Origin of the sequence: Aestuariivirga litoralis (assembly GCF_015714715.1) — a bacterium.
Taxonomy (GTDB): domain Bacteria; phylum Pseudomonadota; class Alphaproteobacteria; order Rhizobiales; family Aestuariivirgaceae; genus Aestuariivirga; species Aestuariivirga litoralis_A.
This window is the reverse complement of record NZ_WAHS01000001.1, coordinates 224,436-334,877: the sequence shown is the minus strand read 5'-3', so window position 1 is coordinate 334,877 and position 110,442 is coordinate 224,436. Positions and strand designations below refer to the sequence as shown.

The window sequence follows — 110,442 nt, the reverse complement described above, 5'->3', positions numbered from 1 at the left end:
CACAAAGGAAAATGAGCTTGTGGCCATCGCCAACGACCGGCTCTTCCGCATGGGATCTGAACGGGTCGAATGCGTCAACTCGGTTTCCGGCCGACGCGGACGGCCCCACTCACACACCTTTTCAGACCGCATGATCCAGCCTGGCGATATGATTTTCCTCGACATCATGCACAGCTACAACGGCTATCGCACCTGCTACTACCGCACCTTCATCTGCGGCCAACCTAACAACAATCAGATCGATGCCTATGAAACCGCCTCCAAGTGGCTGGCTGCATCCATGGACATGGTAAAGCCCGGTGTGACGCCCGATGAGGTCGCTTCGGTTTGGCCAGATGCGCATGAATTCGGCTACAAGGACGAGGACGAAGCCTTCCTTTTGCAATATGGCCATGGCGTGGGCATGTCGCTGTGGGAGCGGCCGATATTCTCCAAGCGCTTCAAGGGCCAGACCCGCCCTCTCAAAGAGGGCATGGTGTTCGCGCTGGAAACCTGGAAAGGGTCCAACGACGGCACTGGTGCGGCACGCATCGAAGAAGAAGTGGTGGTCACCAAGACCGGCTGCGAGATCATCACAAACTATCCCTCCGACCACCTAATTTCCTGCGGCTTGCCCGGCTGCGAGGTGGTGGGCTAGTTGTCGATGGCATCAAAGCCCAACCACCGGAGCCGCATCCCCGTGACGCTAGTCACGGGCTTTTTGGGCAGCGGTAAGACCACGCTCATTAATGCCGGCCTGAAATCACCGGACTTGGCGCGCACTGTAGTGGTGGTCAATGAGTTTGGCGAAGTAGGCCTTGATCATCAGCTCTACACCAGTAGCAACGACGCTGTCGTCGTCCTTGAGAATGGCTGCCTATGCTGCACCGTGCGTAGCGATCTGATCAGCACTATGAACAGCCTTTACCATGACCGGGCCAGAGGCGACCTACCAAGCTTTGATAATGTGGTGATCGAAACCACCGGCTTGGCAGAACCGGGACCCATCCTTCAGGCCTTCCTGTCGGAACCAACGCTCGATGGTCTGTATCGCGTGGCCAGGGTGCTCACTGTGGTGGATGCAGTGAATTGGCCCACCACCGCAGGTCGCCACACCGAGGCTCTGCGCCAAGTGGCGCTGGCGGATGACCTGCTGATCTCCAAGCTCGATTTGGCGGCGGAAGGCACGCTTGTGCAGTTGACCAAAGAGTTGCAGGCCATAAACCCGGCCGCTGCCATCGCGCCAGCGGACTTTCGGACCGCGTCTGTTGCTCCGCTCCTGATGAACCCAGGTTTTGACGCTGCAGATCCCATGGCTGACCCTTCTTCATGGCTGTCACTCGCCAACTATGAGGCCTATGAAGAAAGACCAGATTTGAGCGAAGGTCTCCAGGACCAGAACCTGTCTCATGACCTGACAGCCAAGGGTATCGAGAGTTTCGTGCTACAGCGTGCCAAACCCCTCTCACGTGACGAGCTTCAGTTCCTGCTGGATGGCATCTCGCAAAATCTCGGTCCCAGTCTGCTGCGGGTGAAGGGCCTCATTAATATAAGGGAAGAACCGGGCCGTCCCGCCATCATCCAAGGCGTGCAGCATCTCTTACACAACGTCACCTGGCTGGAGAAGTGGCCAAGTGCGGATGAGCGAACTCGAGTCGTCTTCATCACCCAAGGCGTTGCTCGAAGCGAATTGAAGGAGATTATCGAACTTCTCGACCGTATGAGTGCGCGCACGTTCTTGGCACGCGAAAAGGCCGCGACCTCACAAGCCGTTGCGGAGACGACCGCATCATGAAGATCGCCTGGATCGGCGCCGGCAAAATGGGCCTCCCCGTATGCAAGCGCCTAAAGGCTTCAAGCCACGACGTGCGAATCCTAGCACGGCGACCGGCACAGGCGGAGATGCTTCAGGCTCTGGGTTTTGCCACCGAAAGCACTGTGCCAGCAGCGATCCTCGGTGCTGACATAGTCTTCTCATGTGTTTCCGATGACAAGGCCTTGGCCGATGTGGTTCTGAACAACAGTATCATTGCGCCAACCTTCATCGACATGAGCACGGTCTCACCGGAGGTGTCGGCAAAAGTCGCCAATCATCTGGGCGACACTACGGATTATCTGCGTGCCCCGGTCTCAGGATCAACGGCACTCGCCGAAAGCGGAATGCTTACAGCCCTCGTCTCCGGGCCAAAGTTGGCCTTCGACAAGACGGCCGATATCTTCGCAGCCTTCACCAAGAAAGCTTTCCATGTCGGTGAAGCTGAGGAGGCACGCTACCTGAAGCTGGCGATCAATAGTATGGTCTGTGCCACCTCAGCGCTGCTTGCTGAGGCCTTGGCCTTTGGCGCAAAGGGAGGTCTCAGCCATGCGACGATGATGGAAGTCATAAATCAGAGTGTCGTCGCATCGCCATTGATTGGTTACAAGACAGACATGATAGTAAGCGGCGACTACAAGCCCGCCGCCACGCTCAACACGCTGATGAAGGACCTCAATCTCTTCCTCTCAGCGGGCGCAAATCAGAACATGGCCCTTCCGGTCAACACCCAGATCATGCAAGCCTATCGCACCGCGTCGGAGCGAGGCTTAGGTGAGGAGGATTTTTTCGTGCTCATCCAGCAGGCGGCATCATGACCCATTCAAGAGTTGCCATTGTCGGAGCGGGCTTCATCGGCCGCGCTTGGAGTATTTCATTCGCGCGCGCCGGATCCCAGGTCGCCATCTGGGACCAAGCCGATGGTGAAGCTGAGAAGGCCATCACCTATATCGCCTCAACACTGGATGATCTTGCTGCCAACGATTTGCTGAACGGCCAGACCCCCGCGCAAATCCTGAATCGCCTAACCGCTCAGCCAAAACTTGAAGACACAATCGGCGGCGCGCTACATATTCAAGAAAACACGCCGGAAGTGCTTGAGACCAAAATCAAGGTCTTTGCCGAGCTGGACGCCCTCGCAGCATCCAATGCCGTCATCGCGAGCTCAACCTCGGCCCTGCTACCGTCATCCTTTACCAAGGGCCTCAGGGGTCGTGGCCGTTGTCTCGTGGTCCATCCAATTAATCCACCCTATCTCATTCCAGCCGCCGAAGTCGTGCCCGCACCGTGGACCACCGAGGAAACCCTGTCCCGCACACGTGATTTTCTCATTTCCGCCGGTCACGCACCGCTGATGATGAAAACAGAGGTGGACGGCTTCATCATGAACCGCCTGCAGGGCGCGCTGCTGGAAGAGGCCTTCCGGCTCGTCGCCGATGGCTATGCCAGTGCCGAAGATATCGACATCGGACTCCGCGACGGCCTCGCCTTGCGCTGGTCCTTCATGGGGCCGTTCGAGACTATCGATCTCAATGCTCCCCGCGGCGTTCGCGACTATGCGGCTCGCTATCAAGGCCTTTATGCAAACATCTTTCCTCAGATGCAGCGCCGTGTCGACTGGACGGGACCTGTTATGGATCAGATCGAGGCGCAACGCCGCGTGCGGCTTCCAGAAGCTGAATTACAGCAGCGCCAGCTATGGCGTGACCGACGCCTCATGGCGCTGGTAGCTCACAAGCGCCACGCAGCACAAGCCATCGGAGATTAGAAATGACCGACAGTCCTCGCATCGCTTTTCTCGGCACTGGAGCGCAAGGCGCATCAACTGCAGCGGAATTCGTAGCAGCAGGCCTCGATGTAACTTTCATTGACCAGTGGCCAGACCATGTGGAAGCCATTCGCAAGAACGGCATTACCGTAAACTTGCCCACGCGCAGCTTCAACATCGCCGTGCCCGCGCTGCATCTCTGCCAGATCGCAGAGGTGAAACAGCCCTTCGATGTAGTCTTCATGGTTGTTAAGGCCTATGACACACGCTGGGCTGCTGAGATGATCAAGCCAGTGCTCGCCAAAGATGGTCTCGTCGTCGGTCTCCAGAACGGCATGACGCATGAAGACATCGGCGCGATCGTTGGTCGAGAGCGGACGATCGGCGCCGTCATAGAAGTAGCCTCCAACATGTGGGTGCCGGGCGTGGTGAACCGACAGAACGACAAGGATGAGTCATGGTTCGCTCTTGGCGCGCTTGATCCAGAGACACAGCCCCGCGTCGAGGCTGTTGCAAACTTGTTGCGCACCGCCGGTCGCGTCGAGGTCATGGCGGATATCCGTTCGGCCAAATGGATGAAGCTGGTGGTCAATGCAGCAGAACTCATCCCCTCCTCCATCGTTGACCTGCCGCTCAACGACGCCGCGCGCTATCCGGGAATGCTCGAGGTGATGCGGCTCGCTGGCTACGAAGCAATGCATGCCGCACTGGCAGATGGCGCCGAGATCATCCCGATCATCGGGCTGCCACCCATCACCACCAATCACCCCGAACGCTATGTCGACCAGATATTCGACGAAGTGCTGAAGACCTTTTCACGCCCCGATACGCTGGTCACCTCCCTCCAGGACTGGCGCAAAGGCCGACGCGCCGAAGTTCAAGAGGTCAACGGTTGGGTCGTAGACAGGCTGCGCGCCCACGGCCGGTCAGCTCCGATGAACGAATTGGTGGTAAAGATGGGCTTCGAAATCGAGAATGGAGAGCGTCGGCCGGATGTGGCGAATGCCACAGAGCTTATCGAATTGTATAGAAAGCTTACCCACTGAAGCGGCATCCTGGGGCACTTTGACATTTGGGGAATTGGCAAGTATCCGCCCAACCCTTGCGCGAGAAACTCTTCGTGATCGGCCCAACCAATTAAGAAAATCGCGTATCCGCAACTCAGGTAATGTGTTTAATACTGATCATTCCAAGCTGCGTGGCATACGAAATACTGCTACGATTTCACAACGAAATGGCGTTGCTAATTCCAGTCAAGTCATTGAAATATATGATTAGATTGAGATAAGCTGCAAATCCTAGTCTCCCAGCCAATCCTACAACCAGTCCGGAATCCGCTCTGGCCACTTGCCCGTTTCGGCAGCATCCACGCAATCGCCAAGGCTGCCCAACCGCACACCAACACCCGAGAGGCCCGGGCCGTAATGGATGTATTTTCCGGAGTTAGTGCCGATGGCGCGGCATTCTTCTGGGATGATCGGCTTTTCGATCATGCACCAGCAAATGTCGTTCAAGATCGTCACGCCGAATGCTTCAAGCTGCGCCAACACACCGGTGGGGCTAATTTTTTGGTGAACGTCGCGACCGCAGGTGACGATCATCTTCACCCGGTGATGTTTGCGTTTTCCAGCGCAAAGCGCGGAGAGGCTCTCAAACTCCGTCACTGAAAAATGAGGATTGCCCAATGCGATGAGATCGATGTGAGAGCCATCAGTCGCGTTCAACTCTTGCCAGCTTGCGCGCAATTGGGCCTTTGAAACAGTGTGTCGGGGCAGCGCCATGCTCGCTTCAGTTGAACCCAGCACAGGCGTGTGACCGGCAACATGAAACATTGGCGCGGCAGACGTGGTGCCGAAGGCTGCGGAAAACGCCTTGAGATCATCCGCGCTGATCGCGACATGCTCCAGTCCGGTGACCAGCGGAATCTGCGGGCCGCACATCTTTCCGATATGATAGCCCAGCAGTGGAAAGAATGAATCGTCGATGTGGCTCACTGCCTCAACAGCGATTTCCAACTGCGGTAACCTCCCCTCTTCCAGATGCGTTCCAGCCAGCGGCGCGCGACCTGTGATGGCGATGCAGATATCGAGATAGTCCGGATATTTCAGCGTGCGCGCGCCCAGCACGCTGTTGGCATAAATGACGGCGTTGGATTCACCCCACGCCACTTGAGCACCCAACCCAGGCTTGCTGTCGAGCAGATACGGTGCGCAAGTGTAAGTGGGCCTAGCACCCATGGCGATATAGGCATCTGCAAGGCGTTCTGACGCCGCGCCGAAATCATGCGGGACACCCAGTGCACGCCACATCTGGCGATCCACCGAAATTGCATTGAGCGTGGTCGGCACGCTGACTTTCGCACCCAGTTTCACAAGATGTTCGGCAAAGGCGAGGCCCGCATCACCAGTATAAATGCACCCATCGATATGAACCTGTTCAATGTCAATCAGCTTTTCTGCACCATAAACTTCCGACATGGTCACGATGACTTCCATAGCGAGTTTTCCAGCCGCGCTGCCCGCGCCGCCGAGCATGTGCTTGTCATTGTCGCTCAGCGCAAGTGGCATATCGACCGGAACCATTGCCTCCTGCGCCAGCACCGCTGTTCCTCGCGCAACCCATCCATTTTCAACTTGCGCCGACTCCCAATTGCGCAAAGCTTGAAAATCATCCGGCGCAAGGCGCACTATCGGAATGCTCTTGCCGAAGAATTTGGCGGCAATCACCACGCCAAGGGTGATGATCTCTTCCTTCTCGCAGATGATAACGGCAGTGGGACCCGTACCACTCGACAAAAGCTGCAGCATCACGGCGCTTCCCGTGCAAGAGCCACGTCCCGAAGGCAGTACCAGTACTTTTCCGGAAAGGCATTGCCCGCAGAGTGAGTGATGCCGGTCGATGATGACGCCCGTAGCGGGATCAATTCCACCCCAGAATGACAAGGGTTCATCAGAAAAGAGCACAGGGCCCCTGCCTGTCCCTGCGACCAAAGTCTTCGCTTCCAAAATCATCCCTGAGGCGTAGCAAGGGCTTTGATGGCGGGCAAGCACCCTAGCCCACGAGTGGCTCCAGCGCCTCAAGATGATCAGCCTCAGCCGCAGGCTTGTCCCAGCGGATGCGGCTGATGCGCGGGAAGCGCAAGGCGAAGCCGGATTTGTGGCGCTTCGAACGCTGCACAGCATCAAAGGCCACTTCGAACACCAGTTCCCGTTTCACTTCGCGCACCGGTCCGAATGAGTTGGTGGTGTGATGGCGCACCCATTTGTCGAGCTGCTTCAACTCTTCATCGCTGAAACCGAAATAGGCCTTGCCGATGGGGAGCAGTTGATCATCCTTCCAAAGTCCGAATGTGTAATCGGAATAATAAGACGAGCGCTTTCCGCTGCCGCGCTGCGCATACATCAGCACGGCGTCTACCAGTTTGGGATCATGCTTCCATTTATACCAAGGCCCAGTGGGGCGACCAGCAACGTAGACGCTGTCACGCCGTTTCAGCATCAGCCCTTCGATATTGCGTTCCCCCGCCGCCAGCTTGCGGTGCATGGCAAGTGAATCGAAATCTACAAAACTCACCAGCGGTGACAATTCCATATCCACCGGGCGATGCTTTTCCAGTTCGGCAGACAGCACGCGCCGTCGTTCCTCATAGGAGAGACCGCGCAGATCTTCGCTGCCCAATTTCAGAATGTCATAGGCAACTATGGCGGTTGGATAGTCTTCTATCATCTTCTTCGACGGGTTCTTGCGATTGAGGCGCTGCTGCAACGCGTTGAAACTGCCGATACCTTCAGCAGTTTTCACAATCAACTCACCATCAAGCACCGCCTCGAAATTCATCCGCGCCAGAACTTCGGGAAAGACATGCCCGATATCATCGCCTGTACGGGTGAACAGGCTTTTGCCCAGCGCGCTCGAAACCAGTTGCACGCGGATGCCGTCATATTTCCACTCGGCGGCGTAGTCGGCTGGCGTGATGCGCGGATAATCTTTCTCCTCCAGCGCGTGAGCCAACATCACTGGCGTGAAAATCAACCGCTGGTGAACCGCGGGCGCTTCGGCCTTGCCCTCCAGCCAGGCGAACAAGGATGTGTAGGGCGGCTCCATCCCATGCCAGAGCGTTTCAATTTCCTCGACCGGCTTGTCGCCGAATTTCGCGAGCACCTGCTTGATGAAGCGTGCCGACACACCGATGCGCAATGTGCCGGTGCCAATTTTCAGAAAGGCCCAGCGCTCGGACGAATTCATCTGGTCCAACATCTCGGCGATATAGGCAGGCAGATCAGCTTTGGATTTGGTCAGCAGCGTTTCAACAATTTCGTGAAGGGCTGGCAGCTCGCGCGTAGAGCCCGATTGACTGGGCCAGAGATGTGCCACCGTCTCCGAAAGTTCCCCCACATAATCTTGCGACAGCGCAAGAAGGGTCGGATCAACCCGCGATGAGATCAGCCCCAACACGATACCGCGTTTAAAATTCGGGATATCCAGCGTGCCGGCAATAATAGCCAAGGCATAGCCCCGGTCCGGATCCGCTGTGCTGGCGAAGTATTCGCAGAGCAGCTTTTCCTTGCCCAGATTGCCGTGCTCATAATAGAGCCGCTCAAGTAATGCGGAGAATGTCTTCACTCGGAATCATCCTCTTCGTAACCCAGAAGATGCAGCGCCTGCGCCTTGAAGCCATTCTTCGTTGCCTCATAGACCAGCGCATCTTCGCGGCCATGGGTGATCCACACTTCGGGCGCGCCCACATCCTGCAAGGTTTGGTTCAACTCATTCCAATCGGCGTGATCAGAGATGATCAGCGGCAGTTCCACCCCTGCCTGCTTGGCGCGGGCGCGAATGCGCATCCAACCGGAGGCGGCGATATGAACCGGGTCGGGCAGCTTGCGGGACCAGCGGTCATCCAGCGCCGAGGGTGGGCAAAGCACAACCTTGCCGCCGAGGCTTTTGGCATTGGCATCGGTAACTTGCTCCAGCGATCCCAATGGCACACCCAGTGACGCATAGAGCTGGCAAAGCCGGACCATGGCGCCGTGCAGGTAAATGGTTTCGTGATACCCTGCGGTGCGCAGCTCCATGATCACCCGCTGGCATTTGCCCAGCGAATACGCACCCACCAGATGGCAGCGTTCCGGAAAAACCCGCAACGACTGCAGCAGTTTTGCAATTTCTCCAGCGATGGGCGGATGCGTGAACACTGGCAAGGCGAAAGTGGCCTCGGTCACAAACACATCGCAATCCACTGGCGTGAATGGCAAGCAGGTAGGATCGGGCGAACGCTTGTAGTCGCCCGCAAACACAATGCGTGAGCCTCCATATTCCAGCAGCGCCTGCGCACTTCCCAGTATATGCCCCGCCGGATGCAGGCTGAGCTTCACTGGCCCCACATCCATCTGCTCAACGTAATTGAGTGGCTGTTGCAATTCGCGCGCATGGTCCTCGCCATAGCGTGCACGCATGATGGCCAGCGTTTCCGGGGTAGCGATCACCGTGCCGTGCCCGGCGCGGGCATGGTCGGCATGCCCATGGGTGATCACCGCGCGCTCCACCGGTTGCGCCGGGTCGATGTAGAAATCACCGGGGTGGCAATAAACCCCTTGCGGGCGGATTTCGATCCACTCACGCGGATGCATGCAATCTTGTCCTCATCAGATTGCATACGTCCGAGAGCAGGATTTGTTGCATGTTCAAAAACCTGGGGGCCGTAACTCGTCTGATTTCAGCAATTCTTCCACCGCAGCGGAAATCTGCAGCACCTTGTGATCTTCGAACATCCGCCCAACAATCTGCAGCCCCACCGGGAGGCCATTGGCCGCAATGCCGCAAGGCACTGAAGCGGCGGGCTGTTGCGTCAGGTTGAAGGGATAGGTGAATGGCGTCCAGTTCACCCACTTGCCTTCATTCATGGTGTCACCCGGCTGCATTTGCCCAGCGGCAAAGGCCGTGATCGGCAAAGTTGGCGTGAGCAGCGCATCGTAATCCTGCATGAATTGCCGCATCTGGCTGCCCAAGGCGCCGCGCAGGCGCGTGGCCTCAATCACTTCGTCCACACTGATCTTCTTGGCTTGCTCGAAAACCTCGCGAAGCGCAGGTTCCAGCAAATCGAGATTTGCCGGCGAAAGCTTTTCGAAGGCTCCGCGCACCCCCATCCACCACGTGGTACGGAAAATGGCGGCAGGGTCTTTGAAACCGGGATCAATCTCCACAATTTTGGCACCCGCCGATTTCAGCGCCTTGACGGCCTTTTCGACCAGCCGCGCCACTTCTGGCTCCACTTTTACATCAAAGCCCATATCGCGCGAATAGGCGAAGACCATGCCCTTCACGCCGCGCTTCAGGCCCTTGGCGTAATCCACGGGTTCATAGGGCAAGCTGTGCCAGTCCCGTACGTCAGGCTTGCTGAGCACGTTGAGAAGCAGCGCTGAATCCTTCACCCGCCGCGTCATCGGGCCGATATGGGCGACCGTGCCAAAGGGTGAAAGCGGCCAGGCGGGCACCCGGCCAAAGGATGGCTTGAGGCCATAAACCCCAGCAAACCCCGCTGGGATGCGGATAGAACCGCCACCGTCCGTTCCGAGGGCCAGCGGCGCATAACCCGCCGCCAAGGCAGCAGACGAGCCCCCCGACGATCCACCCGGCGTCTTCTGCAAGTTCCAAGGATTGCGCGTGATGCCTGTCAGCGGCGAATCCGTAACGCCCTTCCAGCCGAATTCCGGCGTGGTCGTCATTCCAACAAAAACTGCGCCTGCCTCACGCAGCCGCGCAACTGCGGGCGCATCATCCAGCCAGTCCTGATTCCGGGATATCGTCTTGGATCCGCGCAGCGTGGGCCAGCCTTTGACCAGCATAATATCCTTGATCAAAACCGGTACGCCATCCAGCGCCGAAAGCGGCTTTCCCTTTTTCCAGCGTTGCGCACTGGCCTTCGCCATGGCCAAAGTTATTTTTTCATCGACCAGGCTCATCGCATTGAGCTTGCCGTCGTGCTTGGCCACCTGATTAAGGCAGGCGTTTGCGGCCTCTATTGGTGAGACACGCAATTTCATGAAAAGATTTGATAATTTTGTGGCGGAAAGCCAATTCAAGTCATCAGACATTCACAACATCATCCCCGTTCTGCCCAAATTAAAGAAAACCTTAACCACAATCGAGGGCCATCTTAGCACCATCGAACAAGATAAACGGCAGATGAACGATGTCTTCAGCAACAGTTATTAATGGAACCTTTACACCCCTCTTACGTTCAACACGGGAGAGGTCAAAGATGATCCGCTACACATTGTTTCTCGCCATCGTCGCCGGCACTGCAGCCACTGCGATTGCAAACGTTAACCCGGCCAAGCCGGTTGATGTTCAGGCTTCAGGCTCCAGCCTGGTTTACAAAACCAGCCTCAGCCAGGTTGCAATGGCTGACAGCGACTACCATGTAGTTCTTGAAAAGTGCGCAGTGGAGGATTGCTCCGACACCCCGCAATAAACCAGTTTCCGGTTTCCCCAAACCGGATCGACCAGCGCACCCCCAAGGCACGCCCCTGCCTCCCCGCGCTGGACTTGGAACCGGTGGTTACGGATTGAGCGCGAAAACGCCTTTCCCCAACCCCTCAGACGATCGCCTTATTCGTAACCCCGGTTCCACCTTTTATTCTCCCGCCCCCGGTCCCCTGCAAGGCTCCCAAGGCGAAAAAGAAGACCCCCCGGATATCCCTCCCGGGGGTTCTTTTTTGTCCATACGGCAACACTGCAAATTCCATGATTCGCTCACAATCCGGCCCATCTGCGGGCCCGTTTTTGTGTGAGCTTGCACCCGTTCTGAAGCGCATTTGCGTTTTGATTTCAGACGGCTCCCAAAACCGCCTCCAACCTAAACCGAATATGAACGCGCCGTTCAGTGCCGGTTCCAGGGCCGCCTGCCAAAGTCATCTCAAGTTCAACGATGAAGCTTGAGGAGGACAATATGAAGACCACCATTCTGACACTCGTACTTTCATTGGCCTTCCTGTCTGCTGGTGCATTCGCCGGCAACAGCCTGCCCAAGCCGCATCATTACGATGCTGGCTCCAGCATCGCCTACAAGACGCAAGGTTAAATCCTTCGCCTCCAAATTCGCGTTGCTGTCCAGCTTGCGAATGCAGGGATGCGGCCCGGCCAGATCACGCCCCCTCACTGGCCGGGTTGCGTCCCTGCTCTTTGCGTGTTTAGCTTGTACCCACAGTTCCGGAAAACAGGAACAGCGACAGAGGGGATCAGCAACACATGAAAACAGCAATTTCGGTTTTGACCATTGCGGGCGCACTGCTTTTTACCGGCCAGGCTTTCGCCGATCCGATTGAAGGCTTGTGGAAGCGCCCAAACGGCATCCTGGTCAAATTTTCGGCCTGCGGCGGCGGCTTCTGCGCCACGGCAGCTTCGGGCCCCAATGCAGGCGGCTCGGCTGGCAAATTGAAGGCAACGGGCAGCGGCAAATATTCGGGCTCGCTGACTGATCTGGAAAACAAGAAGACCTATTCTGGTTCAGGCTCGATCAGCGGCAACACGCTTCGGGTCTCCGGCTGTGTGCTGGGCTTTATCTGCAAGTCAGAAAACTGGTCCCGCCAGTAATTTCAGCAGTAATCCCCAGCTGATTACTGCAGCGCAAACAGGTCTTGGAATCTCCGGTCGCACTGTGTAGGAAACCCCAAATCAGGGTTTCCCGCACATGCCGAAAAGAACCGACCTCAAGTCCATCCTCATCATCGGGGCTGGGCCGATCATTATCGGCCAGGCCTGCGAGTTCGATTATTCCGGAACCCAGGCCTGCAAGGCACTGAAGGCCGAAGGCTACCGTGTCATCCTGGTCAATTCCAATCCGGCCACCATCATGACCGACCCGGATCTGGCTGATGCCACTTACATTGAGCCGATCACCCCGGAAGTCGTCGCCAAGATCATCGAAAAGGAACGCCCCGACGCGATTCTCCCCACCATGGGCGGGCAGACGGCACTGAATACCGCACTCTCGCTCAACAAGATGGGCGTGCTCGACAAATTCAATGTTGAGCTGATCGGCGCCAAGGCCGAAGCCATCGACAAGGCCGAGGACCGTGAGCTGTTCCGCGAGGCTATGAAGAAGATCGGCCTCGAAACGCCAAAGTCACGCCTGGCCAATGCCTCCACTGCCAAAGACGCCGACAAGGAAGCCTATGCCATCCAGCTGGAAGCAGCCCCCGACAAGACAATGTTCGAGCGTAAATGGGCTGAGGGCGAGGCTGACCGTCAGAAGAATTACCGCAACCGCGCCATGGCGGAAGCTTATGAGGCCATGCTGGATATCGGCCTGCCCTGCATCATCCGCCCGTCCTTCACTTTGGGCGGCACCGGAGGCGGCATCGCCTATACCCGCGAAGACTTCTTCGACATCATCGAAAAGGGCCTAGATGCCTCGCCCACCGCCGAAGTGCTGATCGAAGAGTCAGTGTTGGGCTGGAAGGAATATGAGATGGAAGTGGTCCGCGACACGGCGGACAATTGCATTATCATCTGCTCCATCGAAAACATCGACCCGATGGGCGTGCATACCGGTGACTCGATCACTGTGGCGCCTGCCCTCACCCTCACCGACAAAGAATACCAGATCATGCGCAACGCCTCGATTGCGGTGCTGCGTGAGATCGGCATCGAGACGGGCGGCTCCAATGTGCAGTTCGGGGTGAACCCGGCGGATGGCCGCCTGGTGGTCATCGAAATGAATCCACGCGTGTCGCGCTCGTCAGCGTTGGCCTCCAAAGCCACCGGCTTCCCGATTGCCAAGATCGCCGCCAAGCTGGCGGTGGGTTACACGCTGGACGAATTGGCCAATGATATTACCGGCGGCGCAACACCCGCCAGCTTCGAACCGACGATTGACTATGTCGTCACCAAGATCCCGCGCTTCGCCTTCGAAAAATTCCCCGGCTCCGAACCGCTGCTCACCACCGCGATGAAGTCGGTGGGCGAAGTCATGGCCATTGGCCGCAACTTCCAGGAAAGCGTGCAGAAGGCGCTGCGTGGTCTGGAAACCGGCCTCTCCGGTTTCGATGAAGTCGAGATCGCCGGCATGGGCGAAGATGATGACCGCAACGCCATACGTGCGGCACTTGCGCGCCCGACACCGGACCGCCTCCTGAAGATCGCGCAAGCTTTGCGCCATGGCACGAGCGTCGAGGAAATCTTCTCGGCCTGCAAGTATGAGCCCTGGTTTATTCGACAGATACAGGAAATCGTGGAGACCGAAAAACGAATCCAGACCAGTGGCTTGCCCAGTGATGCCCAGAACCTGCGTCAACTGAAAGGCATGGGCTTTTCAGACACGCGGCTGGCCAAGCTTGCGCGCACCACGGAGGCCCGCGTGGCCAAGCACCGCGCGAAGCTGAACGTGCATCCCGTCTTCAAGCGCATTGATACGTGTGCCGCCGAATTCGCCTCGCCCACCGCCTATATGTATTCGACCTATGAAACAGGCCTTGCCGGCAATGACGGCAACGAGGCCCTGCCTTCAGACCGCCAGAAGGTCATCATCCTCGGCGGCGGCCCGAACCGCATCGGCCAGGGCATCGAGTTTGACTATTGCTGCTGCCACGCCTGCTTTGCATTGGTGGAAGCCGGCTATGAATCGATTATGGTCAATTGCAATCCCGAAACAGTGTCCACTGACTATGACACGTCTGACCGGCTCTATTTCGAACCGCTGACCGCCGAAGACGTGCTCGAAATCATCCGCGTTGAACAATCCAAGGGCACGCTGAAAGGCGTGATCGTGCAGTTCGGTGGCCAGACGCCGCTGAAACTCGCCGCAGCACTGGAAGCCGCTGGCGTTCCTATCCTCGGCACCACTCCGGATGCGATCGATTTGGCTGAAGACCGCGAGCGTTTCTCCAAGCTGGTGAAGAAACTCAAGCTCAAGCAGCCTGAAAATGGCATGGCCTATTCCGGCTCTGAGGCCAAGAAGATCGCCAAGCGCATTGGCTATCCCGTCGTCATCCGCCCGTCCTATGTGCTGGGCGGCCGCGCCATGGAAATCGTCAAGGACGAGCTGCAGCTGCAGCGTTACATCAAGGAAGCCGTGGTCGTCTCCGGTGACTCGCCGGTGCTGATCGACAGCTATCTGTCCAACGCCATCGAAGTCGATGTCGATGCGATCTGCGATGGCAAGGACGTGTTCATCGCCGGGGTGATGGAGCACATTGAAGAGGCAGGCATCCATTCCGGTGACTCTGCCTGCTCGCTGCCGCCCTATTCGCTCAAGGCACCGATGATCGCCGAGCTTGAAGCGCAGGCCAAGAAGCTCGCCCTCGCCCTCAATGTGGTCGGCTTGATGAATGTGCAATTCGCCATCAAGGATGGCCAGGTTTACATCCTCGAAGTGAACCCGCGCGCCTCGCGCACCGTGCCCTTCGTGGCCAAAGTGATCGGCTTGCCGGTGGCGAAAATCGCCGCGCGCGTGATGGCCGGCGAGAAACTGGAAAGCTTCAAGCTGAAACCGAAGAAGATCTCGCATATCGCTGTTAAGGAAGCCGTTTTTCCCTTCAACCGTTTCCCCGGTGTGGATGCGTTGCTGGGGCCAGAAATGCGCTCCACCGGCGAAGTGATGGGCCTCGATTCCAGCTACGACATGGCCTTCGCCAAAGCGCAGCTCGGTGCGGGCATGCGCATTCCGCTGTCCGGCACGGTGTTCGTTTCCGTTAAGGAAGGCGACCGCCCCAAAGTGCTCACCGCCATCAAGACTCTTTCCGAACTTGGTTTCGCGATCAAAGCCACGGGCGGCAACCATGCCTATCTTGAAAGCAAGGGCGTGCCCGCCACCAAGGTGAACAAGGTTCTCGAAGGCCGCCCGCATATTGTGGACGCCATCAAGAACGGCGACATTCAATTGGTGCTCAACACCACCGAGACGCGCTCGTCGGAATCGGATTCAAAATCCATCCGCCAGACTGCGGTGATGCAGAAGGTGCCTTACTACACCACACTGCCCGGCATCCTCTCCGCCGCCAAAGCCATCGCGGCCCGCAAGGCCAACGCGATTGAGGTGAAGTCACTGCAAGATTACTTCAAGTAGAGCTGGCTTCCCCTCCACTTGCAAAATTGGCCAATTTGGTCCACATTAGGTGACGCCCGGCTGGCAACTATCCCCAAGCCGGGCTGATTTTTCTTTTGCAGTGCAGTGGCTTGGGACCTTTACGGGTCTCTGGCGCAGCATTGCGTCCTAGAAGGTATAACAACGATGGTAGACAAGGTTCCGATGACCGCTGAAGGCTACACCACCATGCAGGAGGAAGTTCGCATCCTCAAGCAGGAGGAACGCCCGCGCATCATTCATGCAATTGAAGAAGCGCGCGCCCATGGCGACCTGTCGGAAAATGCCGAATACCATGCCGCCAAGGAAGCCCAAGGCTGGAACGAGACCCGCATTTCCGAAATGGAAGACAAGCTGTCGCGCGCCGAAGTGATTGACCCCAGCACCTTGTCCGGCTCGACCGTGAAATTCGGCGCCAGGCTGGTTTTGATCGATGAAGATACCGATGCTGAAGTGAAGTACCAGATCGTTGGCGACTTTGAGGCCGACGTGAAGAAGGGACGCATCTCGATCTCGTCCCCCATTGCTCGCGCCCTGATCGGCAAGAAACAGGGCGACAGCGTGGAAGTAAACACGCCCGGTGGCGGCAAGTCTTATGAAATCAAGAAGGTTGCATGGTCGTAATTTGCCAATTCGTCTGTCGAACGATTTAGTATCATCACAATTGGGGAACACTGCCATGACCAGCCTTCGCCTTTCACTCGCCGCGCTGCTTTTCGTGGGCGCACTGATGCCATCGCAATTTGCCTTTGCGGATGCTTCGAAATGGGGCGCCATCGCCATTGATACCAAGAAGGCCGAAAAAGAGCCCTATTACGGCATCGGCGGCGATGACACGGAAGCGGCGGCTTCTGATACAGCCGTGGCCCAGTGCAAGGAAGCCGGCGGCGAAGAATGCAAAACCATCGTGACCTATGAGCAGTGCGGGGCGCTCGCGGTTGATGGCAAGGGCAATGCCGGCTGGGGCAAAGCGCCGACCAAGAAGGACGCCGAGTCTGGCGCCCTCAATGCCTGCAAAGAAGGCGATTGCACCATCGCCGTCTCTGACTGCACCAGCGACGAATAACTAAGTCAGCTTCGACAAAAATCCTGCGAACCGCATCAAACCTTCCGGCCATGGACCATGGCCGGATGCAGCATTGATATGGCCCTGCTCGCCTGCTTCCACCAATTGTGATCCCCATGCGGCGGATAAATCCGCTGACTGTTCCATCGTGGAAAATGGATCATTGCTGCTGGCGATCAGCAGCGAGGGAAACGGTAGCGGATCACGCGGCACGTGTTTGAACTTGGGGTCGATACCCGCAAGCCCGGCAATCGCCTCTTCGCTCGGCGGCGCTACGAGATAACCGCCCTTCAGGCGATCAACCAATCCCTGCTCCCGCATTTTCGGCATGGCATGTGCAATCAGAATGCACCCGGCCGAATGCGCCACGAAAACCACCGGCTTGGTCGCTGCAGCAACCGCAGCCACCAGTGTATCCACCGCCACATCGAGCGAGCCGTAAAGCCAATCTTCCTGCTCCACCATGCGCGCGGACGGAAGCTTCTTCACGATGCGGCTCTGCCAATGATCGGGGCCAGAACCTTCGTAACCGGCGATGATGAGAATATCAGTTTCAGACGATTTCATGCGCGGTCCTTCAAATGTTTGATGCCCCACAGGATGAGGCCCGCAAGCAAGCCCCAAAACGCAGCTCCTACGCCGAACAATGTGAAGCCCGATGCCGTGACCAGGAACGTCACCACCGCCGCCTCGATATCGCGCGGCTGCTGCACCATCGCAGTGAGGCCGGCCATCAGCGGGCTGAGCAAAGCAAGGCCCGCAATCGCAATCACCAGATCATGCGGCATGGCGCCGAGAACGCTTACACACGTTCCCGCGGCGAGGCCCAGCGCGCCATAAATGATGAGATAGGGAAAACACACTTTCCAGCGCTGCGCCGGATCGGGATGCGCATCAGGCCCGGTGGCAAGCGACGCGGTGATCGCCGCCATGTTGATCTGCGGCCCGCCCATCGGCGAAGCGATCACCGAAGTGAGCCCGCAGCCGATCAGGCATGAGGCCACTGGCGGCGGATATCCACTGGCGCGCAGCACCGCAAAGCCCGGAAGATTCTGCGAGGCCATGGTGACAAGATAGAGCGGGAAGCCAATGCTCACCATCGCCGCCCAGGAAAATTGCGGCATGTCGAATGTGAGGCGCGAGAGCGCCACATGCTGGTTGTTCAGCTGCATGGCGCCCGAAGCAACCGCCAGCACAAGGCCCAACACGACAACGACAGGCACGGCATAGAGCGGCTTCCAGAAGCGCATGGCGAAATAGCAGACGATCAATGGCACGACGAGTGCGGGCGTGCCCACCGCAGCCGCCGGCACTTTCAATACATAAGACACCAGCACACCGGCCAGCATGGCAGATGCCAACGCTGCAGGAATTTGCTCGATGGCGCGCGCCAGCGGCTTCACCAATCCGGTGACCACCGTCAACACACCGGCCATCGCAAATGCGCCCAGCGCTGCGGCATAAGGCGTGCCATGTGCGCCGGTGGCCAATAGCGCTGCACCCGGCGTGGACCAGGCGATGATGATCGGGATGCGGTGTTTGAGGCCCAGGATCAGCGACAGGATGCCCATCGCAAAACACAGCATCGCCGCCCATGAAATCTTCTGCGCGTCAGTGGCCCCCACCGCATCGGCGGCCTGCATGACAACGAGGATGGTGGAGGCAAAGCCCACCACCACGGCGGTCAGCGCCGCAGCCGAGAGCGACAGCCAGTGGCTGTCATCACGCATCACAGAGTCACTCATACCAGCGGAACCTCCGGCTCGTCTTTCGCCACGCGCACGATGTGCGATGTCTTCACGCTCTCCACATTGGGCGCCTTGGCCAGCGCATCGAGGATGAAGCTGTTGATCGATTGCAGGTCTCGCCCTGCGCATTTCAAAATGTAATCGGCACTGCCCGACACGGCGTAGCATTCGCGCACGATGGGCCAGGCCTTGGCGCGCTTTTCGAATTCGCGCATCTCATGCTCGGCCTGGCTCTTGAGGCCGACAAGCGCGATCACCTGCGCGCCATAGCCCAGCTTGGCGGAGGCGAGCCTGGCTCGGTAGCCGCTGATATAGCCGCCCTCCTCCAGCGCCTGCACGCGCCTCAGAGTTGGCGGCGGCGACAGGCCCACGCGGCCTGCAAGGTCGACATTGGAAATGCGGCCCTCGCGCTGCAGCTCTTTCAGGATTTTCCAGTCAATGGTGTCGGGCTTGCCGTGGCGGTCCATGGCCCGGAGGCTTACGCAATTTTATTTCGCGGGGGAAGATTTAAATGTGGTGCCAGTTTTCCACACCATGCCTTTTAGCCGTCACCCCCGCGAAGGCGGGGGCCCAGCTTCTTCGGCTGATTCAGGACTAGCGAATTTAAGCTAGGTTCCCGCCTTCGCGGGAATGACGAAAGAAAGGGAAATGAAGACACAGCTCCACCCTAGTTCGCCCCACATCACGCGGAGCGGAAAAGCGGCAGCACCACCTCACCTCAAGACGGCACCGCCAAAAAGAAAAAGGAGGGGAATGCCCCTTCCAGGCTTGGGCCCGAAGCAGAATTCTGAGGAAAGACGAAGGGCCAAAGCCCGGTGCGGAACGCAGCGATTTTAAATCCGGCAGCAATATTGGTTAGCCATTGAAGGCGCGTGGGTCTTAGTGCCCGCGGTCTACTGACGGAGCTCCCGGAAGAACCCGGCGCGTGAAACCGGAATTCCTGCAGGCGCTGCAGACGAACCCGGCATTGATGAGACGCTGTCGACAATGTCCCCTCCTGTGTTTGGGTTACGTCCATGGGCGGAGACATAGGAAATGTTTCATTCCTTGTCAAGGAATATTTTCTTCTTTTGCAAGCAACGGTCACTGACGCTGAAAAGCTGATTCAATATAAAGTTGTGAATAACCATTTGCTCTTGCGGATTTTGGTGATGAGCTATGGCTATTTAGTGCAATGCCAAATGACGAGATTCAAAGACGCGCGGAATTGGTTTTCTCAAACGTTGTTGAATGGGTGAAGTTCGCCGAGTTGAAGAATGGCGCGCTAGTTACTCTGAACGCTGCGTTCATCATTGGAACTCACCAGATCGCGGATTGGCAAAAGCCCAGTTCCAATCTTTTGATAATTTGGCTTTGGTTTTCTACCGCATGTTTCCTCTTAAGCATAATTGTTGGGCTTGGCTCGTTCGCATCTAAAACCAAAATCGACCAGTTTGATTTCATGAATGGACCAAGCTCTGCGAGTGTGAACCCCCTCTTCTTTGGTCACATAAGAAATCTATCGGTCGACGACTATTTGGCCAAATTGGCCCCCAATAAAAATTTCAACAAACGCGATGAGTGGGTAAAAAATATCGCCAGTCAAACAATCATCAATTCAAAAATAGCCCAGCGAAAATTTTCGCTTTTCAATTTGGCGCTGGCCTTCTTCGTGCTGGGAGTTTCGTCACCAGTAGGCGCAGTTCTTTTTTATTGGAAATATTTCGATGAAAAGTTTTAAAGAGTTTCTGATGGAAGCAGCCGGCCTTCGAGAGGCCCAGTTGCCAGATCCACTCCAAGAAATAATTGACGACGAGAGCAAGATCGTAAAATTGGCGGTCGGCATTACAGACCGCAACAAAATCCCTTCCACTGATCAAATCCCAATCGTTAATCCGAGTGCGTGGCTCAAAATTCCCGATGTGAATGCGTGTTACGTTGATATGGTTGGATCAACAAAGTTGAGCGCATCAGCTCACCCAAATTCTACCGCCAAGCTGTATAGATACTTCACTAATACAGCGGTCAGAATTTTTCACGAATTTGATGCCCCTTACATCGACATAAAAGGCGATGGTGTATTCGCGCTTTTTGATTCTGATCGGCCACACACTGCATTGGCAGCAATGGTCACCATAAAATCATTTGTAAAAAAATATTTCACACCAAAGGCCAAGGAACTCACCGGAATAGAAATCGGAGGGCACTTTGGAATTGACCAAAAGACGGTATTGGTCCGGAAACTAGGACTCAAGTTTCATGGAGATCGTACCGACCGTCAAAATGAGGTGTGGGCTGGAAAACCCATCAATATGGCTGCCAAATTAGCTAGCCGGACGAATGGAGATGTTTTGCTTGTTTCAAATCGCTTCCACGCGAAGCTGAAAGCCGACAAAGCACTTGTTTCTTGTGGCTGCGGAAGTGCAAACGGAAAGCCAGGCGTTCTTTGGACCGAGGTCGATTTGTCAAAAGATGAACTTTTCGATTTTGATCTTGGACACTCTCTTGGCAGCGTTTGGTGCGAGAAGCACGGATGGGAATACTGCAGAGAATTATCTAAATTTGACGAAACAAACTAGAAGCTACCTCCAGCCAATCATAATCTCTGCTGTGCGAGGAGCTTTACCGACTCCCCCACCCGCGCCGCTTGCCCCCATCTCTTGCCTGCCCCGTCCACCACATTCCACAGCACTGTGTCCCTGATCTCGAACCTCCGGCCCGTGGCGCTCACGCGGATGCCGCTGTAGTCGGCGATCCAGCCGTTCGCGAGGGCGGCGGCCATCAGGCGGTTGCGGTCATCCTGGATGGCGCTGGCGGGTTCGGCACTCATGCGCGAGGGCAGCTGGGTGAAGGCCGCCCAGTCCATCTCCCACAGCGCCTGTGCGGCGCGGTTGGCGTAGCAGAAGATGGGATCGGGTTCGGTGCCATGCGCCACGAGGGCGAAGGGCGCGGTGTAGAGCGCCTCCGCCGGGGCGGCGTGGTCGCGACTCAGGAGGGGCGGCTCCGCTGGCTGCGCGGCGCGTTGAAGCGGGGCCCCGGCCTTCGCCGGGGTGACGGACATTTGGAGGGTGAGCAAATCCCGCCCGGTCCAATGCGTGAAGCTTTCGGCCAGAAGGCGGGCAAAGGCTTGTGACTCCGGGGTTAAATGCGGCTGCATGAGCCTCTTTTACCGCACGCCTCCGGCAAATCCACCTCACTTGAATTCGCTGCTTTTTCACCCCAAATCGTTCACTTCGCCTGTCGAAAAGCCGCCCTCCCCCTTGAACCAAATGGAATCTGAGCTATGTTAATTTCTCATAGCTCTCTTCCCTGTTTTGAGGTCTGTCATGTCTTCCACCCGGCATTCGCGCGTCATCGTTTTGGGCTCCGGCCCCGCCGGTTACACGGCCGCCATTTACGCCGCGCGCGCCATGGTGAAGCCGCTGGTGATCGCCGGCACGCAACCGGGCGGCCAGCTCACCATCACCACCGACGTGGAAAACTATCCCGGCTTCGCCAAGGGCATCCAGGGCCCGCAGCTGATGGACGACATGCGCGCCCAGGCCGAACATATGGGCGCTGAAGTGATCAATGACACGATCACCTCCGTCACACTGAAATCCAAGCCCATCAAGCTCGTCGGCGATAGCGGCGTCACTTACACCTGCGACGCGCTGATCATCGCCACCGGCGCGCAAGCCAAATGGCTGGGCCTGCCATCCGAACAGCATTTCCAGGGCTTCGGCGTTTCGGCCTGCGCCACCTGCGATGGCTTCTTCTACCGCGGCAAGAAAGTGCTGGTCGTCGGCGGCGGCAACACCGCTGTCGAAGAAGCGATCTTCCTCACCAACTTTGCCTCGGAAGTGACGGTGATTCACCGCCGCAATGAATTCAAGGCGGAAAAAGTGATGCAGAACCGCCTGTTCGCGCACCCGAAGATCAAGGTGATCTGGGATACCGAACTGGCTGACGTTGTGGGCGAGCATTCGCCCAAGAGCGTGCACACCGCCAAGCTGCGCAATGTGAAAACCGGCGCGGAAACGCTACTTCCCGTCGATGGCATATTCGTTGCCATCGGCCACAAGCCCTCCACCGAATTGTTTGAAGGCCAATTGCCCTTCAAGAATGGCGGCTATCTCGTCACCGAAGGCGGCTGGACCACGCAGACAGCAATCCCCGGCGTGTTCGCGGCCGGTGACGTGACCGACGATGTGTACCGCCAGGCGGTGACCGCGGCGGGCATGGGCTGCATGGCCGCCCTCGAAGCGGAGAAATATCTCCACGCGCAAGACTCAATAAAGCAGGCGGCGGAGTAAACTTTATGGATTGGGACAAACTGCGTATTTTCCATGCCGTCGCCGAGGCTGGAAGCTTCACCCATGCGGGCCATGAATTGTTGTTGTCGCAATCCGCCGTCAGCCGGCAGATTTCAGCGCTGGAAGACGATCTCAACGTGCCCCTCTTCCACCGCCATGCGCGCGGACTGATCCTGACCGAGCAAGGCGAAGTGCTGTACCGCACCGCGCATGACGTGTTCACCAAACTGGCCGCCGCCAAGACGCGGCTGATGGATTCGAAAGAGAAACCGTCCGGCGATCTGAAGATCACCACGACGGTGGGCCTCGGTTCCGTGTGGCTCACGCCGCGCATCAAGGAGTTCATGGAGCTCTATCCCGACATCAATGTGGCTCTGGTGCTGGAAGACCGCGAGCTTGATCTTTCGATGCGCGAAGCCGATGTGGCCATTAGGTTGCGCCGGCCCAGCCAGCCGGATTTGATTCAGCGCAAACTGTTCACCGTGCATCACCACATCTATGGCTCGCCCGAATATGTGAAGAAGCACGGCATTCCGAAATCGATCGAGGATCTCGACAAGCACCGGGTTCTGATTTTCGGAGAGACCGAAGGCTATCTCACCGACTTGAACTGGCTGGCCACCGTTGGCCGCGCGCCGGATAATCTGCGCAAGCCCGCTTTGCGTGTGAACAATGCCTATGGATTGCGCCGTGCAGTGCAAGCCGGTGCCGGCATCGCCATTCTCGCCGATTACATCGTGGCGCAGGATTCAAACCTGGTGCAGATCGACCTGCCGCTGGAAGCCCCGCAATTCGATACTTACTTCGTTTATCCCGAAGAGTTGAAAGACACCAAGCGCGTCACCGCCTTCCGCGATTTCATCGTGAACAAGGCGAAGGAGTGGAGCTTCTAGAGCGTTTTGGCGTTTCGCTGAAACGTCAAAATCGCGCGTCAGCCCGGGAAGTTCTGCACGCCGAGTTCGTACACGCCGCTATCTGATAGTATGGCCAGGCAGGTGGCGCTTTCCAGGCCCTGAATGAAGCAGAACAGCGGCGCCTTGCCGTCTTGTGCATCCTTGAACATGCCGTCAGCCAGATCCGATGAGGGCGTGAACGGAAATTCGCCAGTCACCACCAGTTGATCGGCGGTCTTCATGAAGCCCTCGCCCGAAATCCATGCGCTCAACTTGGGCATCATGGCCTTGCTTCCCGAAATGTGCGCGTCCGAGAAATTCATCAGCTGTACGGCGGGGTAATTATGGGTCCACACAACATAGTCGTCGTCCGCCCGCACGGTGAGAGAGAGAACAGCGTTCTTGCAGTCTGGCCCCGAAGCGGATGCTTCGATGGTGTAATGGGCCCAGTTGCGCGATGCACTTGCCATGCAGGCGGCATCAGCAGCTGTTGCGGCGAACATCATCATCACGAAAGCCAGAAACAGTTTCATAATCGCCGCCTTAGCCCGGAAACCGCTGGATGCCGAGTTCCACCACACTGCCATCCTTGTCGATGGCGAGGCAATTGCCGCTTTCCATGCCTTGCACATAGCACAGCAGAGGCGCCTTGGCCTTGCGCAACGCAGTGAAGGTGGCCTTGTCCACCTCAGCCGATGGGTCGAAGGGGAATTCCCCGTCCAGCACCAGCTTGTCGGCCGTCTGCATGAAACCAGACCCGCTGATCCAGTCCTTCACCGTCTTGGTCATTGACTTGCCGTCGCTCGCCGGGTTCTGTGAAAAATTCATCAGCTGCACGGTGATAAAGCTGCGCGTCCACAGCGGATCACCTGATGATTGCCGCAGAGTGAGTGTCACCACTGCCTTGGCGCAATCCGGCCCTGCGGCCACCGCCTCAACCGTGAGCCCGTTCCACACGCGCGAGGCTGAGGCCGTGCAGGCCGCATTCGCCGCGGTGGCAGACATCATCATCACCAGAAAAGCCAGAGAAACGAATTTCATGTGCGGCACCTCAATGCCGCAACATCGCCTTCGGCCCTGCGCGCTGTCAACCCTGCGCAGCCAGGAATGCATCCAGCTGCGCGAAGGTTTCGGGCATGCCGCCTTCCATGCCTTCGAAGCTCTCGTCGCGCGCTTCCTTCGACGGGTAAAGCTCGTGCATCACCAGCAAGGTCTGGTCGCCCTTGTCCTCAAAAGTGACCGTGGTGACGGAGCCCTGCTCAGTCTCCTCATTGGTCCAAACGAGACGCTTGGGCGGCGTCACTTCGAGATATTTGCCGAAGAATGTCATCAGGGGCTTGCCGTCCTTGACGAAGCCCAGGCTGTATGTGCCACCCACGCGCGCATCCATCTCGATGGTGCCGATTTCGAAGCCGCAGGATTTCGGCACCCACCATTGCTTGAACAATTCAGGCTTGGTCCATGCCTCGAAGACCAGCCGCGCCGGGCCGTTGAACATCCGGGTGATGACCAACTCGCAATCTGATTTGCGTTCCGCCTTGGTGCGGTTGTCACTTGCTGTGCCCATGGTCTTTCTCCTTCTGTTTCAAGTCTTCGATTACCGAGTCCAGCGCATCGAAGCGCGCCGCCCAGAGCTGGCGGTATCTCTCGATCCAGGCCACTTCCTGGTCCAGCCGGCGCTGGCCGAGGCGGCATTGGCGCACCCGCCCGATCTTTTCAGTGGTCACCAGCCCAGCTTGCTCCAACACGCCGACATGCTTTTTCATGCCGGTCAAAGTCATGTGGAATTTCGCGGCCAGATCCGTGATCGATTGGTCCGAACGGCCAAGCTGTTCCAGCACCCCGCGCCGTGTGGCGTCGGACAGCGCTGCAAACGAAGCATCAAAGCGGGTTTGTAAATACTGAACCATATGGTTCAGTGTCTAGCACGAGAATTCTGGGCGCGCAAGCGCGTCTCCGAGACAGTCTTCAGTGCGGTATTAGTTCAACGGAACGTTCACCCGGGCCTGGGCGGCGATGGCGGAATAGCCCGTGCTGCCGATGCCATCATAGGAACCAGTGGCGGAGATGGCCACGCCCTGCTCCGTGCGGAAGGTAAGACCCGCCTTCACACGACCACGCAGACCCGTGGGCCCGGTGGCGGTGTCAGACAACGCACCAAGCCCGTCCACATTGGTGGAGGCGAAGTTCCAGATCAGTTCCGGGGTGAGTGAAGGCTCGACCCAGAGGCCACCGTCCGTCGCAAAGCCATAAGTCAGTGCGGGCGAGAACTTGAGCTGCCCCAGTTCCGTCTTCACGCCCGGAATGGTGACACCAAACGTATCCTTGTAGGCATCGGTATAATCCTGGAAGTAGGTGAAGCTGAGGCCCGGTGCCAGCACCAGATGCTCCGACAGGTTCCAGCGGCCATCGAGCTCGGATGAGGCCAGCCAGCGTGTCGAGGTAAAGTCACCCGAGCCGGAGAGGCTGTTGCCGGAGCGCCCCCAGGCGGCACGCGACTGCCAGAACAATTGGTCGCTCAAGCGTACCGTGGCATAGGGTCCCGCCATCCAGCCTGTGCCACTCATATGGGTACTCGAGGTCTGGTTCATCGTGTCAACTTGCGTGAACACGCCGATCAGCAGGTTGGGGTTCACCACATAGTCGCTGCCCACCGAGAACAGGCCAAACTGGCCGGAGCGTTCGCCGTCATAGCCGGCATAGGTGCCTTCCATCCACACATCGAGCGGTGAAGAGTAACCGGCGCGCGAACTACCGATGCCCAGCGCAGCATCCTGCTTCTGCTGCCACTTCGCCAGCTGCGACAACGATGTATGGAACGAGGCGGAAAGACCGTCATGGGCATTCACCGAAGCGTCGAAGGCGCCGGTATAGTTGAAGCGGTCCATGCTGCCACTCTCACCGGCATTCTGCATGGCATTGTAAAGCATCGCCTGCAGGCCCCAGAGATCAGCCATGCCGTTCGCGCCCTGAGAAGCCAAGGCGGCTGAGGGCGCAACGATCATTCCGCTTCCGCCTGCCATGGGCTTGCCGCCAAAGCCGAAGCCCCCTGCAGGCAGGTCCGACCTGCCGTCATCCGCAAAGTTGCCCGAGGACCCGCCGCCTTGCCCCTGGGCATCGTTCAGCCGGTCAATGTTGCGGCTCATGTCAAACAAGTTCGACACGATCTGGTTGCTCCGGTCCGAGATGAAACCGCCGATCGCCTGCGTGGCGGGGCCGACGGAATCCTGCACAGTGATGGTCACCTGTTGCTGGCTCGAAGCATGCCTTGCATCGCCGCCAAAGGTCACAGTGATTGTCTGAGTCCCCACACTCGTGAATGTGTGGGTGCATGTTGTCACACCTGCCGTGAATGTGCTGGTGGGACAAAGCGGACCCACCACAGTGGGATCGGAAAACGCGGCAGGCCCGGTCACATCTGGGGGAGTAATCGTCGCTGTGAAGGTGACGGGCTGGCCCAATTGCGGAGTCGCAGAGGAAGCGCCGAGCACCAGAACCGTAGCTTCCTTACTCACGGCGAAAGTCTGCTGCATCTGGGCTGCCGCCGCATAGTTATCATCGCCCAACTGATCCGCATTGATCTTGCACGTGCCTTCGGCAGCGAATGTCACAGTACTGCCCACAAGAGTACACGACCCGGCGCTGGAAGCATCGATAGCAAAGGTCACCGCATTGCCTGACGCGCCTCCGCTGGCCGAAATTCCATAAGTACGCCCGATGAGAGCCGGGTTAGGCGGAGTCGAGGTGAAGCTGATGGTTTGTGTTGCTTGGTTGATCGCAAAACTCTTCGACACGGGACCAGCGGCGGAATAACTGGCGCTACCTGCCTGTGAAGCCGTGATCGAACATTGCCCAGCTTTGACAATTGTCACCGTCGCTGAGCCGCCAGAATCGGTTGTGCAGACGGCGGGTGTAGTCGACGCGAAAGTGACCGGATTGCCGGAAGCGCCGCCCATGGCCACCATGTTGACTGTCCCGCTAGGCGCATAAGTCACATCGGCTGGCTGGGTGAACGTGATGCTCTGCGCCACGCTGTCGACGGCCAGCGTCAGCGTGCCGCTCTCCTGGGTGAATGGCCCGGTGCCAGTCGAGGAATCGGTGACGGACACCTTGAAGTTAAAGTTGCCTGCGGCCTGAGGCGTACCCGTCAGCGTGCAATCGTTGGTAATGAGTGAAACGCCCGCAGGCAGTGCGCCCGATGAAATGGCGCAGCTGTAACTGGCCTTGCCGCCTGTCGTCTGGATTGACACGCCTGAAAGCGGCTGCAGGGCCGTTCCGCTGCCACCATTAAGAGAAATATTGAGCGTGGGATTGCCGACAACGAGGCTAAAAGTTTCCGTGCTCGAATCGCCTCCCGCATTATGGGCACGAACCTGAAATGAATCTCCGCCACGATAGCCAACTGGCGCTGTGTAGAAGGCGACACCGTCTGTTGTGATACTAACACTCCCGCCTGCTGAGGTGCTGCCTGACGTGGCCGTGCCCGACGAACCCAAATAATAGTTGGACACAGCAGTTGATTCGTTTCGCAACATGAGAAAGGCAGCAAAAAGCTGAGTGGAGGATGCCGAGCCTGCATTGTAGGGCAGCGGCGGCGAACTCCTGAAATACGATTGCAGCGTGGGCGGATTTGGAATTGCTTCCAGCACAGTGAAAGTCTGAGTTACATTTGGCGCTGGATTGGTTGAGCCGTCTCCGGCCTGTGACGCAGTAATCGAGCATGTGCCAGTCGCAACAAGCGTGACGTTGCTGCCATTCACGGTGCAGATGCCAGTTGAATTGCTTTGATAGGAGACGGTCAGGCCAGAACTGGCCGTAGCTGAAAGCGTTGCGTCGCCCGTGCCCATTCTCTTGTTGGCGGGCTGTGGGAATGAGATGGATTGGAAATTCTTGGCCGCGCTGCCGCAGTAAATCTCAGGCGCACCTTGACTGTAATCACCAGCGATTTGTCCCTGGAAACCATGTATCCCGTCATCCGGCACGTCGACAGCAAATGTGTAGGGAAAGGAAATTCCTCCTACCCAGCCAATAATGCCGCCGACAATAAATGCCGAAGGACTGTTGACAATTCTAATTTGGTCACCCGTAACAAAGCCATTGGCCCAAAATACGTGGTGGCCTGCATTATTGGCATTGTAAAGTTCGATGGGAATAGGCCCCATGTTCAAAGCATCGCAACCCGGTGAAGCCGATGCCCGGCTTGGCAGCGCCGCCAGACAACAAAGTGAAATCAATACGAACGCAAACCAAGACCTAAACAGCCCGTATGCCGCCAAAACGCCTCTGCCCAACTCCATCAGACCCCTGCCGATAATTTTTTCCCACTTGTGCCATTGATACGTTTCCCACTCAACCGGTTTGACAATTCCAAAGTCAAATAATGAGATAAAACTAAAACACTAATTGAATTGAGCCCAAACAACATCTACGAATTGTAGAACTGATCCGGCTTCAATGCCGCAGCATCGGCACCAGAGACACCAGCAGCAACAGCGCAAGCGAAATATTGATTGGCCGGAACCAGCGCGGATCGGTGAGCAACGCTTTCAGCCCTGCCCCGAAGCCGGCCCAGGTTGATGCACTCGTAATGCCGGTAAACACAAACGTGCCCACCACTGTGGCCAACCCGATCCAATAGAATCCAGGAATGGTGTAAGTCGTCAGCGCGGTGATCGCCATGATCCAGGCTTTGGGGTTCACCCACTGGAAGGCCATCGCCTGCAGGAAGCTCAGCGGCTTTGCCTGCTCACCGCCCTGTTCGCCCTTGGGCTTGTCGGTGGCAATCTTCCAGCACAGCCAGAGCATGTAGACAGCACCCGCATATTTCAGCACCGTGAGCAGCACCGGCCAAAGTTCAAATATCTTCCCAAGGCCAAGACCGATGCACAGCGCCTGGAACGGAAAGCCGAGAGCCACGCCGAAGACAACCGGCAGCGTCGCACGAAAACCGTGTGCGATGCCACTCGCCATCAGGATGGTGTTATTCGGCCCCGGCGTGAACGCCATGATCGCGGCGAACACGAAGAGACCGACATAGAGATCGTAGGTCACGAGGCCTTAGCCGCGGCCCATGAAATCAAGCTTGCCCAGCGCAAAGCCATTGCTGCGCAGGATGTTGTAAGCGGTGGTGGCGTGGAAATAGAATTGCGGAACAGCCACCGCGTTGAAATAGGTGACCGGATCGAAATCGGTATCCTTGCCGCTCAACTTGATCGTTACTGTGCGGGCGGGATCGAAATCTTCCTTCTTCAATGTCTTCAGGAAATCGATCGTCTTGCCAATGCGGGCCTGCAGATCTTCAAAGGTCTTTTCCTCATCCTTCATCGAAGGATTGGTGGTGCCGGAAAGCCGCGCACCCGCACCCTTGCCGAAATCCGAAGCAAGCTGAACCTGGCTGATGAGGCGCAGCATGTCGGGCGCGAGGCGCAGGTTAAGGATGACATCCTTGTCCCACTTGCGTTCATCGGCCTGGGCTTCGGCCTTCTTCAAAACCTTGGACAGCGACTCGAGGCCGCGAATGAGGAACGGTACGGATTGATCGTAAAGTGCAGTCATGTTTCTCTCCCTGTGATTTTTATTTCAGTGATGCGCAGAAGCGCTGGATGCGCTGGCAGGCGTCTTCCAGCGTGGGCGTTGCGGTGGCATAAGAGATGCGGAAATAAGGTGACGTACCGAAGGCGGCGCCATGCACGGCAGCAACACCTTCAGCGGCCAGCAATTCCGATACGAACTCTTCGTCATTGCTGATCACTTTGCCCGAAGGGGCAGTCTTGCCGATGGTGGCCGCGATCGACGGGTACACATAGAAGGCCCCTTCTGGCGTGGCGCATTTGATGCCCTTGGCCTGGTTGAGCATCGAGACGACGAGGTCACGGCGTTCCTTGAACACCTTGTTGTTGGCCGGGATGAAATCCTGCGGGCCGTTCAGCGCTTCCACCGCTGCCCATTGCGCAATGGATGACGGGTTGGAGGTGGATTGCGATTGCAACTTGCCCATCGCCTTGATCAGTACTTCCGGGCCCGCGGCATACCCAATGCGCCAGCCGGTCATGCAATAGGCCTTGGACACGCCATTCATGGTGAGCGTGCGGTCATAAAGCTTGGGCTCCACCTGGGCGGGGGTGACGAATTTGAAGTCGTCATAAGTCAGGTGCTCATACATGTCGTCAGTGAGGACATAGACATGCGGGTGCTTGAGCAGGACGTCGGTGATCGCCTTCATCTCGGAACGGCTGTAGGCCGCACCCGTGGGGTTTGACGGCGAGTTGAGGATCAGCCACTTGGTCTTCGGTGTAATCGCCTTCTCCAGCGCATCAGCCTGCAGCTTGAAACCCTTGGCCGGATCGCCCTGCACAATGACCGGCGTGCCGCCTGCCAGCATGACGATATCAGGATAGCTGACCCAGTAGGGGGCCGGCACAATCACTTCATCTCCCGGATTCACAGTGGCCAGCAAAGCGTTGAAAAGGACTTGCTTTCCACCAGTCCCGACAGAGACTTGGCTGAGCTTGTAGTCCAGGCCGTTCTCGCGCTTGAACTTGTCCACGATGGCTTGCTTGAGCTGCGGAATGCCGTCCACCGCAGTGTAGCGTGTTTTCCCGTCATTGATCGCCTTGATCGCCGCGTCCTTCACATTGCGCGGCGTTTCGAAGTCAGGCTCACCAGCTGCAAGGCCGATTACGTTTTTGCCTTCGGCCTGCATGGTCAGGGCCTTGGTGGAAATGGCAATCGTCGCGGACGGCTGAATGCGGTTCAGTGAATCTGAAATGAAACCCATGATCTTTCCTCTTTTGCGGGGTCTGTAAGCCTTGCGCAAAAAAGTCGCAAGCCTCATTGCGGCATGGGAATTCGCGTTTGAAACATGGCATGCTGGAACGATGGGTAAAGGGCCGAATGTATCGATTGTAGGGGCGGGAATAGCGGGTCTGGCGGCGGCCATTGGCCTCGCCCGGGCGGGTAAATCCGTTATCCTCTACGAGCGTGCCGCAAAATTCGAGGAAATCGGCGCTGGTCTGCAGCTCGGCCCCAATGCCGTGCGCGCCCTGCAGGCCCTCGGTGCCTGGGACACGGTGGAACCTATCACTTACGCACCACCGGCGATTCGCATCCTCAATGGAAAATCCGGCCGGCTGCTGAAAGAGGTGGAACTGGGCGCCGCCTTCGAGCGCCGCTTTGGCCAACCTTACCGCGTTGCGCATCGTGCCGATCTTCACAACGCGCTGGTCACAGTGGCGCGCGGAATGGGCGGTATTGAAATCCGCCTCGGTGCAGAAATTGATGCAACTGCCCTGCAGGGCCAAGTGATTGCCGCCGATGGCGTGCGCTCACTCACGCGCGCCAAGCTGTTCCCCGGCAGTGAAGCGCAGCCTGTGCCTGACCTAATTTTCCGCGCGCTTGTGCCGATGCCGAAATCTGGCGCAGGTTTGGATTGCGTCAATCTCTGGCTCTATCCCGGCGGCCATGTCGTGCACTACCCGGTGGGCCAAGAGAAAAAGCTCAATCTCGTTTCTGTGACCCAAGGCCAACGCCCAGAACAACATTTCGCTTCGGTCAGCAGTGAATTACAAAATCGCTTGGCGCTAGCCGCGCCATGGCGCGAGTGGCCGGGCGCTTATGTGCCGCCTCTGCCTTCATGGCAGAAGGACAACATCACACTGATCGGCGATGCCGCCCATGGCACCCTGCCCTTCCTGGCACAAGGTGCGGCCATGGCGCTGGAAGATGCGGCTGCACTGGTCAGCGTGCAGGACTGGGCCGCGCGGCGTACACGCTGCCTGCGCTTGCACCGTGAAACACTGAAGGCCGGGCAGATTTATCATCTCTCCGGCCCTGCAGCATTCATCCGCGATCAGGTGATCCGCAGAACCAGTGCCAGCAGCTTTCTCAAGCGGCTGGATTGGATTTATTAGCGCTTACCGTTGCCATTGCCACGGCCGCGCGATGCTGGGGGAGTGTTGTCATCGTTGGGATTGTTCGTGTCAATTATCGCAATATAGCACTTTTTCTTGATCACTACTGCAGCGCGGGTCGCAAACTGTTGCTTGCCACCGCCAATGCAGCCAGCTGCAGCTTGGCAGCTGTTCTGGCCGCCCATCCAGATTGGCAAGCCGTTGTTTTTGACCCAGGCGTTGCAGCAGGAAACAGTCTTGGCCTTGGAGCCCGAATAACAGGCATCCGAGAGCGACTTCGCCTGCGCCGGAGCGGCGAAGGTGAATGCCAGGGCGATTGAGACGGGAGCGAGAGCAGAGATGAGAGCGATCTTGGTATTCATGGTAACCTCCATTTGTTAAGCGATCCAGATTGGATCCATGGGGTTGGAATACGTCAGGTGCCATGATCCTGCCCTGAATGCTGCGTTCACTCAGAATTCATGTGACAGGGCAGGAATAAACCTTACAACACTCCGTATCCCATTCATATGGAGGATCACCAACATGTCTATGCGCTTTTCTGCAATGCTCGCTTTTTCCCTCATGGCAACCCCGGTCTTGGCCGCCGGAGGCGGCGGCAGCACCGGTACCGATACAACGCCTCCCCCGCCCAAAGTATCACCGATGAAATGCAAACCCGGCCAGGTGGCCAAGGTGGTCATGAAGATGGGCAAGAAGAAAACCATCTGTGTCAAAGTCATGGGCAGCAACCTGGATGACCGCGATCTCTACCATCAGGGCTGGGTGCTGGCCAAAGCCGGCGAGTATGACTGGGCCATTGAGGTTCTCTCTTCCATCAAGAACCAGAACAATGCCGATGTGCTGACCATGCTTGGTTATTCCAACCGCAAGGCCGGCCGTTTCGAAGTGGGCTTTGCCTATTACGACCAGGCTCTGGCGCTGGATCCCAAATTTATCCGTGCGCGGGAATATCTTGGCGAAGGCCTGGTGGCCCAAGGCAAGATTGACCTCGCCAAAGTGCAGTTGGATGAAATTCGCAAAATCTCCGGCACCGGTTCTGAGGAATACAAAGACCTCGCAAAGGCCATCGATACCGGGATCTAACCTTTCTTCGGGGTGAGCCAGGACACATCCTGGCGCCCCAGCCCTGCAACACCGAGACGTATGGCAAGTGCGGGCAGCAACGCGCGCAGCTCATCCTCAAGCACGAAAGGTGGATTGAGGATGAGAAGCCCTGAGCCCGAAAGCCCGCTGGCCTCGTGGGTGTTTTTCACCCGCAATTCGGCTTTCAGGATATTGCCAATCCCGGTGGCATGAATGCCATCGAGAAGTCGGTCCACGAAGGCTTCTGTCGTCACCGGATACCAGATGATGAAAATACCGCCCGCAAAGCGCCGCTGGCCCTGCGCCAGCATCTGGACGACCTTTTCCGCCTCATCCCTTTCCTCGTAAGGCGGATCAATCAGAACCAGCCCTCGCTTCTCGCGCAATGGCAACTGAGACTTCACCGCCTGCAGAGCATCAAGCGTGGTGACTTCAAGCCGGCGGTCGCTGCGGTAGTTCTCTTCCAAAGTAGCAGCGTCGGAGGGATGAAGTTCATTGGCAATCAGCCTGTCTCCGCCGCGCATGCCCTGAAGGATCAGCTCCGGCGAACCGGGGTAATAGCGCAGCGCGCCTGAAGGGTTCATCGCCGCCACCGCCTTGCGGTAAGCGGCCAGCATCGCCTCTACCGCCGGATCGAAAGGCTCGGCCATCAGTCCGATGCCGGTTTGCCATTCACCGGTCTTTCCCGCCTCCACGCTTTGCAAGTCATAGGCGCCGATCCCGGCATGTGCATCAAGGGCCGCGAAGGGCTTGTCCTTCAAAGCAAGATATTCGACCACCCGGGCCAGCACCGCATGTTTCAGCACATCGGCATGGTTCCCCGCGTGAAAGGCGTGGCGGTAATTCATCAGAGCGCTTAACCGCAAGCCCAAGGCCCGGTCAATGGCACAGCCGGTTAACCAAACGGCAACCACTTGTGTTCATGTTAGGGCCATGCGTGTGACCGTGACTATTGCTGCGTTTTTGACCCTGATGACAAATCTGGCATCGGCGGAAAAAGCTGGCCCGGTCTTCGGCAGCACGGCTGCCGGCACTTTCCAGTTGGCAGATCAGACGGCCATTGCGGGTCAAAACTCCACAACGGTCGAAGCTATGGCCGGCTGTACAGCTCCTGATTGCGTCCAGGGGGTGCGAACTGCTAACTTGCCCCTCAGAAGCAAGAAACCATAATCTTGCCTGTATTCGGGCTCATGTGCCGGATGTTTTCGGGGAACGTTTCGAGATGATGCATTTGACCAAATACGTTGGACTGGTTGTGGCGGCAGGTATTCTGAGCGGCTGCGCCAGCATGAACGTATTCAAGGATTCGAGCAGCGACACGACCGCTGCCCCTAATCTCGCTCCCGTAAATCCGCCCATGCAGAATGCAGGCGGGCTGACTTCAGGCCAGATCAAATCCCTCCTCTCCGGCAAGAGCTGGCGCTGGAAAGGCCCGAAAAATTCGGGCGTAACGCTCTATGCTTCCGACGGCACCTCGCTCGTCGAAGTGACCGGCAAGGGCACCACCCAAGGCCGTTGGGAAGCCAAGGATGGCCAGCTGTGCGAGAGCTTCTCGCCTGCACCCTTCCTGCCGCAAGGCGTTCCGATGACCTGCCAGCCGATTACTGGGTCGGGCGGCGCCTATCTCGTCGGCCAGGCCAACTTTACGCTCGCCTCATAAGGAAGTTTGCGGCGGACACAGTCCTGCCACGACTTAATCATTCATCCGCCGGAACTTGCCGTCATCTTCGTCATTAAGAAGACAGGTCTTGTGGCCTTCTGATGTGAAGGCCAAAGAGCCGGAGGGCATAAAGATGATTTCCCGCAGAACATTTTTCGCAATTGGCGCTGGCGTTGCATTGATGCCTTCGGCTGCCATGGCCGCACACCCGCTTTATGGCGGCGTTGACTTCACCCGCGATCCCAATCTGATACCGCCGCCGGAATCTGACACAGATTTTCCGATCTCGTCCTATGAGAGCAACCTCGCGCCGCAATTCCGCGCCCAGCAGGTGACGATTGGTGTCAGCAACCCGGCCGGTGCCATCGTGATCGATCCTGATAATCACTTCCTGTACTTCATGCTGGGAGGCGACCAAGCCATCCGTTACGGCGTGGGCGTGGGCCGCGAAGGCTTCGCCTGGTCTGGCGATGCGCTGATCGGCATGAAACGCCGCTGGCCGCGCTGGCTGCCGCCGGAAAGCATGGTGGAGCGTGACGCCAACGCCCGCAAATGGGCCAATGGCATGCCCGGTGGTCCAACCAACCCCTTGGGCGCGCGCGCCCTTTACCTCTTCGCCAACGGCCAGGACACGCTGTACCGCATCCACGGGACCAACGAGCCCTCTTCCATTGGCAAGTCCATGTCATCCGGCTGTATCCGCATGCTGAATGAGAACGTGGCTGACCTGTTTGACCGCGTTCCCGTGGGCTCTCATGTCAGGGTGCTGCCTTCACAGCAGAGTGCCGCCGGAAACTAACAATTGTTCATTCTCCGCGCCCTTGCCTTCAACCCTCGGCCTATGGCAAACGCCGGGGCATGAACGCCACGACGCTGACCAAAGCGGCCCTGAATCATGCCCTGTGCCTGTGGCTGTTGGCAGGCCTTGCCGCCTGCTCGAGCAGCCCGCAGGGCGTGCGCATCGTCAATGGTGGCACGTCCGCCATCCCGTCCAAAGTGGCAACACCCATCCACGACCTCACGCCCGATCAAATTGCGCCCGCCGTGGTGGGCAAGACCTTCCAATATACGAGGAAGGGTGCATCGGGCTTCGTGATCTATAACGCGGATGGCAGCCTCACCATCACCGACGACCAGAAGGGCCAGACCACCGGCCGCTGGATGGCGAGCGGCGGCCAATATTGCGAGAGCTTCGGTGCGTCAGCCCCGATGGAATGCGGCGTGTTCAAGGACACAGGCGATGCTTTCTTCGCCGCCAATACCCGCCTCGTCGAAATGAAAATCTGAAAACAAAAAAGCCGGCGGAACATGCCCACCGGCTTTCTGCATTCAATTGCGAATGCTTAAGCGTTCGGAACCTTGCCATGCGGCGTGAGGTGATCAACCACCTGCGGCAGAACCTGCGAGAGCTGCCCCACGATCTGGTCCGGCGACAGGCCCGTTGAAGCGGCGATCTTGCTCACCAGATCAGGGCCGAGAACATTCGAAAGCTGGTCACCAGTAATCGGCAGGTTGCTGCCCGTGCCCACCCAGGAACCAGCCACATCGCCGGCACCCTTGTCCTTCATGTGATTGAGCAAACCGCCGAGGGCACCGGCGATACCACCGGGAACGGCAACGCTCGATGCAGCAGAGCCGAGGGCGCTGCCGAGGCCGCCCGGCAATGCGTCAGCTACGCTGCCACCGCCGCTCATGTTCTTCACGAAGTCCGAGATCTTGTCGCGGTTCTGATAGCCAGCGACAGCGACCAAGCCCAGGAGCGCTGCGAGGGAAGGCATATTGTTGTTGGCCATGGTGAATATCCTTTCATGTTGGCGGATGCTATTATGGGAACGCTTGTGACGATTTCAAGATGAGGTCAACGCAATTCAACAGCTTTGCAGCCGGGTGGATTACTGTTAAGAATGCGGCACTAATCAACAACACCATTCCAGGGGGTTTCCATGGGTATCATCACCACCATCATTTTCGGTCTTGTCGTCGGCGTGATCGCCAAGTTCCTCATGCCCGGCAAGAATGAGCCACAGGGCTTCATTCTCACCGCCATTCTCGGCATCGTCGGCTCGTTCGCCGCCAGCTATATCGGCCAGGCCATCGGCTGGTATCAGGAAGGCCAGCCCGCCGGCTGGATCGCGTCAATCCTCGGCGCCATCATCCTGCTGGTGATCTACGGCATGGTTTTCAAACCGCGCGCCTGATCAATCTACGGACTTAAAGGAAAGCCCCGGATGATCCGGGGCTTTTTTATTTCTCTAAGAGATACGGATTGGTCTGCCGTTCGCGGCCAATATCACTCGGGTTGCCGTGGCCGGGCAGGAATTGCACATCATCGCCGAGCGGCAGGATCTTCGTCTTGATTGCGTTGATCAGGGTTTCATGACTGCCACCCGGTAAATCGGTGCGACCAACAGAACCTTCGAATAACACATCACCCATCAGCGCGAATTTGTTTTCAGCATTGAACAGCACTACTGAACCGGGCGAATGCCCCGGCGCATGAAGCACACTGAATGACAACCCGCCAACTTTTACAACATCGCCCTCGTTCAACCATTGATCCGGCGTGACCGATTTTGCATCCGCCATGCCGAACTGCGCCGCGCGATTTGGAATATTGTCGAGCACCGGCTTGTCGGCTTCATGCGGGCCGATCACTGGCACTTTCAATTTGGCGGCCAGATCGGCAGCACCGCCGGCATGATCAATATGACCATGGGTCAGCAAAATCTTTTCAATCTTGGCACCCGACTGCTTGATCGCATCTTCGATCCTGTCAAGATCACCCCCCGGATCAACCACAGCGCCCTGCTTGGTCTCATCATCAAAGACGATGGACGCATTCTGCTGAAAAGGGGTGACGGGAACAATCAGGATTTGGAGCTTGGCCATGCCTCTAAATAGGTGGTGCCAAGCGCAGCGTCAAACCCGCCCTTCCCTCATTTGTGCAAGTCAGCTATCGAAATCCAATGGATAATCTGATCACCATCCGCGATGTGCTGCGCTATGCCGTCACCCGTTTCAACAAGGCGGGCCTGGCCCATGGCCATGGCGCAACCAATGCGCTGGACGAAGCAGCATTCCTCATTCTGGAATCTCTGAAACTGCCCGTGGATGACATCAACCCGTGGCTTGAAGCACACCTGACCAAGGCAGAGTTGCAGGAGCTTCTGGCGCTGATCGAAACCCGCATCACCACGAGGAAGCCCGCTGCCTATCTGGTCAAGCGCACTTACATGCAGGGCATTCCCTTCTATGTCGACGAGCGCGTGATCATCCCCCGTTCCTATATCGGCGAGATGATGGCCAAGGGCCTGCTCACCGATCTGGAAGTGGATTTCCATGCGGCAGAAAGCGTGCTTGATCTGTGCACGGGTTCAGGCTGCCTCGCCATTCTGGCAGCGGCACAATTTCCCAATGCGGAAATCCATGCGGCTGATCTGTCCAAGGATGCGCTTGCCGTCGCCGCCATCAATGTGAAGGAGCATGATCTGGAAGATCGGATCACCCTGCATCAGGGCGATCTGTTCAAGGCGCTCGGCAAGACGAAATTTGATTTCATCATTTCCAATCCGCCCTATGTGGCGAAGGCCGAGGTGGATGCCTTTCCGCCGGAATATGCAGCCGAACCGCAGATGGCGCATCTGGGCGGCGAGGATGGTTTTGATCTCGTGCGCCGGATCATCCTCGAAGCACCGCGCCATTTGAACGCGGGCGGCGGCTTGCTGTGCGAAGTGGGCACCGGCGGCGAAATTCTGGAAGCGGATTTTCCTGATCTCAATTTCTTCTGGCTGGATTCAGAAGAGTCAGAAGGCGAAGTGTTCTTCCTGCGCTTCTAGGCGAGACCTGAAAGCTTCTTGAAGTTCTCCCACACGATGCGGGTGTTCTTCGCCATCTCCGGCATCAGCGGGAAGCATTCTTCCTTCAGCCGCGTGTAAGCCCCTGCCCCATTTTGACGCTCAAGTGCGGCCACATAATTCGGCAATGAAGACCAGCCAGCCACCGTCTGCGGTGAGAATTCACAATGGAACTGCGTGGACAGTGCATGATTGTCGATACCCAGCGATTGCACGGCACATAGCGGCGATGAGGCCAGCACCGTGCCAGACTGCGGCACGCGCTTCACTTCGGCATGGTGCCATTCCATCACGGTTTGCGTTTTTGAAATTCCGGCAAATTGTGGCGCGTCATTCAGCTCCACTTGGAATATGCCGACCTCACCCTTCTCCGCCATACCCACTTCGCCACCGAGTGCCGTGGCCAACAGCTGATGGCCGAGGCAGACACCGAAATACGGTTTCGCCCTGTCCCACACCCACTCGCGGATGGCGGCTTTTTCCATCGCCAGATAGGGGAATTTGTCTTCCTGCCAGGTGTCTTGTTCACCGCCCAGAACGAACATCAAATCGTACGGATCAAGTGAAGGCACTTCCTCGCCAGCAAACACCCGCACGAAATCCGGCACGATGCCATCCTCGGCGAACCAGTCGGTAAACCTTCCGGGATGGTCATGGTCCATATGCTGGATGACAAGTGCGCGCTTCATTCAAGCCTGCAATAATTGAAGTGATTGTGCCTGCAACCCCCGGCCACGCGGGTCTTTTTCGGTGGCGAAGGAAAGCTTCATGCCTTCATTGAGATGCGGCAGGCCCGCGCGCTGCACGGTTGAGACATGCACGAACACGTCCTTGCCGCCCAGCGCTGGCGAAATGAAGCCAAAGCCCTTCTCCTTGTTGAAGAACTTGACCACCCCTTCCACGCGCTCCGGCCTTGCCTTTTCCATCCAGCCATCTAGCTTGTTTCAAAGCGTCAAATCAACCGGGCCTAACATGCTGAAACACCTCGCCGCCGCATTCCTGCTTTGCAGTTTTGGATCAGCCTCCGCCGGCGTGACCCAGAAAACCACCTACAATTACTTCGCCATCAGCGGCTCCAATGCCGCTTCGATCTACCGGTCGATCACCAGCAACAGCGAGCTGAAAGGCTCGCACCGCACACTGGCCACCACCAATGTGATCATGGAGCCAAAGGCGCTGCTCGACAAGCGGAAGGGCTGCAAAGTCGCCTCGGTCGGAATTGCGATGACTTTCGAGGTGCACCTTCCACGCCTCAGCAATGAAGCGGCTCTGCCCGCCCCTTTACGCCGCGACTGGCGCGCCTTTGTCCAGCATCTGAAAACCCATGAAGAACATCACCGCACCATCTGGATGGGATGTGCCGCAAAATTCAATAGCTCAGTGCAAAATCTGGTGGGTGGCGGCTGCGGCGGGCTGGATGACAAGATGAATGGCCGCTGGAGTGACGTGGAACGCCGCTGCGCCCCGCTCAACCAGAGTTTCGATGCGCGGGAGCAGAACAGCATGCGCTACCTGCCCTTTATCCGCCGGGCGATGGGCGGCCGCTAGTCCGGAACAGCGCCCACAGACCAAGCGCCAGCAGCACAAACACCACGGCGAAAGTCACGAAGCTGGGCCAGTGGGTGAACACATCGGCCAGATGCGGCATGATGAAAGCCCCGGTGCTGAACGGCTCGGCGCTGAACTCACATAATTGCCAGGACGCCCCGCGCGCAAACATTTCGCCGTCCATTTGGGTGATCAGCACCGTGGCAGAATCTGCCGCACTTGCCATGCCGGTCATGTGCTGCAGCAGCGCCTTTGTCGCCGCCAGATACGCATGGGCGCATTCATTGAACGGGCTTGCCTCGTCCGTCAGGCTGCCCGGCACTGCGCCCCACAAGCAATAGGTGGCCTGGATGTTCCCGTAATTCATCAACCGGCGGAACGTCTCGTCAGTTGCACTTTGCTGGTTCGCCAGATCGAGAATGGCAGCGCGGTAATTGACGACAACAGCCATTTGGCCGTGGGTGAGCGCTGGTATGGAAATGCCCGGCGGCAATGGGCCACTACGCTTGCCATGTGCGTCGGCGTTGGAAATGAAAAAGGCCGCAGCGATAAAAGCTGCGGCCAAAAGCTTGTTCATCAGAAATCAGGCCTTGGCCGTGCGGCCTTGAACCTTGGCCTGTGGCTTTGAACCGGCAAGTTCGCCTTCCACCAGCCAGCCAAATCCAAGCCCGATCACCGTCCAGATCACCAGCTGAATGCCGATAGACGCCACGCGGAACTGCCACATGACAACAGCCGAGAAGTTCTCCGGCACTTCATTGACGGCGGGCAGCAGGTAACCAACCACGCTCAGCAGCACCACGAAGACCAGGCCGCCGATAATCGATGCGTTCCAGCTGCCGCGCGTGGCGATCAGCCGGCGCGCCACATTGACCGCGATAATCATCGCTGCAACAGAAGCCACGATCATCACCATGAAAAGCTCAGTCCGCACGGCAATGGTTTCACCGCTGCTGGTGGCCGGCGGGCTGGCTGGATATTTGACGAAGGGCGCGGCAATCACTGCAATGAAACCCAGCACCGCCAAGACGGCGGAAGTGGCACGCGGGCTCAGTGCGCCGATGCGGCCATAGACATAGGCAAAGACCAGCGAAAAAATGCCGCCCAGTGCTGCGCCGTAAACCAGCACACCAGTGGCCAGGCCAATGGTGGATTGAACAGCGCGGCTGACCAGTTCAGGCTCAGCCGCTTCACCGGCGGCTTGTGACGCGGCCTCTTCAAAGGCGATGGCCTTGTCGACCATCGGCTCACCAAATATATGCGCAAAAATGAATGCGAGAATTCCCGCAGCAATGCCCACGAGCATGCCGCGCAACAGCAATTTCCCAACCATGATGATGATCTCTTCTGCTTAGTGGCAGGGGAAGCCGAGAAGGTGGCGGCCGTCATGCACGAATTCGTGCACATACATGCCGTTGAAGATCGCCATGGCGCCTTCCTCGGTGCCGACGAAATACAGTCCCAGCAAGCAGATCAGCCCGGCGAAAATCGCCCAGGGAAGGATGTCCTTCACCGGAATGGGGCGAAGGCCTTCAACGATGGAAATATTAGACATGGAATTCTCCTGGGATTCAGCGTCCCGTTAAATTGATCGTCGCATCAAAGGCGGTCTGACTTCCAGTGCCCTTCGAGCATCCTGGTTTTACAGTGGCGCGACCGTGCGGATTTTTCCGGCTTCGCCCTTCATGCAATTGCCATCGTAGGCGCTCCTGCCCTGTCAATCAAGCAGGACCTGCGGTAGAGATTCTCGATGTTGAGATTAACGCTGGTGTGCAGCGGCATCACCGAGGGCATGAAACGCGGGATATTTCCCGCGCCTGACGATTCCGTGCTGGAGCCCCATTCCATTGCTTTGGCAGACGCGCTGCGGACCAGCATGAAACGAGGTGCCAAGGGCCTGCGCGGCACCGATCCCCGCGCCCGGATTACCGCGGAATTGCTCGGCGTTTCGGTGAAAAGCCATGCCGCCCTGGATGACCGCGATTTTGGCGCCTGGGCAGGCCTGGGACTGGCCGATATCGAAAAAACCAGGCCGGCCGCATTGGCAGCCTGGATCACCAGTACCGACTTTGCCCCCAAGGATGGAGAATCACTCCAGACCGTCGCGAACCGCAGCAGCCAGTTCCTGAGTGAAATGGAAAAACGCACCGGCCACGTCATCGCGATCACCCATGCAACGGTGATCCGCTGCGCCGTGCTGCATGTGCTGAACGCGCCCCTCAGCAGCTTCTGGCAGATCGACTGCCCGCCTCTCTCGGTCACCGATCTGCGCCAGGATGGCAGGCGCTGGGCTTTGCGCGCCCATGCGGTGGACAAACTGGCCTAGGCCTTAAGGACCCTTCCCGCCACTGCATCCAGCTTGGCCAGCAAGGCCGGATCGCGCTTGTCGGGTGCGGTCATGATGGCAAAATCCAGAGCGGTGTCGGCCACGCAAGGGGGATGCATTTTCGGAAACGCGCTCGCCAGCTCCAACACGAAGGCCTTTGCCGTTTCGACATTGCCCTTCATCACCTTGATCACTTGCGCCACATCCACGGCCTCGTGATGCGGGTGCCAGCTGTCAAAATCAGTGACCATCGAAACATTGCAGTAGGAGATCTCGGCCTCGCGGGCGAGCTTCACTTCCGGCATCGCCGTCATGCCGATCAGATGTGCACCCCAGGAACGGTGCAGTTCTGACTCGGCCTTTGATGAGAATTGCGGGCCTTCCATTACCACCAGCGTGCCGCCGTTGCGATGTGGAATGCTCAACTTCGTCAGTGCAGTTGACGCCAGTTCGCGCAACACCGCCGAGGCTGGTTCGCCAAACGGCACATGGGCCACGCATCCAGTGCCGAAGAAGCTGTTCTCGCGCATATAGGTCTTGTCGATATATTGATCAGTGAGCACGAAATGCCCCGGCGGCAAATCCTCGCGCAACGAGCCAACCGCAGACAGCGAAAACAGATCCGTCACACCGCAACGCTTCATCACATCGATATTGGCGCGGTAATTGATGCTGGACGGTGAGAACACATGCCCGCGCCCGTGCCTTGGCAGGAACACCACTGGCAAACCGGCAATCTCACCCTCACGCACCTCGTCCGATGCCTCGCCCCAGGGCGAGCTCACCCGCCGCCAGCGCGCCTTTTCAATCGGGATGTCATAAACCCCAGAGCCACCGATGATGCCGAGAACAGTTTGGGTCATGCGGCTATCAAGCCGCAACACCCTCCTCCACGTCAAGCTTTCCAGCGAAAACATATTGGTCGCGGCCGCGGTCCTTGGCCTCATAAAGCGCTTCGTCGGCGGCACGCAGCAGGCGAACCACCGGCGTTGCCGCATTTGCTTCCACAATGCCGAAACTCAACGTCGGCTTCAGGTGATGGCCCTCGGCTTCGAAACCTTCGACATGTAGCCGGCTCATCAGCACCGCGAGCAAAAGCCGCAACTGTGCTTGCGGCATGCGCGGCAGGCGAACGGCAAATTCTTCGCCTCCCAGACGCCCGGCATAGCCATATTGCCCAAAAACCTGCAGCATCATCGACGAAAGATACTTGAGCGCAATGTCGCCCACGCCGTGCCCATAGGTGTCATTGATGGATTTGAAACGGTCGGCATCCGCCAGCACCAGGAAGCCACCATCGGCGCGGTCTTTCTCGGCCATATCCAGAAAATGCGCGCGGGCAAAATGCCCAGTCATCGCGTCATATTTTATCATTTCATCGACGCGGTGCACCGTGTCCTGCAGCGTTTTGATGATGGCGAGCGAGAAAAGCGATGTGGGGGCCGCGATCAGCAATGGAACAAAACCGGCAATCTGGACTGTAGGCCATATCTGGTTGGCGGGCAGATCGCCCCACACCACGATTACAAACCCAAGCGATGCCAGAACGGCAAGTGTGGTGATCGAAGCGCAATAGGCAAAAACCTGGCTCCAGCTGGAAATGCGAAAAGGCATGATCGCAGCTTGGCATTCAACCTCCGAAAACTCGGCAAAGAAATCAGTTCAAATTTTAACGAAAAAGCCCGGCACGAGGCCGGGCTTTTGAAAGGGTTTGGACGTGCAGTTTAGTGCACAGCCTTCCAGATCTTGCGCTTCACCGCGTAGAGCAACCCAGCCAGGATCACCAGATAGATCAGCACTTCAAAGCCGGTCTGCTTGCGCTCTTCCATCTTGGGCTCAGCCGTCCATGCGAGGAAGGCCGAGACGTCACGGGCCATGTCATCCACCTTGTTCGGCGCGCCGTCATCGAAAGTCACCTGACCATCAGTCAGGGGCGGCGGCATGGAAATCCATACGCCATTTTCGAAATAGGGGTTGTAGTGCTTGCCCTCGACCTTGGCCACATCAGCCGGCGGTTCTTCATAACCGGTAATGAGCGAATAGACATATTGCGGGCCGCCAATACCATTGAGCAGCTGGTTGAACGTGCCGTGCCAGCCTTCGCGCGCCTTGGTGATCAGCGAGAGATCAGGCGGCAAAGCGCCACCATTGGCAGACTTGGCCGCGTCGTCATTCGGGAATGGCGATGGGAAATAATCCGAAGGCAAGGCAGGACGATCAATCTCTTCGCCATTGCCATTGTGGTCTTTCACATTGAAGGTCGCAGCCAGCGCCTTCACTTGTTCTTCCGTAAAGCCCGGGCCGCCATTGTCAGCCAGGTTGCGGAACGCCACCAGCTTCATCGAATGGCAGGAAGAGCAGACTTCCTTGTAAACCTTGTAGCCGCGCTGCAGCTCGGCCTTGTCGAATTTGCCGAACGGGCCTTCGAAAGAATAAGTGATCGGCTTGGCCGTCTTTTCAGCTTCCGCAAAGGCAGAAGCGGAGAACCCGGTGAGGGCAGCTGCGGCGATCAGGATTGAGGCGATTTTTTTCATCTGTCTTCTCCTGATCACTTCGCCGCACCATGCGCCAGCACATCTTCACTGATGGAATTGGGCAGCGGCTTGGGCGTTTCCAGCAGGCCCATCAAGGGCAGCAGGATGATGAAGTGGGCAAAATAGTAGATCGTAAGGATCTGGCCCCAGATCACATAGGAGCCTTCCGGCGGCTTGGAACCGATGAAGCCCAAAGCGACACAGACGGCTGCGAACACCCAGAATTCCAGCTTGAAGATCGGGCGGTATTTGCCCGAACGCACGCGGCTCGTATCAAGCCACGGCAGGAACAGCAGGATCAGGATCGACGAGAACATTGCGATCACGCCGAACAGCTTGTCCGGGATCGAACGCAGGATCGCGTAGAACGGCAGGTAATACCATTCCGGCTTGATATGTGCAGGCGTCGACAGCGGGTTGGCATGGGCGTAGTTGACCGGGTCGCCGAGATAGTTCGGCAGGTAGAACACGAACAGCGCGTAAACCGCCAGGAAGCAGACAATCGCGAAGCCATCCTTCAGCGTATAATAAGGATGGAACGGAACCGTGTCCTGCGGGCCCTTCACCGAAATGCCGGTCGGGTTGTTGTTGCCGGGCACGTGAAGAGCCCAGATATGCAGCGCCACCACGCCAGCCAGCACGAAGGGCAGCAGGTAATGCAGCGAGAAGAAGCGGTTCAGCGTGGGATTATCAACGGAGTAGCCGCCCCACAGCCAGGTGGTGACCGAGTCACCCACGAATGGAATGGCCGAGAACAGATTGGTGATCACCTTGGCGCCCCAGAAGCTCATTTGTCCCCAGGGAAGAACGTAACCCATGAAAGCAGTGGCCATCATGATCAGATAGATGATGACGCCGATCATCCACAGCACTTCCCGCGGTGCCTTGTAGGAGCCGTAATACATGCCGCGGAACATGTGGATGTAAACCGCGATGAAGAAGAACGATGCGCCGTTGAAATGCATGTAACGCAGCATCCAGCCATAGTTCACGTCGCGCATGATGTGCTCGACGGAATCGAAGGCCATGTCCACATGCGGCGTGTAATGCATCACCAGCACGATGCCGGTGACGATCTGCACCACCAGCATGACGGCGAGGATGCCGCCGAAGGTCCACCAGTAATTCAGGTTCTTCGGCGTGGGGAAATCCATCAAGTGGTCTTTGGCGAAGGCCACGATGGGAAGACGGTCATGCAGCCACTTTTCAATGGCGCTGTTTGGTTGGTACTTTGAAGGTCCGCTCATGCTCGTCTTTCCGCGAATTAGCCGATTTGGATCTTGGTGTCGGAGAGGTATTTATAGGGTGGCACAGCCAGGTTCTCAGGGGCCGGGCCTTTGCGGATGCGGCCCGCCGTATCATATTGCGAACCATGGCATGGGCAGAACCAGCCGCCGGTTTTTTCCGAGCCTTCGACCACTGCGAATTCGCGCAAGGGATTGGCACCGTCCGGCACGCAACCCAGATGGGTGCACACACCCATCATGATCAAAAACTGTTCCTTGCCGCCCACCACGCGGTTTTCATCGGTGGCTTCGCTGCCATCTTTGGCGTTGGCATTGCGCGACACGGGGTCTTTCAGGTCGGCCATGGCAACGCCCTTGGCCAGATCAATTTCCGGCTTGGTGCGGTGGCGGATCAGGACGGGGTTGCCGCGCCATTTGATCGTCACGGCCTGGCCTTCAGCGATGGGAGCCAGATCAACTTGCGTGGTGGCCAGGGCCAGCACGGCCTGGTCAGGGTTCATCTGGTGCACGAAGGGCCAAGCGGTGAGCACAGCGCCCACACCGGCCGCAGCACCAGTGGCAATCATCAGGAAGTCGCGCCGGTTGACATCATCATGTACCGTATCAGCCACAGGTCTCACCCTCTCATAGAAACGATGGGCCACGAAGAGACCCAAGTTGGCCCGGTTTTGGCATTGTGGCCAAAAGAAGTCTAGCAAACTGGATGTCGCAGGGACGGGCACCTTTGCCGCAACGGAAAATCGCTCTAAAACCCTGTAAATGAGCCTCGAAATCGCCCTCTACCAGCCTGACATCGCGCCCAATGCCGCAACCATCGGCAGGATGTGCGCCTGCTTTGGCCTGCGCCTGACCATTATCGAGCCTGCAGGCTTCGCCTTCACTGATTCTGGATTCAGGCGCGCCGGCATGGATTACCTTGAAAAACTGGATCTGGCCCGCGCCGCCTCCTGGGCCGCATTCCGCGCAGACAACGCTGGCCGCAGGATCGTGCTGCTCTCCACCAAGGCCAGCGTGCCTCACGTGGATTTCGCCTTCCAGCCGGATGATATTCTGCTGCTCGGCCGAGAATCCGCCGGTGTGCCGGATGACGTACATGAGGCCGCCGATGCCCGCATCCGCATCCCGATGGCGCCGGGCCTGCGCTCGCTGAATGTGGCCATGGCCGCCAGCATGGTGACCGGCGAGGCCTTGCGGCAGTTGCGCCAGTTTCCAACCGGCTGACCTTCCGCTAGCTTGACCACATGAAATCTGATCTCGAAAATCTCAAGGCCGTTTCGCGCGCGTGGTTCGAAAGCTTGCGTGACGAACTGATCAAGGCGCTGGAAAAACTCGAAGGCGAATTCTCCGAATCCCATTTCGTGAAAAGCCCATGGACGCGCGCTGAAAATGGCGGCGGCGGCACCATGGCCCTGCTCCATGGTGAGCTGTTCGAAAAGGCGGGCGTGCACTGCTCCACCGTGCATGGCGAGTTCTCACCGGAATTTGCCGCGCAGATGCCGGGTGCCAAGGATGATCCACGCTTCTGGGCGTCGGGCATTTCGCTCATCATCCATCCAAAAAATCCGCATGTGCCGGCGGTGCATATGAATACCCGCCTCGTCGTCACCACCCGCCACTGGTTCGGCGGTGGGGCTGATTTGACGCCGATGCTGAACCGCAGGCGCTCACAAACCGATCCCGATGCCATGGCCTTTCACGCCGCGATGAAAAACGCCTGCGAGGATCATCTGGTGGCCGACTATCCGCGCTATAAAAAATGGTGCGATGATTATTTCTATTTGCCCCACCGCCATGAGCCGCGCGGCATTGGTGGCATCTTCTTCGACAACCTGCATTCCGGCGATGATGCGTCTGATCTGGATTTCGTCAAGGATGTGGGCAGCAGCTTCCTCAACATCTATCCGCAGATCGTGGCAAACAACATGAAGAAGCACTGGACCGAGGAAGACCGCGAGGAGCAACTGGTGCGCCGTGGCCGTTACGTCGAGTTCAATCTGCTCTATGATCGCGGCACGATTTTCGGCCTGAAGACCGGCGGCAATGTGGACAGCATTCTCTCGTCCATGCCGCCCGAAGTGAAATGGCCTTAGGAGAATAACATGGACCTGCGCAACGGCTTCGACATCAAGCGCTATATCCGCACCATTCCGGATTATCCCAAGCCCGGCATCCTGTTCCGCGACATCACCACGCTGCTGGCCAATATGCATGCCTACCGCGCGGCGGTGGATGAATTGGCCTGGCCCTTCCTGCATGGCGATTTTGAATATGTGGCCGGCATCGAAGCGCGCGGCTTCATCTTGGGCGGTGCCGTCGCGCATGCGCTGGGCCGCGGCTTCGTGCCAATCCGTAAAAAGGGCAAGCTCCCGGCCCGCACCATCGGCCAGGATTACGCGCTGGAATATGGCGTGGATACCATCGAAATCCACGCCGACGCGATCAAGGAAGGCGACCGCATCCTGCTGATCGACGACCTCATCGCCACCGGCGGCACGGCCGGTGCTGCGATTGACCTCATCCGCAAATCAGGCGGCGAAGTGCTGGCCGCAGCGTTTGTGATTGATCTGCCTGACCTCGGCGGCGCCGAGAAACTGCGCGCCAAGGGCGTGAAGGTTCATACGCTGGTGGGGTTTGAGGGGCACTGATCCTGAACCGCACCAGCCTTGGCATTGTCAGTGCAATTGTTTCGGCATCCTTCTATGGCTTCGTCCCAATCTGCGTGCGCACCGCCTACAATAGCGGCATCCCGGCGATTGAAAGCACCCTGACGCGCACAGTTTTCGTTGCCACCGCTTTCGCATTGATCGCACTGCTCTTGGGCGAAAAATTGTCCATCCCAAAAACCGCGTGGCCCGTCTTTCTGGGCCAGTGCGTGGGCACGCTGCTGGTTTCCATCGCCTATCTGGCCTCGGTCCAATTCATTCCGGTCGGGCTGGCCGTGATTATCTTTTACCTTTCGCCGGTGCTCATCATGCTGATCGCGCCGTTGGTGGAAAAGCGTGCGCCCGGCCTCCTCCGCATTCTGATTGCTGTACTGGCCTTTATCGGTTTGGCCATCGCGGTCGGACCCAGCTTTGACCGGCTGGATATGCGCGGCATCACGCTCGCCTTCGCAGCGGCTTTTGGCTACGCCCTGCAGTTTTTCACTGGCCGCGCCTTGTCGCATCATATGCCGCCCAGCGCCTCTGGCAGCCTGGTGCATGCGGCCATACTGCCGCCCATCCTGGTGATCGCGCTTTACTTAAGCTCTGGCAGCCTGCAGTTTTTGCACGGCGGCAGCGCCATGGCCCCAGGCTGGCTGGCGCTGGCGGCCTTGGCTTGCGTCTATCTCGTCGCCTATCTGGTGCAAATGCTATCGCTGCGTTTCGCGCCCGCGTCCACCGTCGCTCCATTTTTCAATGTTGAGCCCGTGGTCACCACAATCGTTGCCGCACTGCTGCTCGGCGAACGGATGGAGGTGAACCAATATCTCGGCGGCACAATCGTCCTCGCCGCGTTGCTGGCGTCAACGCTCATCGGCAGAGCAGCGAAAACAGCAGGCGCTGGGTCTTAGGTATTAAACCTGAAATGCATCACGTCGCCGTCGGCGACCACGTAGTCCTTGCCTTCCAGCCTGAACTTGCCGGCGACCTTGGCACCCGCTTCGCCCTTGCCTGAAACGTAGTCATCATAGGCAATGGTTTCCGAGCGGATGAAGCCCTTTTCGAAATCGGTATGGATCACGCCTGCTGCACCCGGTGCCTTGGTGCCCTTGGTGATGGTCCAGGCGCGGGCTTCTTTCGGGCCCACGGTGAAATAGGTGTTGAGGCCGAGCAGCGCATAGCCGGCGCGGATCACGCGGTTCAGGCCAGGTTCTGAAAGGCCCACGGCTTCCAGATAATCCTTCTGGTCGCCAATCGGCAGAATGGCGATCTCACTTTCGATCTTGGCAGAGACGACAACCGCCACATTGCCTTCTGTCTTGGCGAAGGCGATCACCTTGTCGGAGAAGGCGTTGCCCTTATCGGCCGCACCCTCTTCCACATTGCACACATAAAGTACGGGCTTCGATGACAGCAGGCCGAGGCCCTGGAACGTCTTCTCTTCATCAGGCGTGCGCTCAGTCAGGCGCGCGGGCTTGCCTTCGCGAAGCAACAGCAACGGGCGCAGCATGAGCTCCGCAAGCTCCTTCGATTCCTTGTCGCCCTGCTTGCCCTTCTTCTCCATAGCGGGGTAACGCTTTTCGAGGCTGTCGAGATCGGCCAGCATCAGCTCGGTCTCGATGGTTTCGATATCGGCCAGCGGATCGATCTTGCCGGAGACATGCGTGATGTCGCCATCTTCAAAGCAGCGCACCACGTGAGCGATGGCATCGGTCTCGCGGATATTGGCAAGGAACTGGTTGCCCAGGCCTTCGCCCTTCGAGGCCCCCTTCACCAGGCCGGCAATATCCACAAAGGTCAACCGCGTGGGGATGATCTGAGCCGAGTTTGCAATCGCAGCCAGCGTGTCCAGCCGCGCATCCGGCACCGCCACATCGCCCACATTGGGCTCAATCGTGCAGAACGGATAATTCGCCGCCTGCGCGGCAGAAGTCTGCGTCAGCGCATTGAACAAGGTGGACTTGCCCACATTCGGAAGGCCCACAATGCCGCATTTGAAACCCATAAGTCATCTCCAGAAATTCTTGCGCTGCATATAGGGCGCAAGACCCGGCCTGTCTATCGGTGCGCCGGAAACATCATGAAGCTGCAAGCCGCCCGATAAAAGCGGGTTTGTAACCTGTTCCTTCACAACACTAAACCTGCAATAACAGATCAAGAAACGCATTTTCTGGGGTTTTGAGTGGGGCAAACGGAAATCAGCAAATACCGTCCTGAGATTGATGGGCTGAGGGCGCTTGCGGTTTCTGCCGTCATCCTGTTCCATGCTGGTCTTGCTCCCCTCAAAGGCGGCTTCATCGGCGTCGATGTATTCTTCGTGATCAGCGGATTTCTCATCACCTCGATCATCGTCAAAGACCTGGAGGCCGGCACTTTCAGTTTTGCAAAATTCTACGAGCGCCGGGCCCGGCGCATCCTGCCAGCCCTCCTCCTTGTTGTAGCGCTAACTTCGGCCTTTGCATGGGCCTGGATGTTTCCTCTCAACCTGAAGAGTTTTGGGGCAAGTGTTGTTGCTGCCGCCACCTTTTCCTCCAACTTTCTGTTTTACAGCGAGAGCGGTTATTTCGACGGAGCATCAAATCTCAAGCCGCTGCTTCACACCTGGAGCTTGGCCATTGAAGAGCAATATTACATATTCTTTCCGCTACTCATGGTTCTGCTCTGGCGTGTGGCAAGGCAACATATACTGTCAGTGCTTATTGTTGCTGCATTGGCGAGCTTGGCGCTCAGTCAATACTATGCCTATCAGAACCCTAGCCTCGATTTTTATGGTCCCCATACCAGGGCCTGGGAATTGCTGGCTGGCGCAATATGTTCGCAACTTCAATTCCGCCCGGATTTGCTTGTCGGCAATATGCTGTCCGCTGTGGGATTGTTGGTCACCGTTACTTCGTTTTTCTACTTTGACAACGCAACACCCTTTCCGTCTCTCTGGGCCTTGATCCCTGTTGTGGGCACTGGTCTTGTGTTGCTCGTTGGTCGCGAAGGCACCTACGCCCAGCGCTTCCTCGCCTTCAGGCCCTTGGTGTTTGTAGGCCTGATCAGCTACAGCCTCTATCTCTGGCACCAACCTGTCTTTGCATTGGTCAGATTCCGCACCATCCTGGCACCTGAGCAGAATTTCTTTTACGGCTTGATCGCGCTGATCTTCGCTCTAGCTGTGATTAGTTGGTACATAGTCGAGCGTCCTTTTCGACAGAAGCGCATTGCGACAATTCCCGTTGTTGCGAGCCTAACGGCTGGCTCGGTTGCACTTATTGTTTTTGGTGGTGCGTGTTTGCTGATGGAAGGCTTTCCCACTCGTATTCCCCCCGACGTCGATGCCATCGCAAGTGCGGCACAATCCAGAAAGTCATTTGGTCCCTATTGCTTCAACGGTCCTGATCACGTCGACGCCGCCATGATGAAGGACTGTCGTCTGGGGGTTGCTGGAGGCAACGTGGATTTTCTCTTGCTGGGTGACAGTTTTGGTGCCGTTCTGACCAACGGTGTCAGCATGGCAGCAGAAAGGCGAGGGAAAAGCGGTCTGTTTTTGGGCAGACATTCCTGCAACCCGATACCTGGCGCGGCTGAATATATGGGCGGCACAGACGAAGCGTGTTTGAGATTTCAGCATGCACTGCTGGGCATTGTTGACACATTGAAACCAAAATCAGTTATCTTGCATGCGTTCTGGCATGGCCCCTCCAACCCGAACTTGGCCAGGACTTACGTGGCCGATTATGAGCCATTGGTGCTTGATATGGCCAAACAAATGCACCAGCGCGGTATAAAACTTTACATTGTCTGCTGTGTGCTTGGCTCCTACCCTAAGGTCAGGGTCCCCGAGACTTACGCCAAAATGCGCTATTTTGGATCTTATGCCGAACTCAGGCCCAAAGTCGCACAGTTGGAATGGCGGGATCGCGAGAATATTGCCATCTTTGATGCCGTCGCCAAGGCGGAGCCTTTGCATCTGGTGAAACTCACCGACGCATTGTGCGGGCCAAAAATCTGCGATCTGTTGCATGACGGCAATCCCATGATGTCGGATGATCTCCATCTCAGCAGTTTTGCATCCGAGAGCTTGACCGATTTTCTGGCCGCCAGGATGTTCAGCGACCAACCGCAGTGATCTTCTGCTCTACTCAACCCTCACGCCGTTCGGCCTTGGCGGGTTGACGATCATCGCCACCTTGCTCTGGAATTTTTCATCCAGGCCCTCGGCCAGCATGGCGGCTTCATCGGCTACAGTGTCGAGTACCTTGACCAGCCAGTCCTTGTCGTCCTTGGCAAAATTGCCCAGCACATGCGGCTGCACGAAGCGCTTGTCGCCGGGATGACCGATGCCGAGGCGCACCCGCTTGAAGTCCGGCGTGATGTGATTGCTGATTGAGCGGATGCCATTATGGCCTGCTGCTCCGCCGCCCAGGCGCACCCGCACCTTGCCGGGCTCCAGATCAAGCTCATCGTAAAAAACATAGATGTTGGTCAGCGGAATATCGTGGAAACGTTGCGCCTCGCCCACGCTGCGGCCGCTTTCATTCATGAAAGTCTGCGGCTTCAGCAGCAGCACTTTCTCACCGGCCAGCGTGCCGTCGGAAAGCTCGCCTTTGAACTTCTTGCGCCACGGCGAAAAATGATGGCGGCTGTGTATGACATCCGCCGCCATGAACCCGATATTGTGCCGGTTCGAAGCATATTGCGCCCCGGGATTGCCAAGGCCAACGAACAGAAACATCTTCTATCCTGTGTGGGTTGGTTCAGCGGTGGCTATAGGCGATGGCGGTGACCCGTGCAAGGATAGGGGCCAAAGCTCAATGATCCGTCCACCGGATGAACCGCAGGGATCGGATCAAGCCTTCGCGCACTTCGTAGATGGCCATGATGTGAAGATTTCCGGAGGGAAGCCCGCTGACCGTTTCCTTGTCGATCGCATAGTCAGCGCCGTCCATGTGCTGGTGAACCACGCAATGAAGTTTTGGATTGTCGGCAAAGCGCGCCGTGTAAACCTTCCTGATTTCATCAAGCCCATTGCAGATCGTCTGCCCGGTAATCAGGTCTGAAATAACAGCGTCCCCGGCAAACAGGGCACAATAGCCCTCAATGTCATGCGCGTTATAAACCTCAAGCTGCCGGTTGATCACGTCGCGTGGACTGGGATGATGTTGCATCGGATTCTGCTCCACTCGCTTCTATTCCGCGGGCACTGCCACGGCCTGCCGGCGCGCCGCAACCCCCGTCAGCGCCAAAGCCAGCAGCGCCAGGATGAGTTGCCCCACAGCCAGCGGAATGACGGTGTCGTTGAATTGCTGGCCGATATAGGTTCCGATTGCCGCACCCAACACCATTTGCAGGAAGCCCTGGGCGGAAGCGGCCGTGCCGGCGACCTCACCCAAAGGCTCAAGCGCCAGCGAGCCGAAATTCGGCATGACCATGCTGAAGGTAAAGAATTGGATGGCCGTGGCCGCAAGGAACAGCCACACCGAAAGCATATTCAGGTAGCTGAGCAGCAACAGCACCGGTGAGATGGCGCAGAACGCCAGCAATGCCAGAAACGCGATGCGGCGCATGCCATATTTGTTCACCAGCTGCGAATTGGCAAAACCACCCAAGGCGGCAGCCACACCAGCAGCGCCGAAGAAGGCCGGGAACCAGGGGCCAACCTGATAGATGCCGACATAAATCTGCTGCGCCGAAGTGAGAAAGCCCATCAGCGCGCCGAACAACAGCGCCGTCGCCATGATATGGCGCAGCGACACGAAGTTCGAAAAGACGATGCCAAATCCTTCGATCATCGGGCGCAAGCCGAAAGGCCGCTTGTTCTCCGGCTTCAGCGTTTCCGGCAACCGGAAAAAGACCCAGATGGAGACCAACGCACCCAAGGCAGCCATGAACAGGAACAGGCCGCGCCAATCCAGCGTCAGCAGCAGGAACTGCCCGACAATGGGTGCGAAGATGGGTGACAGCATCATCACCATGAAGGCCAGCGACATGGTCTTGGCCATCTCATCGCCGACGAAAAGATCACGGATCAGGGCCATGGCAATCACCGCCGAGGCAGCAGCACCCGCCCCCTGCACGCAACGCAGCAGAACCAGACTATTGAAATCCGTGACCACATAGGCGCTCAACGCGGCGAGGCAGTAAATCACCAGGCCCACCAGCAAGGGCTTGCGCCGCCCATAGCGGTCCGACAGCGGCCCGAACACGATCTGCAAAATGCCAAAGCCCAGCATGTAGGCTGGAATCACCAGCTGCCTGCGGTTGGGATCAGCCTCGCCCAGCCCGGCACCAATCTGCTGCAGGCCGGGCAACATCACATCAATGGCAAAAGCATTAATGGCAATCATGGCGGCGACCAGCGTGATGAATTCAAAGCGGCCCAAACGTCCGACGACTTTTGCAACTGTCATGATTTCTCTGTCTCAGATGGCCTGAACCCGCTTCGTATAGCGAAGCTTACGTCCCAGACCTGTCAACATGGTGTCGGCTTTTATCAATTCAAATAAAAACGGCGGGCATCGCTGCCCGCCGTTCAACTTGAATGGCGAAGAGCTTACTTCTTCTTCGGTGCAGCGGCGGCGGCGGGTGCAGCACCCTTGGCAGCAGGAGCAGCCTTGCCACCAGCGGCGGGAGCAGCAGCTGCATCCGGAGCCTTCTGGTTGGAAGCCGGAACGTCGGCAGCAGCCGGAGCATCAGCCACGACTTCTTCTTCCTTGGCCTGCGCAGTGATGGCGCACAGCGTCACGTCTTCACGCGAAGCTGAGGTCACGCGGTCCGGCAACTTGATCTGCGACAAGTGGACTGACTGGTTGATCTGCATGCCGGTGAGATCGACAATGATCTCGTCCGGGATGAAGTCGGCCGGGCAGTACAGCGAAACGGTGTGCGACACGACGTTGAGCACAGCGCCCGACTTGAGGGCGGGCGAGGCTTCCTGGTTCTTGAAGTGAACCTGGATGTCAACGGCGATGCGGGCATCCTTGCCGAGGCGCAGGAAATCCACATGGGTGATGCGGTCCTTGACCGGGTCAAACTGCACGTCGCGCGGAATGGCGCGGACTGTGTTGCCATCAACCTCGAGATCGACCAAAGTCGAGAGGAAGCGGCCCGTTTGCACATGCGGCTCAACCGCATTGTAGGTCAGGGAAATGATCTGGGGCTCTTGCTTGTCGCCGTAAACCACGCCGGGAACAAGTCCCGTGCGACGTACGGCTCTGGCGGCCCCCTTGCCGGCCTTGCCGCGAGCGGCAGCCTTGATATTGATAATCTTAGACATTTTATTCTCCAATGGATAAAACCCGGCCTCCCTCCAGGGGTGGACGACGCCAGGCAGCGCGCCTCATAGGAGAATTGGCCCCAAAACGCAAGATCGGCTATCTCGAACGCGGGGGCACGGCTGGGATCTGACTTTAGTATGAAAACCTTTGGCGGCACATGGCATTCTACGCCGCAATCCATTGTCCCGTGCCGCTCGATTGATGATGTTGCTGCGGCCATGCTGATAGCACGCAAAAAGCGTCTGAAAGTGCGCCCGCATGGAACGGGTTATTCATGGACGCCCTATCTGCTGACCAAAGGCATCTCGCTTGATATGTCAGCCATGGACCACATCATCGCCATTGATCCGGTGGCGCGCAGCGTGCGGGTGGAAGCGGGTGTGCGGCTACGCCACCTGAACCACCAGCTTGAACAGCAGGGACTTGCCCTGCCCTCGCTGCCCTTCCTGATCGACCAGACAATTGGCGGTGCAATCGCCACCGGCACGCACGGCACCAGCCGCAAGGGCGGTACATTGTCCGACAGCGTGCGCGCCATGACACTGGTGCGGGCGGATGGAAAAATCATTCGCATCGATGCTTCGTCGCCGCCGGATCAATTGGCAGCCGCGCGCGTTAGTCTGGGCATGCTGGGCGTGATCACTGAAGTGGAGCTGGGCCTCGTTGCCAACCCTCGCATTCATGCGATGGAACGCGAAATGCCAATGGCGGATTTTCTTCGCCGCCACGAGGCCCTGCTGGCCCACGCGAATCAAGGCTGGGCGCATTGGCACTTGGGCAGCGGAATGGTGAAAGTGCTGACGCTCGAAGAAGCGAAAGGCGGGCATCCCTATCTGACCGGCGGCAAACCCGCCTGGATCAATCCACCACCGCCTTCCCTCCTGGAACGCCTGCGCGGCGCGTTCCAGCGCAAAGCCCCGCTGCCGGAATCCAAACCTTATGCGCCGGACCAAAATATTACGGCCATGGAATACAGCCTGCCCCTCAGCCAGATGGCGGAGGCCATCGAGGAGCTGCAAACATCTGACTTCGCGTCCGATTGGCCGGACAAAGTGCTGGAGCTGAAATTCCTCGGTGCCAGCCCGCATTCATTTCTGGGCCTCAATGCCGACGGTCCCGTCGTGTGCTTCAGCCTTTATTGGCCAATGCGTCCTGAGGATGACAAGCTTGCACCCCTGGTGAAATTAGAAACCGTAATGCGCAGCCTCTTCGCCAAGCCGCATTGGGGCAAATACCACCAGATACCGAACAAAGCCTATCTCAAACGCGCTTTCAAACACTGGGACAGGTTTGAAAAACAGCGCGCTGCTTTTGATCCAGACGGAATGCTGCATGCCTTCGGCTGATCTTTCGCGGCATGATGTGGCCATTGTCGGCGCTGGTTTCTTCGGTGCCACGATGGCAGAACGCATCGCGGCAGCAGGCTTCACCTGCTTGGTTATCGACAGGCGCTCGCATATCGGCGGCAACGCCTATAGCGAGGCTGACAAGGCCACTGGAATCGAAGTTCACAAATACGGCCCGCATCTGTTTCACACCTCGAATGAAACCGTGTGGACCTATCTACAGAAATTCACCCGTTTCACCAATTACCAGCATCGCGGCTTTGCCACCCACAAGGGCGAAATCTTTCCCCTGCCCTTCAACCTGGCGACCATGTGCCAGTTTTTCCGCAAAGCCCTTTCCCCTGATGAAGCGCGCCAGCTGATCATTTCACAGGCCGAGCAAGGGCTGACTGGAGAGCCGGCCAACCTTGAGGAGAAAGCCATCTCGCTCATCGGCCGCCCGCTTTATGAGGCCTTCGTGCGCGGCTACACCCAGAAGCAATGGCAGACCGATCCGAAACTGCTGCCCGCCAGCGTCATCACCCGTTTGCCAGTGCGCTATCATTTCGATGGACGCTATTTCAACGACACTTTCGAAGGCTTGCCGCTGGATGGTTACACTGCGATCTTCGAGCGCATGCTGGCGCATGAAAATATCAAGGTGCAACTGAACTGTGATTTCGATGCGATCAAACCGCAATTGAAACCCGATCAATTGATTGTCTATACCGGCCCCATCGACCGCTTCTACGGCAACCGCTTCGGCGCACTGGGCTGGCGCACCATTGATCTCGAATATGAGCATCCGGCCACAGGCGATTTCCAGGGCACGTCGGTAATGAATTATTCCGACATTGATGTGCCTTACACGCGCATCGTGGAATTCCGGCATCTCCATCCGGAACGCAATTATCCAGCCGACAGAACCATCATCGCAAAAGAATATTCGCGCTTCGCAAAGGCTGCGGATGAGCCCTACTACCCAATCAACGCGCCTGAGGATAAGTCAAAATATCTGAAATACCGCGCCTTGGCGGAGGCCGAACCGCACACGCATTTCGGCGGCCGCCTCGGTACCTACCGCTATCTCGACATGCACCAGGCGATTGCTGCCGCGTTGAAGGATTCAGAATCCATCATCGCGCGGTTGAAGGCTGCAAAGTGAGCGCCCCAGCGCGGCGCAATCTTGTCGTCGTGCGGGCGGGCGAAAGCAGCCTGCACCGCGCTTGGCTCAAAGGGGCTGAGACCCGCAATTGGGATCTGGTGGTGTCCTGGTATGCCAGCAGTTCTTACAAGCGAACCGCGGACGAACGCCTCCACCGCGTGCAGGGCGGCAAGTTGGACGGATTGTACAAGACCTTCGCAGCCCTGCCAGATCTGTTGCGCAACTATGATTTTATCTGGTTGCCCGACGATGATATTGACACCAATACGCCAGCCATCAACCGGCTATTTGAAACCATGCGTACACACAACTTGAGCATCGGCCAGCCCGCTTTGTCATGGAACTCTTATTTTTCCCATATCATCACCCTGCGCTCGCCGCTGGCGAAGCTGCGCTTCACCAATTTCGTCGAGGTCATGGCACCCTGTTTTGCGGTGGATGCACTCCGCCAAACCCTGCCTGATTTCAGGGAGTCGATGAGCGGCTGGGGCGTTGACCGCGTGTGGTTCACCATGCTCGGAAGCAGACGCAATTCCATGGCCGTGATCGATCAAGTCAGCGTTTTCCATACCAGGCCGGTGGGTAATGTGCTGGCCAGCAAAGTTCTCAGCTCGGGCAAAACCCCGCGCGGCGAACAAGCGGACGTCATGGCCCGTCATGGGCTCCAAGAGAAACCAACTCATCTCTGCTTCGGTTACATCGACCTGCGCGGTAAGCAGAAAAACGGCAACCTGTTTCGCCGGCTAAGATTGGCGCTGGCTCAGTACGGGATGCTGGCAGAAACGCCAATAAAGCAGCGGGCCCGCGATCAGCTCTGGCAACAGCTTTGGGGTTTCCGGTGAACCTGCTTACGCCAAATGTTGCACCGAGCGCCGGGGCTGACTAGATGAGCCATGCCCAATCCTTACGCCATCGTGGTCTGTTGTACGCAAAACTGGCTGCCGCTGGCGGCTTGCACGTTGCTTTCCTGCTTCCAGCAAGGAGCCGACGCGCAGTCTGATCTCTTTGTCGTCACGATAAATGCCGACGCAGAAGACAAAGCCAAGATCACTGCCTTCCTCGCCCAGCATGGCGCAAATGTTCATGTCATTGATGCTGTTTTTCCAGACTTGCTCCAAAGCCTGGTGAGCGCCAATTCCTGGGGTGTGGGGGCCATGGCGCGCATGGCTCTCACCTCATTCCTACCCCCGCATTATCGGCGCGTGCTCTATCTCGACAGTGACATCCTTGCCCTGACGAGCATCACTCCGTTGCTGGAGGCCAAGCTCAACGGCAAAATGCTCGGCGCCGTCGAGGACTACCACTCAATGCCTTGGTCACTGCAGCACTGGCACGATCACCCGCGCAAAATCGGCCTGCCACGCGGCGCACGTTATTTCAACAGCGGCATGATGCTGTTTGATTGGCAGCAATTGCTGAAGAATGATTTGCTGCAGCAAAGTACGGCGCTGTGGTACGCCAAGTTGCAAGCCGGAATTCACTTTTCGTATCCTGACCAGGATGCGCTCAATCTTGGTTTTCAGGGAAACTGGCAACCGCTGCCGGTGGCGATGAACGCTGCATCGGTGATGGTGGACTATTTCCCGGAGAAGCCGATCCTGCGGCATTTCTCCGCCCATTACAGGCCCTGGGCCCATTGGTGGATGCCGGGAGCCGCGCGTCACAAACAGCTCTACCGCGCGCTGCTCAAAGATAGCCCTTGGCCTGAATTCGAGATCAAGGATTTCACCACTTTGGATGTGAAGGAAATTGCGGGCGTTTTACTTCGCAAATTGGATGTGATGACCCGCGCGCGCTATCGCCTTCACGTAAAATCCGGCCTGCAACCCTAATAACCATTTTCGTTCACCATGGATTGCTAAAGTTAGGTATTTCAACTTAAAGTACATTCCAATCACATTTTTTGACCCGTAAAACCGTATCAAGTTTTGCTCGTCAAAGGTTATGCGTGCTCAGAATCATTTCGTCAGCACACCAACACGATGCTTCCTTGCTGGATGCGCGCAGCCATGCGCCCATGGGAAAACTGCCAAAATTTTCCGCTGTGATTACCTGCCACAACTATGAATCCTTCATTGCTCAGGCGATCGACAGCGTAGCCGGACAGACCTACAAGAATTTCGAATGCGTGATCGTTGATGATTGCTCCACCGACAATTCGGCTGCGGTAATCGAGCGCAAGCTGAAGCAGCTCAAGGACCCGCGCTTCACTCTAATCAAACTCCCGCACAATGCCGGACAGACCATGGCCTCCTGGCAAGGCCTGCAGCACGCCACCGGAACCTTTCTGGCTTTCCTTGATGCCGATGACTGGTGGATGCCGGAATTCATGGCCCAGCATGTGGCCGCCCATCTCAACACCCATGTCAACGTTGGTCTCACCTGCAGCGATACAAAGCTGGTCAATGGCGCCAATGAGATTCTGGCGGAAACCTGGAACAGCTTTGCGCGTTCACGCGGCATGAAGCGCGATGCGCTGGTGGAAAATGGCGCCAGCCTGCCACCCGCCATGCGCGCGAATGAAGCAGCACCCGATCTGACTTTCCATGAGCAAGGTTACCCCGCCCGGTGGGAATTCGCTCCCTGCTCTTCTCTCGTCTATCGCCGTGACCTGTTGAGCATGATCTTTCCGCGCCAAAACGCAGCGGGCATGATGAGTATTGACGCCGTGCTTGCCATTCTGGCGTCCTCGCTTACGGGATGGATTGCGATTTCCACGCCACTTTCGGCCTACCGCATGCATGGCGACAACCTGTTCTCGCGCAACCTGTTCGGCGGTGGCCGCCAGTGGATTTCAGGACCCTGGAGCCAGGCCGACAAGAAGCGCGTTTCGCGCAATATCGTGGACGCCCTCAGCGAGAACTTTGACCGCCTCTCGCCTGTTTATGGCAAAGGCCACCTGGCCAAGGTTCTCCTCAAAGTGGGCAATCATTCCAGGTTCCTTAGCCTGAAAGCCATTCTGAAACTGGCCCTGAAAACGGCCTGAACGCACCGTGAGCGCGCCGGATTTTGATCCGTCGTCAAATCCGCAATCGTGCATAATAATGATACGTCCGATTTACCATTATCGTGAAGCCGCTCTATGCACTCGACTCGAATAAGCAAAGCAGGCGCGCCGAGGTGGAGCGGCGGTTGGGCTGCGCTCAATCCAGGCTTTCAGGAACATTGGCAGCCTCTCCCTCCAGGGGTGGACGCCCAGCAAGCGGCGCATGAGAGAAATCCATCCGAAACGCAAGATTGTCTCCGTAATGGGGATCTTGCCCCAGGCAACATTTAGATCAAAGCCTTAGTGATCAGATTGCAAAGCCCCGAACTTTTTGGCAATTGATCGGGATGTCCGAAGAACTGCAATGGGCCGTAATCACCCCGAGCTACAGCCTAGACGCCAGACGGTGCAAACTACTTTGCCGGAGTATGGACGCCTTTTTGTCTGGGCCTTGGCACCACTACATCATTGTCGATCCAGTCGACATGCCGCTGTTCAGGCATCTCTCCAGCGAAAAGCGTACAATTATCGACAAGCGGGAAATCCTCCCGAAGAGTACAGTATTCGTTGGCAAAGTCCCATTCATGCGTTTAGGCCGCGTGTGGTGGTCCTGGCGCCATGGGCCGATATTCGGCTGGCAGATGCAACAGCTGGTAAAACCTCGATGGCCTCGATAGTGCCGCAGCCCGCCATGGTATTTTATGACTCCGATACCTTCTTCGTGAAGCCCTTCGATGTTAGAGAATTGTGTCGCCGCAATAGAGTGCGATTTGGCTGGCAAGACTTAACCGACACTTCAGACGGTCAGATTTCCGGCGAAGGCACGATGGTAGACGACAGCATAAGGAAGCTCATTTCATCGAGCACCGAGTTGTTGGGGCTGTCGCCAGATCAAGTCAAAAAACGCTCACTTCAAGACCCGATGATGGCTTGGCATCGTGACACTGCAGTAGCAATGCAGGAATAGCCGACCAAACTTCATGGCAAACCGTGGCAGGAAGCCATCGGCTCCAAGCTCATGTTTTCCGAATACAACCTCTATGATCTATTTGTCTTGTACATCCAAAAGACCAATCCGAATTTATATGAGGATTTTACGATCTACTGCAAAACGCTTTGGTCCAAGGAAAAAGCGAAAACGCAGAACATTGGTGCATTCGTGAATTCGCTGGCACCACAACAATCCCTGGTTTGCATTCAATCATTGATCGGGATTGAAATGGAAACCTTGGAAGCCGAATTCGAGACTGCAAGTCGCAGGCGAGAAAATATGAACTAAGGACCTCAACGTCCCAACATACGGTAGATGATATTGGGCCTCACGGTCGGCGCATCTTCGCCTTTCGGCAAGACTTCCAAAGCGTGCCGGATTTTGATCGTCGTCAAATCCGCAATCGTGCATAATAATGATATGTCTGATTTTACCATTATCGTTCCGGTGTTCGGCGAAACACGCGCCCTGCAATTTTCGGCATTCTACTTCGGTCAATTGGGTGTGAAGCCGTTTTATGTACTCGACTCCAAGAAGCAAGGCAGGCGCGCCGAGGTGGAGCGGCTGCTGGGGTGCGAAGTGGCGATCTACGAAAATCCCGGAAACTATATTGAAGCAAATTTCGAACGCCTGACAGACCTTTCCCCCACCGACTGGATCTTGCGCGTGGATTGCGATGAGGTGCCCAATCTCGCAATGCTGCAACACTGTGCGAAATTCGTGAGCCATCCCAGCAGCAATATCTGCGGCTTTGACCGCGATGACCTGGTCTGGCGGGAAGATCATTTCGAGCGCATCAAACAACCATTCTGGTTCATTGACACTCAGTTCCGCCTGTTCAATCGCAAGCAAGTGAAATTTGTGAAGCGGATTCATACGCCGGGTTTCCATGTTTCCAAATGGAAATTTCCGCTGGTGCCGGCCTGGCATGGGCCACTAAATGCACGGCTCTATCATTTGCAACGCCCGTTCATCTCGCAGGCGGACAAGCTGGAAAAGATGCAACGTTACGATCAAGCCGGCCAAGATCCCAAATTTCATGCCGCCATGATGAAGAAGGATGACGAGATGCGCTGGACCCGTTTTGCCGACGCGGCCTTCACCTCGCTTTTTGCAAGCTGGAGCAAGGCCAACCCGGTCACCTGAATGAGTGCGCCCGCTCTTGCGAAAACTGCCACCGGGCGCGCGGCCTCGCATAGGTGATCAGCGCGTCAATCTGATTCTTCACTTGAGGGTCAGCCGCTATATTCCGGTAACGGGTTTCCCAGCCTGCATGAAGCGGTAAAGCTGGGAACCGTCAACATAGATCACTGCGCCAGATACCAATCGACTGTTTTGGCCAGGCCGTCTTCAAAGCTGGCCGATGGTTGCCAGCCCAGCTCATCCTTGATGCGTGAAAAATCGATAGCGTAGCGCCGGTCATGGCCCAAACGGTCGGTCACATAGGTGATCAACGCATGATGGCTTTCACCATTGGCACGTGGGCGCTTGGCGTCCAAGAGGCTGCAGATGGTTTTCACCACGTCTATGTTGGCGCGCTCGGCCTCTCCGCCCACATTGTAGCTGCGGCCATTCTCGCCCTTGAGAAACACCACGGCCAAAGCCTGTGCATGATCGCCCACATAAAGCCAATCACGCACGTTCTTGCCATCACCGTAAACCGGCAGCGGCTTTTCAGCGAGCGCCGTCAGGATCATCAGCGGAATGAGTTTCTCCGGAAACTGCCGCGGGCCATAATTGTTGCTGCAATTGGAAACGACCACCGGCAGGCCGAATGTATGATGCCAAGCCCGCACAAGCAGGTCCGAAGAGGCTTTGCTGGCGGAGTAAGGCGACGACGGCTTGTAAGGCGTGTCTTCGCTGAATTTGCTATCGTCGAAAGGCAGATCGCCAAACACTTCATCGGTGGAAACATGATGGAAGCGAAAACCCGCCTTCTTCTCAGGCGCCAGCGCAACGTAATGCGCCCGCGCCGCTTCCAGCAGATGATAGGTGCCGACGATATTGGTATTGATGAAGGCGAACGGCCCGTCGATGGAACGGTCCACATGGCTTTCGGCCGCAAGATGGATGATGCCGTCCACCTGCTCCGCCGCCATCAAGGCAACGAGGGCCGGCATGTCTGCAATGTCGAGCTGGTGGAACGCATAAAGCTTGTGACCTTCCAGCTCGGCCAGGTTCTCGCGCCGCGCCGCATAGGTCAGCTTGTCAACATTGATCACCCTGTGCCCAAGGTCTTTCACCAGATGAAGACAAAGTGCCGAGCCGATAAAGCCTGCCCCGCCTGTGACCAGAATGCGTTTCACCATGCCTCCTTCAATTCGTCTTGCAATGCTTCGAGCTTCGGGGCGGCCGCATCCTTCGCCGACAGAACCGGGCTGACGCCTTCGGGCAGCGGCCAAGCAATGCCCAAGCTGGCGTCGGCCCAAGACAGGCTGCGATCATGCGCGCCGGAATAATAATGCGACACCTTGTAGGCCACCAGCACATCAGGCTCCAGCGTAAGGAAGCCATGCGCAAAACCTCGCGGCACATAAAGCTGGTTGAACTTTTCAGCGGAAAGCTCAACCCCGACCCATTGGCCGAAGGTTTTCGACGCGCGGCGCAGATCCACCGCCACATCAAAAATACGGCCCTTCAGCACGCGCACGATCTTGGCTTGCGCAAAGGGCGGCAACTGAAAATGCAGGCCGCGCAAGGTGAACGCGGGCGCTGAAAAGGATTGGTTGTCCTGCACCCATTCCGTCTCGGCAACGCCGGCGGCATTCGCCTTGGCCAGATTGAAGGTCTCGGTAAAATAGCCACGCGCATCACCGTGGCGCACCGGCGTGAGCTCCAGCGGCCCTGCTATATTAAACGCCCTGGCGTCCATGCCGGGTCTCTGCTGCGCGTTTCATGATGTAGGTGGCATATTCATTGCTGCCCATCGCCTTGGCCTGGGCTTCTGCCTGGTCCGGCGTGATCAGGCCGCGGCCCAACGCAATTTCTTCGAGGCAGGCAATCTTGATGCCCTGGCGCAATTCGATGGTGCGCACGAACGATGACGCTTCATGCAAACTGTCAAACGTGCCGGTATCCAGCCAGGCAAAACCACGCCCCAGCTTTTCAACATTAAGCTTGCCTGCTTCCAGATAGATGCGGTTGAGATCGGTGATCTCAAGCTCGCCCCGCGCCGACGGCTTGATCGCCTTGGCATGCTGGCACACGCGCTTGTCGTAGATATAAAACCCTGTGACGGCCCAGTTGGACTTGGGCTGGGCCGGCTTTTCCTCAATGGTCTGCGCCTTACCGGTAGCATCAAAGCTCACCACGCCATAGCGCTCGGGATCAGATACGCCATAGGCAAAAATCGTGGCCTCGCCATGGGCTTCGGCCTTGGCGAAGGCACGCATGCACATGTCGGCCAAGCCCTCGCCGTAGAAAATATTGTCGCCCAGGATCAGTGCCGCCGAACTGTCGCCAACGAATTCCTCACCGATGATGAAGGCTTCGGCCAACCCATTGGGCTTGGCCTGCGGCGCATATTGCAGGTTGATCCCAAAGGCGCTGCCATCGCCCAGCAGCTTGCGGAAAATTTCAATTTCTTCCGGCCGCGTGATGATCAGGATGTCCTTGATCCCCGCCTGCAGAAAAACGCTCAACGGGTAATAGATCATCGGCTTGTCATAGACAGGCAAAAGCTGTTTGGAGATCGGCAGGGTCGCAGGCCGCAGCCTGGTCCCCGAGCCTCCCGCAAGAACGATACCTTTCATCACATCCCCAATCTGACCCGAAGCTTCAGCCGAATCTCTAGGCTTTGAGCCGGGCGGTCAACCGGCCCGCCTTATCGCCGCTGGCCCTGATTTCGTCAAACAGGTCTTTGCGCCCGGCCACGAAGCGCCGCAGCTGACCGGCACTGCTACCAATCACGAATTCGTGGGCAAAATCCGTGGCCTGGATCATCGCCAACAGCTCCTGTCGCTGGCCACCCAGAACATAGACCGTCAACACACCAGCACCCTTGGCCTGCCGGGCAATCTCCTCGCGCGTAAGTGTGGCACGATCAGTCACCAGCAAGCGCCTGGGCTGCTTTTGCCGCCGCCGCGCAAGTGCGTCACTCACATTAAGCGCCGGCGTTCCATAGCCGTCTTGCTCCAGCGTTTTGCCCCAGCGTTCCAGGAACACATGCCGGTTGCGCTTGATCAGGTCCCGCGCGCCGCGCGAGGGCCGGCTGCCGAATTCAAAATGCTCGATCAGCAGGCCGGGATAATAGATGCAATTGAGGCCCTCGCGATGCAGCCGCATGCAGAAATCGGTTTCCTCATAATAAGCCGGTGCATAAACCTCATCGAAGCCGCCCAGCTTCTCGAAAACCTTCTTCTCGAAAATGATGAACACGCCAGAGCAATAATCCACATCGCGGGTGAACAGCGCGCGCAAATCATCAATTGGCCGGTGCCGCAGATAGCCGTTGGACGTGCCGTCACTGAACACGGCGCAGCCCGCTTCCTGCAGGCCCCCATTGGCCAGCGCCACGCGCACACCCATCAGCCCGCAATTCTCTTCCGCCTCGAACCGGTCCAGCGCGGCGCACAGCTGGCCTTCGATTATTCGCGCATCATTGTTCATCAGCACTATGTGCCGACCGGACGCCTGGCCAATGGCCGCATTCACATTGCGCAGGAAGCCCTGGTTCGTGGCACCGCGCCCGACCTTGATATTGCTGAAGCGGCTGAGCAGCTGTTGCGTTTCATCGGTGCTGCAATCATCCTGCACCAAGACTTCCAGCCAGGGACCTGCTTGCGGCAAGATCGAAAGCAGGCAGGCTAGCGTGTGATAGGCGTGGTTATAAACCGGAATGACCAGCGTGGCGCGCGGCCGCACCGGCTTTGGAAATACGATGCGCTCATCGCTGGCCAGAAACTGCTTCAGCAAAGCCTTGCGCTTTTCCATCAAGCCTTGCTTTGCCGGGCCAAACGCACCCCAAGCATTGAGCAGATAGAATAACCATGACTTGATCATTTAGACGCTAGCCTTCGCCAGTTCGCGCACCAAACGGTCAACGCCCTGTTCCCAGTCCGGCAGCCGCAATCCGAAAGCGCGCTGAAATTTGGCGTTCGAAAGGCGCGAATTTTGCGGACGCACAGCCGCCGTAGCAAATTGCTTCGCCGGCACAGGCTCCACCTTGGGCAAACGCGGAATGAGGCCCTGTTGATGTGAAGCCGAAAGCAGATGCATGGCGTAGCGATGCCAGCTTGTGAAACCTGATGCAACCAGATGATAGGTGCCCGCCACTTCCGATACGCGCCGCAGCCGAAGCGCCGCATGCACTGTGGCATCAGCGACCAGCTCGGCAGATGTGGGCGCACCGAACTGGTCATCCACCACCTGCAGCAGATCTTTCTCGCGTGCCAGCCGCAGCATGGTCTTGGGAAAATTCTTGCCATGTGGTGCATAGACCCATGACGTGCGCAGGATCAGGTGCTGCGGATTTTCCGAGCGCACTTCGTCCTCGCCGGCCAGCTTGCTCGCACCATAGTGATTGAGAGGCTTTGCCACATCGTCTTCGCCGCGGGGCGCATCGCCACTGCCATCAAAAACATAATCGGTCGAATAGTGGATGAAAGGCGCACCCGCCTTTTTGGCGGCGCGCGCCAAAACGCCCGGCGCTTGCGCGTTGATGATGTTGGCCAGCTCGCGCTCAGTCTCGGCCTTGTCCACTGCCGTATGGGCCGCAGCATTGATCACCAGGTCCGGCTTGGCGCCGGAAACCAGGTTTTCGAGAAACGCAAAGTCGCTGAGGTCAGCGCGTGCCAGACCATCAAATCCTGGCGCAATCACTTCAGCCACCGGCGCAAGGGCGCGTTGCAGCTCAAAGCCCACCTGCCCCGAACCGCCCAACAGCAAAACCTTCACACTGGCACCTGCACGTTCAAAATTGCCCCCTGCAAGGCCTCGTGTTATGACAAAGCCTTGCCAAGCGCAAAATGAATTGCATCTTTTTCGAGGGGAGAAAATGCTCACGCGGTTTTTTCAACTGTTTGATGATCCCCTGGTTTATGTGATCAAATCCGGTTGGAGCATGGAAGCGGGTTTTGGCCTCTGCCGTGCCCGGGCTAAGGGCAAGCCATTTCATGTTCTTATTCCGCCAGCATGGGATGTGGCTCAAGTCGCTGATGAATTGCAGCACTTCGTCTTGGCAGCTGCTGGGCCTTGCCCGGAAGCCACATTCCATTTTCTATGCCCTGGCGAAGCTGATGTTGCACTGTTGAAAGCGCGTGGCCTCAATGCATTTTGTGCACATCAGAATGCCTTTCTTGACGAGACCATTTTCAAGCCTGATCCTGCTGCGAAAAAACAATTCCGCGCAGTACACAATGCCGCCCTTACAAAGTGGAAACGACACGAACTCGCCTGGGGCGTGAAGAACATTGCGGTCATCACCTTTCTTCATGAGAAGAAAGATAATTTTGAACCCTTCTCAGGATACAAGTCGCTGGCATGGAGCAACGCCACGCCCGATGGAAAGCTGACTGTTGTGCCGCCACGCGAAGTGGCACGCATCAACAATGCCTCGGGCGCGGGCATCAGCCTGTCCCGCACTGAAGGTTGCTGTTACGCCAATGGCGAATATCAATTCTGTGGCCTGCCCGTCGTCAGCACAAAATCCACCGGTGGTCGCAGCGATTTCTACGACTCGGCCACCACCAAGATTGTTTGGGACCATACCTTCTTCGTGGAAAGGGCAGTGCGGCATTGGGAAAGGCACCCACCTGATCCGACCGCCATTCACGGGCGCACCATTGAAAAGGCTATCCGCCACCGGGTGCGGGTGCTGGACTGGTTGAAGGAAATCTCGGGTATAAATGTCCATGCACAAGCCAATGCCAATGCCTGGCATCCACGGTTCCACAGCAGGTTCCGCATGAATACGAAAGTGGACCCTGCAGAATTGCCCCCGCCAGTGCTGAACCCCTACCGCTTCGTGTTTATGGAAGCCTAGTTCTTCAGGCGGTAGCCCGTGTGGAAAATCCACCACACACAGCTCAGGCAGATCAGCATGAAAACCACCGTCATGGAAAGCGCAATGCCAAGGCTCACATCCGACACTTCATAGAAGGACCAGCGGAAACCGCTGATCAGATAGACCACCGGATTGAAATAGCTCACTGCCTGCCAAAAATCCGGCAGCACCTTGATCGAATAGAAACTGCCTCCCAAGAATGTCAGCGGTGTCACCACCAGCAGCGGGATGATCTGCAGTTTTTCAAATCCATCCGCCCACAGGCCGATGATGAAGCCGAACAGCGAGAAGGTCACCGCCGTCAGCACCAGGAACAGCAGCATCCAGAACGGATGCGCAATCGTCACCGGCACAAACAAATAGCTGGTGGCCAGAATCACCAGACCAATCAGCATGCTCTTGGCGGCGGCAGCGCCCACAAAGCCCAGCACCATTTCAAACGCCGAAACAGGTGCTGACAGATATTCATAAATCGTGCCGGAAAAGCGCGGGAAATAAATGCCGAACGAGCCGTTGGAAATGCTCTGCCCCAGCAGCGCCAGCATGATCATGCCGGGAACGATGAAGGCACCATAAGCCACGCCCTCGATCTGCGAAATCCGCCCGCCGATTGCCGCACCAAACACCACGAAATACAACGTGGTGGAAATCACCGGCGAGATCAGGCTCTGGAACAGCGTCCGGAAAAACCGGTGCATCTCATAATAGAAAATGGCTTGCACACCGCGCAGATTCATTGCTTCACCAACCCCAGGAAAATTTCTTCAAGCGAACTTTGCTGTGTGGACAAATCCGTATAGCCGATCTTGGCCGTAGCCAATGCCGCCAGCAGCTTGGCCACATCGGGCCGCTCATGCTTTGAATCGTAAAGATAAGTCAGGCTCTTGCCGTTCGAAGCCAGGTTGAAGCCCAGATCAGCCACCTTCTTGGGCAACTTGGCCAGCGGCTTTTCCAGCATCACATTGAGATGCTTCTGCCCCATCTTTTCCATGAGGGCAGATTTGCGCTCCACCAGGATCAGCTCACCCTTGCTGATCACGCCCACGCGGTCAGCCATTTCCTCGGCTTCTTCGATATAATGCGTGGTGAGGATGATGGTGGTGCCATTCTCGCGCAGCTCACGCACCACGTTCCACATGTCCTTGCGCAACTCCACGTCCACACCGGCGGTGGGTTCATCGAGGAACAGAACCTGCGGCTCATGCGCCAGCGCCTTTGCGATCAGCACGCGCCGCTTCATGCCGCCTGACAGCGTCATGATCTTTTCGTCTTTCTTGTCCCACAGCGAAAGCTGCTTCAGGATTTTTTCCAGCAGCGCGTCATTGCGCGGCTTTCCGAACAGGCGGCGCGAAAAGGCAATCGTGTCCCACACCTTGTCGAAGATCGGCAGCGACAGTTCCTGCGGCACCAGCCCGATCATCGCGCGCGCCGCGCGGTAATCGCTCACATTGTCATGCCCGCCCACCAGCACCTGGCCAGAGGATTTGGTGACAATGCCGCAAATGATCGAGATCAGCGTGGTTTTGCCCGCGCCGTTGGGGCCTAGCAGAGCAAAAATCTCGCCCTTGGGAATCTCAAGGTCGATATTCTTCAGCGCCGAAAAGCCGGTTTTATAGGTCTTGGACAGACCCGAAATACTCAAAATGGAAGGCATGGGCGCTCATATAGGCCTGCCACATTCCCGCCACAAGGCCAGCCGGAAACTTATTCAAACAGGCTGGACACGCTCTCTTCGCGGTTGGTTCGGCCGATGGCTTCGCCGATCAGCGAGGCGATGGAAATCACCCGGATGTTCTTGGCCACGCGCACAGCCTCAGTGGGCTGGATCGAGTCGGTGATCACCAGATTCTTCAGTTTCGAGCCAGTGATGCGCGCCACAGCACCGCCCGACAGAACGCCGTGCGTGATATAAGCCGTCACGTCCTTGGCGCCCTTGGCCACCAGTGCATCGGCGGCGTTCACCAGCGTGCCGCCTGAATCCACAATGTCGTCGATCAGGATGCAGGACTTGCCGTTCACATCACCGATGATGTTCATCACTTCGCTTTCGCCGGCGCGCTCGCGGCGCTTGTCCACGATGGCCAGCGGGCAATCCAGCCGCTTGGCCAGCGCACGCGCACGCACCACGCCGCCCACGTCAGGCGAAACCACGGCGGTGTTGGCCAGGTTGTTGTGCTGCTTGATGTCACGCGCGAAGACCGGACCTGAGAAAAGGTTGTCGGTCGGGATGTCAAAGAAGCCCTGGATTTGACCAGCATGGAGATCAAGCGTCAGCACCCGGTCCACGCCCGCATGGGTAATGAGATTGGCGACCAGCTTGGCTGAAATCGGCGTGCGGCCTGAAGCGCGCCGGTCCTGCCGCGCATAACCGAAATAGGGCAGCACGGCGGTGATGCGCTTGGCCGAGGAACGGCGCAGCGCATCAATGATGATCAGCAGTTCCATCAGATGGTCATTGGCCGGAAAGCTGGTGGACTGGATCACGAACATGTCGTGGCCGCGCACATTTTCCTGGATCTCGACGAACACTTCCATGTCGTTGAAGCGCTTCACCACGGCTTTCACCGGTGGGATGCTCAGGTAAGCGCCAATCGCTTCCGCCAGCGGCCGGTTGGAATTGCCGGAAACAATCTTCATCATCGCAGCGCTGGTCCTGAAGCCTTGAGGGTTGGGCTTCTATAACGCGCCGATGACAAAAAACCAGATTCTTTTTGCAGCGCAATCCAGTTATCAAGAACAAGTTTAACGATATTGCGCGATCAGCTTGAAAATCCCATCAGATGCAGCTTGCGCGGCGAAATCAGCTGTTTGGCCCCACGCTCCGTCCAGGGAATGCGCCGGAACATCATTGTTCTGCGACACCACGCCCAAATCCTTGCCCTTGGGCGACGCAATTGCCCAAGTAATATGCACAGCCTGGCTGGGCCCATTTGCCGCATCCAGCGCCACCTTGCCCCGGATGATCAGCGCATCAGGCCGCGGCTTGTCGACCACCGGCCAGCCCGCATCGCGCAACACTTTGCGCATGGCCAGCGTGAGGTCCTTGGAGCCCTGCGCTGAGCCGCCCGTTACGGCAACCACCGCCACGGCGTTAATCGCCGTGCCGGGCTTGGCATCTGGCTTAGCCGTCGGCTTGGCATCGGGTGCAGGTGCCGCAGGCTTGGTATCAAGCGGCAGTGCTTCTGGCTTGGCTTGTGCCATGTCGGCAGTGGAAAGCGGTGGCGGCGCATCGGTGGAAGGCTGCGGCACGCCATCCAGCGTTTCGTAGTCGATGTCCTTTTCGGCCCCAGGCCCCGCCCGCACCATGGTCTGCCATGGCGGCGTGACCAATGAGTCAGAGGTCACCTGCTGCGGCGCGGGTTTCTCCAGCAGTGAAGAGCCATCCGTACAGGCCGCAAGCAGCAGGGCGGCAATGACAAGAAGGGCTTTCAATCGGCCCTCAGCGCGATACCTGAAATCAACCGCCCAAAATCTTTTTCCTGCCGGTGTGTGGCCCGCCGGAAGGAATAAAACCGCGCTTCATCGGCATAGGTGCAGAGCCCCAGATTGACGGCTTGCGCAAGCCCCATGCGCTTCATTTCATCGGTCAAAAACTGAGGCAGATCAAACATATGATGCCGCTCCTTCACGGAGGGGATGAAGTAAGCTTTGTGCCCCTGATCGACCTTCAGAAAGGCATCCGGAAATTCCGGCCCAACTTCATAAGACTTTTGCGAAATCGTCGGCCCCAACACAGCCACGATGCGGGAGCGTTCAGCCCCCAGCTTTTCCATCTCTTCAACGGTGGTACGGTAAACCCCGGTCAGCGCACCCTTCCAGCCGGCATGGCACGCGCCGATCACGCCGGCTTCGGCATCGGCAAAAAGCACCGGCCCGCAATCAGCGGTGAGGATGCCCAGCGCCACGCCGGGCGTGTTGGACACGAGCCCGTCCACCTTGGGCCGTTCGGCGAGTGGGCCAGTAACAACGGCAACGTCGATACCATGCACCTGATAGCCGGAGACCAGATGATCGGTTTCAACGCCCAGTTTGCAAGCCACTTTGGCGCGATTTTTGCGCACCGCGTCGAGATCATCACCACTGCCCAGCCCGGCATTCAGCGACGCATAGAGCCCCTGCGAATGGCCACCCTCACGGGTGAAGAAGCCATGCGCGATGCCCGGCAATTCAAGTTCGCGTGCTGAAATCATGTGCCCTCAAACGGATAGACCGGCTGGCGCTGTGCCTGCGCCACGGCAATCACTTTAAATAACTGTCCCATCTCTTTGTCATCAACAAGGCGACGCGCACCCGCAGTGAAATCGGTCTGCGCCTTGCCTTCCAGCTTGGTGGCCAAGGCAGTGAGGCGCTGCTCCAGCCCCATTGCTTTCAGAAAAGCGCCTTGCGTCATCGGCGGCAAAGCCGCCGCACCACCCTGCGTGAAACCGTAATCCAGCGCATCAAAATCCACATGCGCGGTCAGATCGCTCTCACCCGGAAATTCCAGAATGCCGCAAGGTTTGTGGTTCTTCAGCGCTTGCACCGTGTCGCCCACGCCCGTTTTCAGATGGCCGTAATCAATGACCAACCCTGCCCCGCCCAGTGCCTGAATGCGCGCACCCAGCTCCATCGCAATGGCGTGCGACACAGGCGAAATTTCCTGCACGCCATCAGATTCAAAATTGAAACGCGGTGCCGGCACATCGACCAGCGTCAGCAATCCGTCCTGCAATCCCACGCAGCGCTCAAAGAAGGCGTTGCCTCGCTTCACGATCTGCCGCACGGGCAACGCATCGAAAAACTCATTGGCCACAAAGATCATCGGTTCCTGAGGCAGGCTTTCGATGGAGTCATGCCAGGTAACTGTCTCGCCCAGCTTCTCCTGCTGCAGCTTGCGCAACACCGGGCTCGTTTCCACCATGTGCACGCGTGCGGCCGCTTGAAACTCCGCCATGCGCGACGTGGTGCGCAGAACGTCCTGCATCAGCGTGCCCCGTCCCGGCCCCAATTCCACCAGCAAAAACGGATCAGGCGAACCAATCGCCTCCCACGCCGCCACGCACCAGATGCCGATCATTTCGCCGAAAATCTGGCTGATCTCTGGCGCGGTGGTGAAATCACCCAGCGCACCGAACGGATCGCGGTTCATATAATAACCCAGCTTCGGATGGCCGAGGCACAAAGCCATATAGCGGTCCATCGGCAGCGGGCCTTCGGTCTCGATGATGCTTTTGATCAGCTCTTTCATGTCAGCCTCGACCGCAGCAGAAGCCACACGCCCACCGCCACCAGCGGCAGCGAATAGATCATGCCCTGCGTGATGAAGCCGAAATAATAGCCGATGAACGGATCCGGCACGCGGAAGAATTCAATGATGATGCGCGACAGCCCATAGGTCAGCGCAAAAATTCCAGACGCCCGGCCCGGATGCGCCAGCGCCTGAAACCGGTGCGTGGCAATCCGCACCAGCACGAAAAGCAGAACGCCCTCGAGCAAAAATTCATAGAGCTGGCTGGGGTGGCGGGCCTCCGTCTGGCCGGGGAAAATCATCGCCCAGGGCAGATCACTTTCTCGGCCAAAAAGCTCGCCATTCACGAAGTTCGCCAACCGCCCCAAACCCAGCCCAACGGGTGTGGCAGCGGCACCTAGATCCAGCATTTTGTCCAGCGTTTCACCCACCCGGCGGCCATAGAAATAACAGGCCACGACCACGCCCAGGAAGCCGCCATGGAATGACATACCACCATCCCAAACATGAAATATTTCAAGTGGATGCTGTAGGTATTTGAGAGGTTGGTAGAGCAGCACATAGCCCAATCTGCCACCTGCGACGACACCCAGAAACATCCACACGAACATGTCATCAACTTGCTTCGGCGACATCGTCGGCGCGCGGTCGCCCCACAGAGAAGGCGTGACCAGAAGCCGCTTGATGTACCACACCGCAAACAGCAGCCCGCCCACATAGGCCAGCCCGTACCAGCGGATGACCAACGGTCCCCACTCGATCAGGTTCGGCGACATATGCGGCAAGGTGATAACCGAGAACATGGCCGTTCCATGCCAATTAAGCTCATGGCACGCAAGCACTTGAAAGCCGCATCAACTGCGCATAGCTATGCGCCAACAGGAGTTTGCCATGCCAGCCACCAATTCGCGTTTTTTTGACGAGCTCGCCAAGCTGATGAGCAATGCCGCCGGCGCCGCCCAGGGCGTGCGCAAGGAAATCGACACACTGGTGCAAACCCAGGTCGAACGTGTGCTGAACAATCTCAATGTCGTAAAGCGCGAAGAATTCGATGTTGCGAAAGACATGATCGAGAAAGCGCGCCTTGAAAACATGCGGCTCGAATCACGCATCAGCCAGCTCGAGAAAAAGCTCGAAGGCAAATAAGCCACAAACACATCCCTAAATTCTCATGTGGAGGAATCAGTGCGTGCATTGATGCCTTCCTGTGGCTCCGCCACATTCGCGAGCACAGCACAGACGATTCGTGTTTGGAGAACAGATGCCTGCATCACAACACTTGGAACGCCACAGCACCAACCCGCTTGACCGGGTGGAGCAATTAGCTGAGGCCCGCAGCTGGCGCATGGACCGCACCAATGACCATGAAGTGGTGATGCTGGTGGGCGGCAGTTGGTCTGATCTCAACATCTCTCTCACTTGGCGCGATGATATGGAGAGCCTGCACTTCGCCTGCACGCTGGATCTCAAAGTACCCGCCGCCCGCCGCCTGGAAGTGACGCGGCTTCTAAACCTCATCAACGCGCAATTGCTGCATGGCCATTTTGATCTGTGGGAAGATGGCTCGATCCTGTATCGCGATGCCCTGCTTCTGGCCGGCGGTGCCGAAGTCAACGAAGCCCAATGCGAGACATTGATCCGCGCTGGCGTTGACGCCACACATAGCTATTATCCCGCCGTGAACTTTGTCATCTGGGCAGGGCAGCCCGCCGAAAAGGCGCTGCAAAACGCCCTGCTCGAAACCATGGGGGAAGCATGAGCCTCAAACTGAATGGCACGCTGGTATTGCTCGGTTGCGGCAAGATGGGTGGCGCCATGCTGGAAGGCTGGCTGAAGGGCGGCGCTGATCCGGCCCATATCGTGGCGCTTGATCCGAGGCCAGCCCCCGAAGTGGTGGAGTGGCTCGCCAAGCAAAAAGTGCGCCTCAATCCGCCGATCGCCGACATCAAGGATGCGCAGGTTCTCGTCATTGCGGTGAAGCCGCAGATGATGAGCGAGGCCTTGCCGCCGCTTGCCCCTCTGGCAAAATCCAAACCGCTGGTGCTTTCAGTCGCAGCGGGCAAAACCATCGCCACTTTTGAAGCTGCCTTCGGCGCTGATGCCAGCGTCATCCGCACCATTCCGAACACGCCCGCCGCCATCGGCCGCGGCATCACCGCCATGGTCGGCAACGCGCATGTTTCGCCTGCCCAAATGCAATTGGCTGAAGCCCTGCTCTCTTCCACCGGCGAAGTGGTGAAGGTGGACAATGAAGAGGCGATTGATTTCGTCACCGCCGTCTCTGGCTCCGGCCCGGCTTATGTATTTCTGCTGGCAGAAGTTCTGGCCTCGGCTGGAGAGAAGCTCGGCCTCTCAAAGGAACTCTCCACCCAACTCGCACGCGCCACGGTTTCTGGCGCTGGTGAATTGATGCGCCAGTCGGGCACCGACGCAGCCGTGCTGCGCCAGAACGTGACCTCGCCGAACGGCACCACCTATGCCGCCCTGCAGGTTCTTATGGCTGATGATAGTGGCATGAAGCCGCTGATGGAAAAGGCCGTGGCCGCCGCTGCCGCCCGCTCCAAGGAACTCGCCAAGTGAGTGAGCCCATCAGCTTTGCTGATTTCGAAAAGGTCGATATCCGCATCGGCACAATTGTGGGCGTCGAGCCCTTTCCGGAGGCCCGCAAACCAGCCTTCAAATTGAAGATCGATTTCGGCGATACCTTGGGTGTGAAGAAATCCTCCGCCCAGATCACCAAACATTATACGCCCGAAACCCTGATGGGCCGGCAAGTGGCCGCGGTGGTCAACTTCCCCCCGCGACAGATCGGGCCCTTCATGTCCGAAGTCTTGACCCTCGGCTTCCCCGATGACGGCGGCGGCGTGGTGCTGATCGGGCCGTCGCTTGCAGTCCCCAATGGCGGGAAACTTTTCTAAAGGCCCAGCTTTTGTCATAAAGCAGTGAGAGGGAGCCATTCATCATGGAACCGATCAACTCACTTGCCGAACTTGAAGCGCTGTACCAGCCGCTGCCCACCCTCGCCTCGACCGCGAAGGAAGCAAGCTTTGTCACGCCGCATTATCGCAAGCTGATCGAGGCTTCACCCTTTGTTGCCATCGCCACCGCAGGTCTTGGCGGGCTGGATTGCAGCCCGCGCGGTGATGCGGGCGCCGTTGTGCGGGTGATCGACGAACATACATTGGCCCTGCCTGACCGGCGCGGCAACAACCGCATCGACTCGCTGCGCAACATCCTGATCGATCCGCGCGTGGCGCTGCTGTTCCTCCTGCCCGGCAGCGGCACCACCTTCCGCGTCAACGGTACGGCGATGCTTACGGCTGATACGGATCTCTGCGCCTCCTTCGAAATGGAAGGCAAACGCCCGCGCACCGTGATGGTGATCAAGGTTGAGGCCTGTTACTTCCAATGCGCCCGCGCCGTGATCCGCGCTGGCCTTTGGGATGAGATGAAGCATATCCCCAAGGATGCACTGCCGACCGCCGGTGAGATCCTCGACGAGTTGACCCAGCACGGCATCGACGCCAAAGCCTATGACGATGAATGGCCGGGACGCGCCGCCAAGACGATGTGGTAGCCTAGAACGGCACCCGGATCGTGACGCGCAGCCCACCAATCGGGCTGTCGCCCAGCGCAATGTCGCCGCCATGGGCCTGCGCAATATCAAGCGCGATGGCAAGGCCGAGGCCTGAGCCGGAATGATCGAGATTGCGCGCTTCATCCAAACGCGTGAACGGCTTGAACGCCTCCTCGCGCAGATGCGGCGGGATGCCAGGCCCGTCATCATCGACATAAAGCCAGAGCCTGTCATCAAACGCTTCGCCTGAAATCTGCACATGCTTGGCAAAGCGCTGCGCATTGGAGGTCACATTGCCTAGCAACCGGCGGAAGGCATTGGGCTTCACCATGATCATCAGATCAGGCAGCGTTTTCACTTCCACAACAGCACCACCACGCGCGATGGCCGCCACCACGCTTTGCACCAGTTCAGGCACCCGGAAGGAAGCCGCCTGCTCGCCGCCATCACCGCGCACAAAGGCCATGTAGTCTTCCAGCATATGCTGCATTTCATTCACGTCTTCATGCAAAGCCACGGTTTTCGGGCCCTTGCCGAACACCGCGAGCTGCAGTTTAAACCGCGTGAGGATGGTGCGCAGATCGTGGCTGACACCGGCGAGCAGAGTCGTGCGCTGCTCCACATGCCGTGCAATGCGGCGCTGCATGTCGAGGAAGGCTTCACCCGCCAGCCGCACTTCCGAAGCGCCTTCCGGTTTAAAACTTGCCGTATCACGCCCCTTGCCGAAAGCTTGTGCCGCCGCCGTCAAATCCAGGATCGGCTTGATCTGGTTGCGCATGAACACCACGGCAATCGCCATAAAAACAAGCGTGGAAAGCGCCATAAACAACAGCAGCAGAGGCGTACCCACCGCCTGAGCGCGGTTTTCGTCAACGCTGATCACAAAGGTCATATCGGGTGCGACCTGCACATGGACAGCCACACGGCCAGACGAGTCACGCGCATCCACCACGAAGGGCTTGTCGAGGTCTTCGGCCAGAAAGGCATTGATCTTGCGGTCGATGACGGCCAGCACCGGCTCCGGCTTTGCCGTGGGCAGCGTGGTTCCCGGCTCTGCCTTGAACTGCATGTTCAAGGACTGTTCCGCATAGTCCTTCACCCGTGCGATGGCGGCGGGGCTCTTGTCGGAATCCTCGTAGAGCTTCACGATCAAGGCCGTTTCGTAAGCGAGCGTGCGCGACAGCACATTGGCCACATTGTCGAGATAGCGCGACACCAACACCACCGCGAACAGGATATTGAGCAGCACCACCGGCGTGATCATGATGGTCAGCGCGCGCCGGTAAAGATCACGGGGCGCATAGGCCTCAAGCAGCGCGTTCAGCCGGTCGTAAAGGCTGGTTCCCTCAGCCATCAGCGCCCCGTGACCAAGGCATAGCCGCGCCCACGAATGGTTTGCAGAAACCGAGGGGCGGAAGGCTCATCTTCGATTTTCTGCCGCAGCCGGTTGATCTGCACATCGACTTTGCGGGTGGCCTCAGCGCTCTGCCCGCCGGCCAGCGTATCACGCGAAACAGCTTCGCCATTGGCTTCGATCAGCAGGCGCAGAATGTCACGCTCGCCCGAAGTGAGCTTGATGATCTCGTTCTGCTTTTTAAGCTCGCCCATCTGCCGGTTGAAAACATAATCCCCGAAGGCCGCCTCGGCGGCTTCACTGGCACCACGTTTGGCCCGGCGCAAAAGCTTCTGCAGGCGCAGCAGCAGTTCCTCCGGCTCGAAAGGCTTGGCCAGATAATCATCGCTGCCGGTTGAAAGCCCCGCAATGCGATCCTGTGCGCCGGAGAGCGCTGACAACATCAGCACCGGGATTTCACCCTTGTCCTCGCGCAGGCGCTTCAGGAAAGAGAGACCCGTCTCGCCGGGCATCATCACATCCAGGATCAGTGCGTCGAAATCCAGGCCCTGCATCATGGTGCGCGCCGCAGAGGCCGAAGCCGCCGTGGTGACGCGGTAGCCCTCGCCCACCAGAAAGTCCTTCAGCAGCGCACGGAGGCGCGCATCGTCATCCACCACCATGACATGCGGCAGATCAACCATCAGCTTTGGGCCCAGACACGGTCTTTTGCGCCATGTCCTGGTTTTCCGGATTGATCAGATGCACCAGCATGGCGCGGAACTGTTCAGGCGGCAGGCCGGTCTCTGCGCAGGCGCGTTCAAACCGTTCCACTTGCGGCGCCATCAATTCCTTGCGCAGCCCTTCGCCCGAGGGCGTGAGGAACAACAAACGCTGACGGCGGTCTTCAGCGCCTTCCTTCTGGAACACATACCCCTTGTCGATCAGCTCTTTCAGAACCCGCGCCAGGCTCTGCTTGGTGATCTGCAGAATGTCGAGCAGCCCCGCCACGGTAAGGCCCGGATTGCGGCCGACGAAATGGATGACCCGGTGATGGGCGCGGCCAAAGCCCAGCCCTTCCAGATGATGATCCGGATCAGCCACAAAATCGCGGTAGGCAAAGAACAGCAATTCCACCAGGGAAACGGCATTGCTCCTATGCGTTACATTTATGTCAGCCATATTGACATATATTCCAGTCGTGTTAGCGTCGACTCTTCTCTATCTGATTTCGTTACAAAGCAAAAACACTCCGGAGGAATACCATGTCGATCATCCCATTTGACCAGCGCGAAGGCTCTCTCTGGTTCAATGGCGAGATTGTGCCGTGGAAGGATGCCAAGGTCCATGTGCTGACTCATGGCCTGCATTACGGCTCCTCCGTTTTTGAAGGCGAACGCGCCTACAAGGGCAAGATCTTCAAGTCCAAGGAACATACCGAGCGTTTCCGCAAGTCGGCCAATATCCTCGATTTCGACCTGCCCTTCACCGATGCCGAAATCATCGCGGCCAAGGATGCCGTGGTGAAGGCCAATGGCGGCGGCGACCAATATGTGCGCCCGGTTGCCTTCCGCGGTTCGGAAATGATGGCCGTCTCGGCCCAGCACAACAAGATCCATGTGGCCATCGCCACCTGGGATTGGCCTTCCATGTTCGATCCCGAAACCAAGATGAAGGGCATCCGCCTCGACATCGCTGATTATCGCAGGCCCGATCCGGCGTGTGCTCCGGTTCATGCCAAGGCCGCCGGCCTCTACATGATCTGCACCATCTCCAAGCACAAGGCCGAGAAGAAGGGCTATGCCGATGCCATGATGCTGGACTGGCAGGGCCGCGTAGCCGAATGCACCGGCGCCAACATCTTCTTCACCAAGGATGGCGAGCTGCATACCCCGATTGCCGATTGCTTCCTCAACGGCATCACAAGACAAACGGTAATCGAAGTGGCTAAGGGCCAGGGCATGACAGTGAATGAGCGCCGCATCATGCCGGAAGAACTTGCGAGCTTTAACGAGTGCTTCATCGTGGGCTCGGCTGCCGAAGTAACGCCGGTGTCAGAAGTCGGCCCGTACAAGTTCACGCCCGGCAATATGAGCCGCACGCTGATGGATACCTATTCCAACTACGCGCGGGCTTGATTCATGCTTCGCCCTTCCTCCTCTGGGGGAAGGTGCCCGAAGGGCGGATGAGGGTCTTTCAGCCCTTCCGCTCGTAGATCACGGCAGACTTGTCCTCATACATCTTCTGCCATTCCGGCATTAAAGCCAGATTGGCATTGCGCGGGTCAGACGGCGGGAAAATCGTCCAGCCAATCGAAGTGTCGCTGAGGATTTCCGCAAGTGCAGCCCCACCCGTGCTGTCGCCGCTGTCCAAATACTGCTTCATGAAATCGCCGAGGAACAATTGCTCGGCCCTGCCATCCACATAGGTCCTGATGCCAGACAGGATCAGCGGCCCGCCCAGATTGTAGTCATTGAACACATTCTTCTGCAAAGCCGTATCAGCGGCGCGGTGCTTTTCGACAAAGGCGAGAGCGCCGGTGATTGCCGTCTTGTCCGGTGGCACCACACGATCCTTCATCAACAGATAGCCGCAGCCCGCAACGAACAGCACACTGGCAATTCCAGCAATCGCACTCGCCTTGCCACCCACAAAACTTTCCAGCCCATCGCGCGGGCGCTTGAGCCAGTTGGTAAGCGACACAACGGGGACTGCCTCGGCAATCTCCGGCAGCAGCACCACCGGCACGCTGAGGAAGAACACATAGATGAAGCGCACGTGCGACAGCACCATGTGAAAAGCCATCAGCGTGAACAGGATCTGGCCGATGGTGAATTTCGCCCGCGCCTTGAGCAGCAGGAAAAAGGCCAGCATGAAGCCCAGTTCCATCACCGAATTTTCCGGCGCGGTGAAAGGCGCCCATTCCGAAATGCGGCTCATCACATCCAGCCCGCCAGCCAGCGCCAGCGCAATCACATAGGGCTGGATAAAGTATGGATTGATCAGCGTGACCAGCACGCTCAAGACCAAATATGCGAGCCACTTAATGATGGTGCGGCGATCAGAAAACCGCGCGCGCTCGATGTAATCAATGAAGGCACACCCTGCGATCACAAAGGCAATGGAGAAGCTGCCATGCAGGTTGGTCCACAGCACCGTGAGCAGCAGGGTCCAGAACGGCGGCGCGCGGCGCAAGCGGGCAGCATCAAACAGCAGGATCGCCAGGCCAGTGGCAACCGGGAAAGTGAGAATATGCGGCCTGGCCACCATCACCCCCTGCACCACAAACACGCTGAGGATCACCAACGCTGCGGCATAGACCGGCTGAATGTCACGCGTGGCGCGCGCGTAAATCAGCCACGCGGTGAAGCTGACGGCGGCGGCGGAGAGGATCAGTGGACCCGCCCAACCCGCGGCTGCATAGACAAAGGCGAAAATCACCTGAGACAGCCATTCCTTGGCAATCCAGGGCTTTCCGTCATGCGTGTAGGAGAATGTATCGACCTGCGGTACATGGCCGGTCTCAATCATCACTTGCCCGCTGCGGATATGCCACCAGAGGTCAGGCTCGCGCAGCAGCCAGGCGACATGCGAGCTGACATAGGCAAACACCGCCAGAGCCAACACGGCGCCCAGCGCCATCACGAACCCCCGGCCCTGCCCGGTTGCAAAAGTCATCTGGTACGCCTGCGAAGAATCATAGCTGGCATGTTTATCACGCGAAGGCCTTGGCAAGAATGCCGCCAGCAACTAGCCTCAGGCGAAAAGAGGGAAATCATGACCAGCCTTGACACCAAACTTGCCCGCATCCGCTCCGGCAAATACAAACCCACCGACTTCATCATCGCCGATGCCAAGGATGGCGATATGGGTTTTGGCCGCGCCGCACCCGGCCCGCACCGCGAGCATGACCGCCTAAAAACCAAGGCTGAATATTTGGCCGCGATGACCGAGATGACCAAATCCGGCCTTGTCGATATCATGCTGGTCTCGGCCTCAGTGGCCGAGCGCCTGCAGAAGGAAAAGGCTTTCCTCAAGACCAAAGTGACCCCTGCCATCCGCCTGAATGACACGACCGATATCTGGTCGCACCGTGGCGGCTCCTACAAGGAAACCCCGTCGCAGCCGTTCCGCTCGGCGCGTTTGAAAGAGGCTCGCAAGTTCGCTGATCTTGGCCTTTATTCAGTGACTTACAGCAACAACGTCAACCACGATGTGAGGACGCAGCTGGCCTATGCGGAGTTTCGCGAGGAAGCCAAGGCCGTGAAAATGCGGCACTTCCTCGAAGTGTTCAATCCGGCATTTGACATTGGTCTGCGCGGTGCTGATCTTGGCACCTTCATCAATGATTGCATCGTGCGCACCCTGGCCGGCGTGACCTCCTCGGAATATCCCACCTTCCTCAAGATGCAATATAACGGCGCCAAGGCGATGGAAGAATTGGCCAGCTATGACCCCGGCCATCTGATCGTCGGCATTCTGGGCGGCGCACGCGGCACCACGCGCGATACGTTTGAGCTGGCCTCGCAATCGGAAAAGCATGGCGGCCGTGTCGCCCTGTTCGGCCGCAAGATCAACTTCGCCGAAAGCCCGGTGAAGTTGGTCGAACTGATGCGCGCTGTGGTGGAAAATGACCTGACCACGGCTGAAGCCGTGAAGGCCTATCACGACCACCTCTCCAAGAATCGCCTGACGCCGGACAGGCCTTTGGCCGCCGATATCGAGATCACCGATCCGGTCTTGAAGGTCTGATCCATGCAGCGCAGCGGTATTCTCTGCGGTGGCGCGTGGTGCGGAGACCGCAACGTCACCGTTGATCATTGGCCGTCGCAGGAAACTGTGGCGACTATTCTTGGCAGTTCCGATTTTGGCGGCTGCCCCGGTCATAACATGTCCACCGCATTGAAGCGGCTGGGAGCACCTTTCCAGGTTGAGGCTCAGGGCTTGGTAGGCAATGACGAGTTCGGCCATTTGCTCTGGCGCATCTGCGACGAGTTGGGCATTGCACGGGAAGCTTTGGAGATGCGGGACGGCATCGCAACCTCGGTAACTTACGCGATGACTGACCAGCGCACCGGCAAACGCACCCACTTTCATGAACCGGGCGCCTTCAAAGTGCAAAGCCCGGATGATTTTGACTTCACCAAGACCACCTGCCGCATTGCGCATCTGGGCCTCCCCGGTCTGCAGCCCGTTCTTGACGGGCCGTGGAAAGGCGACGCATCCGGCTGGGTGACAGTGCTGAAAAAAGCGAAGGCCGCGGGCCTCAAGACCAATATGGAACTGGTCAGCGTGGAGCGTAAAAAAGTCCACGCCGTGGCCACATCCTTCCTGCCCTTCCTCGATACGATCATCATCAATGACGAAGAGGCGGGTGCCATTGCGCAAATGGATACTGTGGCAGATGGAGTGACGAACATCGAAGGCTGCCGCGCCGCCGCACAAAAGATCATGGCGGCGTTCACCAATCTTGAGATGCTGGTCATCCATTTTCCAATGGGCGGGATTGTGCTGATGCGCAATGGCGACACGGCGGAACATGCTTCCGTCAAGGTGCCGCAGGATCAGATATTGGGCAGCAATGGCGCGGGCGATTGCTTTGCTGCAGGCATGCTGTTTGGCCATCACGAGAATTGGCCGATCCAGCAAAGCCTGAAACTGGCCCATGCTTCGGCGGCCATGTCCCTGCGCTCACCCAACACCACAGCTTCCGTCGTACCGTGGAAAGAATGCCTGACGCAGGCCGACAGCTGGGGCTGGCGCGGTTAGTCTAAGGCGTTTCTGCTCCGGATTTTGAGGCGAGCGTCTCGATCAGCCGCGTCACCGCACGCGGCGGCACTTCGCGCATCTCGCCAGACTCAAGATCGCCCAGATCGAACGGGCCGTATTTTGTGCGGATCAGCCGGTTCACCACGCCTCCAAAATGCTGGACCAGCCGGCGGATTTCGCGGTTCTTGCCCTCGGTCAGGACCACGCGGTACCAGCTGTTGGATCGCCCGCCCTTGTCTTCCTCTTCCTCGAACTGCGCGCCACGATAGCGAAGGCCATCGATTGTCACGCCGCGCGCCAGTTCGGCCAATTGCCTTGCATCAAACCGCCCACGAATACGCACCCGGTAGTGACGCTCCAGCGCATTGGCCGGCGACATCATGGCCTGCGCCAAGCCGCCATCATCAGACAACACCAGCAGGCCTTCGGAATTCACATCGAGACGGCCGACTGTCATCAACCGTGGCAGGCCCGGTTTCTGGAATGCGGGCAAATCAAACACCATGGCGCGCCCCTTGTGGTCGCGCGTGGTGACCAGAACATCCAGCGGCTTGTTCAGCAGGAAGACGCGCGGCAAATCACGCTTGGCCGGCGAAATGGCTGCACCGTCGAAAGTGACTTGGTCGCCCTCTTCCACGGGCGTGGTCGCCACAGCTAGCGCGCCATTCACCTTAATGCGGCCCTGCTCCACCAGCCTTTCAGCCTCGCGCCGCGACCCTACACCGGCCTGCTGGAGAAAAACGTTGAGCCGCATCAGCCGCCTGTCACGGGCGGGAAGAACGCCACTTCATGCGCGCCCGCAAGCGAGGCATCAAGTGCGACATGTTTCTGGTTGATCGCCACTTTCAAGCGGCGTTGATCAGCAAACGCCTCGGCGATCCGCTCATCGCGGGCTTTAAGGAAATCAATCAGCTGCGGCACATGCGTCACATCGCCTGGCAGTTCAAGCTGGTCCTCGCCGCGCCCGATCAATTGCCGGAAGCGGGCGAAATAGAGAATCTTCATTCCCCATCCACCACATGGCGCAAGCCGGCGCGGAAATAATCGTAGCCCGTATAGAGCGTCAGCGCCGCGGCAATCCACAGCATCACAATACCGGCTTTGGTGAAGCCCGGGATCAGCACATCGCCCGCCGGACCCGCAATCAGCATGCCAATCGCAATGAGCTGCACTGTGGTTTTCCACTTGGCAATCTTTGTGACGGGAACTGATACCCGCAGCTCGCCCAAAAATTCGCGCAGGCCCGATACCAGAACCTCGCGCGCCGTGATGATGAAGGCCGCCCACAAATGCCCGCCGGAAAGAACCCCATCCGCCGCCAGCACGATCAGCACCACTGACACCAACACCTTGTCGGCAATCGGGTCCAGCATGCGGCCCAAAGCCGATTGCTGCTGCCAGATGCGCGCCAGATAACCGTCAAAAAAATCAGTAATGGCCGCAATGATGTAAACGACCAGCGCCACCCAGCGTGCCGCCTCGCCGCCATACATCAGCAGACCCGCGATGATCGGCACGGCCAGGATGCGCGCATAGGTCAGCATATTCGGCAGATACCAAACTTTTCCGCCCTTGGTGTTTTGCCTAATCACTTGCTCAGCCATTTATTAGTTTCCTGGGTGAAAATGATCGAAAATGGCTTGCGCCAAAGTCTCGCTCACACCTTCCACCGCCGCCAAATCTGACACATTGGCCCGTGCCACAGCTTTGGCCGAACCGAAGCTCATGAGCAAGGCTTTCTTGCGCGTGGGACCTATGCCCTGAATCTCATCCAGAGGGTTAATGCCAATGGCCCGCGAACGCCTTGCCCGGTGCGACCCGATGACGAAACGATGCGCCTCGTCACGCAGCCGCTGGATATAATAAAGCACCGGATCGCGTCCCTCGAGCATGAAGGAGCCGCGGCCTTCCATATAGAAATGCTCACGCCCCGCATCCCTGTCCGGCCCCTTGGCCACGCCAGCCACCGGCAATGTGTGCAGCCCCAAATCCTGCAGCACGGCCTTCACCGCCGAGAGCTGCCCCTGCCCGCCATCGATCAGCAACAGATCGGGCCAGTGGCTCGAATCTTCATCTTCCTGCTCATCACCATGTTCCTTCAACAGCCGCGTAAACCGCCGTGTCAGCATTTCGCGCATCATGCCGAAATCGTCACCTTTCACGGATTCTGCATCCATGTTGAACTTGCGGTATTGCGCCTTGATGAAGCCCTCCGGCCCCGCCACGATCATCGCACCCACGGCATGGGCACCCTGGATATGGCTGTTATCATAAACCTCGATGCGGCGCGGCGTTGCGGGCAGGTCAAAGACCTTGGCCACCCCTTCCAGCAGTTTGCCTTGCGTTGACGTCTCCGCCATGCGCCGGCCATTGGCCTCACGCGCATTAATCACCGCATAATCAATCAGCGCCTTTTTCTCGCCCCGCTGTGGCACAAGGATTTCAACTTTGTATCCGGCATGCTGGGTGAACGCCTCCTCGACAAGGGCCTGCTCCTCCACCGGATGAGACAGCAGGATCTGCTCTGGCAGCGGCTTGTCATCGTAAAACTGCGTAAGGAAACTGGACATGACTTCCATCTCCTCCACCGACTTGTCGGCCTTCGGAAAGTAAGCGCGCGTGCCCCAGTTCTGCCCGGCGCGAATGAAGAACACCTGGATGCAATATTGCCCGCCCTCATGCGCAAGCCCGAACACATCCGCCTCATCAATGCCCTGCGGGTTGATGCCTTGCGTTTGGGTGACGAAGCTCAGCGCGTGAATGCGGTCGCGCAGCCGCGCGGCATCCTCGAATTCCATCGCTTCCGCCGCCGCTTCCATCTCGCGGCCCAGCTGCGCCTTCACTTCCGTGCTCTTACCCGTGAGAAAGCCCTCGGCCTCTTTCACCAGCTCATCATAGGCCGGCTTCTGGATGTAGCCCACGCAAGGTGCCGAGCAGCGCTTGATTTGGTAAAGAAGGCAAGGCCGCGTGCGATTGGCATAAACACTGTCATTGCAACTGCGCAGCAGAAACGCCTTCTGCATCGTGTTGATCGCATTGTTCACAGCACCCGCCGAAGCAAATGGGCCGTAATAACTGCCCTTGCGGTTGCGTGCGCCACGATGCTTGGCCAGCTGGGCAATCTCATGATCCTTGGCGATCAGGATATAGGGAAAGCTTTTGTCGTCGCGCAGGATGACGTTGAATTTCGGCTTCAGCTTCTTGATCAGATTTGCTTCAAGCAGCAGCGCTTCCGCCTCAGAAGCTGTGACCACGAATTCCATGTTCCGCGTTAGCGAAATCATCAGCCCGATGCGATTGTTATGGCCAATGCCGCGCGCATAATTTGAAACGCGAGCCTTCAGGTTACGCGCCTTGCCCACATAGATCGCATCGCCCTTGTCATCGAACATGCGGTAAACCCCGGGCTTCGTGGGAAGCCGGGTGACAAAATCACGAATGAGATCGGCCCCAATGAGGGGCGGTGAATCGGACATGGCGGGCATTCTAGCCTATGTGGTGGCGGCTGGTGACAGCTGCAATATGACGCTGGATTATCTCTGAATCCGCTCGATCTCTACCCCGACGCTTCTGGCATTCGGGATGATGTCTGGCTTTTCGACCCTGACCCGCACGGAGAGCACACGCCTGTCGGTGAGGCAGGCTTCGGCGACCTTTTCGGCCATCGTCTCAACCAGGTTGATATGCCCCCTGGCCACGATGGCTTCGACCTTCTTGGCCACGATTTCATAAGACACAACATGGCTGATGTCGTCCGGCAGCGGGCCCGGCTGTTCCTGCACAGAGAGGTCGATATTGACGATGATGCGCTGCGGCTTCTGTTTTTCGATGTCATAGATGCCGATCAGGGCATCAAGCGTGAGATCTTTCACAAACACATGGCGGATGCCCTGGGACTCTCTCATTCACTCACCTCAACCACATCACGCGTTTGCCAGACCAGATGCTGGCCGCCATCGAGAGCAATCATCTGCCCGGTCAGCGCCGGTTGCGACAATATGAATTTCGCCGCCTCCGATATTTCCTTGGGCGACGTGCCGCGCCCCAGAAGCGTCAGGCTTTCCTGCTTGGCAAATTCAGCCTGATCCATGCGCGCGGAAGGCAATGCCGGACCGGGGCCGATGGCATTGACGCGAATGCGCGGTGCCAACGCCTGAGCCAGCGTTTGGGTCGCGGTCCACAAGCCCGCCTTCGAAAGTGTGTAAGAGAAAAACCGCGGATTGAGCTTCCACACCCGCTGGTCGGTGATGTTGATAATATTGCCCTTCATGTCGGCCGGCAATTGGCGCGCAAATTCCTGCGCCAGCATGACGGGCGCACGCAGGTTGATATCCATGTGGCGTTGCCAGCTGGTCGTCGAGATCTTGCCGACCTCGTCACCCTCAAAAATCGAAGCGCTGTTGATCAGCCCTTCCAGCGGCCCGAGTTCAGCTGTCGCAGCATTGATCAAACGTTCCGCAATATCTTCATCGGCCAGATCACCCTTCACCAAGGCCACCCTGCGGCCCATCGCCTTGATCAGCCCGGCCACCTCCGACGCGTCTGATTTCGACGTGCCGTAGTGAACCGCAATGTCGTGGCCTGCTTCGGCCAAATCCAAGGCCAATTGCCGCCCGATGCGTTTTCCCGCACCGGTGATGAGAATGCCGCTCATTCTTCAACGTCTTTCGGCGGCAACAGAATAACGTAGTGTTTCTTCACCTTACGCACCGTTTCCCAGGTTCCCTTGAAACCTGCCGGAATGATGAAGGCGTCACCCTTGCCCAGTGTCCAGCTCTTGCCGTCTTCGCGCGTGAGGATCGCTTCGCCTTGGATGAAATGGCAGAATTCCCATTCGGTGTAATCGACATTCACAATGCCCTTGGCGCTTTCCCAGATGCCGCAATAGAGCCTGTCATCCTCGCCGGTGAAATGGTTCCAAGTCTGGGTCACGGCATTGCCGCTCACCAGTTTCTCAGGCGTAGGCTTGGCAACCTCTACCTTGGGCGCACCTTCGCCACTGGTTTTCATGATGATCAGATCAACACTCATACTTTTTGGCTTTCCACAAAATTCAACAATTCATCGCGCGTGGCCTTGAAGTCGCTGGCGACCCAATGCGCTTCGGCCTGTTTTAGCACTTGCCCCAGATCAGGCCCCGGCCCAAAGCCCTTGGCCAGCAGGTCCTTGCCTGAAATGGGCAGGCTTGGCACGGGCCAATCGTCGGGCAACTTCAACAATTTGCTCCAGGCTTTGTCGGCCTTGCCAGCACGGCCCTTGGCCCAGGACAATTGCACCGCATCCCGCCAAGCCTGCACGCCCATCTCATAAAGCTTGGCACGCGCCTCTTTCGCCGTGAAATCGGATTTGAGTTCAGGCGAAGCCATCAGGCCTTCAATGCGCTGCGCTTCATCATTCGAGAGTCGCAATTTCTCTTTCAGCGTTGAAGGTGCCGATGCGATGGCGAACAGCCGCAACACCGGATCAGGGCTTAAGCGCTTTATCACACGCCATTGATCAGTATACGGAACAATATGCTTGAGGATGCCGGCCTTGGCCATGATCTCCAGCGCTTCCGCCGCGCGCGGCGCAGCCAGCAGCTTGAATAATTCCTGCCTGATGCGTTCAGCCGAAAGCCCATCCAGCCCCGCCTTGTGCTTCTTGCAGGCGGCCAAACCGGCGCGGTCAGGCGCGCCTTTTGCGTAGGCGGCAAAGAAGCGGAAGAAGCGCAGGATGCGCAAATAATCCTCGGTGATCCGCTGCGTGGCCTCACCCACGAACCTCACGCGGCGCTTCAGGATATCAGTATAACCATCAGTAAAATCATAGATTTTACCCTTGCGATCCAGATACAGCGCATTGATGGTGAAGTCACGGCGGCTGGCATCTTCGGCAAAGTTGTTGGTGAAAGCCACATGCGCATGGCGGCCATCCGTCTCCACATCGCGGCGCAAAGTCGTCACCTCGAACGTCGCCCCACGCGCCACCACAGTGACCGTGCCGTGATCAATCCCAGTCGGATGCACACCAAAGCCTGCACCCTTGGCCATCTGTGTTACGTCCTGCGGTACAAACGTAGTGGCAAGGTCAACATCGGCAATCGGCATTCCCAGCAGCGCGTTGCGCACGGCACCGCCGGCGATTCTCGTTTCACCACCACGGTTGAGAATGGCCAGCAGCGATTGCAGCCTTGGCTCATTCAGCCATTTGGCTTTGGAAAGATCAGGCAGCTTGCGGGTAGAGCTGGTCATGCAGGTTTCTTATCATGCCCGCAGTCGCCCCCCAAATGAAGCGCTGATGAAACTGATACACATAATAATGGCGCTTCAGGCCCTTCCATTCGCGGCCATCACGTTTGCAATTGGCCGGGTCCATCAGGAATGACAACGGCACTTCAAATGCCTCGTCCACCTCATCCTGCTGCAAGCTGAGCGTGAAGCCGGGCTGCACCAGCGCCACAACCGGCGTCACAACATAATTCGTCACCGTGAGATACGGCGGCAGAAAGCCCAGCACCGCGCTGAAATCCGGTTCAAGCCCAATCTCTTCCTGCGCCTCACGCAGTGCGGCCTGCACCGCTGTTTCGCCCGCATCCACGCGCCCGCCTGGAAAGGCGATCTGGCCTGGATGCTTGGCTAATCCGCTGTGCCGTTGGGTGAGCAATACTGTAGGTTCATCGCGCGTGACGACGGCCACCAGCACAGCGGCGGGCGTGGGTTCCACACCTTCGGGGATCATTGGCAGGGAGGCATTGAGATCATCATCGCTGCTTTTCCAACCCTGCGGTGCTTGCGCCAGCAAATGCGTCTTGGCGCGGGCGAGAAAATCCTCAAAACTGAACATCAGCGATTTTCTTCATCGGAAAAAACTGCCCGGAAGACCAGACGCCGAACCATTCATCCTCTTCTGCACCCAGCGCCACCAGATCATAAAACAGCGCCCGCGAGACCAAGGCTTCGAGATTACGCCGGACCATAACGTAAGGTTTCAAGCCACCCGTTTGTGCTTCATCGGCAAAGCGCAAGGGATGCTCCGCTGAAACGGCCACCTCTTCTTCCACCTGCGTCTCGAGGAGAATGATCTGCTCACGCCCCTCGCCCGTAACCCTCATGCGCACCGCCGTAAACGGCGCGTCATCGACCACGATTCCGCATTTCTCGACGGGGGTGACAAGATAATATTTCCCGTCATCATCCAGCCGCAATATCGAAGAAAAAAGCTTCACCAATGGCAATCTGCCAATCGGAGAATTCATGTAATGCCACAGCCCATCGGCCCCGATCCGCATCGGAATATCGCCACAAAAAGGCGGGTTCCAGAGATGCACTGGCGGCGGCCCCTTGGCCTTGGCCAGCTCGTTCAGACCCTTGATCGGTTCACTCGCGGAAGACATGTGAATTCTCTATAACTAATTTCTGAGTCGGAAACTAAGGCAAACGCACGGAAAATTTGATGGCAAAAACCAAAGCAGGCGACCTCGATTTAGCATCCGACAAGCTGACGGCAGCAAAAAAGGCGCTTGGCGCCATTGTTTTCGGCCAGGACAGTGTGATCGAGGAGGCGCTGATCGCCATACTGGCGGGTGGGCACGGCTTGATCGTCGGCGCACCCGGCCTCGCCAAAACCAAACTGGCCGCCGCGCTCGGCACCGTGCTGGGCCTTTCCGAAAAACGCATCCAGTTCACCCCTGATCTGATGCCCGCTGATATTATCGGTTCCGAAATCCTCGACCAGGACGACAAGGGCAAGCGTGCCTTCCGCTTTGTGCCCGGCCCGGTTTTCTCGCAACTGGTGATGGCGGATGAAATCAACCGCGCCTCGCCCCGCACGCAGTCGGCCTTGCTGCAGGCCATGCAGGAACATGCTGTCACCGTGGCGGGCGTGCGCCATGTTCTGCCTGAACCGTTCCATGTTCTGGCCACCCAGAACCCGATTGAGCAGGAAGGCACTTATCCGCTGCCGGAAGCCCAGCTTGACCGTTTCCTGCTGCAGATCGACATTAGTTATCCATTGCTGGAAGCCGAACGCCAGATGCTGTTCGCCACCACCGGCAATGCCGAGAACGTGGCGCAGCAGGTGATGACCTCCGATGAACTGGCCGCCATCCAACGCCTGGTCCGCGATGTCCCGGTAGGTGAGCAGGTCACAGCAGCCATCCTCAATGTGGTGCGCGCCGCGCGCCCGGGTGTTGGCTCTGCCGCTTTCATCAATGAAGCCGTGGCCTGGGGGCCCTCGCCCCGCGCCGCCCAGAGCCTGATGCTCTGTGCCAAGGCGCGTGCGCTTCTGCAGGGTCGCCTGTCACCTTCGGTGGAAGATGTGCTGGCTCTGGCACAACCCGTACTGAAGCACCGCATGGCGCTGAACTTTGCAGCGCGTGCCGATGGCGTCACACTCCCGAGCGTCATTTCCAAGCTGGCCCAAAGCCTGACGTGAGTGCAGACAAACAACAGATCGAACTGAAGGCCCGCCGTCTCGGCAATGCATTGCCGCCGCTGGTGGTCGAGGCTGAGCGCATCGCCGCCAACGTGATGATGGGCAATCACGGCCTGCGCCGCGCCGGCCCCGGCGAAACCTTCTGGGCCTTTCGCCCCTATAGTGCCGGAGACAGCGCCCAGCGCATCGACTGGCGGCAAAGTGCCAAGAGCCAGGACACTCTGATCCGCGAGCGCGAATGGGAGGTGGCCAACACGCTGTGGCTCTGGGTGAACCGCGGCCCGAGGATGAATTTCAAATCGCATCTGGCGCGCGACACCAAGGCCCATCAGGCCAAGTTGCTGGGCCTGGCGATGGCCGTGCTGGCTTTGCGTGCGCATGAGCGGGTGGGCCTGCTGGGTTCGCCCGAACGCGCCTCCAGCGGCCGCCACATGCTGGAGAAACTTGCCTCTGGTCTGGAGCGTGCAAATGAAGATGCACTGCCTTTGCCGGGCACTTTGCAGCGTGCGTCCACAGCACTTCTCATTTCCGATTTCCTCGATGAGCCGGACGCCATCGCCAAATCATTGAGCCAGATCGCTGCCACCGGCACGCGCGGATTGTTGGTGCAAGTCACCGATCCTGCCGAGGAGACATTACCCTGGGAAGGCCGCGCCGATTTCATCGGGCTGGATGCGCCACTGCGCTACAAGGCCAACAAGGTGCAATCGCTGCGCGAAGATTATGCCAAAGCATTTCTGGATCAACGCAACGCGGTGAAGGCTGCCGCCACGCGGCTCGGCTTCTCCTTCCTACTCCACCGGACGGATCAACCCTTGGCGCAAACCGTGCTCGCCCTCTATCAGCGCCTAGGCCCGTCATGAGCGGGTTTTTCCAGACGCTGTTGTTTGAACAACCGCTTGCCCTTTGGGCACTTCTTGCGCTGCCGGCGATCTGGTGGCTGCTGCGCACCATTCCGCCGCGCCCGAAGCAACTCGCTTTTCCGCCTTTGCGCATTCTGCTCGGGTTGCGCGAAAAAGAGCAAACGTCTGACACCATGCCCTGGTGGCTGCTTCTGCTGCGCCTGCTGATCGCGGCGCTGATCATCCTCGCGATAGCACATCCGTTTACAAGGAAGAGCCACGTCCTCTCCTCCGGCACCGGTCCCTTGGCGCTGGTGATCGATGATAGCTGGGCCGCCGCCAAGGACTGGCCGCAGCGCCAGGACGCGGCGCTGAGCATTCTAGGAGAAGCGCCCTCACGCGTAATCTACCTGATCGGCAGCAGCAATCCGGAAGCGCCGACCGGCATCAATGCGGATGATGCAGCCAAACGGATAAGAGCCTGGATGCCCAAAGCGCTGAATGGCGATAGGCCAAAGGCGCTCGATCTGTTCAAGGGCCTGAACCCGGCTCCCTCTGAAATTGTCTGGCTCACCGACGGACTAGATGAAGGCAGTGCCTCGGCATTTTCCGCTGGATTGAACGCGATTGCCACGACGCAAACTGTGAAGCTGCCACTCAGCCCGCCGCCTTTGGCATTGGGTCAGCCGAAGGCGGCGCGCGGTGAAATCCAGATTGATGTGCTGCGCGGCGACGGTGCGGAAAACACCGCGACCGTGCAAGCTCTTTCCGGTGATGGCCGCGTGCTGGCGGAAGACAAGCTGACCTTTGATCGGGCCCTACAGAAGCAGGCCCATATCGTGCTGCCGGTGGAGCTGCGCAACGCTGTGCAAAGCCTCGTCATCAAGGATCAATACCACGCCGGTGCGCATGCGCTGCTCGATGACAGCTGGCGCCGCAAGACGGTGGCCATCATGTCCGGTGCCTCCACCGATGGCGACCAGCCCTTGCTCTCCTCCAGCCACTATCTGGAAACAGCCCTTGCTGCGACGGCGGAATTGCAGCCTTTGCAAACCAGCGCCGATCTGACGGCGGCGCTGGATCAAGGCCTCTCCATGCTCATACTCGATGACATCGGCGCTTTGCCGCAGGCCGATCATGATGCAGTAGCTGCCTGGCTCGACAAGGGCGGACTTCTGGTGCGCTTCGCTGGCCCCAGGCTCGCCGCCAATGCCGATGATCTTCTGCCGGTGAAGCTGCGCGAGGGTGACCGCAATCTGGGTTCGTCCCTCTCCTGGGAAACGCCGCAAACCATCAAGCCCTTTGCCGAGATCAGCCCGCTGGCTGGCATCGAGGTGGATGACAAGGCCACCATTTCGCGCCAGCTGCTGGCGGAGCCTGATGTGGATTTGACCGCCAAGACCTGGGCCAGCCTGGCCGATGGCACACCGCTGATCACTTCCGCCAAACGCGGCCAAGGCCGCATCGTGCTGTTTCATGTGACCGCCAATGCCGATTGGTCCAACCTGCCACTCTCCGGCAGCTTCGAGAAAATCATGCAGCGCCTGGGCGAATTGGCGCCTGCCGCTGGCGATCCGAAATCTGGTTCCGCAGGCGCAGGCACAACCGAGGGCGATTTCGCGCCGCATCTGCTGCTCACCGGCACAGGCGATTTGGCCAGCCCCACCGCCGATGTGAAAAGCATCGCGCAGAAAGATATCGGGGCCGCAGTGGCCTCATCCCAAACACCAGCAGGTCTCTATGCCCGTGCCCTGCAAACCCGCGCCGTGAACTTGAAGATTGCTCCAAACGATGTAGCTCCGATGCCCGCCACGCTGGATGTGAAGGTTTTGCAAACCGGCGACATCACCAGCTATGCCACCTTGATCTGGGCCGCTGCCGCCCTGCTCTATCTGCTGGATGGTTTGGCAGCACTTTTCCTCGGCGGGCATCTGGCGCGCAAATCAGCGATGTTGCTGCTGCCCTTGGCGCTCCTCTTCCTGCCAACTTCACCCGACACGGCACGCGCTGCAGGCGACGAAGTGGCGATGCAGGCCGCTGCCCTGCAAACCCGGCTGGCCTATGTGAAAACCGGCGAGGCCGATGTCGATCAGGAATCCGATGCCGGGCTGAAGGGCCTCACTGCTGTAGTCAACCTGCGCACTTCTGCCGTGCTTGCCGATCCTGTCTCTGTTGATATCGAAACGGATGAGTTGGTCTTCTATCCCCTGCTCTATTGGCCGGTGAGTGCCGCTGCTTCGCCCCCCAGCGCCAAGGCGCTTGAGCGCATTGCTGCCTACATGAAAAACGGCGGCACGATTTTCTTTGACCTGCGCGAACCCACATCGGATTTCTCCAATGGTGGCGCATCGGAAGCTTTGCGCAAAATCCTGGCGGGCATAGATGTGCCGCCGCTGCAGCCGGTGCCGGAAGGCCACGCGCTGACCAAGAGCTTCTACCTGCTGAAGGAATTCCCCGGCCGCTATGAAGGTGGCAATCTGTGGGTGGAAACCCAGGATGACCCGACAACATCGGGCTTTGACAATGTCTCCGGCCTGCTCATCGGCTCCAATGATTATGCTGCCGCCTGGGCCACGGATGAAAACGGCGAGCCGCACTACGCCATGATCCCCGATGCGCCGCGCCAGCAGGAATTCGCGCTGCGCGTGGGCGTCAACGTGGTCATGTACGTGCTGACCGGCAATTATAAAACCGACCAGGTGCATGTGCCTGCCATCCTCGAAAGGCTGGGCCGGCAATGAATGTGAATTTCCTGCCGCTGCTCGCCTGGCCCTGGATCGCTGTTTTTGCAGCGGCGGCTTTGGCGCTGGTGGGCTTCGGATTCTTCGTGCGCGCACGCGGCATGCTGCTGCGCGCGGCCAGTGGTGTCTTGCTGGTTCTGGCGCTGCTCAATCCGGTCATCCATCTCGATGAACGCGAGCCGGTGAAGGACATTGCCCTGCTCGTCGTCGATCATTCCGACAGCCAGAAACTCGGCACACGCCTCGCCGAAACCGACAATGCCGTCGAGGCACTAAAGAAACGCATCGAGGAAATCGGCAACACCGAATTGCGCATTGCCACCGTCACCTCAGGCACCGCACAGGGCGGCGGCACGCGGGGCTTCGCGGCGCTGAACCGCGCTCTAGGCGATGTTCCACAGAGCCGTTTTGCCGGCGCGATCTTCCTCACCGATGGCGAAATCCATGACGTGCCGGAAGGCAAAGCGCTGGCACAATTGCCCAGCCCTATCCATGGCCTGATCAGCGGCGCCAAGACCGAGAGCGACCGCAAGCTGGTAATCGACCACGCGCCGGAATTCACGCTGGTCGGCCAATCCGCCAAGATTTCCTTCCATGTCGAAGACCAGGGCGGCACTGGTGCGGGCGTTCCCATTACCCTCACACAGAGCGGTGTCGAACCCAAGAAACTCATCGTCAGCCCCAGCGCTGCGGCCGAAGTGGATGTCGATATCAGCCACGCCGGCAAGAATTTCATCTCGCTCTCCGCCGAGCTGCGGCCCGGAGAAATTTCCTCCGCCAACAATACTGATCTCACCACCATCAACGGCATCCGCGACCGCTTACGTGTGCTGCTCGTGTCCGGCCAGCCCAATCCCGGCGAACGCACGTGGCGCAACTTGTTGAAGGCCGATTCTGCTGTTGATCTTGTTCACTTCACCATTCTGCGCCCGCCCGAAAAGCAGGATGGCACGCCAGTGAGCGAGCTTTCGCTGATCCCCTTCCCGACCAAGGAATTGTTCATCGATAAACTCGACAAGTTCGATCTGGTGATTTTCGACCGTTATCAGCGTGAAGTGATCCTGCCAGATGACTACATCGCCAACATTGCCGACTATGTGAAAAAGGGTGGCGCCTTGCTGGTGGCCTCCGGTCCTGATTTTGCCGAGCCGGATGGCTTGGCCTCAACACCGCTGGGCGATGTGCTGGCGGCGCAGCCTGTCGGTAGCGTGACGGAAGTACCCTTCAAGCCGCTGCTCACCGAATTGGGCGAACGCCATCCCGTAACTCAAACGTTGAAGGGTGCCAGCCGCACCGATCCCAAATGGGGCAAGTGGTTCCGCATCATTGATGCCACCCCGGCCACCGATGACGGCAGCACGCAAGCCTTGATGCAGGGCCCGGACAACAAGCCGCTGCTGGTGCTACGCCATGTCGAGGAAGGCCGCGTGGCACAAATTCTGTCGGATCAGGGTTGGCTCTGGGCGCGCGGCTATGATGGCGGTGGGCCGGAGGCTGAAATGCTCAAGCGCATCGCCCATTGGCTGATGAAGGAACCGGAGCTGGAAGAGGAGCGCCTGGCCGCGCACGCGCAAGACAATGACATCATCATTGACCGCTATGGCCTGGGCGATGACTACAAAAAGGTCGAGGCCAACTCACCGTCCGCCAAGATTCATGATGTGCCATTGATCAAAGTTGGCCCCGGCCATTTCCAGGGCCGCTTCACGCCGGATGAGCCCGGCCTCTATCTGCTGCGCGATGGCAAGCTGGAAGCGGTGGCCGGTGCAGGCAATGGCGATGCCAAGGAACAGTCTGACCTGCTGGCCACCACCAAGAAGCTGGAACCTGTCGCTGCGGCAACCGGCGGCGGCGTGTCGTGGCTGGCCGATGGCCTGCCAAGGCTTTCCAAGCAGTCCCCCGGATCAAGCTATGCAGGTGCAGGCTGGATGAACCTCAAAGCCAATGGCCTCACCCGCACCATCGCGGTGCGTGAATGGGCCCTGTCGACCAGCCTCTTCAGCCTGGCGATCATGCTGCTAGCCGCTAGCCTTATGTGGTGGCGCGAGGGGCGTTGATTTCGTTCCATCGCCAGGGTGGCAGCATCATGCCACTGGCCTTGGCCAGCGCACCATCCGCCAGTTCCATGAACATCAGCCGCTTCGGGTCCAGTGGGCCCGGCAATGTGATTTGGCCCTCTGGCACCTGCCGGAAATCAAACCGCGCGTAATAGGGCGGATCGCCGACCAGCAGCACCAGCTCATGCCCCTTGGGCCTGGCGCGTGCCAATCCTTCGGTGATCAGTGCCCGGCCAATGCCCATATTCTGCCGTTCCGGATGCACCGCCAAGGGCCCCAGCAGCAGCGCGGGTGTCATTTCCGCCCCGATGGCTACCGGCCAGAAACTGATGGCGCCCATCAGACCCAATTGCCGGTCACGCATCACCAACGACAGGCCGGGCACCGGTGTGTTGCCCAAGCGCAATTGATAGGAAGTCTTGGCAATGCGGTTCAGGCCAAAGGCCAGGTCCAGCAAATGCTCAATGGCGGGAGCGTCTTGTTCAGTCTGGTCAACAGGAGATTGGGTGAATGTCATCGGGGCCAACTTGTCATGCGTTGCAAATGCCCCAGAGATGCCGGGGCGCTCAGGCGGTGAGCAAGATTCGTCGCGAGAGGATGGCTGACAGTTTCAACATCCCGCGCCCGATACAGATGCGCGGGCGCGCCGTCAAGGTGCCCAATGATCCGAGATCGCCGCCCCACCTAACACTTCCGCAATGCGCGCGCGTGATCCAGCCTTGGTGTCGGGCGGCAGGTTCTCCACGGCGAAGAACTTCACCTCGCGGATTTCCATGTTGGGCCTGAAATCTCCCTGCGCGAATTTCCGCAAGATGAAACATCCGACATGATCGCCGGGAAACAGCCGGTCATTGGAGAAGAAGCCGTGGAACAGCAATTCCTCCAGAGGTTGAATCGCAGCCTCTTCGTGCAATTCGCGAATGGCGGCTTGCCGTAACGTTTCGCCCGGATCAACGCCGCCGCCTGGCAAGGTCCAGCCATCGGTATAACCCGGTTTCACCAGCAACACGCGGCCCTGCGCATCAATCACCACAACCCGCGCGCCCAGCGTTTTGCCGCGCGTCAGGCGGCAATAAAGTTGAAACAGCCGGTTGGGAAACATCAAGATTACAAGCTTTCCAGTTACGCGCCGCAGGCCTTGCCAAGGCCACAGCCATGCTTCATTTAGAGTGGGCAAATCGCGCAGTCAAAGAAGTGGAAACCGTGGCACAGATTACAGTGCGTCCCGTTCAGGGCAATAAGGACAAGGTTACCTTCCTGAAGGTGCCCTTCGCGCTTTATGCTGGTGACAAGAACTGGGTGGCGCCGCTGTTCTTTGAGCGCATGGAACATTTGAGCGAAAAGAAGAACCCCTATTTCCAGCACGCCAAGGCGCAGCTTTTCATCGCTGAAAAAGACGGCAAGCAAGTGGGCCGCATCTCCGCCCAGATCGATGACCTGCATCTGGCGCGCTACAATGATGCATCGGGCCAGTTTGGCTTTCTGGAATCGGTTGACGATCCGGAGGTTTTTGCAGCGCTGTTCAAGGCGGCGGAAGGCTGGCTCCGCGAACGCGGCATGAAAACAGTGCGCGGTCCCTTCTCCTTTTCCATCAATGATGAATCCGGCCTGCTGATTGACGGCTTTGACACCATCCCCAATCTGATGATGGGTCATGGCACGCCTTATTATGGCAGTCGTGTGGAGGCGCTGGGTTACAAGAAGGTGAAGGACCTCTACGCCTATGAGTTCGACAACCGCCAGGGCCTGAGCCCCCCACTGCGCAAGATGGTAAAGCGCATGATGGCTTCGGGCGGCATCACCGTGCGGCCGCTGAACAAGAAGAAAATGGATGAAGACATTTCCACCATGATGTCGATCTTCAACGACGCCTGGACCGACAATTGGAATTTCGTGCCCTTCACCGCAGCTGAAGTGAAGGCGATGGGCAACAATTTCAAAATGCTGCTCGACGAAAAAGCCGTGAACTTCGCCTATGTGAAGGGTGAGCCTGCCGCCTTCTGCGTAGCGGCACCCAATATCAATGAATGGTTCCAGGGCCTGAATGGCCGCCTGCTGCCCTTCGGCTGGGCCACGCTGGCCTACCATCTGCTACGCGGCCGCTCCAAATCAGTGCGCGTGCCTTTGATGGGCGTGCTGAAGAAGTATCAGGATGGCCCGGTGGGCGCAGGCCTCGCACTGGCAGTCATCCAGGCGTCATCTGATCATGTGATCAGCCGCGGCGTGACGCATGGCGAATTCTCCTGGATTCTCGAAGACAATGCGCGCGTGCGCCACATCCTCGAAAGCATGGGCAGCCGAATCTACAAGACTTACCGCGTCTATGAAAAGCGCCTGTGAACTGGCGCTGTGAATTTCACGCTCGCTCATTTTTCTGATCTTCATATGGGGCCGCTGCCACGGGGTGCAGCCCTCCATGCCTTTCGCCCCAAACGGGTGATTGGTGCCGTGTCATGGCATTTCCGCCGCAAATATCTGCACCTCAATGAGGTGGCGGATGCCCTGATGCAGTCGGTTCAAGCGGCAAAGCCCGATCATGTAGCCTTCACCGGCGATGCGGTGAACATTGCCAGTCCACTGGAATTTCCACCGCTGCGGGCCTGGATGGACAGGTTGGGCCCACCCGATTGGCTGTCCTTCGTGCCCGGCAATCATGATCTCTATGCCAAAGTGGCTTATGACAAGAGTCTCAAGCTGTTCGAGCCTTTCATGGCCGGAGACATGCGCGTTCCCGAAGCCTTCCCCTATGTGCGCCTGCGCCGCAACGTGGCTTTGATCGGGTTGAACTCGGCTTTGCCTCGCCCCTTCCAGAGTGCCGAAGGGCGGTTGGGTGAAAAGCAGCGCAGCTCGTTGCGCCAGCTTCTCATTGATTTGAAGGCCAAGGGCTTCTGCCGCGTGGTGATGATCCACCATCCGCCAGGCCCTGGCCTTGCCACCAAGTTGCGCGCCTTGCAGGATGCGGCGGAACTCAAAACCATCCTGTGCGAACAGGAAGTGGAACTGGTGATCCACGGCCACAACCATCGCCGCGAGCTGCATTGGCTGGAGGAAGCAGGCATCCGGGTGCCCGCCATTGGTGTGCCCTCCGGCAGCATGGCGCTTCACGCGCATCAGCCCGCCGAATGGAACCTCTATGAAATTGCGCGCCAATCGGGCAAATGGATGACCCGAGTGACGATCAACCAATGGAAGGGAAAGGACGAGGGCTTCGTGGCCCAGCCGGCCTTCAACCTGGAAAACTGATAATGTCCATCCTTGCCCGCATGCTCACCCGCATGATCCTGATCCGCTTTGCGGTGATCCTGCTGGGTCTATCCTTCTTCGTGCTGACGCTTGAGGTTGTGGGCTTCCTCACCGACGTGCTGCGCATTGCCAACAATCCCTTTGTGGCGGTTGGCACCTATGTGCTCACCCGCACGCCCGGCATTCTGGCGCTGTTCCTGCCGACCAGCCTGCTGCTAGCGCTGCTCCTGTCGATGACCGAATTGTCCTACCGCAATGAGCTCACAGCGATCTGGGCCACCGGCATTTCACCCTCGCGCCTCATCATCAAGTTGCTACCCATGGCGATCCTGGTCGGGGTTGCGCATTTTCTGCTGATGGACCAAGCCGTGCCCGCCGCAGCCCCGTCGCTGCGCAGCTGGGGCATTGCTGACTATGCCACCCGCAAGCTGAGCACTAATCCGAATGACCCTGTATGGATCCGCTCCGACAATGACATCATGCGTGCTGACCGCATGTCTGCTGACAACAAGACGCTGTATAACGTCACCATCTTCAAGCGCGCACCACAGGGCCAGCTGACCTCGGAAATCTTCGCTGACACGGCCACCCAGAAAGACAGCCATTGGCTGCTCAACAATGTCACCAGCTATGATGCCGATGGCAAGAAGCCTACCCGCGTTGCCCAGGCCACTTATGAGGGCTCGCTGCGACTGGCCGACAACAAGCGCGTCGGCTCGCCCGAGGAAATGACTTTCTCGGAAATCCGCGACTTCGCCGCCAATGATGGGTACGGCGTGCGCGCCAAGCATGTCTATCAAACCTGGGAACAGAAGCGCCTCACCCCGGTGATCATCTCCATCGTCATGGTGATCCTCTGTGTGCCGCTCGGCACAGCGTTCCGTCGCGGTGGTGGGCTTGGCAAGATTTTCGTGGCCGGCGTGGCGCTGGGCTTTGCCTATTTCGTCTCTGACGGCCTGGCCATGACGTTGGGTGAAACCGGCGCGGTGGCCCCCTGGATTGCCGCATGGGGGCCGCTGCTGGTGATGGCGGCGATTGCCTTCGCCATGCTGGCGCGCACCGATCACGTATGACCAGACGCGCGGGCGTTCTGATCAATCCGTTTTCCGGCCGCAACAACGGCAAGGGAGAAGCGCTCTATCAAGTACTGAAAGACCAGCCCGGACTGTCACTGCACCGGTTCGCCGACTTCGCCGAACTCGAACCCGCCATTGACCAATGCGCCAAAGACGGCGTGACCGATCTCTTCATTTCGTCGGGCGATGGCACCATTCAAGCTATCCTCACCCATGTGGCCGGCAAGGCCAATTTCAAAACCCTGCCCCAGATCGGTCTGCTGCCGCACGGCACCACCAATCTGACGGCAGGTGATATTGGCCTCCATATCGGCAGCATTGCCGCGCAAGCGCGCTTTATCAAAACCCTGCCCGATTGCAAGGTCGCCACGCGGCATACGATCCATGTGCTCAATCCAGTCGGAGCACCGCCGCGCCTTGGCTTCACGCTGGGTGCCGGTGCCGCCGCCCGCGCTACCCGCAGCGCGCAGGTCGATTACAATGACAAGGGCGTGAAAGGCAGCATGGCCAGCTTCGCCACGATTGCCGTGGGCCTCGCCAAAGCCGCCTTCTCCAAACCGAAACCGGGTGATCTCACGCGCCTCGACCGCGCCAGTCCGATGACTGTGACTTGCGATGGCAAGATTACGGCGCAAGGCAACCAGTTGATGTTCGTCGCCACCACGCTGAACCACCTTTTCTTCCGCACACAGCCCTTCTGGGGCGCGCGCAACGGCGCATTGCGCACGCTCACTGTGGCCTATCCGCCGCCGAATATTCTGCGCTGGGCCCTGCCGCTGATGTATGGCCGCATCGGCAAGAATATCCCGCCGGGTTGCGTGAGCTTTACGAGCGATGCCTTCGAGATCAGCTGCCCCGAACCTTATGTGATGGACGGCGAGTTTTTCGACGGCCCGGCACAAGGCGCACTGCGCGTGCAGGCCGGGCCGGAATTCAAATTTATTCTTGGTGCGGCTTAGTTCGCAAACGCCTGCTTGAACACGCTGATAATGTCGTCAATCTCCTGCGTGGTATGCGCGGCAGAAACCGAGCAGCGCAACAGGCACAGACGGTTTGGCGTGCCAGGAGGAACAGCCATGTTGACGTAAACACCGCCCTGGAACAGCGCGTTCCACTTGGCAATCGTAGTCAACTCGTCCGGCATCTTCACGGCAACAACCGGGCTCACCACATCGCAGCCCATCTCGAAGCCCAGGCCTTTGAGGCCGTTATAGAGGCGCTCGGAATTGGCCCAGATCTTGGCGCGGCGTTCCGGTTCAGCCTTCAATACTTTCAGGGCTTCAATCGATGTTGCAATCGAAGCCGGAGAGGCAGAGGCCGTGAACATGTAGGGCCGCATCGCATAGCGCAGCGTTTCAAACAGCGGATGGTTCGAAGCTCCGAATCCGCCAATGGCGCCGACGCTCTTCGAGAACGTGCCGATCACGAAATCCACATGCTCAGAGAGACCCGCTTCATCACCAAGCCCGCGGCCATTGGGACCAAGCACGCCGAAAGAATGCGCATCATCCACGCAGAGCTGGAAATCATGTTTCTTTTTCAGGGCCACGAAATCAGCCAACGGGGCGCGGTCACCCAGCATCGAATAGATGCCTTCGAGAACCACAAGGCGGCCACCGCCATCATTCTCAGCGCGCGCCAAGCGCTTGTCGAGGTCGGCCGCGTCATTGTGGCGGAAGCGCACAAGCTTGGCGCCGGAAAGCGTGCAGCCATCATAGATCGAGGAATGCGAATCCGCGTCCAGATAGATCGTGTCCTTGGGGCCGGCGAGGCCAGACAGCATGCCGAGATTGGCCTGATAGCCGGTAGTGAAAATGATGCAGTGTTCCAGGCCCAGGAAATCGGCTAGCGCTGCCTCCAGCTCCTTGTGGAGCGCGAAGCTGCCATTGGCGATGCGCGAACCGGTGGTGCCGGTGCCAAATTCCTCGAGAGCCTTCTGCCCGGCGGCAATGCAGCGCGGATCAAAGGTCACGCCCATATAATTGTTGGTGCCGGCCAGGATGATCTCACGGCCATCCACCACGGCGCGTGTCGGCGACAGCATCTTGTCATTGGTGACGCCAAGGCCATTGATGCCCATATCCGTCATGCGCTGGAAACGCTCCATCACGCCGCGGTGCTTGTCGAGAAGATCAACCATCGATCACGCCTTGTTCAAACGGGTTTGCACATAGGCGGCGAGTTCGCCCACGGTGCGTATGCTGGCCACCGCATTCATCGGAATTTCGACATCGAAATGATCTTCGACTTCCATGATGAAGTCTAGAACGCCCACGCTGTCGATGTTAAGCTCAGCCGGAATATCGGTGGCTTCGCTCAGCGGGATATTTTCGGAATTGAAGGGCTTGAGGAGATCCACAAGCACGGGAACAATGTCAGTAATCTCAGTCATGCGGCGCTTCTAGCCTTATTGTTTTTCTGCGGCAACCAGCCTTCGGCCCGGTACCAATCCAAAGTTTGCGCCATGCCATCGGTAAGGCGTGTGGGCTTGGACAGCGGCCAGATGTTGGAACGCGCCACCCAATCATCGTGATAGATTTCACGGATCTTCTGGCGGTTCATCGTGCTGGTCTTGCCAGAAAAACGTGCAGCAGTTTCTGCCAGCCCCGCCGCCATATGCACCACGCCATGCGGCAGATGCACCAGCCGCGAAGGCCTGCCCGTCAAAGCACGATTGGCATCCGCCAGTTGTTGCCAGTCATAGCCCTGAGCCTGGTCATCAAGCTCATAAAGGCCGTGCGCTTTGCTTTCGACCGCATCACATATGATGCGTGCAAAGTCGGTGACATAGAGCAATGAAAAGCGCGAACCCTTCTTGCCCGGCATGAATGCCACAGGCGATTGCAGCAACTTGAACAGCGGCAAAGTAGCCTTGTCACCGGGACCATAGATTGCTGGAGGACGCAAAATCAAAACGCTGCACTCTTTCGAATCCAGCGGCAGCAGAAACTGCTCCGCCGCATTCTTGCTGGCGCCATAAGCCGAAAGCTGCGGTTCGCGCGCCGCCAATGACGACACATAGACAAACCGCGTCACCCCAGCCTTGCGCGCGGCATCATAAAGCCGCTGCGTACCGGCCAGATTGACATCGAAAAATCCCTGCCGGCTCGGTGCGTGGGTGGCACCGCCCACATGCAGCACTACATCAGCGCCGGCAACCAGCCTAGCCAGCACATCATCGCGAGAAAAATCGCCAGCAATTACCTTGGAACATTTTCCAGCAAGCGCTTCGGGACGGCGCGCCAAAGCGGTCACATCATAACCGGCGGCTAGAAGCTGCGGCAGGATGAAAGCTCCGGAGAACCCGGTGCCACCCGTCAGGGCAACACGCAAGGGCTTCGGCTTCTCAGGCGATGTGCGGGGCAACGATGGTGATCTCACCAGCCAGATATTTGGCCCGTGCGCCGGCGCGGGACAATTTGCCCGACGAGGTGAAAGGCAGGCTGCGCGGGGCCACAAGCTCGATCTTGCAATCAACGCCCGAGCCCTGATGCACCAACTTGGCTACTTCATGGCGCAGCTTTTCCTGCTCGGCCGTATCGCTGTTGCGGCATTCGACCAGTACGACAACTTCATCGTCGCCGTCATCGCCTTCAACCGCGAAGGCGGCCACGTCACCGGAATTCAATTCGGCATAACGCTCGGCAGCCCACTCAATGTCCTGCGGCCAGATATTGCGGCCATTGTGCAGGATCAAATCCTTGGCGCGGCCGGTGATGACGATTTCGCCATCGATGAGATAGCCCATGTCACCGGTGTTCAGGAAACCCTGATCATCGATCACTTCGGCAGTGGCTTCAACATTGTGGAAATAGCCGCTCATCAGGCTGGGCCCCTTGACGAAGATGCGGCCCACCAGGCGCTCAGCGAGAACCTGGCCTGCAGCATCACGCACTTCCATCTGGTGGCCGGGGAGAATACGCCCGCAAGCCACATAGCCACGCGTATCAGCAGCACCCTGCTCCGCCGGAACAGCGCGGCTTTCGTGGCGCAGGATATTCTTGTCGATATAGTCTACGCGGATGGCGCGCCCTGTAGGCGGGAAAGAAAGAGCCAATGTGGATTCCGCCATGCCATAGCTGGGCAGGAAAACATTGCCGTTGAATTTCGCAGGTTCAAGCGCACGCGCAAATTCTGCCAGCACATCGGCGCGCACCATGTCGCCACCAATGCCGGCAGCACGCCAGGCCGAAAGGTCAAGCTTCGAGACTTCCGAACCGATGCGCTTGGCAGCAAGGTCGTAACCAAAAGTGGGCGCAAACGAGATCGTCGAACGGTTTTCCGACATCAACTTCAGCCACAGGCTGGGACGGCGCGCAAAGGCCGTGGTGGCCAGATAGTCAATGCTGCATTGTGACAGCATCGGACCAAGGCAGAAGCCCACCAGTCCCATGTCGTGATAAAGCGGAAGCCAGGAAAAGCCACGATCAGTAGGCTTGGTCTTCAGGCCGAAAACCACCATGCCGCGGGCATTGGTGGTGATCGCACGCTGCGAAATCAGAACACCCTTGGGGGCCGATGTCGAACCCGATGAATATTGGATATAGGCCACGTCTTCAGCGCCGAAGCCCTGAAGCTTGGACATGGCTTCTGGCTGGGCTGCGATGTCTTCGTGGGTAAACACCTGAGTCACGCCAGCCATGGCAGCAGCGGCACGCAGGCTCTCAACCTGATCGCTCGGCGCCACGACGGCATGGGCATCAGCAGCCTTGAGCATGCCGGCAATGCGCTGTTCATAGGCTTCGCGGCCACCGATATACATACTGTAGGGCACTGGGCACGGCACAAGACCGGCGTATTGGCAGGCGAAGAAAGTGATGATGAATTCCGGGCCGGTTTCCGCCACGATGGCCACGCGCTCGAGGCGCTTCAGGCCGGTGGACAAAAGCTTGCGCGCCACAACCAGGGCACGGCGGCGCAGATCGGCATAGGGCATCACATGCTCAAGCGCGCCGCGGCCACTGTAGAAATTCATGCCGGTCACACCTTGGGCGGCGTAATCGAGACCTGCGGCCAAGGTGGAAAAATCGGCCTGGCACTGCGGAAGGTTCTGGTTCACGGTCGGCGTTTTGATCAAAACCGGAACTGCCGCTTTTTCATTAACCGCAAGGGTTACGTTCACGTTGATGCCTTCCCACAAGTGATGCCTCAGGAACAGGCTTACCAACCGGTTATACAAGCCCGGAAATCACTTGGTGTTTCATTTTGTAACGCGGATAAGATACTGAAATATAAGACGATATTTCTCCACTGGCTCAGAATTTCAGCCAGCCCTGGATCAGTGCCACAGCGGTGAGTCCCAGAACCCCGAACAGGAGCCCGGTGGCCCAGACATAGAGCAGCTCGCCAAAGCTATAGCGGCGCTGCACGGTTTGGCCGACAAAACCCGTGTTGACCGTGCGGCGTTCGCGCTCCACCAGGCGGTGTGCCATGTAGCGGATGATGAAACGCTGCATTTCTGCTGCATCACTGGTTTCGAACAAAATGCCTTCGGCGCTCTCGCGCGATTGCACCAGCCGGTAGGTCTTGGGATCGGGCTCCATCTCCACCCAGGAGATCAGATCAATCCACAATTTGGGCTTTTCGCCTTCCACCACATTGAGATCAAACAGCGTCTTGGCAGCATCGTGTCCGGCCAGTTCCGGCAAGACGGCATCGCGCAGTGCGCCGAGACGCAGAATCCGCGCGTCGCGGGCATTCAGAATGGCATCAAGCTGCACAGCCTCGGCGAGGCGCGCATCCTTAAGGGCCTTGGTTAAAGTATCGGGCTCGGTCATCAAACGCGCTTTCATCACAAACTGTATCAAATTAAGGCAGACCGGGTGTGGGACCGGCATTTTCAACAGGAACACAGCAGGCCCCGTGCCAGTCAAGTTAACTGCACAGCTTTCCCTGCTCTGCCGCGACTGCTATGAAGGCCACGAGGGGCTTTCTGTTGAAGAGGCCGAAGATGAAATATCATTTGCTTGCCGCGTTCGCCGTGCTTTGCGTAGCCACACCG

Annotated in this window: 124 protein-coding genes (2 of these 124 running past the window's edge); 55 read left to right on the top strand and 69 right to left on the bottom strand. The window is 58.0% G+C overall.

The genetic code is table 11. The features are described from left to right. The 5 genes in view from F8B91_RS01765 to F8B91_RS01745 are tightly spaced (at most 6 nt apart) and all read left to right on the top strand, a layout consistent with a single transcriptional unit that may run on beyond the window. Positions 1–637, top strand: partial view of a M24 family metallopeptidase gene (locus F8B91_RS01765; RefSeq protein WP_196502004.1) — the 3' portion only. The gene continues 620 nt to the left of window position 1, outside the view; the window shows 637 of its 1,257 coding nt (coding positions 621–1,257); the start codon falls outside the window, past its left edge; the stop codon is at positions 635–637. A 6-nt stretch (positions 638–643) separates the two neighbouring features. Then, positions 644–1,774 carry a CobW family GTP-binding protein gene (locus F8B91_RS01760; RefSeq protein ID WP_196502003.1) on the top strand — a complete coding sequence of 377 codons (1,131 nt, stop codon included), beginning with the start codon at positions 644–646 and terminating at the stop codon, positions 1,772–1,774. Continuing rightward, positions 1,771–2,610 carry an NAD(P)-dependent oxidoreductase gene (locus F8B91_RS01755; RefSeq protein ID WP_196502002.1) on the top strand — a complete coding sequence of 280 codons (840 nt, stop codon included), beginning with the start codon at positions 1,771–1,773 and terminating at the stop codon, positions 2,608–2,610. The genes F8B91_RS01760 and F8B91_RS01755 overlap by 4 nt, the downstream gene beginning before the upstream one ends. Then, positions 2,607–3,560: a 3-hydroxyacyl-CoA dehydrogenase gene (locus F8B91_RS01750; RefSeq protein ID WP_196502001.1), complete on the top strand. Its 954-nt coding sequence runs from the start codon at positions 2,607–2,609 to the stop codon at positions 3,558–3,560. Before F8B91_RS01755 ends, F8B91_RS01750 begins: the two co-directional genes overlap by 4 nt. Before the next feature lie 2 nt (positions 3,561–3,562). Continuing rightward, positions 3,563–4,606 carry a ketopantoate reductase family protein gene (locus F8B91_RS01745; RefSeq protein WP_196502000.1) on the top strand — a complete coding sequence of 348 codons (1,044 nt, stop codon included), beginning with the start codon at positions 3,563–3,565 and terminating at the stop codon, positions 4,604–4,606. Between the two features lie 270 nt (positions 4,607–4,876). On the opposite strand, the gene F8B91_RS01740 is transcribed toward F8B91_RS01745, so the two are convergent. From F8B91_RS01740 to F8B91_RS01725, 4 genes are all read right to left on the bottom strand, one after another. Then, positions 4,877–6,523 (bottom strand): cis-3-hydroxy-L-proline dehydratase, encoded by a 1,647-nt coding sequence (locus F8B91_RS01740; RefSeq protein WP_348641712.1) that lies wholly within the window; start codon positions 6,521–6,523, stop codon positions 4,877–4,879. An 88-nt stretch (positions 6,524–6,611) separates the two neighbouring features. Next, complete coding sequence (locus F8B91_RS01735; RefSeq protein ID WP_196501998.1) at positions 6,612–8,183, bottom strand: cisplatin damage response ATP-dependent DNA ligase; 1,572 nt, start codon at positions 8,181–8,183, stop codon at positions 6,612–6,614. Continuing rightward, positions 8,180–9,190 carry a ligase-associated DNA damage response exonuclease gene (locus tag F8B91_RS01730; protein ID WP_196501997.1) on the bottom strand — a complete coding sequence of 337 codons (1,011 nt, stop codon included), beginning with the start codon at positions 9,188–9,190 and terminating at the stop codon, positions 8,180–8,182. The genes F8B91_RS01735 and F8B91_RS01730 overlap by 4 nt, the downstream gene beginning before the upstream one ends. A 54-nt stretch (positions 9,191–9,244) precedes the next feature. Continuing rightward, the gene (locus F8B91_RS01725; protein WP_196501996.1) at positions 9,245–10,654 is read right to left on the bottom strand and encodes an amidase; all 1,410 of its coding nucleotides are present in this window, start codon (positions 10,652–10,654) and stop codon (positions 9,245–9,247) included. 167 nt (positions 10,655–10,821) lie between these two features. Here F8B91_RS01725 and F8B91_RS01720 point away from each other — a divergent pair, with 167 nt between their 5' ends. The 6 genes from F8B91_RS01720 to F8B91_RS01700 all read left to right on the top strand — a co-directional run bounded on the left by F8B91_RS01720 (position 10,822) and on the right by F8B91_RS01700 (position 16,711). Next, the gene (locus F8B91_RS01720) at positions 10,822–11,034 is read left to right on the top strand and encodes a hypothetical protein (protein ID WP_196501995.1); all 213 of its coding nucleotides are present in this window, start codon (positions 10,822–10,824) and stop codon (positions 11,032–11,034) included. A 477-nt stretch (positions 11,035–11,511) separates the two neighbouring features. Next, positions 11,512–11,643, top strand: coding sequence for a hypothetical protein (locus F8B91_RS16995; RefSeq protein ID WP_281432899.1), 132 nt, complete (start codon positions 11,512–11,514; stop codon positions 11,641–11,643). Positions 11,644–11,810: 167 nt separating this feature from the next. Continuing rightward, complete coding sequence (locus F8B91_RS01715) at positions 11,811–12,155, top strand: DUF2147 domain-containing protein (protein ID WP_196501994.1); 345 nt, start codon at positions 11,811–11,813, stop codon at positions 12,153–12,155. 97 nt (positions 12,156–12,252) lie between these two features. Next, positions 12,253–15,627: a carbamoyl-phosphate synthase large subunit gene (gene carB, locus F8B91_RS01710; RefSeq protein ID WP_196501993.1), complete on the top strand. Its 3,375-nt coding sequence runs from the start codon at positions 12,253–12,255 to the stop codon at positions 15,625–15,627. Between the two features lie 165 nt (positions 15,628–15,792). Continuing rightward, positions 15,793–16,269, top strand: a complete 477-nt coding sequence (gene greA, locus F8B91_RS01705) for a transcription elongation factor GreA (RefSeq protein WP_196501992.1) — start codon at positions 15,793–15,795, stop codon at positions 16,267–16,269. 55 nt (positions 16,270–16,324) lie between these two features. After that, a complete protein-coding gene (locus F8B91_RS01700; protein ID WP_196501991.1) occupies positions 16,325–16,711 on the top strand; it encodes a DUF4189 domain-containing protein in 387 nt (128 codons plus the stop codon). Here F8B91_RS01700 and F8B91_RS01695 read toward each other — a convergent pair whose 3' ends face one another. Genes F8B91_RS01695 through F8B91_RS01685 form a run of 3 tightly spaced genes read right to left on the bottom strand, consistent with a single transcriptional unit; the run spans position 16,712 to position 18,926 of the window. Continuing rightward, positions 16,712–17,278 carry an RBBP9/YdeN family alpha/beta hydrolase gene (locus tag F8B91_RS01695; RefSeq protein ID WP_196501990.1) on the bottom strand — a complete coding sequence of 189 codons (567 nt, stop codon included), beginning with the start codon at positions 17,276–17,278 and terminating at the stop codon, positions 16,712–16,714. Next, complete coding sequence (locus F8B91_RS01690) at positions 17,275–18,456, bottom strand: benzoate/H(+) symporter BenE family transporter (RefSeq protein ID WP_196501989.1); 1,182 nt, start codon at positions 18,454–18,456, stop codon at positions 17,275–17,277. The genes F8B91_RS01695 and F8B91_RS01690 overlap by 4 nt, the downstream gene beginning before the upstream one ends. Then, complete coding sequence (locus F8B91_RS01685) at positions 18,453–18,926, bottom strand: Lrp/AsnC family transcriptional regulator (protein ID WP_196501988.1); 474 nt, start codon at positions 18,924–18,926, stop codon at positions 18,453–18,455. Before F8B91_RS01685 ends, F8B91_RS01690 begins: the two co-directional genes overlap by 4 nt. 707 nt (positions 18,927–19,633) lie before the next feature. Between F8B91_RS01685 and F8B91_RS01680 the strand changes: the two genes are divergently transcribed. After that, complete coding sequence (locus tag F8B91_RS01680) at positions 19,634–20,179, top strand: Pycsar system effector family protein (RefSeq protein WP_196501987.1); 546 nt, start codon at positions 19,634–19,636, stop codon at positions 20,177–20,179. Continuing rightward, positions 20,166–21,017 carry a hypothetical protein gene (locus F8B91_RS01675; protein WP_196501986.1) on the top strand — a complete coding sequence of 284 codons (852 nt, stop codon included), beginning with the start codon at positions 20,166–20,168 and terminating at the stop codon, positions 21,015–21,017. The genes F8B91_RS01680 and F8B91_RS01675 overlap by 14 nt, the downstream gene beginning before the upstream one ends. Before the next feature lie 17 nt (positions 21,018–21,034). Here F8B91_RS01675 and F8B91_RS01670 read toward each other — a convergent pair whose 3' ends face one another. Beyond that, a complete protein-coding gene (locus F8B91_RS01670) occupies positions 21,035–21,595 on the bottom strand; it encodes an MEKHLA domain-containing protein (protein ID WP_196501985.1) in 561 nt (186 codons plus the stop codon). A 169-nt stretch (positions 21,596–21,764) separates the two neighbouring features. On the opposite strand from F8B91_RS01670, the gene trxB reads away from it, so the two are divergent. Further along, entirely contained in the window at positions 21,765–22,733 is a 969-nt protein-coding gene (trxB, locus tag F8B91_RS01665) for a thioredoxin-disulfide reductase (protein ID WP_196501984.1), read from the top strand. A gap of 5 nt (positions 22,734–22,738) precedes the next feature. Beyond that, entirely contained in the window at positions 22,739–23,626 is an 888-nt protein-coding gene (locus F8B91_RS01660) for a LysR family transcriptional regulator (RefSeq protein ID WP_196501983.1), read from the top strand. Positions 23,627–23,664: 38 nt separating this feature from the next. Here F8B91_RS01660 and F8B91_RS01655 read toward each other — a convergent pair whose 3' ends face one another. The 8 genes from F8B91_RS01655 to F8B91_RS01620 all read right to left on the bottom strand — a co-directional run bounded on the left by F8B91_RS01655 (position 23,665) and on the right by F8B91_RS01620 (position 31,403). Then, entirely contained in the window at positions 23,665–24,159 is a 495-nt protein-coding gene (locus F8B91_RS01655) for a hypothetical protein (protein ID WP_196501982.1), read from the bottom strand. Positions 24,160–24,169: 10 nt separating this feature from the next. Further along, the gene (locus F8B91_RS01650) at positions 24,170–24,667 is read right to left on the bottom strand and encodes a hypothetical protein (RefSeq protein ID WP_196501981.1); all 498 of its coding nucleotides are present in this window, start codon (positions 24,665–24,667) and stop codon (positions 24,170–24,172) included. Between the two features lie 46 nt (positions 24,668–24,713). Then, complete coding sequence (locus F8B91_RS01645; RefSeq protein WP_196501980.1) at positions 24,714–25,193, bottom strand: SRPBCC family protein; 480 nt, start codon at positions 25,191–25,193, stop codon at positions 24,714–24,716. After that, complete coding sequence (locus F8B91_RS01640) at positions 25,177–25,536, bottom strand: ArsR/SmtB family transcription factor (protein WP_196501979.1); 360 nt, start codon at positions 25,534–25,536, stop codon at positions 25,177–25,179. Before F8B91_RS01640 ends, F8B91_RS01645 begins: the two co-directional genes overlap by 17 nt. Before the next feature lie 69 nt (positions 25,537–25,605). Then, positions 25,606–28,788, bottom strand: coding sequence for an autotransporter domain-containing protein (locus F8B91_RS01635; RefSeq protein ID WP_196501978.1), 3,183 nt, complete (start codon positions 28,786–28,788; stop codon positions 25,606–25,608). 289 nt (positions 28,789–29,077) lie between these two features. Continuing rightward, a complete protein-coding gene (locus F8B91_RS01630) occupies positions 29,078–29,677 on the bottom strand; it encodes a LysE family transporter (protein WP_196501977.1) in 600 nt (199 codons plus the stop codon). 6 nt (positions 29,678–29,683) lie between these two features. Continuing rightward, the gene (locus F8B91_RS01625; RefSeq protein ID WP_196501976.1) at positions 29,684–30,181 is read right to left on the bottom strand and encodes a DUF1993 domain-containing protein; all 498 of its coding nucleotides are present in this window, start codon (positions 30,179–30,181) and stop codon (positions 29,684–29,686) included. A 19-nt stretch (positions 30,182–30,200) separates the two neighbouring features. Then, on the bottom strand, positions 30,201–31,403 hold the full coding sequence (locus tag F8B91_RS01620; protein WP_196501975.1) for a pyridoxal phosphate-dependent aminotransferase: 1,203 nt from the start codon (positions 31,401–31,403) through the stop codon (positions 30,201–30,203). 100 nt (positions 31,404–31,503) lie between these two features. Here F8B91_RS01620 and F8B91_RS01615 point away from each other — a divergent pair, with 100 nt between their 5' ends. Then, positions 31,504–32,535: an FAD-dependent monooxygenase gene (locus F8B91_RS01615; RefSeq protein ID WP_196501974.1), complete on the top strand. Its 1,032-nt coding sequence runs from the start codon at positions 31,504–31,506 to the stop codon at positions 32,533–32,535. On the opposite strand, the gene F8B91_RS01610 is transcribed toward F8B91_RS01615, so the two are convergent. Beyond that, positions 32,532–32,897: a hypothetical protein gene (locus tag F8B91_RS01610; RefSeq protein ID WP_196501973.1), complete on the bottom strand. Its 366-nt coding sequence runs from the start codon at positions 32,895–32,897 to the stop codon at positions 32,532–32,534. The genes F8B91_RS01615 and F8B91_RS01610 overlap by 4 nt on opposite strands. A gap of 163 nt (positions 32,898–33,060) precedes the next feature. Between F8B91_RS01610 and F8B91_RS01605 the strand changes: the two genes are divergently transcribed. After that, entirely contained in the window at positions 33,061–33,621 is a 561-nt protein-coding gene (locus tag F8B91_RS01605; RefSeq protein WP_196501972.1) for a tetratricopeptide repeat protein, read from the top strand. Here the strand turns inward: F8B91_RS01605 and F8B91_RS01600 are convergent. Next, the gene (locus F8B91_RS01600) at positions 33,618–34,469 is read right to left on the bottom strand and encodes a 23S rRNA (adenine(2030)-N(6))-methyltransferase RlmJ (RefSeq protein ID WP_196501971.1); all 852 of its coding nucleotides are present in this window, start codon (positions 34,467–34,469) and stop codon (positions 33,618–33,620) included. The genes F8B91_RS01605 and F8B91_RS01600 overlap by 4 nt on opposite strands. Before the next feature lie 383 nt (positions 34,470–34,852). On the opposite strand from F8B91_RS01600, the gene F8B91_RS01595 reads away from it, so the two are divergent. Beyond that, positions 34,853–35,281 carry a DUF995 domain-containing protein gene (locus tag F8B91_RS01595; RefSeq protein WP_196501970.1) on the top strand — a complete coding sequence of 143 codons (429 nt, stop codon included), beginning with the start codon at positions 34,853–34,855 and terminating at the stop codon, positions 35,279–35,281. Positions 35,282–35,314: 33 nt separating this feature from the next. Here the strand turns inward: F8B91_RS01595 and F8B91_RS01590 are convergent, their stop codons facing one another. Beyond that, entirely contained in the window at positions 35,315–35,479 is a 165-nt protein-coding gene (locus F8B91_RS01590; protein ID WP_196501969.1) for a hypothetical protein, read from the bottom strand. Between F8B91_RS01590 and F8B91_RS01585 the strand changes: the two genes are divergently transcribed. Further along, positions 35,463–36,080 (top strand): L,D-transpeptidase, encoded by a 618-nt coding sequence (locus F8B91_RS01585; protein ID WP_196501968.1) that lies wholly within the window; start codon positions 35,463–35,465, stop codon positions 36,078–36,080. The genes F8B91_RS01590 and F8B91_RS01585 overlap by 17 nt on opposite strands. Before the next feature lie 59 nt (positions 36,081–36,139). Beyond that, complete coding sequence (locus F8B91_RS01580; RefSeq protein ID WP_196501967.1) at positions 36,140–36,568, top strand: hypothetical protein; 429 nt, start codon at positions 36,140–36,142, stop codon at positions 36,566–36,568. A 56-nt stretch (positions 36,569–36,624) separates the two neighbouring features. Here F8B91_RS01580 and F8B91_RS01575 read toward each other — a convergent pair whose 3' ends face one another. Next, positions 36,625–37,074 (bottom strand): YidB family protein, encoded by a 450-nt coding sequence (locus F8B91_RS01575; protein ID WP_196501966.1) that lies wholly within the window; start codon positions 37,072–37,074, stop codon positions 36,625–36,627. A 150-nt stretch (positions 37,075–37,224) separates the two neighbouring features. On the opposite strand from F8B91_RS01575, the gene F8B91_RS01570 reads away from it, so the two are divergent. Then, positions 37,225–37,479 (top strand): GlsB/YeaQ/YmgE family stress response membrane protein, encoded by a 255-nt coding sequence (locus tag F8B91_RS01570; RefSeq protein WP_196501965.1) that lies wholly within the window; start codon positions 37,225–37,227, stop codon positions 37,477–37,479. Between the two features lie 46 nt (positions 37,480–37,525). Here the strand turns inward: F8B91_RS01570 and F8B91_RS01565 are convergent, their stop codons facing one another. Then, a complete protein-coding gene (locus tag F8B91_RS01565) occupies positions 37,526–38,170 on the bottom strand; it encodes an MBL fold metallo-hydrolase (RefSeq protein ID WP_196501964.1) in 645 nt (214 codons plus the stop codon). Between the two features lie 77 nt (positions 38,171–38,247). Here F8B91_RS01565 and prmB point away from each other — a divergent pair, with 77 nt between their 5' ends. Beyond that, positions 38,248–39,117, top strand: a complete 870-nt coding sequence (gene prmB / locus F8B91_RS01560) for a 50S ribosomal protein L3 N(5)-glutamine methyltransferase (protein ID WP_196501963.1) — start codon at positions 38,248–38,250, stop codon at positions 39,115–39,117. Here the strand turns inward: prmB and F8B91_RS01555 are convergent. Further along, on the bottom strand, positions 39,114–39,824 hold the full coding sequence (locus F8B91_RS01555) for a type 1 glutamine amidotransferase (protein ID WP_196501962.1): 711 nt from the start codon (positions 39,822–39,824) through the stop codon (positions 39,114–39,116). The genes prmB and F8B91_RS01555 overlap by 4 nt on opposite strands. Then, the gene (locus tag F8B91_RS01550) at positions 39,825–40,061 is read right to left on the bottom strand and encodes a cold-shock protein (protein ID WP_196501961.1); all 237 of its coding nucleotides are present in this window, start codon (positions 40,059–40,061) and stop codon (positions 39,825–39,827) included. Between the two features lie 46 nt (positions 40,062–40,107). Here F8B91_RS01550 and F8B91_RS01545 point away from each other — a divergent pair, with 46 nt between their 5' ends. Beyond that, on the top strand, positions 40,108–40,683 hold the full coding sequence (locus tag F8B91_RS01545; RefSeq protein WP_196501960.1) for a DUF922 domain-containing protein: 576 nt from the start codon (positions 40,108–40,110) through the stop codon (positions 40,681–40,683). On the opposite strand, the gene F8B91_RS01540 is transcribed toward F8B91_RS01545, so the two are convergent. The 3 genes from F8B91_RS01540 to F8B91_RS01530 are packed head-to-tail and all read right to left on the bottom strand — an operon-like array spanning position 40,655 to position 42,238. Beyond that, on the bottom strand, positions 40,655–41,260 hold the full coding sequence (locus F8B91_RS01540; RefSeq protein ID WP_196501959.1) for a hypothetical protein: 606 nt from the start codon (positions 41,258–41,260) through the stop codon (positions 40,655–40,657). The two genes, F8B91_RS01545 and F8B91_RS01540, sit on opposite strands and share 29 nt — an antisense overlap. A gap of 6 nt (positions 41,261–41,266) precedes the next feature. After that, positions 41,267–42,016 carry a CbtA family protein gene (locus F8B91_RS01535; RefSeq protein ID WP_196501958.1) on the bottom strand — a complete coding sequence of 250 codons (750 nt, stop codon included), beginning with the start codon at positions 42,014–42,016 and terminating at the stop codon, positions 41,267–41,269. An 18-nt stretch (positions 42,017–42,034) separates the two neighbouring features. Continuing rightward, positions 42,035–42,238, bottom strand: a complete 204-nt coding sequence (locus F8B91_RS01530) for a CbtB domain-containing protein (RefSeq protein WP_196501957.1) — start codon at positions 42,236–42,238, stop codon at positions 42,035–42,037. A gap of 195 nt (positions 42,239–42,433) precedes the next feature. On the opposite strand from F8B91_RS01530, the gene F8B91_RS01525 reads away from it, so the two are divergent. Then, positions 42,434–43,009, top strand: coding sequence for a histidine phosphatase family protein (locus F8B91_RS01525; protein WP_196501956.1), 576 nt, complete (start codon positions 42,434–42,436; stop codon positions 43,007–43,009). Here F8B91_RS01525 and F8B91_RS01520 read toward each other — a convergent pair. From F8B91_RS01520 to petA, 5 genes are all read right to left on the bottom strand, one after another. Continuing rightward, the gene (locus tag F8B91_RS01520) at positions 43,006–43,872 is read right to left on the bottom strand and encodes an S-methyl-5'-thioadenosine phosphorylase (protein ID WP_196501955.1); all 867 of its coding nucleotides are present in this window, start codon (positions 43,870–43,872) and stop codon (positions 43,006–43,008) included. The genes F8B91_RS01525 and F8B91_RS01520 overlap by 4 nt on opposite strands. Before the next feature lie 7 nt (positions 43,873–43,879). Next, a complete protein-coding gene (locus F8B91_RS01515) occupies positions 43,880–44,623 on the bottom strand; it encodes a GGDEF domain-containing protein (protein ID WP_196501954.1) in 744 nt (247 codons plus the stop codon). A gap of 110 nt (positions 44,624–44,733) precedes the next feature. Continuing rightward, positions 44,734–45,543: a cytochrome c1 gene (locus F8B91_RS01510; protein WP_196501953.1), complete on the bottom strand. Its 810-nt coding sequence runs from the start codon at positions 45,541–45,543 to the stop codon at positions 44,734–44,736. A 14-nt stretch (positions 45,544–45,557) separates the two neighbouring features. After that, positions 45,558–46,790, bottom strand: a complete 1,233-nt coding sequence (locus F8B91_RS01505; protein WP_196501952.1) for a cytochrome b — start codon at positions 46,788–46,790, stop codon at positions 45,558–45,560. A gap of 17 nt (positions 46,791–46,807) precedes the next feature. Beyond that, positions 46,808–47,401, bottom strand: a complete 594-nt coding sequence (gene petA / locus F8B91_RS01500) for a ubiquinol-cytochrome c reductase iron-sulfur subunit (RefSeq protein WP_348641709.1) — start codon at positions 47,399–47,401, stop codon at positions 46,808–46,810. Between the two features lie 148 nt (positions 47,402–47,549). Between petA and F8B91_RS01495 the strand changes: the two genes are divergently transcribed. The 4 genes from F8B91_RS01495 to F8B91_RS01480 are packed head-to-tail and all read left to right on the top strand — an operon-like array spanning position 47,550 to position 50,343. Continuing rightward, the gene (locus tag F8B91_RS01495; protein ID WP_196501951.1) at positions 47,550–48,011 is read left to right on the top strand and encodes a tRNA (cytidine(34)-2'-O)-methyltransferase; all 462 of its coding nucleotides are present in this window, start codon (positions 47,550–47,552) and stop codon (positions 48,009–48,011) included. Positions 48,012–48,031: 20 nt separating this feature from the next. Continuing rightward, a complete protein-coding gene (hemF, locus tag F8B91_RS01490; protein WP_196501950.1) occupies positions 48,032–48,880 on the top strand; it encodes an oxygen-dependent coproporphyrinogen oxidase in 849 nt (282 codons plus the stop codon). Positions 48,881–48,889: 9 nt separating this feature from the next. Beyond that, positions 48,890–49,435 carry an adenine phosphoribosyltransferase gene (locus F8B91_RS01485; RefSeq protein ID WP_196501949.1) on the top strand — a complete coding sequence of 182 codons (546 nt, stop codon included), beginning with the start codon at positions 48,890–48,892 and terminating at the stop codon, positions 49,433–49,435. After that, positions 49,432–50,343 carry a DMT family transporter gene (locus F8B91_RS01480; protein WP_348641782.1) on the top strand — a complete coding sequence of 304 codons (912 nt, stop codon included), beginning with the start codon at positions 49,432–49,434 and terminating at the stop codon, positions 50,341–50,343. Before F8B91_RS01485 ends, F8B91_RS01480 begins: the two co-directional genes overlap by 4 nt. Here the strand turns inward: F8B91_RS01480 and ychF are convergent. Next, complete coding sequence (gene ychF / locus F8B91_RS01475; RefSeq protein ID WP_196501947.1) at positions 50,340–51,437, bottom strand: redox-regulated ATPase YchF; 1,098 nt, start codon at positions 51,435–51,437, stop codon at positions 50,340–50,342. The two genes, F8B91_RS01480 and ychF, sit on opposite strands and share 4 nt — an antisense overlap. Before the next feature lie 177 nt (positions 51,438–51,614). On the opposite strand from ychF, the gene F8B91_RS17055 reads away from it, so the two are divergent. Further along, complete coding sequence (locus tag F8B91_RS17055) at positions 51,615–53,546, top strand: acyltransferase family protein (RefSeq protein ID WP_196501946.1); 1,932 nt, start codon at positions 51,615–51,617, stop codon at positions 53,544–53,546. Positions 53,547–53,555: 9 nt separating this feature from the next. Here F8B91_RS17055 and pth read toward each other — a convergent pair whose 3' ends face one another. The 4 genes from pth to F8B91_RS01450 all read right to left on the bottom strand — a co-directional run bounded on the left by pth (position 53,556) and on the right by F8B91_RS01450 (position 56,693). After that, positions 53,556–54,152, bottom strand: a complete 597-nt coding sequence (gene pth / locus F8B91_RS01465; protein WP_196501945.1) for an aminoacyl-tRNA hydrolase — start codon at positions 54,150–54,152, stop codon at positions 53,556–53,558. Positions 54,153–54,228: 76 nt separating this feature from the next. Beyond that, positions 54,229–54,585 carry a nuclear transport factor 2 family protein gene (locus tag F8B91_RS01460; protein ID WP_196501944.1) on the bottom strand — a complete coding sequence of 119 codons (357 nt, stop codon included), beginning with the start codon at positions 54,583–54,585 and terminating at the stop codon, positions 54,229–54,231. Between the two features lie 21 nt (positions 54,586–54,606). Further along, positions 54,607–55,827, bottom strand: a complete 1,221-nt coding sequence (locus F8B91_RS01455; RefSeq protein ID WP_196501943.1) for a multidrug effflux MFS transporter — start codon at positions 55,825–55,827, stop codon at positions 54,607–54,609. A 143-nt stretch (positions 55,828–55,970) separates the two neighbouring features. Further along, entirely contained in the window at positions 55,971–56,693 is a 723-nt protein-coding gene (locus tag F8B91_RS01450; protein WP_196501942.1) for a 50S ribosomal protein L25/general stress protein Ctc, read from the bottom strand. Positions 56,694–56,831: 138 nt separating this feature from the next. Here F8B91_RS01450 and F8B91_RS01445 point away from each other — a divergent pair, with 138 nt between their 5' ends. The 8 genes from F8B91_RS01445 (at position 56,832) to F8B91_RS01415 (ending at position 64,307) form a co-directional block, all read left to right on the top strand. Then, a complete protein-coding gene (locus F8B91_RS01445) occupies positions 56,832–58,040 on the top strand; it encodes an FAD-binding protein (protein ID WP_196501941.1) in 1,209 nt (402 codons plus the stop codon). Next, entirely contained in the window at positions 58,027–59,184 is a 1,158-nt protein-coding gene (gene glf / locus F8B91_RS01440) for a UDP-galactopyranose mutase (protein ID WP_196501940.1), read from the top strand. The genes F8B91_RS01445 and glf overlap by 14 nt, the downstream gene beginning before the upstream one ends. Continuing rightward, positions 59,181–60,026 (top strand): DUF707 domain-containing protein, encoded by an 846-nt coding sequence (locus F8B91_RS01435; protein ID WP_196501939.1) that lies wholly within the window; start codon positions 59,181–59,183, stop codon positions 60,024–60,026. Before glf ends, F8B91_RS01435 begins: the two co-directional genes overlap by 4 nt. Before the next feature lie 51 nt (positions 60,027–60,077). After that, positions 60,078–61,016 carry a glycosyltransferase family 8 protein gene (locus F8B91_RS01430; protein WP_196501938.1) on the top strand — a complete coding sequence of 313 codons (939 nt, stop codon included), beginning with the start codon at positions 60,078–60,080 and terminating at the stop codon, positions 61,014–61,016. Positions 61,017–61,201: 185 nt separating this feature from the next. Beyond that, entirely contained in the window at positions 61,202–62,170 is a 969-nt protein-coding gene (locus F8B91_RS01425; RefSeq protein ID WP_196501937.1) for a glycosyltransferase family 2 protein, read from the top strand. A 347-nt stretch (positions 62,171–62,517) separates the two neighbouring features. Further along, positions 62,518–62,847: a DUF6492 family protein gene (locus tag F8B91_RS17130; RefSeq protein WP_432432022.1), complete on the top strand. Its 330-nt coding sequence runs from the start codon at positions 62,518–62,520 to the stop codon at positions 62,845–62,847. A 14-nt stretch (positions 62,848–62,861) separates the two neighbouring features. Further along, positions 62,862–63,137: a hypothetical protein gene (locus F8B91_RS17125; protein WP_432432021.1), complete on the top strand. Its 276-nt coding sequence runs from the start codon at positions 62,862–62,864 to the stop codon at positions 63,135–63,137. A 339-nt stretch (positions 63,138–63,476) separates the two neighbouring features. Beyond that, a complete protein-coding gene (locus F8B91_RS01415; RefSeq protein WP_196501935.1) occupies positions 63,477–64,307 on the top strand; it encodes a hypothetical protein in 831 nt (276 codons plus the stop codon). Positions 64,308–64,468: 161 nt separating this feature from the next. Here F8B91_RS01415 and rfbB read toward each other — a convergent pair whose 3' ends face one another. Genes rfbB through rfbD form a run of 5 tightly spaced genes read right to left on the bottom strand, consistent with a single transcriptional unit; the run spans position 64,469 to position 69,056 of the window. Then, positions 64,469–65,470: a dTDP-glucose 4,6-dehydratase gene (rfbB, locus tag F8B91_RS01410; RefSeq protein ID WP_196501934.1), complete on the bottom strand. Its 1,002-nt coding sequence runs from the start codon at positions 65,468–65,470 to the stop codon at positions 64,469–64,471. After that, the gene (rfbC, locus tag F8B91_RS01405) at positions 65,464–66,033 is read right to left on the bottom strand and encodes a dTDP-4-dehydrorhamnose 3,5-epimerase (RefSeq protein WP_196501933.1); all 570 of its coding nucleotides are present in this window, start codon (positions 66,031–66,033) and stop codon (positions 65,464–65,466) included. The genes rfbB and rfbC overlap by 7 nt, the downstream gene beginning before the upstream one ends. Further along, on the bottom strand, positions 66,014–66,913 hold the full coding sequence (gene rfbA, locus F8B91_RS01400) for a glucose-1-phosphate thymidylyltransferase RfbA (protein ID WP_196501932.1): 900 nt from the start codon (positions 66,911–66,913) through the stop codon (positions 66,014–66,016). The genes rfbC and rfbA overlap by 20 nt, the downstream gene beginning before the upstream one ends. Before the next feature lie 37 nt (positions 66,914–66,950). Then, positions 66,951–68,162 carry a glycosyltransferase family 2 protein gene (locus F8B91_RS01395; protein WP_196501931.1) on the bottom strand — a complete coding sequence of 404 codons (1,212 nt, stop codon included), beginning with the start codon at positions 68,160–68,162 and terminating at the stop codon, positions 66,951–66,953. Beyond that, positions 68,163–69,056, bottom strand: a complete 894-nt coding sequence (gene rfbD, locus F8B91_RS01390) for a dTDP-4-dehydrorhamnose reductase (protein ID WP_196501930.1) — start codon at positions 69,054–69,056, stop codon at positions 68,163–68,165. It abuts the gene before it with no gap. Between the two features lie 22 nt (positions 69,057–69,078). Between rfbD and F8B91_RS01385 the strand changes: the two genes are divergently transcribed. Further along, entirely contained in the window at positions 69,079–70,143 is a 1,065-nt protein-coding gene (locus F8B91_RS01385; RefSeq protein ID WP_196501929.1) for a glycosyltransferase, read from the top strand. Here F8B91_RS01385 and F8B91_RS01380 read toward each other — a convergent pair. From F8B91_RS01380 to lgt, 7 genes are all read right to left on the bottom strand, one after another. After that, entirely contained in the window at positions 70,140–70,901 is a 762-nt protein-coding gene (locus tag F8B91_RS01380) for an ABC transporter permease (RefSeq protein ID WP_196501928.1), read from the bottom strand. The two genes, F8B91_RS01385 and F8B91_RS01380, sit on opposite strands and share 4 nt — an antisense overlap. Then, positions 70,898–71,818 (bottom strand): ABC transporter ATP-binding protein, encoded by a 921-nt coding sequence (locus tag F8B91_RS01375; RefSeq protein ID WP_196501927.1) that lies wholly within the window; start codon positions 71,816–71,818, stop codon positions 70,898–70,900. Before F8B91_RS01375 ends, F8B91_RS01380 begins: the two co-directional genes overlap by 4 nt. Before the next feature lie 50 nt (positions 71,819–71,868). Then, entirely contained in the window at positions 71,869–72,801 is a 933-nt protein-coding gene (locus tag F8B91_RS01370) for a ribose-phosphate pyrophosphokinase (protein ID WP_196503856.1), read from the bottom strand. 105 nt (positions 72,802–72,906) lie between these two features. Further along, positions 72,907–73,596 (bottom strand): hypothetical protein, encoded by a 690-nt coding sequence (locus tag F8B91_RS01365; RefSeq protein WP_196501926.1) that lies wholly within the window; start codon positions 73,594–73,596, stop codon positions 72,907–72,909. Continuing rightward, a complete protein-coding gene (pgeF, locus tag F8B91_RS01360; protein ID WP_196501925.1) occupies positions 73,593–74,354 on the bottom strand; it encodes a peptidoglycan editing factor PgeF in 762 nt (253 codons plus the stop codon). The genes F8B91_RS01365 and pgeF overlap by 4 nt, the downstream gene beginning before the upstream one ends. Then, the gene (locus tag F8B91_RS01355) at positions 74,351–75,418 is read right to left on the bottom strand and encodes a class I SAM-dependent methyltransferase (RefSeq protein ID WP_348641708.1); all 1,068 of its coding nucleotides are present in this window, start codon (positions 75,416–75,418) and stop codon (positions 74,351–74,353) included. Before F8B91_RS01355 ends, pgeF begins: the two co-directional genes overlap by 4 nt. Then, positions 75,388–76,194: a prolipoprotein diacylglyceryl transferase gene (lgt, locus tag F8B91_RS01350; RefSeq protein ID WP_196501924.1), complete on the bottom strand. Its 807-nt coding sequence runs from the start codon at positions 76,192–76,194 to the stop codon at positions 75,388–75,390. The genes F8B91_RS01355 and lgt overlap by 31 nt, the downstream gene beginning before the upstream one ends. 88 nt (positions 76,195–76,282) lie before the next feature. Here lgt and F8B91_RS01345 point away from each other — a divergent pair, with 88 nt between their 5' ends. The 5 genes from F8B91_RS01345 (at position 76,283) to F8B91_RS01325 (ending at position 78,968) form a co-directional block, all read left to right on the top strand. Beyond that, positions 76,283–76,537, top strand: a complete 255-nt coding sequence (locus F8B91_RS01345) for an accessory factor UbiK family protein (RefSeq protein ID WP_196501923.1) — start codon at positions 76,283–76,285, stop codon at positions 76,535–76,537. Between the two features lie 115 nt (positions 76,538–76,652). Next, positions 76,653–77,150, top strand: a complete 498-nt coding sequence (locus tag F8B91_RS01340; protein WP_196501922.1) for a YbjN domain-containing protein — start codon at positions 76,653–76,655, stop codon at positions 77,148–77,150. Then, positions 77,147–77,971 carry a pyrroline-5-carboxylate reductase gene (gene proC, locus F8B91_RS01335; protein WP_196501921.1) on the top strand — a complete coding sequence of 275 codons (825 nt, stop codon included), beginning with the start codon at positions 77,147–77,149 and terminating at the stop codon, positions 77,969–77,971. The genes F8B91_RS01340 and proC overlap by 4 nt, the downstream gene beginning before the upstream one ends. Continuing rightward, entirely contained in the window at positions 77,968–78,309 is a 342-nt protein-coding gene (locus F8B91_RS01330) for a tRNA-binding protein (RefSeq protein WP_196501920.1), read from the top strand. The genes proC and F8B91_RS01330 overlap by 4 nt, the downstream gene beginning before the upstream one ends. 44 nt (positions 78,310–78,353) lie before the next feature. Next, a complete protein-coding gene (locus F8B91_RS01325; RefSeq protein ID WP_196501919.1) occupies positions 78,354–78,968 on the top strand; it encodes a pyridoxamine 5'-phosphate oxidase family protein in 615 nt (204 codons plus the stop codon). A gap of 1 nt (position 78,969) precedes the next feature. Here F8B91_RS01325 and F8B91_RS01320 read toward each other — a convergent pair whose 3' ends face one another. From F8B91_RS01320 to F8B91_RS01310, 3 genes are read right to left on the bottom strand one after another with little or no spacing between them, the layout of a single operon-like run. Next, entirely contained in the window at positions 78,970–80,322 is a 1,353-nt protein-coding gene (locus F8B91_RS01320; protein WP_196501918.1) for an ATP-binding protein, read from the bottom strand. Beyond that, positions 80,322–81,005, bottom strand: a complete 684-nt coding sequence (locus tag F8B91_RS01315; RefSeq protein WP_196501917.1) for a response regulator — start codon at positions 81,003–81,005, stop codon at positions 80,322–80,324. The genes F8B91_RS01320 and F8B91_RS01315 overlap by 1 nt, the downstream gene beginning before the upstream one ends. Then, complete coding sequence (locus F8B91_RS01310) at positions 80,998–81,483, bottom strand: MarR family winged helix-turn-helix transcriptional regulator (protein ID WP_196501916.1); 486 nt, start codon at positions 81,481–81,483, stop codon at positions 80,998–81,000. The genes F8B91_RS01315 and F8B91_RS01310 overlap by 8 nt, the downstream gene beginning before the upstream one ends. An 83-nt stretch (positions 81,484–81,566) precedes the next feature. Between F8B91_RS01310 and F8B91_RS01305 the strand changes: the two genes are divergently transcribed. Further along, a complete protein-coding gene (locus F8B91_RS01305) occupies positions 81,567–82,439 on the top strand; it encodes a branched-chain amino acid aminotransferase (RefSeq protein WP_196501915.1) in 873 nt (290 codons plus the stop codon). Positions 82,440–82,497: 58 nt separating this feature from the next. On the opposite strand, the gene F8B91_RS01300 is transcribed toward F8B91_RS01305, so the two are convergent. Beyond that, on the bottom strand, positions 82,498–83,979 hold the full coding sequence (locus tag F8B91_RS01300) for a hypothetical protein (protein ID WP_196501914.1): 1,482 nt from the start codon (positions 83,977–83,979) through the stop codon (positions 82,498–82,500). Positions 83,980–84,078: 99 nt separating this feature from the next. Between F8B91_RS01300 and F8B91_RS01295 the strand changes: the two genes are divergently transcribed. Beyond that, a complete protein-coding gene (locus F8B91_RS01295; protein ID WP_196501913.1) occupies positions 84,079–85,053 on the top strand; it encodes a hypothetical protein in 975 nt (324 codons plus the stop codon). 3 nt (positions 85,054–85,056) lie between these two features. Beyond that, entirely contained in the window at positions 85,057–86,070 is a 1,014-nt protein-coding gene (locus F8B91_RS01290; RefSeq protein WP_196501912.1) for a carbohydrate kinase family protein, read from the top strand. A 1-nt stretch (position 86,071) separates the two neighbouring features. Here F8B91_RS01290 and F8B91_RS01285 read toward each other — a convergent pair whose 3' ends face one another. Genes F8B91_RS01285 through F8B91_RS01240 form a run of 10 tightly spaced genes read right to left on the bottom strand, consistent with a single transcriptional unit; the run spans position 86,072 to position 93,442 of the window. Further along, on the bottom strand, positions 86,072–86,824 hold the full coding sequence (locus F8B91_RS01285) for a pseudouridine synthase (RefSeq protein ID WP_196501911.1): 753 nt from the start codon (positions 86,822–86,824) through the stop codon (positions 86,072–86,074). Further along, entirely contained in the window at positions 86,824–87,075 is a 252-nt protein-coding gene (moaD, locus tag F8B91_RS01280; protein ID WP_196501910.1) for a molybdopterin converting factor subunit 1, read from the bottom strand. Before moaD ends, F8B91_RS01285 begins: the two co-directional genes overlap by 1 nt. Further along, positions 87,072–87,674: a CDP-diacylglycerol--glycerol-3-phosphate 3-phosphatidyltransferase gene (pgsA, locus tag F8B91_RS01275; RefSeq protein ID WP_196501909.1), complete on the bottom strand. Its 603-nt coding sequence runs from the start codon at positions 87,672–87,674 to the stop codon at positions 87,072–87,074. Before pgsA ends, moaD begins: the two co-directional genes overlap by 4 nt. Positions 87,675–87,677: 3 nt before the next feature. Then, on the bottom strand, positions 87,678–89,555 hold the full coding sequence (gene uvrC, locus F8B91_RS01270; protein ID WP_196501908.1) for an excinuclease ABC subunit UvrC: 1,878 nt from the start codon (positions 89,553–89,555) through the stop codon (positions 87,678–87,680). Positions 89,556–89,603: 48 nt separating this feature from the next. Next, entirely contained in the window at positions 89,604–89,975 is a 372-nt protein-coding gene (gene folB / locus F8B91_RS01265; protein ID WP_196501907.1) for a dihydroneopterin aldolase, read from the bottom strand. Next, positions 89,972–90,724: an SDR family oxidoreductase gene (locus tag F8B91_RS01260; RefSeq protein ID WP_196501906.1), complete on the bottom strand. Its 753-nt coding sequence runs from the start codon at positions 90,722–90,724 to the stop codon at positions 89,972–89,974. The genes folB and F8B91_RS01260 overlap by 4 nt, the downstream gene beginning before the upstream one ends. Beyond that, positions 90,721–91,101: a cupin domain-containing protein gene (locus F8B91_RS01255; RefSeq protein ID WP_196501905.1), complete on the bottom strand. Its 381-nt coding sequence runs from the start codon at positions 91,099–91,101 to the stop codon at positions 90,721–90,723. Before F8B91_RS01255 ends, F8B91_RS01260 begins: the two co-directional genes overlap by 4 nt. Then, complete coding sequence (locus F8B91_RS01250) at positions 91,098–92,300, bottom strand: CCA tRNA nucleotidyltransferase (protein ID WP_196501904.1); 1,203 nt, start codon at positions 92,298–92,300, stop codon at positions 91,098–91,100. The genes F8B91_RS01255 and F8B91_RS01250 overlap by 4 nt, the downstream gene beginning before the upstream one ends. Continuing rightward, positions 92,272–92,892 carry a CoA pyrophosphatase gene (locus F8B91_RS01245; RefSeq protein ID WP_196501903.1) on the bottom strand — a complete coding sequence of 207 codons (621 nt, stop codon included), beginning with the start codon at positions 92,890–92,892 and terminating at the stop codon, positions 92,272–92,274. Before F8B91_RS01245 ends, F8B91_RS01250 begins: the two co-directional genes overlap by 29 nt. Then, the gene (locus tag F8B91_RS01240) at positions 92,879–93,442 is read right to left on the bottom strand and encodes a DUF1285 domain-containing protein (RefSeq protein WP_196501902.1); all 564 of its coding nucleotides are present in this window, start codon (positions 93,440–93,442) and stop codon (positions 92,879–92,881) included. The genes F8B91_RS01245 and F8B91_RS01240 overlap by 14 nt, the downstream gene beginning before the upstream one ends. Positions 93,443–93,501: 59 nt before the next feature. On the opposite strand from F8B91_RS01240, the gene F8B91_RS01235 reads away from it, so the two are divergent. From F8B91_RS01235 to F8B91_RS01220, 4 genes are read left to right on the top strand one after another with little or no spacing between them, the layout of a single operon-like run. Then, complete coding sequence (locus F8B91_RS01235) at positions 93,502–94,482, top strand: AAA family ATPase (RefSeq protein WP_196501901.1); 981 nt, start codon at positions 93,502–93,504, stop codon at positions 94,480–94,482. Then, entirely contained in the window at positions 94,479–95,345 is an 867-nt protein-coding gene (locus F8B91_RS01230) for a DUF58 domain-containing protein (RefSeq protein ID WP_196501900.1), read from the top strand. Before F8B91_RS01235 ends, F8B91_RS01230 begins: the two co-directional genes overlap by 4 nt. Beyond that, a complete protein-coding gene (locus F8B91_RS01225; protein ID WP_196501899.1) occupies positions 95,342–98,065 on the top strand; it encodes a DUF4159 domain-containing protein in 2,724 nt (907 codons plus the stop codon). Before F8B91_RS01230 ends, F8B91_RS01225 begins: the two co-directional genes overlap by 4 nt. Continuing rightward, on the top strand, positions 98,062–100,122 hold the full coding sequence (locus tag F8B91_RS01220; RefSeq protein WP_196501898.1) for a hypothetical protein: 2,061 nt from the start codon (positions 98,062–98,064) through the stop codon (positions 100,120–100,122). Before F8B91_RS01225 ends, F8B91_RS01220 begins: the two co-directional genes overlap by 4 nt. Here F8B91_RS01220 and F8B91_RS01215 read toward each other — a convergent pair. Further along, positions 100,097–100,639 (bottom strand): GNAT family N-acetyltransferase, encoded by a 543-nt coding sequence (locus tag F8B91_RS01215; RefSeq protein ID WP_196501897.1) that lies wholly within the window; start codon positions 100,637–100,639, stop codon positions 100,097–100,099. The two genes, F8B91_RS01220 and F8B91_RS01215, sit on opposite strands and share 26 nt — an antisense overlap. 132 nt (positions 100,640–100,771) lie before the next feature. Continuing rightward, complete coding sequence (locus F8B91_RS01210; protein ID WP_196503854.1) at positions 100,772–101,224, bottom strand: NUDIX domain-containing protein; 453 nt, start codon at positions 101,222–101,224, stop codon at positions 100,772–100,774. Positions 101,225–101,325: 101 nt separating this feature from the next. Here F8B91_RS01210 and F8B91_RS01205 point away from each other — a divergent pair, with 101 nt between their 5' ends. The 4 genes from F8B91_RS01205 to F8B91_RS01190 are packed head-to-tail and all read left to right on the top strand — an operon-like array spanning position 101,326 to position 105,400. After that, on the top strand, positions 101,326–102,462 hold the full coding sequence (locus tag F8B91_RS01205; RefSeq protein WP_196501896.1) for a dATP pyrophosphohydrolase: 1,137 nt from the start codon (positions 101,326–101,328) through the stop codon (positions 102,460–102,462). A 9-nt stretch (positions 102,463–102,471) separates the two neighbouring features. Beyond that, positions 102,472–103,365: a metallophosphoesterase family protein gene (locus F8B91_RS01200; RefSeq protein ID WP_348641707.1), complete on the top strand. Its 894-nt coding sequence runs from the start codon at positions 102,472–102,474 to the stop codon at positions 103,363–103,365. Between the two features lie 2 nt (positions 103,366–103,367). Then, positions 103,368–104,438, top strand: a complete 1,071-nt coding sequence (locus tag F8B91_RS01195) for an LptF/LptG family permease (RefSeq protein WP_196501894.1) — start codon at positions 103,368–103,370, stop codon at positions 104,436–104,438. Beyond that, the gene (locus F8B91_RS01190) at positions 104,435–105,400 is read left to right on the top strand and encodes a diacylglycerol/lipid kinase family protein (protein WP_196501893.1); all 966 of its coding nucleotides are present in this window, start codon (positions 104,435–104,437) and stop codon (positions 105,398–105,400) included. The genes F8B91_RS01195 and F8B91_RS01190 overlap by 4 nt, the downstream gene beginning before the upstream one ends. Here F8B91_RS01190 and spt read toward each other — a convergent pair. The 5 genes from spt to F8B91_RS01165 form a co-directional block, all read right to left on the bottom strand. Further along, entirely contained in the window at positions 105,397–106,581 is a 1,185-nt protein-coding gene (spt, locus tag F8B91_RS01185; protein ID WP_196501892.1) for a serine palmitoyltransferase, read from the bottom strand. The two genes, F8B91_RS01190 and spt, sit on opposite strands and share 4 nt — an antisense overlap. A gap of 3 nt (positions 106,582–106,584) precedes the next feature. Then, positions 106,585–106,833, bottom strand: coding sequence for an acyl carrier protein (locus F8B91_RS01180; RefSeq protein ID WP_196501891.1), 249 nt, complete (start codon positions 106,831–106,833; stop codon positions 106,585–106,587). Continuing rightward, positions 106,830–107,774 carry an NAD-dependent epimerase/dehydratase family protein gene (locus F8B91_RS01175; protein ID WP_210324315.1) on the bottom strand — a complete coding sequence of 315 codons (945 nt, stop codon included), beginning with the start codon at positions 107,772–107,774 and terminating at the stop codon, positions 106,830–106,832. Before F8B91_RS01175 ends, F8B91_RS01180 begins: the two co-directional genes overlap by 4 nt. Positions 107,775–107,787: 13 nt before the next feature. Continuing rightward, the gene (locus F8B91_RS01170; protein ID WP_196501889.1) at positions 107,788–109,500 is read right to left on the bottom strand and encodes a fatty acyl-AMP ligase; all 1,713 of its coding nucleotides are present in this window, start codon (positions 109,498–109,500) and stop codon (positions 107,788–107,790) included. A gap of 196 nt (positions 109,501–109,696) precedes the next feature. After that, positions 109,697–110,233 carry a hypothetical protein gene (locus F8B91_RS01165; RefSeq protein ID WP_196501888.1) on the bottom strand — a complete coding sequence of 179 codons (537 nt, stop codon included), beginning with the start codon at positions 110,231–110,233 and terminating at the stop codon, positions 109,697–109,699. A 158-nt stretch (positions 110,234–110,391) separates the two neighbouring features. Between F8B91_RS01165 and F8B91_RS01160 the strand changes: the two genes are divergently transcribed. Further along, positions 110,392–110,442, top strand: partial view of a hypothetical protein gene (locus F8B91_RS01160; RefSeq protein WP_196501887.1) — the start only. It continues 528 nt past the right edge of the window; only the first 51 of its 579 coding nucleotides appear in the window; its start codon is at positions 110,392–110,394; the stop codon falls past the right edge of the window.

Excerpts from the sequence above, each read along its gene's own strand:
- F8B91_RS01760 (WP_196502003.1), top strand. The coding sequence starts at position 644 with ATGGCATCAAAGCCCAACCACCGGAGCCGCATCCCCGTGACGCTAGTC.
- F8B91_RS01755 (WP_196502002.1), top strand. The coding sequence starts at position 1,771 with ATGAAGATCGCCTGGATCGGCGCCGGCAAAATGGGCCTCCCCGTATGC.
- F8B91_RS01750 (WP_196502001.1), top strand. The coding sequence starts at position 2,607 with ATGACCCATTCAAGAGTTGCCATTGTCGGAGCGGGCTTCATCGGCCGC.
- F8B91_RS01745 (WP_196502000.1), top strand. The coding sequence starts at position 3,563 with ATGACCGACAGTCCTCGCATCGCTTTTCTCGGCACTGGAGCGCAAGGC.
- F8B91_RS01730 (WP_196501997.1), bottom strand. The coding sequence starts at position 9,190 with ATGCATCCGCGTGAGTGGATCGAAATCCGCCCGCAAGGGGTTTATTGC.
- F8B91_RS01725 (WP_196501996.1), bottom strand. The coding sequence starts at position 10,654 with ATGTCTGATGACTTGAATTGGCTTTCCGCCACAAAATTATCAAATCTT.
- F8B91_RS01720 (WP_196501995.1), top strand. The coding sequence starts at position 10,822 with ATGATCCGCTACACATTGTTTCTCGCCATCGTCGCCGGCACTGCAGCC.
- F8B91_RS16995 (WP_281432899.1), top strand. The coding sequence starts at position 11,512 with ATGAAGACCACCATTCTGACACTCGTACTTTCATTGGCCTTCCTGTCT.
- F8B91_RS01715 (WP_196501994.1), top strand. The coding sequence starts at position 11,811 with ATGAAAACAGCAATTTCGGTTTTGACCATTGCGGGCGCACTGCTTTTT.
- carB (WP_196501993.1), top strand. The coding sequence starts at position 12,253 with ATGCCGAAAAGAACCGACCTCAAGTCCATCCTCATCATCGGGGCTGGG.
- greA (WP_196501992.1), top strand. The coding sequence starts at position 15,793 with ATGGTAGACAAGGTTCCGATGACCGCTGAAGGCTACACCACCATGCAG.
- F8B91_RS01700 (WP_196501991.1), top strand. The coding sequence starts at position 16,325 with ATGACCAGCCTTCGCCTTTCACTCGCCGCGCTGCTTTTCGTGGGCGCA.
- F8B91_RS01695 (WP_196501990.1), bottom strand. The coding sequence starts at position 17,278 with ATGAAATCGTCTGAAACTGATATTCTCATCATCGCCGGTTACGAAGGT.
- F8B91_RS01690 (WP_196501989.1), bottom strand. The coding sequence starts at position 18,456 with ATGAGTGACTCTGTGATGCGTGATGACAGCCACTGGCTGTCGCTCTCG.
- F8B91_RS01685 (WP_196501988.1), bottom strand. The coding sequence starts at position 18,926 with ATGGACCGCCACGGCAAGCCCGACACCATTGACTGGAAAATCCTGAAA.
- F8B91_RS01680 (WP_196501987.1), top strand. The coding sequence starts at position 19,634 with ATGCCAAATGACGAGATTCAAAGACGCGCGGAATTGGTTTTCTCAAAC.
- F8B91_RS01675 (WP_196501986.1), top strand. The coding sequence starts at position 20,166 with ATGAAAAGTTTTAAAGAGTTTCTGATGGAAGCAGCCGGCCTTCGAGAG.
- F8B91_RS01670 (WP_196501985.1), bottom strand. The coding sequence starts at position 21,595 with ATGCAGCCGCATTTAACCCCGGAGTCACAAGCCTTTGCCCGCCTTCTG.
- trxB (WP_196501984.1), top strand. The coding sequence starts at position 21,765 with ATGTCTTCCACCCGGCATTCGCGCGTCATCGTTTTGGGCTCCGGCCCC.
- F8B91_RS01660 (WP_196501983.1), top strand. The coding sequence starts at position 22,739 with ATGGATTGGGACAAACTGCGTATTTTCCATGCCGTCGCCGAGGCTGGA.
- F8B91_RS01655 (WP_196501982.1), bottom strand. The coding sequence starts at position 24,159 with ATGAAACTGTTTCTGGCTTTCGTGATGATGATGTTCGCCGCAACAGCT.
- F8B91_RS01650 (WP_196501981.1), bottom strand. The coding sequence starts at position 24,667 with ATGAAATTCGTTTCTCTGGCTTTTCTGGTGATGATGATGTCTGCCACC.
- F8B91_RS01645 (WP_196501980.1), bottom strand. The coding sequence starts at position 25,193 with ATGGGCACAGCAAGTGACAACCGCACCAAGGCGGAACGCAAATCAGAT.
- F8B91_RS01640 (WP_196501979.1), bottom strand. The coding sequence starts at position 25,536 with ATGGTTCAGTATTTACAAACCCGCTTTGATGCTTCGTTTGCAGCGCTG.
- F8B91_RS01635 (WP_196501978.1), bottom strand. The coding sequence starts at position 28,788 with ATGGGGCCTATTCCCATCGAACTTTACAATGCCAATAATGCAGGCCAC.
- F8B91_RS01625 (WP_196501976.1), bottom strand. The coding sequence starts at position 30,181 with ATGACTGCACTTTACGATCAATCCGTACCGTTCCTCATTCGCGGCCTC.
- F8B91_RS01620 (WP_196501975.1), bottom strand. The coding sequence starts at position 31,403 with ATGGGTTTCATTTCAGATTCACTGAACCGCATTCAGCCGTCCGCGACG.
- F8B91_RS01615 (WP_196501974.1), top strand. The coding sequence starts at position 31,504 with ATGGGTAAAGGGCCGAATGTATCGATTGTAGGGGCGGGAATAGCGGGT.
- F8B91_RS01610 (WP_196501973.1), bottom strand. The coding sequence starts at position 32,897 with ATGAATACCAAGATCGCTCTCATCTCTGCTCTCGCTCCCGTCTCAATC.
- F8B91_RS01605 (WP_196501972.1), top strand. The coding sequence starts at position 33,061 with ATGTCTATGCGCTTTTCTGCAATGCTCGCTTTTTCCCTCATGGCAACC.
- F8B91_RS01600 (WP_196501971.1), bottom strand. The coding sequence starts at position 34,469 with ATGAATTACCGCCACGCCTTTCACGCGGGGAACCATGCCGATGTGCTG.
- F8B91_RS01585 (WP_196501968.1), top strand. The coding sequence starts at position 35,463 with ATGCCTTCGGCTGCCATGGCCGCACACCCGCTTTATGGCGGCGTTGAC.
- F8B91_RS01590 (WP_196501969.1), bottom strand. The coding sequence starts at position 35,479 with ATGGCAGCCGAAGGCATCAATGCAACGCCAGCGCCAATTGCGAAAAAT.
- F8B91_RS01580 (WP_196501967.1), top strand. The coding sequence starts at position 36,140 with ATGAACGCCACGACGCTGACCAAAGCGGCCCTGAATCATGCCCTGTGC.
- F8B91_RS01575 (WP_196501966.1), bottom strand. The coding sequence starts at position 37,074 with ATGGCCAACAACAATATGCCTTCCCTCGCAGCGCTCCTGGGCTTGGTC.
- F8B91_RS01570 (WP_196501965.1), top strand. The coding sequence starts at position 37,225 with ATGGGTATCATCACCACCATCATTTTCGGTCTTGTCGTCGGCGTGATC.
- F8B91_RS01565 (WP_196501964.1), bottom strand. The coding sequence starts at position 38,170 with ATGGCCAAGCTCCAAATCCTGATTGTTCCCGTCACCCCTTTTCAGCAG.
- prmB (WP_196501963.1), top strand. The coding sequence starts at position 38,248 with ATGGATAATCTGATCACCATCCGCGATGTGCTGCGCTATGCCGTCACC.
- F8B91_RS01555 (WP_196501962.1), bottom strand. The coding sequence starts at position 39,824 with ATGAAGCGCGCACTTGTCATCCAGCATATGGACCATGACCATCCCGGA.
- F8B91_RS01550 (WP_196501961.1), bottom strand. The coding sequence starts at position 40,061 with ATGGAAAAGGCAAGGCCGGAGCGCGTGGAAGGGGTGGTCAAGTTCTTC.
- F8B91_RS01545 (WP_196501960.1), top strand. The coding sequence starts at position 40,108 with ATGCTGAAACACCTCGCCGCCGCATTCCTGCTTTGCAGTTTTGGATCA.
- F8B91_RS01540 (WP_196501959.1), bottom strand. The coding sequence starts at position 41,260 with ATGAACAAGCTTTTGGCCGCAGCTTTTATCGCTGCGGCCTTTTTCATT.
- F8B91_RS01535 (WP_196501958.1), bottom strand. The coding sequence starts at position 42,016 with ATGGTTGGGAAATTGCTGTTGCGCGGCATGCTCGTGGGCATTGCTGCG.
- F8B91_RS01530 (WP_196501957.1), bottom strand. The coding sequence starts at position 42,238 with ATGTCTAATATTTCCATCGTTGAAGGCCTTCGCCCCATTCCGGTGAAG.
- F8B91_RS01525 (WP_196501956.1), top strand. The coding sequence starts at position 42,434 with ATGTTGAGATTAACGCTGGTGTGCAGCGGCATCACCGAGGGCATGAAA.
- F8B91_RS01520 (WP_196501955.1), bottom strand. The coding sequence starts at position 43,872 with ATGACCCAAACTGTTCTCGGCATCATCGGTGGCTCTGGGGTTTATGAC.
- F8B91_RS01515 (WP_196501954.1), bottom strand. The coding sequence starts at position 44,623 with ATGCCTTTTCGCATTTCCAGCTGGAGCCAGGTTTTTGCCTATTGCGCT.
- F8B91_RS01510 (WP_196501953.1), bottom strand. The coding sequence starts at position 45,543 with ATGAAAAAAATCGCCTCAATCCTGATCGCCGCAGCTGCCCTCACCGGG.
- F8B91_RS01505 (WP_196501952.1), bottom strand. The coding sequence starts at position 46,790 with ATGAGCGGACCTTCAAAGTACCAACCAAACAGCGCCATTGAAAAGTGG.
- F8B91_RS01495 (WP_196501951.1), top strand. The coding sequence starts at position 47,550 with ATGAGCCTCGAAATCGCCCTCTACCAGCCTGACATCGCGCCCAATGCC.
- hemF (WP_196501950.1), top strand. The coding sequence starts at position 48,032 with ATGAAATCTGATCTCGAAAATCTCAAGGCCGTTTCGCGCGCGTGGTTC.
- F8B91_RS01485 (WP_196501949.1), top strand. The coding sequence starts at position 48,890 with ATGGACCTGCGCAACGGCTTCGACATCAAGCGCTATATCCGCACCATT.
- ychF (WP_196501947.1), bottom strand. The coding sequence starts at position 51,437 with ATGGGTTTCAAATGCGGCATTGTGGGCCTTCCGAATGTGGGCAAGTCC.
- pth (WP_196501945.1), bottom strand. The coding sequence starts at position 54,152 with ATGTTTCTGTTCGTTGGCCTTGGCAATCCCGGGGCGCAATATGCTTCG.
- F8B91_RS01460 (WP_196501944.1), bottom strand. The coding sequence starts at position 54,585 with ATGCAACATCATCCCAGTCCACGCGACGTGATCAACCGGCAGCTTGAG.
- F8B91_RS01455 (WP_196501943.1), bottom strand. The coding sequence starts at position 55,827 with ATGACAGTTGCAAAAGTCGTCGGACGTTTGGGCCGCTTTGAATTCATC.
- F8B91_RS01450 (WP_196501942.1), bottom strand. The coding sequence starts at position 56,693 with ATGTCTAAGATTATCAATATCAAGGCTGCCGCTCGCGGCAAGGCCGGC.
- F8B91_RS01445 (WP_196501941.1), top strand. The coding sequence starts at position 56,832 with ATGAAAACCTTTGGCGGCACATGGCATTCTACGCCGCAATCCATTGTC.
- glf (WP_196501940.1), top strand. The coding sequence starts at position 58,027 with ATGCCTTCGGCTGATCTTTCGCGGCATGATGTGGCCATTGTCGGCGCT.
- F8B91_RS01430 (WP_196501938.1), top strand. The coding sequence starts at position 60,078 with ATGCCCAATCCTTACGCCATCGTGGTCTGTTGTACGCAAAACTGGCTG.
- F8B91_RS01425 (WP_196501937.1), top strand. The coding sequence starts at position 61,202 with ATGGGAAAACTGCCAAAATTTTCCGCTGTGATTACCTGCCACAACTAT.
- F8B91_RS17130 (WP_432432022.1), top strand. The coding sequence starts at position 62,518 with ATGTCCGAAGAACTGCAATGGGCCGTAATCACCCCGAGCTACAGCCTA.
- F8B91_RS17125 (WP_432432021.1), top strand. The coding sequence starts at position 62,862 with ATGGTATTTTATGACTCCGATACCTTCTTCGTGAAGCCCTTCGATGTT.
- F8B91_RS01415 (WP_196501935.1), top strand. The coding sequence starts at position 63,477 with ATGATATTGGGCCTCACGGTCGGCGCATCTTCGCCTTTCGGCAAGACT.
- rfbB (WP_196501934.1), bottom strand. The coding sequence starts at position 65,470 with ATGGTGAAACGCATTCTGGTCACAGGCGGGGCAGGCTTTATCGGCTCG.
- rfbC (WP_196501933.1), bottom strand. The coding sequence starts at position 66,033 with ATGGACGCCAGGGCGTTTAATATAGCAGGGCCGCTGGAGCTCACGCCG.
- rfbA (WP_196501932.1), bottom strand. The coding sequence starts at position 66,913 with ATGAAAGGTATCGTTCTTGCGGGAGGCTCGGGGACCAGGCTGCGGCCT.
- F8B91_RS01395 (WP_196501931.1), bottom strand. The coding sequence starts at position 68,162 with ATGATCAAGTCATGGTTATTCTATCTGCTCAATGCTTGGGGTGCGTTT.
- F8B91_RS01380 (WP_196501928.1), bottom strand. The coding sequence starts at position 70,901 with ATGAATCTGCGCGGTGTGCAAGCCATTTTCTATTATGAGATGCACCGG.
- F8B91_RS01375 (WP_196501927.1), bottom strand. The coding sequence starts at position 71,818 with ATGCCTTCCATTTTGAGTATTTCGGGTCTGTCCAAGACCTATAAAACC.
- F8B91_RS01370 (WP_196503856.1), bottom strand. The coding sequence starts at position 72,801 with ATGAAGATTGTTTCCGGCAATTCCAACCGGCCGCTGGCGGAAGCGATT.
- pgeF (WP_196501925.1), bottom strand. The coding sequence starts at position 74,354 with ATGATTTCAGCACGCGAACTTGAATTGCCGGGCATCGCGCATGGCTTC.
- lgt (WP_196501924.1), bottom strand. The coding sequence starts at position 76,194 with ATGTTCTCGGTTATCACCTTGCCGCATATGTCGCCGAACCTGATCGAG.
- F8B91_RS01345 (WP_196501923.1), top strand. The coding sequence starts at position 76,283 with ATGCCAGCCACCAATTCGCGTTTTTTTGACGAGCTCGCCAAGCTGATG.
- F8B91_RS01340 (WP_196501922.1), top strand. The coding sequence starts at position 76,653 with ATGCCTGCATCACAACACTTGGAACGCCACAGCACCAACCCGCTTGAC.
- proC (WP_196501921.1), top strand. The coding sequence starts at position 77,147 with ATGAGCCTCAAACTGAATGGCACGCTGGTATTGCTCGGTTGCGGCAAG.
- F8B91_RS01325 (WP_196501919.1), top strand. The coding sequence starts at position 78,354 with ATGGAACCGATCAACTCACTTGCCGAACTTGAAGCGCTGTACCAGCCG.
- F8B91_RS01320 (WP_196501918.1), bottom strand. The coding sequence starts at position 80,322 with ATGGCTGAGGGAACCAGCCTTTACGACCGGCTGAACGCGCTGCTTGAG.
- F8B91_RS01315 (WP_196501917.1), bottom strand. The coding sequence starts at position 81,005 with ATGGTTGATCTGCCGCATGTCATGGTGGTGGATGACGATGCGCGCCTC.
- F8B91_RS01310 (WP_196501916.1), bottom strand. The coding sequence starts at position 81,483 with ATGGCTGACATAAATGTAACGCATAGGAGCAATGCCGTTTCCCTGGTG.
- F8B91_RS01305 (WP_196501915.1), top strand. The coding sequence starts at position 81,567 with ATGTCGATCATCCCATTTGACCAGCGCGAAGGCTCTCTCTGGTTCAAT.
- F8B91_RS01300 (WP_196501914.1), bottom strand. The coding sequence starts at position 83,979 with ATGACTTTTGCAACCGGGCAGGGCCGGGGGTTCGTGATGGCGCTGGGC.
- F8B91_RS01295 (WP_196501913.1), top strand. The coding sequence starts at position 84,079 with ATGACCAGCCTTGACACCAAACTTGCCCGCATCCGCTCCGGCAAATAC.
- F8B91_RS01290 (WP_196501912.1), top strand. The coding sequence starts at position 85,057 with ATGCAGCGCAGCGGTATTCTCTGCGGTGGCGCGTGGTGCGGAGACCGC.
- F8B91_RS01285 (WP_196501911.1), bottom strand. The coding sequence starts at position 86,824 with ATGCGGCTCAACGTTTTTCTCCAGCAGGCCGGTGTAGGGTCGCGGCGC.
- moaD (WP_196501910.1), bottom strand. The coding sequence starts at position 87,075 with ATGAAGATTCTCTATTTCGCCCGCTTCCGGCAATTGATCGGGCGCGGC.
- pgsA (WP_196501909.1), bottom strand. The coding sequence starts at position 87,674 with ATGGCTGAGCAAGTGATTAGGCAAAACACCAAGGGCGGAAAAGTTTGG.
- uvrC (WP_196501908.1), bottom strand. The coding sequence starts at position 89,555 with ATGCCCGCCATGTCCGATTCACCGCCCCTCATTGGGGCCGATCTCATT.
- folB (WP_196501907.1), bottom strand. The coding sequence starts at position 89,975 with ATGAGAGAGTCCCAGGGCATCCGCCATGTGTTTGTGAAAGATCTCACG.
- F8B91_RS01260 (WP_196501906.1), bottom strand. The coding sequence starts at position 90,724 with ATGAGCGGCATTCTCATCACCGGTGCGGGAAAACGCATCGGGCGGCAA.
- F8B91_RS01255 (WP_196501905.1), bottom strand. The coding sequence starts at position 91,101 with ATGAGTGTTGATCTGATCATCATGAAAACCAGTGGCGAAGGTGCGCCC.
- F8B91_RS01250 (WP_196501904.1), bottom strand. The coding sequence starts at position 92,300 with ATGACCAGCTCTACCCGCAAGCTGCCTGATCTTTCCAAAGCCAAATGG.
- F8B91_RS01245 (WP_196501903.1), bottom strand. The coding sequence starts at position 92,892 with ATGTTCAGTTTTGAGGATTTTCTCGCCCGCGCCAAGACGCATTTGCTG.
- F8B91_RS01240 (WP_196501902.1), bottom strand. The coding sequence starts at position 93,442 with ATGTCTTCCGCGAGTGAACCGATCAAGGGTCTGAACGAGCTGGCCAAG.
- F8B91_RS01235 (WP_196501901.1), top strand. The coding sequence starts at position 93,502 with ATGGCAAAAACCAAAGCAGGCGACCTCGATTTAGCATCCGACAAGCTG.
- F8B91_RS01225 (WP_196501899.1), top strand. The coding sequence starts at position 95,342 with ATGAGCGGGTTTTTCCAGACGCTGTTGTTTGAACAACCGCTTGCCCTT.
- F8B91_RS01220 (WP_196501898.1), top strand. The coding sequence starts at position 98,062 with ATGAATGTGAATTTCCTGCCGCTGCTCGCCTGGCCCTGGATCGCTGTT.
- F8B91_RS01215 (WP_196501897.1), bottom strand. The coding sequence starts at position 100,639 with ATGACATTCACCCAATCTCCTGTTGACCAGACTGAACAAGACGCTCCC.
- F8B91_RS01210 (WP_196503854.1), bottom strand. The coding sequence starts at position 101,224 with ATGTTTCCCAACCGGCTGTTTCAACTTTATTGCCGCCTGACGCGCGGC.
- F8B91_RS01195 (WP_196501894.1), top strand. The coding sequence starts at position 103,368 with ATGTCCATCCTTGCCCGCATGCTCACCCGCATGATCCTGATCCGCTTT.
- F8B91_RS01190 (WP_196501893.1), top strand. The coding sequence starts at position 104,435 with ATGACCAGACGCGCGGGCGTTCTGATCAATCCGTTTTCCGGCCGCAAC.
- spt (WP_196501892.1), bottom strand. The coding sequence starts at position 106,581 with ATGGTTGATCTTCTCGACAAGCACCGCGGCGTGATGGAGCGTTTCCAG.
- F8B91_RS01180 (WP_196501891.1), bottom strand. The coding sequence starts at position 106,833 with ATGACTGAGATTACTGACATTGTTCCCGTGCTTGTGGATCTCCTCAAG.
- F8B91_RS01165 (WP_196501888.1), bottom strand. The coding sequence starts at position 110,233 with ATGAAAGCGCGTTTGATGACCGAGCCCGATACTTTAACCAAGGCCCTT.